The organism is Pseudomonas sp. 05N432, from assembly GCF_056396945.1.
This window is the reverse complement of sequence record NZ_JBFTMM010000002.1, coordinates 171300-286251: the sequence shown is the minus strand read 5'-3', so window position 1 is coordinate 286251 and position 114952 is coordinate 171300. Positions and strand designations below refer to the sequence as shown.

Annotated in this window: 107 protein-coding genes and 2 tRNA genes (2 of these 109 only partly in view); 58 read left to right on the top strand and 51 right to left on the bottom strand. The window is 59.3% G+C overall.

Annotation, left to right across the window (positions count from 1 at the left end; all coding sequences use genetic code 11):
• A protein-coding gene (locus AC1DHT_RS03635; RefSeq protein ID WP_427536807.1) for a TPM domain-containing protein crosses the window boundary here: on the bottom strand, window positions 1-351 show its start. Its footprint begins 402 nt before the window's first position; the window shows 351 of its 753 coding nt (coding positions 1-351); it begins with the start codon at window positions 349-351; the stop codon falls past the left edge of the window.
• Between the two features lie 87 nt (window positions 352-438).
• Window positions 439-1047: a LemA family protein gene (locus AC1DHT_RS03630; RefSeq protein WP_145020183.1), complete on the bottom strand. Its 609-nt coding sequence runs from the start codon at window positions 1045-1047 to the stop codon at window positions 439-441.
• Window positions 1048-1287: 240 nt separating this feature from the next.
• On the opposite strand from AC1DHT_RS03630, the gene bglX reads away from it, so the two are divergent.
• Window positions 1288-3579: a beta-glucosidase BglX gene (gene bglX / locus AC1DHT_RS03625; protein WP_427536809.1), complete on the top strand. Its 2292-nt coding sequence runs from the start codon at window positions 1288-1290 to the stop codon at window positions 3577-3579.
• A gap of 140 nt (window positions 3580-3719) precedes the next feature.
• Here bglX and AC1DHT_RS03620 read toward each other — a convergent pair whose 3' ends face one another.
• From AC1DHT_RS03620 to AC1DHT_RS03600, 5 genes are all read right to left on the bottom strand, one after another.
• A complete protein-coding gene (locus AC1DHT_RS03620; protein WP_427530220.1) occupies window positions 3720-4877 on the bottom strand; it encodes a phospholipase D-like domain-containing protein in 1158 nt (385 codons plus the stop codon).
• Window position 4878: 1 nt separating this feature from the next.
• Window positions 4879-5469: a YceI family protein gene (locus AC1DHT_RS03615; RefSeq protein ID WP_145020191.1), complete on the bottom strand. Its 591-nt coding sequence runs from the start codon at window positions 5467-5469 to the stop codon at window positions 4879-4881.
• An 83-nt stretch (window positions 5470-5552) separates the two neighbouring features.
• Window positions 5553-5879, bottom strand: coding sequence for an amidase (locus AC1DHT_RS03610; protein WP_427536811.1), 327 nt, complete (start codon window positions 5877-5879; stop codon window positions 5553-5555).
• Complete coding sequence (locus AC1DHT_RS03605) at window positions 5876-6970, bottom strand: serine hydrolase domain-containing protein (RefSeq protein ID WP_427536916.1); 1095 nt, start codon at window positions 6968-6970, stop codon at window positions 5876-5878. The genes AC1DHT_RS03610 and AC1DHT_RS03605 overlap by 4 nt, the downstream gene beginning before the upstream one ends.
• A 182-nt stretch (window positions 6971-7152) precedes the next feature.
• Complete coding sequence (locus AC1DHT_RS03600) at window positions 7153-8040, bottom strand: acyl-CoA dehydrogenase middle domain-containing protein (RefSeq protein WP_427536813.1); 888 nt, start codon at window positions 8038-8040, stop codon at window positions 7153-7155.
• Window positions 8041-8181: 141 nt separating this feature from the next.
• On the opposite strand from AC1DHT_RS03600, the gene olsB reads away from it, so the two are divergent.
• Window positions 8182-8937, top strand: coding sequence for an L-ornithine N(alpha)-acyltransferase (olsB, locus tag AC1DHT_RS03595; protein WP_054596060.1), 756 nt, complete (start codon window positions 8182-8184; stop codon window positions 8935-8937).
• Window positions 8937-9728 (top strand): lysophospholipid acyltransferase family protein, encoded by a 792-nt coding sequence (locus tag AC1DHT_RS03590; protein WP_427536815.1) that lies wholly within the window; start codon window positions 8937-8939, stop codon window positions 9726-9728. The genes olsB and AC1DHT_RS03590 overlap by 1 nt, the downstream gene beginning before the upstream one ends.
• 101 nt (window positions 9729-9829) lie before the next feature.
• Here AC1DHT_RS03590 and AC1DHT_RS03585 read toward each other — a convergent pair whose 3' ends face one another.
• The gene (locus AC1DHT_RS03585; RefSeq protein ID WP_427536817.1) at window positions 9830-10414 is read right to left on the bottom strand and encodes an acyl carrier protein phosphodiesterase; all 585 of its coding nucleotides are present in this window, start codon (window positions 10412-10414) and stop codon (window positions 9830-9832) included.
• A gap of 154 nt (window positions 10415-10568) precedes the next feature.
• Between AC1DHT_RS03585 and AC1DHT_RS03580 the strand changes: the two genes are divergently transcribed.
• The 4 genes from AC1DHT_RS03580 (at window position 10569) to AC1DHT_RS03565 (ending at window position 14147) form a co-directional block, all read left to right on the top strand.
• Window positions 10569-10874, top strand: a complete 306-nt coding sequence (locus AC1DHT_RS03580) for an ArsR/SmtB family transcription factor (RefSeq protein WP_054596057.1) — start codon at window positions 10569-10571, stop codon at window positions 10872-10874.
• A gap of 28 nt (window positions 10875-10902) precedes the next feature.
• Window positions 10903-12069: an MFS transporter gene (locus AC1DHT_RS03575; protein ID WP_427536819.1), complete on the top strand. Its 1167-nt coding sequence runs from the start codon at window positions 10903-10905 to the stop codon at window positions 12067-12069.
• 22 nt (window positions 12070-12091) lie between these two features.
• Window positions 12092-13141 (top strand): alkene reductase, encoded by a 1050-nt coding sequence (locus AC1DHT_RS03570; protein ID WP_427536821.1) that lies wholly within the window; start codon window positions 12092-12094, stop codon window positions 13139-13141.
• 358 nt (window positions 13142-13499) lie between these two features.
• Complete coding sequence (locus AC1DHT_RS03565) at window positions 13500-14147, top strand: hypothetical protein (protein WP_427536823.1); 648 nt, start codon at window positions 13500-13502, stop codon at window positions 14145-14147.
• Window positions 14148-14337: 190 nt separating this feature from the next.
• Here AC1DHT_RS03565 and emhR read toward each other — a convergent pair whose 3' ends face one another.
• Window positions 14338-14970, bottom strand: coding sequence for an efflux system transcriptional repressor EmhR (emhR, locus tag AC1DHT_RS03560; RefSeq protein WP_427536825.1), 633 nt, complete (start codon window positions 14968-14970; stop codon window positions 14338-14340).
• Window positions 14971-15236: 266 nt separating this feature from the next.
• Here emhR and emhA point away from each other — a divergent pair, with 266 nt between their 5' ends.
• Genes emhA through adeC form a run of 3 tightly spaced genes read left to right on the top strand, consistent with a single transcriptional unit; the run spans window position 15237 to window position 21022 of the window.
• The gene (gene emhA / locus AC1DHT_RS03555; RefSeq protein ID WP_427536827.1) at window positions 15237-16394 is read left to right on the top strand and encodes an efflux RND transporter periplasmic adaptor subunit EmhA; all 1158 of its coding nucleotides are present in this window, start codon (window positions 15237-15239) and stop codon (window positions 16392-16394) included.
• Between the two features lie 3 nt (window positions 16395-16397).
• Entirely contained in the window at window positions 16398-19565 is a 3168-nt protein-coding gene (emhB, locus tag AC1DHT_RS03550) for an efflux RND transporter permease subunit EmhB (RefSeq protein ID WP_477761236.1), read from the top strand.
• Entirely contained in the window at window positions 19562-21022 is a 1461-nt protein-coding gene (gene adeC, locus AC1DHT_RS03545) for an AdeC/AdeK/OprM family multidrug efflux complex outer membrane factor (RefSeq protein ID WP_427536831.1), read from the top strand. Before emhB ends, adeC begins: the two co-directional genes overlap by 4 nt.
• 337 nt (window positions 21023-21359) lie before the next feature.
• Here adeC and AC1DHT_RS03540 read toward each other — a convergent pair whose 3' ends face one another.
• The 5 genes from AC1DHT_RS03540 to AC1DHT_RS03520 all read right to left on the bottom strand — a co-directional run bounded on the left by AC1DHT_RS03540 (window position 21360) and on the right by AC1DHT_RS03520 (window position 26272).
• Entirely contained in the window at window positions 21360-21725 is a 366-nt protein-coding gene (locus AC1DHT_RS03540) for a DUF6124 family protein (RefSeq protein WP_427536833.1), read from the bottom strand.
• A 534-nt stretch (window positions 21726-22259) separates the two neighbouring features.
• On the bottom strand, window positions 22260-24233 hold the full coding sequence (locus AC1DHT_RS03535) for a multinuclear nonheme iron-dependent oxidase (RefSeq protein WP_427536835.1): 1974 nt from the start codon (window positions 24231-24233) through the stop codon (window positions 22260-22262).
• Between the two features lie 16 nt (window positions 24234-24249).
• Window positions 24250-25410: an aKG-HExxH-type peptide beta-hydroxylase gene (locus tag AC1DHT_RS03530; protein WP_477761235.1), complete on the bottom strand. Its 1161-nt coding sequence runs from the start codon at window positions 25408-25410 to the stop codon at window positions 24250-24252.
• A gap of 14 nt (window positions 25411-25424) precedes the next feature.
• Window positions 25425-25901, bottom strand: coding sequence for a GNAT family N-acetyltransferase (locus tag AC1DHT_RS03525; RefSeq protein ID WP_427536839.1), 477 nt, complete (start codon window positions 25899-25901; stop codon window positions 25425-25427).
• A 113-nt stretch (window positions 25902-26014) separates the two neighbouring features.
• Entirely contained in the window at window positions 26015-26272 is a 258-nt protein-coding gene (locus AC1DHT_RS03520) for an Os1348 family RiPP precursor (RefSeq protein WP_054596042.1), read from the bottom strand.
• 620 nt (window positions 26273-26892) lie between these two features.
• Here AC1DHT_RS03520 and AC1DHT_RS03515 point away from each other — a divergent pair.
• Entirely contained in the window at window positions 26893-28155 is a 1263-nt protein-coding gene (locus AC1DHT_RS03515; RefSeq protein ID WP_427536841.1) for an OprD family porin, read from the top strand.
• A gap of 149 nt (window positions 28156-28304) precedes the next feature.
• On the top strand, window positions 28305-29204 hold the full coding sequence (locus tag AC1DHT_RS03510) for a polysaccharide deacetylase family protein (RefSeq protein WP_427536843.1): 900 nt from the start codon (window positions 28305-28307) through the stop codon (window positions 29202-29204).
• A 72-nt stretch (window positions 29205-29276) separates the two neighbouring features.
• On the opposite strand, the gene pcaC is transcribed toward AC1DHT_RS03510, so the two are convergent.
• The 11 genes from pcaC to pcaR all read right to left on the bottom strand — a co-directional run bounded on the left by pcaC (window position 29277) and on the right by pcaR (window position 40374).
• Entirely contained in the window at window positions 29277-29669 is a 393-nt protein-coding gene (gene pcaC / locus AC1DHT_RS03505) for a 4-carboxymuconolactone decarboxylase (protein WP_145020244.1), read from the bottom strand.
• 10 nt (window positions 29670-29679) lie between these two features.
• Complete coding sequence (gene pcaD / locus AC1DHT_RS03500; RefSeq protein ID WP_477761234.1) at window positions 29680-30480, bottom strand: 3-oxoadipate enol-lactonase; 801 nt, start codon at window positions 30478-30480, stop codon at window positions 29680-29682.
• A 12-nt stretch (window positions 30481-30492) separates the two neighbouring features.
• Window positions 30493-31854 (bottom strand): 3-carboxy-cis,cis-muconate cycloisomerase, encoded by a 1362-nt coding sequence (locus AC1DHT_RS03495; protein WP_427536847.1) that lies wholly within the window; start codon window positions 31852-31854, stop codon window positions 30493-30495.
• Window positions 31855-31903: 49 nt separating this feature from the next.
• Window positions 31904-33199 (bottom strand): MFS family transporter, encoded by a 1296-nt coding sequence (locus tag AC1DHT_RS03490; protein WP_427536849.1) that lies wholly within the window; start codon window positions 33197-33199, stop codon window positions 31904-31906.
• A 364-nt stretch (window positions 33200-33563) separates the two neighbouring features.
• Window positions 33564-34130 (bottom strand): protocatechuate 3,4-dioxygenase subunit alpha, encoded by a 567-nt coding sequence (gene pcaG, locus AC1DHT_RS03485; RefSeq protein ID WP_427536851.1) that lies wholly within the window; start codon window positions 34128-34130, stop codon window positions 33564-33566.
• 1 nt (window position 34131) lies between these two features.
• Window positions 34132-34836, bottom strand: coding sequence for a protocatechuate 3,4-dioxygenase subunit beta (gene pcaH / locus AC1DHT_RS03480; protein ID WP_054596034.1), 705 nt, complete (start codon window positions 34834-34836; stop codon window positions 34132-34134).
• Window positions 34837-34875: 39 nt separating this feature from the next.
• Window positions 34876-36081: a 3-oxoadipyl-CoA thiolase gene (pcaF, locus tag AC1DHT_RS03475; RefSeq protein WP_347929137.1), complete on the bottom strand. Its 1206-nt coding sequence runs from the start codon at window positions 36079-36081 to the stop codon at window positions 34876-34878.
• Window positions 36078-36860: a CoA-transferase subunit beta gene (locus tag AC1DHT_RS03470; protein WP_173859966.1), complete on the bottom strand. Its 783-nt coding sequence runs from the start codon at window positions 36858-36860 to the stop codon at window positions 36078-36080. Before AC1DHT_RS03470 ends, pcaF begins: the two co-directional genes overlap by 4 nt.
• On the bottom strand, window positions 36857-37714 hold the full coding sequence (locus AC1DHT_RS03465) for a CoA transferase subunit A (RefSeq protein WP_054596031.1): 858 nt from the start codon (window positions 37712-37714) through the stop codon (window positions 36857-36859). The genes AC1DHT_RS03470 and AC1DHT_RS03465 overlap by 4 nt, the downstream gene beginning before the upstream one ends.
• Window positions 37715-37998: 284 nt before the next feature.
• Window positions 37999-39345, bottom strand: a complete 1347-nt coding sequence (pcaK, locus tag AC1DHT_RS03460) for a 4-hydroxybenzoate transporter PcaK (protein WP_427530173.1) — start codon at window positions 39343-39345, stop codon at window positions 37999-38001.
• Between the two features lie 186 nt (window positions 39346-39531).
• The gene (pcaR, locus tag AC1DHT_RS03455) at window positions 39532-40374 is read right to left on the bottom strand and encodes a pca regulon transcriptional regulator PcaR (protein WP_054596029.1); all 843 of its coding nucleotides are present in this window, start codon (window positions 40372-40374) and stop codon (window positions 39532-39534) included.
• Between the two features lie 711 nt (window positions 40375-41085).
• Here pcaR and AC1DHT_RS03450 point away from each other — a divergent pair.
• Together AC1DHT_RS03450 and AC1DHT_RS03445 are read left to right on the top strand one after the other, a co-directional pair.
• On the top strand, window positions 41086-41286 hold the full coding sequence (locus AC1DHT_RS03450; RefSeq protein ID WP_019692194.1) for a hypothetical protein: 201 nt from the start codon (window positions 41086-41088) through the stop codon (window positions 41284-41286).
• A 376-nt stretch (window positions 41287-41662) separates the two neighbouring features.
• Window positions 41663-43138: an inorganic phosphate transporter gene (locus AC1DHT_RS03445; protein WP_427536853.1), complete on the top strand. Its 1476-nt coding sequence runs from the start codon at window positions 41663-41665 to the stop codon at window positions 43136-43138.
• 664 nt (window positions 43139-43802) lie between these two features.
• Here the strand turns inward: AC1DHT_RS03445 and ccoM are convergent.
• The 3 genes from ccoM to AC1DHT_RS03430 all read right to left on the bottom strand — a co-directional run bounded on the left by ccoM (window position 43803) and on the right by AC1DHT_RS03430 (window position 44714).
• On the bottom strand, window positions 43803-43919 hold the full coding sequence (gene ccoM / locus AC1DHT_RS03440) for a cytochrome c oxidase subunit CcoM (RefSeq protein ID WP_007926603.1): 117 nt from the start codon (window positions 43917-43919) through the stop codon (window positions 43803-43805).
• Window positions 43920-44064: 145 nt separating this feature from the next.
• Window positions 44065-44226, bottom strand: coding sequence for a hypothetical protein (locus AC1DHT_RS03435; RefSeq protein WP_007906621.1), 162 nt, complete (start codon window positions 44224-44226; stop codon window positions 44065-44067).
• A 146-nt stretch (window positions 44227-44372) separates the two neighbouring features.
• Window positions 44373-44714 carry an aspartate-semialdehyde dehydrogenase gene (locus AC1DHT_RS03430; RefSeq protein ID WP_427536856.1) on the bottom strand — a complete coding sequence of 114 codons (342 nt, stop codon included), beginning with the start codon at window positions 44712-44714 and terminating at the stop codon, window positions 44373-44375.
• A gap of 245 nt (window positions 44715-44959) precedes the next feature.
• Between AC1DHT_RS03430 and rapA the strand changes: the two genes are divergently transcribed.
• A complete protein-coding gene (gene rapA, locus AC1DHT_RS03425) occupies window positions 44960-47806 on the top strand; it encodes an RNA polymerase-associated protein RapA (RefSeq protein WP_019692190.1) in 2847 nt (948 codons plus the stop codon).
• 203 nt (window positions 47807-48009) lie between these two features.
• Here rapA and AC1DHT_RS03420 read toward each other — a convergent pair whose 3' ends face one another.
• A complete protein-coding gene (locus AC1DHT_RS03420) occupies window positions 48010-49359 on the bottom strand; it encodes a spinster family MFS transporter (RefSeq protein WP_427536858.1) in 1350 nt (449 codons plus the stop codon).
• Window positions 49360-49654: 295 nt separating this feature from the next.
• Between AC1DHT_RS03420 and AC1DHT_RS03415 the strand changes: the two genes are divergently transcribed.
• The gene (locus tag AC1DHT_RS03415) at window positions 49655-51940 is read left to right on the top strand and encodes a putative bifunctional diguanylate cyclase/phosphodiesterase (RefSeq protein ID WP_427536860.1); all 2286 of its coding nucleotides are present in this window, start codon (window positions 49655-49657) and stop codon (window positions 51938-51940) included.
• Here the strand turns inward: AC1DHT_RS03415 and AC1DHT_RS03410 are convergent.
• Entirely contained in the window at window positions 51831-52727 is an 897-nt protein-coding gene (locus tag AC1DHT_RS03410; protein ID WP_427536862.1) for an NAD(P)-dependent oxidoreductase, read from the bottom strand. The two genes, AC1DHT_RS03415 and AC1DHT_RS03410, sit on opposite strands and share 110 nt — an antisense overlap.
• A gap of 195 nt (window positions 52728-52922) precedes the next feature.
• On the opposite strand from AC1DHT_RS03410, the gene AC1DHT_RS03405 reads away from it, so the two are divergent.
• Window positions 52923-55100 (top strand): hypothetical protein, encoded by a 2178-nt coding sequence (locus tag AC1DHT_RS03405; RefSeq protein WP_427530159.1) that lies wholly within the window; start codon window positions 52923-52925, stop codon window positions 55098-55100.
• Between the two features lie 293 nt (window positions 55101-55393).
• Here AC1DHT_RS03405 and AC1DHT_RS03400 read toward each other — a convergent pair whose 3' ends face one another.
• Complete coding sequence (locus AC1DHT_RS03400) at window positions 55394-55699, bottom strand: DUF2288 domain-containing protein (RefSeq protein ID WP_477761233.1); 306 nt, start codon at window positions 55697-55699, stop codon at window positions 55394-55396.
• Between the two features lie 347 nt (window positions 55700-56046).
• Here AC1DHT_RS03400 and AC1DHT_RS03395 point away from each other — a divergent pair, with 347 nt between their 5' ends.
• The 9 genes from AC1DHT_RS03395 to AC1DHT_RS03355 all read left to right on the top strand — a co-directional run bounded on the left by AC1DHT_RS03395 (window position 56047) and on the right by AC1DHT_RS03355 (window position 63772).
• Window positions 56047-57174 carry a branched-chain amino acid ABC transporter substrate-binding protein gene (locus AC1DHT_RS03395; RefSeq protein ID WP_427533552.1) on the top strand — a complete coding sequence of 376 codons (1128 nt, stop codon included), beginning with the start codon at window positions 56047-56049 and terminating at the stop codon, window positions 57172-57174.
• A gap of 231 nt (window positions 57175-57405) precedes the next feature.
• Window positions 57406-58329, top strand: coding sequence for a high-affinity branched-chain amino acid ABC transporter permease LivH (livH, locus tag AC1DHT_RS03390; protein WP_477761232.1), 924 nt, complete (start codon window positions 57406-57408; stop codon window positions 58327-58329).
• A complete protein-coding gene (locus AC1DHT_RS03385) occupies window positions 58326-59582 on the top strand; it encodes a high-affinity branched-chain amino acid ABC transporter permease LivM (RefSeq protein ID WP_477761231.1) in 1257 nt (418 codons plus the stop codon). Before livH ends, AC1DHT_RS03385 begins: the two co-directional genes overlap by 4 nt.
• Window positions 59579-60346: a high-affinity branched-chain amino acid ABC transporter ATP-binding protein LivG gene (gene livG / locus AC1DHT_RS03380; RefSeq protein ID WP_054596017.1), complete on the top strand. Its 768-nt coding sequence runs from the start codon at window positions 59579-59581 to the stop codon at window positions 60344-60346. Before AC1DHT_RS03385 ends, livG begins: the two co-directional genes overlap by 4 nt.
• Window positions 60347-61048, top strand: a complete 702-nt coding sequence (locus tag AC1DHT_RS03375) for an ABC transporter ATP-binding protein (RefSeq protein WP_427533548.1) — start codon at window positions 60347-60349, stop codon at window positions 61046-61048.
• Window positions 61049-61283: 235 nt separating this feature from the next.
• Complete coding sequence (locus tag AC1DHT_RS03370) at window positions 61284-61592, top strand: BufA1 family periplasmic bufferin-type metallophore (protein ID WP_427536868.1); 309 nt, start codon at window positions 61284-61286, stop codon at window positions 61590-61592.
• Window positions 61593-61614: 22 nt separating this feature from the next.
• Complete coding sequence (bufB, locus tag AC1DHT_RS03365) at window positions 61615-62508, top strand: MNIO family bufferin maturase (RefSeq protein WP_427536870.1); 894 nt, start codon at window positions 61615-61617, stop codon at window positions 62506-62508.
• Window positions 62505-63278: an HvfC/BufC family peptide modification chaperone gene (locus tag AC1DHT_RS03360; protein ID WP_427536872.1), complete on the top strand. Its 774-nt coding sequence runs from the start codon at window positions 62505-62507 to the stop codon at window positions 63276-63278. Before bufB ends, AC1DHT_RS03360 begins: the two co-directional genes overlap by 4 nt.
• Window positions 63275-63772, top strand: a complete 498-nt coding sequence (locus AC1DHT_RS03355; RefSeq protein ID WP_427536874.1) for a DoxX family protein — start codon at window positions 63275-63277, stop codon at window positions 63770-63772. Before AC1DHT_RS03360 ends, AC1DHT_RS03355 begins: the two co-directional genes overlap by 4 nt.
• A gap of 16 nt (window positions 63773-63788) precedes the next feature.
• Here the strand turns inward: AC1DHT_RS03355 and AC1DHT_RS03350 are convergent, their stop codons facing one another.
• Complete coding sequence (locus tag AC1DHT_RS03350; protein ID WP_427536876.1) at window positions 63789-64697, bottom strand: LysR family transcriptional regulator; 909 nt, start codon at window positions 64695-64697, stop codon at window positions 63789-63791.
• A 104-nt stretch (window positions 64698-64801) separates the two neighbouring features.
• Between AC1DHT_RS03350 and AC1DHT_RS03345 the strand changes: the two genes are divergently transcribed.
• The 3 genes from AC1DHT_RS03345 to AC1DHT_RS03335 all read left to right on the top strand — a co-directional run bounded on the left by AC1DHT_RS03345 (window position 64802) and on the right by AC1DHT_RS03335 (window position 67895).
• Window positions 64802-65401 carry a short chain dehydrogenase gene (locus AC1DHT_RS03345; RefSeq protein ID WP_427536878.1) on the top strand — a complete coding sequence of 200 codons (600 nt, stop codon included), beginning with the start codon at window positions 64802-64804 and terminating at the stop codon, window positions 65399-65401.
• Between the two features lie 94 nt (window positions 65402-65495).
• The gene (locus AC1DHT_RS03340; RefSeq protein ID WP_427533540.1) at window positions 65496-66170 is read left to right on the top strand and encodes a COG3650 family protein; all 675 of its coding nucleotides are present in this window, start codon (window positions 65496-65498) and stop codon (window positions 66168-66170) included.
• Between the two features lie 111 nt (window positions 66171-66281).
• Window positions 66282-67895, top strand: coding sequence for an NAD(P)/FAD-dependent oxidoreductase (locus AC1DHT_RS03335; protein WP_427536880.1), 1614 nt, complete (start codon window positions 66282-66284; stop codon window positions 67893-67895).
• A gap of 131 nt (window positions 67896-68026) precedes the next feature.
• Here the strand turns inward: AC1DHT_RS03335 and AC1DHT_RS03330 are convergent, their stop codons facing one another.
• Complete coding sequence (locus AC1DHT_RS03330) at window positions 68027-69121, bottom strand: PLP-dependent cysteine synthase family protein (protein WP_427536882.1); 1095 nt, start codon at window positions 69119-69121, stop codon at window positions 68027-68029.
• 283 nt (window positions 69122-69404) lie between these two features.
• Here AC1DHT_RS03330 and nhaA point away from each other — a divergent pair, with 283 nt between their 5' ends.
• A complete protein-coding gene (gene nhaA, locus AC1DHT_RS03325; RefSeq protein WP_427536884.1) occupies window positions 69405-70592 on the top strand; it encodes a Na+/H+ antiporter NhaA in 1188 nt (395 codons plus the stop codon).
• A gap of 126 nt (window positions 70593-70718) precedes the next feature.
• On the opposite strand, the gene AC1DHT_RS03320 is transcribed toward nhaA, so the two are convergent.
• Window positions 70719-71183: an outer membrane lipoprotein gene (locus AC1DHT_RS03320; protein WP_427533534.1), complete on the bottom strand. Its 465-nt coding sequence runs from the start codon at window positions 71181-71183 to the stop codon at window positions 70719-70721.
• Window positions 71184-71351: 168 nt separating this feature from the next.
• Here AC1DHT_RS03320 and AC1DHT_RS03315 point away from each other — a divergent pair, with 168 nt between their 5' ends.
• Entirely contained in the window at window positions 71352-71588 is a 237-nt protein-coding gene (locus AC1DHT_RS03315; RefSeq protein ID WP_427536886.1) for a hypothetical protein, read from the top strand.
• Between the two features lie 5 nt (window positions 71589-71593).
• On the opposite strand, the gene pdxH is transcribed toward AC1DHT_RS03315, so the two are convergent.
• The 5 genes from pdxH to dinG all read right to left on the bottom strand — a co-directional run bounded on the left by pdxH (window position 71594) and on the right by dinG (window position 79371).
• Window positions 71594-72241, bottom strand: coding sequence for a pyridoxamine 5'-phosphate oxidase (pdxH, locus tag AC1DHT_RS03310; protein ID WP_427536888.1), 648 nt, complete (start codon window positions 72239-72241; stop codon window positions 71594-71596).
• Between the two features lie 39 nt (window positions 72242-72280).
• Entirely contained in the window at window positions 72281-73315 is a 1035-nt protein-coding gene (locus tag AC1DHT_RS03305; RefSeq protein WP_427536890.1) for an OmpA family protein, read from the bottom strand.
• A gap of 143 nt (window positions 73316-73458) precedes the next feature.
• Window positions 73459-74604, bottom strand: a complete 1146-nt coding sequence (locus AC1DHT_RS03300) for a serine hydrolase domain-containing protein (protein ID WP_429539816.1) — start codon at window positions 74602-74604, stop codon at window positions 73459-73461.
• A 139-nt stretch (window positions 74605-74743) separates the two neighbouring features.
• A complete protein-coding gene (locus tag AC1DHT_RS03295) occupies window positions 74744-77131 on the bottom strand; it encodes a beta-galactosidase (protein WP_477761230.1) in 2388 nt (795 codons plus the stop codon).
• A gap of 95 nt (window positions 77132-77226) precedes the next feature.
• On the bottom strand, window positions 77227-79371 hold the full coding sequence (gene dinG, locus AC1DHT_RS03290; RefSeq protein WP_427536894.1) for an ATP-dependent DNA helicase DinG: 2145 nt from the start codon (window positions 79369-79371) through the stop codon (window positions 77227-77229).
• Window positions 79372-79470: 99 nt separating this feature from the next.
• Between dinG and AC1DHT_RS03285 the strand changes: the two genes are divergently transcribed.
• Complete coding sequence (locus tag AC1DHT_RS03285) at window positions 79471-79935, top strand: CopD family protein (protein WP_427536896.1); 465 nt, start codon at window positions 79471-79473, stop codon at window positions 79933-79935.
• Window positions 79936-80121: 186 nt separating this feature from the next.
• Here the strand turns inward: AC1DHT_RS03285 and AC1DHT_RS03280 are convergent, their stop codons facing one another.
• Both AC1DHT_RS03280 and AC1DHT_RS03275 read right to left on the bottom strand, forming a co-directional pair.
• Entirely contained in the window at window positions 80122-80880 is a 759-nt protein-coding gene (locus tag AC1DHT_RS03280; RefSeq protein WP_427536898.1) for a collagen-like protein, read from the bottom strand.
• Entirely contained in the window at window positions 80873-81151 is a 279-nt protein-coding gene (locus AC1DHT_RS03275) for a DUF1145 domain-containing protein (RefSeq protein ID WP_427533524.1), read from the bottom strand. Before AC1DHT_RS03275 ends, AC1DHT_RS03280 begins: the two co-directional genes overlap by 8 nt.
• A 253-nt stretch (window positions 81152-81404) precedes the next feature.
• Here AC1DHT_RS03275 and AC1DHT_RS03270 point away from each other — a divergent pair, with 253 nt between their 5' ends.
• From AC1DHT_RS03270 to AC1DHT_RS03255, 4 genes are read left to right on the top strand one after another with little or no spacing between them, the layout of a single operon-like run.
• Window positions 81405-81902, top strand: a complete 498-nt coding sequence (locus AC1DHT_RS03270; RefSeq protein WP_427533522.1) for a DUF6231 family protein — start codon at window positions 81405-81407, stop codon at window positions 81900-81902.
• A gap of 4 nt (window positions 81903-81906) precedes the next feature.
• A complete protein-coding gene (locus AC1DHT_RS03265) occupies window positions 81907-82383 on the top strand; it encodes a YchJ family protein (RefSeq protein WP_054595996.1) in 477 nt (158 codons plus the stop codon).
• Window positions 82384-82428: 45 nt separating this feature from the next.
• Entirely contained in the window at window positions 82429-82914 is a 486-nt protein-coding gene (locus tag AC1DHT_RS03260; RefSeq protein ID WP_427536900.1) for an LEA/WHy family protein, read from the top strand.
• Between the two features lie 5 nt (window positions 82915-82919).
• A complete protein-coding gene (locus tag AC1DHT_RS03255) occupies window positions 82920-83138 on the top strand; it encodes an SEC-C metal-binding domain-containing protein (protein ID WP_415765371.1) in 219 nt (72 codons plus the stop codon).
• A gap of 117 nt (window positions 83139-83255) precedes the next feature.
• Here the strand turns inward: AC1DHT_RS03255 and AC1DHT_RS03250 are convergent, their stop codons facing one another.
• Entirely contained in the window at window positions 83256-83813 is a 558-nt protein-coding gene (locus tag AC1DHT_RS03250; RefSeq protein ID WP_427536902.1) for a cysteine hydrolase family protein, read from the bottom strand.
• A 209-nt stretch (window positions 83814-84022) separates the two neighbouring features.
• On the opposite strand from AC1DHT_RS03250, the gene AC1DHT_RS03245 reads away from it, so the two are divergent.
• From AC1DHT_RS03245 to AC1DHT_RS03220, 6 genes are all read left to right on the top strand, one after another.
• Complete coding sequence (locus AC1DHT_RS03245; protein ID WP_427536904.1) at window positions 84023-86473, top strand: penicillin acylase family protein; 2451 nt, start codon at window positions 84023-84025, stop codon at window positions 86471-86473.
• A 242-nt stretch (window positions 86474-86715) separates the two neighbouring features.
• Window positions 86716-87495 carry a transporter substrate-binding domain-containing protein gene (locus tag AC1DHT_RS03240; RefSeq protein WP_054595992.1) on the top strand — a complete coding sequence of 260 codons (780 nt, stop codon included), beginning with the start codon at window positions 86716-86718 and terminating at the stop codon, window positions 87493-87495.
• A gap of 59 nt (window positions 87496-87554) precedes the next feature.
• Window positions 87555-88283, top strand: a complete 729-nt coding sequence (locus AC1DHT_RS03235; protein WP_427533518.1) for an ABC transporter permease — start codon at window positions 87555-87557, stop codon at window positions 88281-88283.
• Entirely contained in the window at window positions 88280-88990 is a 711-nt protein-coding gene (locus AC1DHT_RS03230; RefSeq protein ID WP_427536906.1) for an ABC transporter permease, read from the top strand. The genes AC1DHT_RS03235 and AC1DHT_RS03230 overlap by 4 nt, the downstream gene beginning before the upstream one ends.
• 12 nt (window positions 88991-89002) lie before the next feature.
• Window positions 89003-90121, top strand: a complete 1119-nt coding sequence (locus AC1DHT_RS03225; RefSeq protein WP_477761229.1) for a succinylglutamate desuccinylase/aspartoacylase family protein — start codon at window positions 89003-89005, stop codon at window positions 90119-90121.
• 13 nt (window positions 90122-90134) lie between these two features.
• Complete coding sequence (locus AC1DHT_RS03220) at window positions 90135-90899, top strand: ABC transporter ATP-binding protein (protein ID WP_019692151.1); 765 nt, start codon at window positions 90135-90137, stop codon at window positions 90897-90899.
• A 142-nt stretch (window positions 90900-91041) separates the two neighbouring features.
• On the opposite strand, the gene AC1DHT_RS03215 is transcribed toward AC1DHT_RS03220, so the two are convergent.
• Complete coding sequence (locus AC1DHT_RS03215; protein ID WP_427533514.1) at window positions 91042-91260, bottom strand: hypothetical protein; 219 nt, start codon at window positions 91258-91260, stop codon at window positions 91042-91044.
• A 107-nt stretch (window positions 91261-91367) separates the two neighbouring features.
• Window positions 91368-91934 (bottom strand): dCTP deaminase, encoded by a 567-nt coding sequence (gene dcd, locus AC1DHT_RS03210; RefSeq protein WP_019692149.1) that lies wholly within the window; start codon window positions 91932-91934, stop codon window positions 91368-91370.
• A gap of 355 nt (window positions 91935-92289) precedes the next feature.
• Between dcd and AC1DHT_RS03205 the strand changes: the two genes are divergently transcribed.
• The 5 genes from AC1DHT_RS03205 (at window position 92290) to AC1DHT_RS03185 (ending at window position 97427) form a co-directional block, all read left to right on the top strand.
• Window positions 92290-92499, top strand: a complete 210-nt coding sequence (locus tag AC1DHT_RS03205) for a cold-shock protein (protein WP_002554837.1) — start codon at window positions 92290-92292, stop codon at window positions 92497-92499.
• Between the two features lie 195 nt (window positions 92500-92694).
• The gene (locus AC1DHT_RS03200) at window positions 92695-93009 is read left to right on the top strand and encodes an MGMT family protein (RefSeq protein WP_427544435.1); all 315 of its coding nucleotides are present in this window, start codon (window positions 92695-92697) and stop codon (window positions 93007-93009) included.
• A gap of 43 nt (window positions 93010-93052) precedes the next feature.
• Window positions 93053-94615: an AmpG family muropeptide MFS transporter gene (locus AC1DHT_RS03195; RefSeq protein ID WP_427544349.1), complete on the top strand. Its 1563-nt coding sequence runs from the start codon at window positions 93053-93055 to the stop codon at window positions 94613-94615.
• A 125-nt stretch (window positions 94616-94740) separates the two neighbouring features.
• On the top strand, window positions 94741-96456 hold the full coding sequence (locus AC1DHT_RS03190; RefSeq protein WP_427533583.1) for a proline--tRNA ligase: 1716 nt from the start codon (window positions 94741-94743) through the stop codon (window positions 96454-96456).
• Between the two features lie 17 nt (window positions 96457-96473).
• Window positions 96474-97427, top strand: coding sequence for a hypothetical protein (locus tag AC1DHT_RS03185; protein ID WP_427544352.1), 954 nt, complete (start codon window positions 96474-96476; stop codon window positions 97425-97427).
• A gap of 155 nt (window positions 97428-97582) precedes the next feature.
• Here the strand turns inward: AC1DHT_RS03185 and dinB are convergent, their stop codons facing one another.
• On the bottom strand, window positions 97583-98644 hold the full coding sequence (gene dinB, locus AC1DHT_RS03180) for a DNA polymerase IV (protein ID WP_427544355.1): 1062 nt from the start codon (window positions 98642-98644) through the stop codon (window positions 97583-97585).
• Window positions 98645-98943: 299 nt separating this feature from the next.
• On the opposite strand from dinB, the gene AC1DHT_RS03175 reads away from it, so the two are divergent.
• The 4 genes from AC1DHT_RS03175 to AC1DHT_RS03160 all read left to right on the top strand — a co-directional run bounded on the left by AC1DHT_RS03175 (window position 98944) and on the right by AC1DHT_RS03160 (window position 103535).
• Window positions 98944-99020 (top strand) — tRNA-Met (locus AC1DHT_RS03175).
• A gap of 222 nt (window positions 99021-99242) precedes the next feature.
• A tRNA-Met gene (locus AC1DHT_RS03170) sits at window positions 99243-99319 on the top strand.
• 278 nt (window positions 99320-99597) lie between these two features.
• Window positions 99598-102240 carry a bifunctional lysylphosphatidylglycerol flippase/synthetase MprF gene (gene mprF, locus AC1DHT_RS03165; RefSeq protein ID WP_477761228.1) on the top strand — a complete coding sequence of 881 codons (2643 nt, stop codon included), beginning with the start codon at window positions 99598-99600 and terminating at the stop codon, window positions 102238-102240.
• Window positions 102240-103535 carry a virulence factor family protein gene (locus AC1DHT_RS03160; RefSeq protein ID WP_427544358.1) on the top strand — a complete coding sequence of 432 codons (1296 nt, stop codon included), beginning with the start codon at window positions 102240-102242 and terminating at the stop codon, window positions 103533-103535. The genes mprF and AC1DHT_RS03160 overlap by 1 nt, the downstream gene beginning before the upstream one ends.
• A 481-nt stretch (window positions 103536-104016) precedes the next feature.
• Here the strand turns inward: AC1DHT_RS03160 and AC1DHT_RS03155 are convergent, their stop codons facing one another.
• Window positions 104017-105858, bottom strand: coding sequence for a potassium transporter Kup (locus tag AC1DHT_RS03155; RefSeq protein WP_477761260.1), 1842 nt, complete (start codon window positions 105856-105858; stop codon window positions 104017-104019).
• A gap of 385 nt (window positions 105859-106243) precedes the next feature.
• Here AC1DHT_RS03155 and rimO point away from each other — a divergent pair, with 385 nt between their 5' ends.
• The 5 genes from rimO (at window position 106244) to tsaA (ending at window position 110197) form a co-directional block, all read left to right on the top strand.
• Window positions 106244-107578 carry a 30S ribosomal protein S12 methylthiotransferase RimO gene (gene rimO, locus AC1DHT_RS03150; protein ID WP_145017377.1) on the top strand — a complete coding sequence of 445 codons (1335 nt, stop codon included), beginning with the start codon at window positions 106244-106246 and terminating at the stop codon, window positions 107576-107578.
• A 115-nt stretch (window positions 107579-107693) separates the two neighbouring features.
• Window positions 107694-108167 carry a GNAT family N-acetyltransferase gene (locus AC1DHT_RS03145; RefSeq protein ID WP_427533568.1) on the top strand — a complete coding sequence of 158 codons (474 nt, stop codon included), beginning with the start codon at window positions 107694-107696 and terminating at the stop codon, window positions 108165-108167.
• A gap of 83 nt (window positions 108168-108250) precedes the next feature.
• Window positions 108251-108961 carry an rRNA pseudouridine synthase gene (locus tag AC1DHT_RS03140; RefSeq protein WP_427544361.1) on the top strand — a complete coding sequence of 237 codons (711 nt, stop codon included), beginning with the start codon at window positions 108251-108253 and terminating at the stop codon, window positions 108959-108961.
• 67 nt (window positions 108962-109028) lie between these two features.
• Window positions 109029-109496 carry a YehS family protein gene (locus AC1DHT_RS03135; protein ID WP_019692130.1) on the top strand — a complete coding sequence of 156 codons (468 nt, stop codon included), beginning with the start codon at window positions 109029-109031 and terminating at the stop codon, window positions 109494-109496.
• A 2-nt stretch (window positions 109497-109498) separates the two neighbouring features.
• Entirely contained in the window at window positions 109499-110197 is a 699-nt protein-coding gene (gene tsaA / locus AC1DHT_RS03130) for a tRNA (N6-threonylcarbamoyladenosine(37)-N6)-methyltransferase TrmO (RefSeq protein ID WP_429539275.1), read from the top strand.
• Window positions 110198-110367: 170 nt separating this feature from the next.
• Here the strand turns inward: tsaA and fpr are convergent, their stop codons facing one another.
• Window positions 110368-111147, bottom strand: a complete 780-nt coding sequence (fpr, locus tag AC1DHT_RS03125) for a ferredoxin-NADP reductase (RefSeq protein WP_003189055.1) — start codon at window positions 111145-111147, stop codon at window positions 110368-110370.
• A gap of 136 nt (window positions 111148-111283) precedes the next feature.
• On the opposite strand from fpr, the gene AC1DHT_RS03120 reads away from it, so the two are divergent.
• Complete coding sequence (locus AC1DHT_RS03120; RefSeq protein WP_427533565.1) at window positions 111284-112210, top strand: LysR family transcriptional regulator; 927 nt, start codon at window positions 111284-111286, stop codon at window positions 112208-112210.
• Here the strand turns inward: AC1DHT_RS03120 and AC1DHT_RS03115 are convergent.
• From AC1DHT_RS03115 to AC1DHT_RS03105, 3 genes are all read right to left on the bottom strand, one after another.
• Entirely contained in the window at window positions 112207-112569 is a 363-nt protein-coding gene (locus tag AC1DHT_RS03115) for a diacylglycerol kinase (RefSeq protein ID WP_477761227.1), read from the bottom strand. The genes AC1DHT_RS03120 and AC1DHT_RS03115 overlap by 4 nt on opposite strands.
• A 75-nt stretch (window positions 112570-112644) precedes the next feature.
• Window positions 112645-113295: a response regulator transcription factor ErdR gene (erdR, locus tag AC1DHT_RS03110; protein ID WP_427544566.1), complete on the bottom strand. Its 651-nt coding sequence runs from the start codon at window positions 113293-113295 to the stop codon at window positions 112645-112647.
• Between the two features lie 225 nt (window positions 113296-113520).
• Window positions 113521-114279 (bottom strand): tRNA-uridine aminocarboxypropyltransferase, encoded by a 759-nt coding sequence (locus tag AC1DHT_RS03105; protein WP_427544569.1) that lies wholly within the window; start codon window positions 114277-114279, stop codon window positions 113521-113523.
• A 190-nt stretch (window positions 114280-114469) separates the two neighbouring features.
• On the opposite strand from AC1DHT_RS03105, the gene AC1DHT_RS03100 reads away from it, so the two are divergent.
• On the top strand, window positions 114470-114895 hold the full coding sequence (locus tag AC1DHT_RS03100) for a PA3611 family quorum-sensing-regulated virulence factor (protein WP_427544629.1): 426 nt from the start codon (window positions 114470-114472) through the stop codon (window positions 114893-114895).
• An 8-nt stretch (window positions 114896-114903) separates the two neighbouring features.
• Here AC1DHT_RS03100 and AC1DHT_RS03095 read toward each other — a convergent pair whose 3' ends face one another.
• Window positions 114904-114952: the end of a hypothetical protein gene (locus AC1DHT_RS03095; protein WP_054595969.1), read on the bottom strand. Its footprint extends 146 nt past the window's final position; only the last 49 of its 195 coding nucleotides appear in the window; its start codon lies off the right edge, out of view; the stop codon is at window positions 114904-114906.

Here is a 114952-nt window from a genome sequence, read left to right as displayed (position 1 = left end):
TTCCAGGCCATACCCGACTTCGATCCGCAGCTTGCGCTCGGCGCGAGCGACGATCAGCAAGGCGCCGTTGTTCTTGCCCTTCTGACCGATGCCCCAGTAACGCCCCAGCTGATAACCATAGTCATCGATGCTGGTGCCTTGCAGGTCCGGCAGCGTCACCACCACCAACTGCTCGCCGGTGGCCTGCTCGTGGGCCTGGAGTTGCTGGGTCAGTTGCTCACGCACCGCAGGCTCGATCATCTGGGCGTTATCCACCACCCGACCGGTCAACGCCGGAAACTTCAGCTCGGCCTGAGTGGTGATGGCAAAGATCCAAAGCATCACCACCAGGCTGATTTTCAAAACGCGCATTGGCACCTCATCCCTAATGGCTCTTTCCGCATGATTCATGGGGCGGTATCCCGACAGCACTGAAAGCCCGCCGGGAACCTGCGCAGATCAGAACTTCACTTGCGGCGCCTTGTCGGCACCCGGGCTGGTGGCCTCGAAGGTGTCGCGCAACGGCAGGTCGCTGTACAGCACGCTGTGCCACAAACGGCCAGGGAACGTCCGCAGTTCGGTGTTGTAGTTCTGCACCGCCAGGATGAAATCCCGGCGCGCCACGGCGATACGGTTTTCGGTGCCTTCAAGCTGCGATTGCAGCGCCAGGAAGTTCTGGTTGGCCTTCAGGTCCGGATAACGCTCGGACACCACCATCAAACGACTGAGGGCGCCGCTGAGCTGATCCTGGGCCTGCTGGAACTGTTTGAGTTTTTCCGGGTTGTCGAGGGTGCTGGCATCGACCTGGATAGAGGTCGCCTTGGCCCGCGCCTCGACCACCGCCGTCAGGGTCTCCTCTTCATGCTTGGCGTAACCCCTGACCGTTTCCACCAGGTTGGGGATCAGGTCGGCGCGACGCTGGTACTGGTTCTGCACTTGCGACCAGGCCGCCTTGGCCTGCTCGTCGAGGGTCGGTATGGTGTTGACGCCACAGCCGGCCAGAACCGTGCTGAGCAACATCAATACCGCGATTTGCCAGCCCGAACGATAGCGCTGTTGTACATTCATGCGAGTGATGCTCCCTTGCCCATTACCCTGGAAATATTCCTGTGCGCCTTCAACTCGAACTCTTGGGGCATAATCTGCCGCCGCCACTGGATTGCATCGGGCCAATCGGCTAAAAGATGCCCAGCGCTAAAAGAGTTTAGAAGTTTGCGGCATTTAGTCGAACAACAACAGACGCCCCCTAATTTTTGGCTGACCGGCGCGTAACTACTGCGTCCGTTTAGGCTTTTGAGAAAACTATTCATGAAGAAGCTGTGTTTGCTGGGCCTTGCCATCGGCCTGGCCAGTCACTCGGTATGGGCCGACACAAAGCCTGCACCGATTGAAAACAAGGATGCTTTCGTCAGCAACCTGATGAAGCAGATGACCCTGGAAGAAAAGATCGGCCAATTGCGCCTGATCAGCATCGGCCCGGAAATGCCCCGCGAGCTGATCCGCAAGGAAATCGCCGCCGGTAACATCGGCGGCACCTTCAACTCGATCACGCGCCCGGAAAACCGTCCGATGCAGGACGCGGCCATGCACAGCCGGTTGAAGATCCCGATGTTCTTCGCCTATGACGTGATCCACGGCCACCGGACCATTTTCCCTATCCCTCTGGCCCTGGCCTCGAGCTGGGACATGGACGCGATTGGTCGCAGCGGGCGCATTGCCGCCAAGGAAGCCGCGGCAGACAGCCTCGACATCACTTTCGCGCCAATGGTCGACATCTCCCGCGACCCACGTTGGGGCCGTACCTCCGAAGGTTTCGGCGAAGACACTTATCTGGTCTCGCGCATCGCCAAAGTGATGGTCAAGGCCTACCAGGGCGAGACCCCGAGCGCAGCCGACAGCATCATGGCCAGCGTCAAGCACTTCGCCCTGTACGGCGCAGTCGAAGGCGGTCGCGACTACAACACCGTCGACATGAGCCCGGTGAAGATGTATCAGGACTACCTGCCACCGTACCGTGCCGCGATTGACGCCGGCGCCGGTGGGGTGATGGTTGCGCTGAACTCGATCAACGGCATTCCGGCCACCGCCAACATGTGGCTGATGCAGGACCTGCTGCGCAAGGAGTGGGGCTTCAAGGGCCTGGCGGTCAGCGACCACGGGGCAATCTTCGAGCTGATCAAGCACGGCGTGGCCCGCGACGGTCGCGAAGCGGCGAAGCTGGCGATCAAGGCCGGCATCGACATGAGCATGAACGACACCCTGTACGGCAAGGAATTGCCAGGGCTGCTGAAGTCCGGCGAGATCCAGCAAAGCGACATCGACAACGCCGTGCGTGAAGTGCTGGGCGCCAAGTACGACATGGGCCTGTTCAAGGACCCGTACCTGCGTATCGGCAAGGCCGAGGATGATCCGGCCGACACCTACGCCGAAAACCGTCTGCACCGCGCCGAGGCCCGTGACGTTGCACGTCGCAGCGTGGTGTTGCTGAAGAACCAGAACGAAACCCTGCCGCTGAAGAAGACCGCGAAAATCGTTCTGGTCGGCCCGCTGGCCAAGGCACCGATCGACATGATGGGCAGCTGGGCTGCCGCCGGCAAACCGGAGCAGTCGGTCACCTTGCTCGATGGCATGACCCGTGCTCTCGGCGATCAGGCCAAGCTGACCTACGCCCGTGGCGCCAACATCACCTCGGACAAGAAAGTCGTCGACTACCTGAACTTCCTCAACTTCGATGCCCCGGAAGTGGTGGATGACCCGCGCTCGGCGCAGGTCATGATCGACGAAGCCGTGAAAGCCGCCCAGCAGTCCGATGTCATCGTGGCAGCGGTCGGCGAGTCGCGTGGTATGTCCCACGAGTCATCGAGCCGTACCGACCTGAATATCCCGGCCAATCAGCGCGACCTGATCAAGGCCCTGAAAGCCACCGGCAAACCGTTGGTGCTGGTGCTGATGAACGGCCGTCCGCTGACGATTCTCGAAGAGAAGGACCAGGCTGACGCGATTCTCGAAACCTGGTTTACCGGTACCGAAGGCGGCAACGCGATTGCTGACGTGCTGTTCGGTGACTACAACCCGTCCGGCAAGCTGCCGATCAGCTTCCCGCGTTCGGTAGGACAGATTCCGACCTACTACAACCACCTGAGCATCGGTCGCCCGTTCACCCCTGGCAAACCGGGCAACTACACCTCGCAGTATTTCGATGACACCACAGGTCCTCTGTTTCCATTCGGCTACGGTTTGAGCTACACCAGCTTCAGCCTGTCGAACATGGCCCTGTCGTCGACCACGCTGAACAAGTCCGGCAAGATCGACGCCAGTGTGACCGTTAAAAACACCGGCAAGCGCGACGGCGAAACCGTGGTGCAGTTGTACATTCAGGACGTGGTCGGTTCGATGATTCGCCCGCTCAAGGAACTGAAGAACTTCCAGAAAGTGATGCTCAAGGCCGGCGAACAGAAAGTCATCCACTTCACCATCGACGAGGACGACCTGAAGTTCTACAACGCCCAGCTCAAATATGCGGCAGAACCTGGCAAGTTCAACGTGCAGATCGGCCTCGATTCCGAGGACGTGACGCAGCAGAGCTTTGAGTTGCTGTAACCCTGAAGTTACCTGAAGTACCTGTGGGAGCGAGCCTGCTCGCGATGGCGATATAACAGTCAACAGAGATGTTGAATGTTATGACCTCATCGCGAGCAGGCTCGCTCCCACATTGATTTTTGGTGTTTGGAGGATTGTGTTCAGCCCCGCCGATCCAGCAGATTCACCACCATCCGATCCACCCATCCCCACACACGCTGCTTGATCCGTCGCCACAGCGGTCGGCGTTGCCATTCCTCAAGACTGACCCTATGACTCAGGGCAAAGTCCTTCTCGAAACTCGCCGCCACCGCCAGGCTCAACGTCGGATCGAGGGCCTCCAGGTTGGCCTCGAGGTTGAAGCGCAGATTCCAGTGATCGAAATTGCATGAGCCAATGCTCACCCAGTCATCGATCAGGACCATTTTCAGGTGCAGGAAACACGGCTGGTATTCGAAGATCTTCACCCCGGACTTGAGCAGGCGCGGGTAATAACGATGCCCGGCGTAGCGCACTGACGGATGATCGGTACGCGGCCCGGTCAACAGCAGGCGCACATCGATGCCCCGTGCAGCAGCCTTGCGCAGCGAGCGGCGGACTTTCCAGGTCGGCAGGAAGTAAGGCGTGGCCAGCCAGATTCGCTGCTGACCGCTGTTCAACGCACGAAACAGCGACTGCAGGATGTCCCGATGTTGCCGGGCATCGGCATACGCTACCCGACCCATTCCTTCACCCATCGGCGGCACCCGTGGCAGACGCGGCAAACCGAAATGGGAGGCAGGTTTCCAGGCGCGGCGATGGCGGTTGGCAATCCATTGGCGGTCGAACAGCAACTGCCAGTCGAGCACCAGCGGGCCGCCGATTTCCACCATGACTTCATGCCACTCACTGGTATCACGATCGGGGGTCCAGAACTCGTCGGTGACACCCGTGCCGCCGACCACCGCCAGCGATTGATCGACCAACAGCAACTTGCGGTGGTCACGGTAAAGGTTGCGCACCCAGCGCCGCCAGCTCAGGCGATTGTAGAAACGCAGCTCCACGCCGGCCTCGATCAGGCGTCGCCGCAGGCTCAGGGTGAATGCCAGGCTGCCGTAGTCATCGAACAGGCAACGCACGCGCACACCGCGCTCGGCAGCTTGCACCAGCGCCTGCACCATCGCCTCGGCACAGGCCCCCGCCTCCACCAGGTACAGCTCCAGTTCGACCTGTTCCTGCGCAGCGGCAATCGCCGCCAGCATCCGTGGAAAAAACTGTGGCCCGTCGATCAACAACTCATAACGATTGCCATCACGCCAGGGAAACACTGCACCGCTCATGTCAGCGCGCCGTAAAAATCAGCACCGCACCCACCGGCACCGACGAACTGATGGCCGACAGACCGGCGACTGTGCGCAGGTTTTCCAGCCCTGGCAGCAGATCGAAATCCTCCGCTTTAATGACCAGCGGTTCCAGGGTCACCACTTGAAAGCGCCGATCATCGAGGCGTGTCGCCAACAACTCGGCGTTGTACGCGTGCTCTTTGCCGTGAAGGCTGACCGTCAGTGGCAAACGCAATTCGAGTTGCGCACCGGGGGCCAGATCCTTGATCGGCCGCAGATCGATCTGCGTACTGATCAGCGCTTCAGGGAACGTCTTGATCTCGAACAGCTCTTTGCGCATGCGCTCATCGCGCAGCGGAATGCCGCTGTTGACCGACTCCAGTTCAACCTGCACTTGCGCCTGGCCGTTGGCGTCGACCTTGCCATGCAGCACCAGAAAGCGCTGAACTTCGGAGAGATTGGCGTTCTTGGTGGAGATAAACGACAGACGTGAAGACTCACCGTCCAGGTACCAGTCGGCGTGGGCTGGCGAGGTAACGAAAGCCAATGGCAGCAAGGCCAGGGCTGTGCAGCAAAACCGCTTGAACATAAACACTCATGGGCAAGTAAACCTGAGCCGAACCTTAGCCTGAGTGAACGCGCTTGCAAACCGCGCAAGGCAAAAGACCGCACTTATGGGTTCAACCGACACCCCTGGCGAATCCCCTGCCACGCAGCGATATGACTGCGCCCCATGCCGCTGACCGTCACGCGCTTGTTGGGAGCGTCATCGAGAAAACTGCTGACGGGCACGTACTGCGTCACATAGCCCTGGCAATAATCCGCCGGGTTGTTCTCGACATACCGGCACGAGCAATACTCCTTGGCGGTGTAGGCGCTGATGATGTCGGGAAATGCCCACAAAGCGACCCGTTCCTGCCAGATCCAGCCGAGCAGCACAGCGATCAACAACAGCAACACGCCGAGTCTTGGTCGACGGCGAAAAAATCTGAAATTCATGGCTGCACCTTCTGCGCAAATGCCGCCAGTGCCAGTCTAAGCAATTCGTTGTGCCGGTAACTGCCGTCGCGATCATCGCCATAGCGCACGATCACCAGGTTCTCGCTGGGCACCACGTACAGCGCCTGCCCCCAATGGCCGAGTGCGGCGAAGGTGTCATCAGGTGCGTCCTCCCAGGGTCTTTCGGCGCCATCGACCGCCCGATTGAGCCACCAATGCCCGCCGGGAACGGCTTCATCCTGATTGGCCTTGAAGTGCATGAACGGTTGGCGGTTGAACTCGACCCAGTCCTTTGGCAGCAACTGCCGGTTACCCCAGCGACCGTCGCGTTGCATCAACAGGCCGATCCGCGCCAGATCGCGCGCCGTCATATAGGCATAGGACGAGGCAACAAACGTCCCCGCGGCATCGCTCTCCCAAACTGCACTGCGAATCCCCAAGGGGCCGAACAACGCGGTCCATGGATAGTCGGCGTAGCGCTGCGCACCGACCATGGTCTTTAGCGTTGCGGACAATAGATTGCTGTCACCGCTGGAATAACGAAACGCCTGACCCGGCGGGCTGAACTCGTCATGGCCGGCAGCGAACGCGGCGATGTCCTGGCGTCCATGGGTGTAGAGCATCGCCACTATCGAAGAATTCAGCGGTGCATATTCATAGGTTTCCTGCCAATCCAGCCCCGAGGCCCAATGCAGCAGATCCGCGATGGATACCTTCGGATGGCTCTGCAAGGGTGGATAAAACTTCGCGGCCGGGTCCTGCAATTTGAACAAGCCTTCGCCATAGGCCACGCCCAGCACCGTGGCCATCAGGCTTTTACTGACGGACCAGGTCAGGTGCGGTGTGTCGACGGTCGTCGGGCCGGCGTAGCGTTCGTAGATCAGTTGCCCGTCACGAATCACCAGCAAGGCGTCGGTGCGAACGCCTGTGCGACTGCCGTCGTCGCGCGGTGCAAAGGCGTAGTCCTCCAGAGCCTGAAGCGCCGGACCGCTGACTTTAGGGCCAGGCGACCATTGCTCGGTGGGCCAGTTTTCCGCCAGAACCGGAAGGCTGACCAACAACATGAACAGCAGCGACAGGCGTTTGAACACGGTAGGCACTCAGAGGGATTAACCCTCTGAGCGTAGTCGAGATAAATGACAGTTCGAAAGTTGCGCTTTAGGTGAGACCGTCATCGCGAGCAGGCTCGCTCCCACAGGGGCTTGCGTAGAACACAAAACTGCGACATGGCATCAATCCAATGTGGGAGCGAGCCTGCTCGCGAAGAGGCCCTTCAGTTCAGCGAAGAGCCCGCCAACGCCTTGGCCAACCGCTTGGCCCGGGCCCCCGCCGCCAGATCGAGCACCGCCTGATCGCGTTTCCACAACGCCGCCCATTGTGGAGGTCCGGCGGCAAAGGCTTCATTGAGCGCTGGCTTAAGCCCGTCAAACTGCGCAAACAACCCGCCCAGCAACACATGCCCGGCGCTACTGTTCGGTGGTTGGCGGCTGACTTCCGCACACCCGGCCAACAGTGCCAACAACTTCAATTGAAGGTCTTGCGGCCAGGCGCTGTCCTGACCGACACCGTACAGCCAGGCACTCATGGCGCTGAGTACATAGATGTCTTCCAGGGTGCGGAACGGTTTGACGTACGCATCCCAGCCATCTCCAGCGAGCAGTTCACACAGCGCGTTGTCGAGAAACAGCCGGCCATGGCTGATGTCCGGCATCAAGGCAATGGCCGGCAGCTTTTCAATCTGTACGCCGGGTTCGCCGGGATACACCACCGCCAGACTCAAACGCGGTGACTCGCCCAGCTCTTCGCTGCGTGCCGCGACCAACAGCCAGTCCGCCGCATCACCCGCGGTCACGAAATCCTTGCGCCCGCTCACACGCAAATCCTTGAGCCGGGTGTGCAGGTCCGCCGGGCGCAGGCTGCGCTGTTCGGTCGCACACAATGCCCCCAGGCTCAGCGGTGCGCTGGGCCACAACATGCGYAACGCCGCCTGGTACCCCACCAGAAAAGCCAACCCCGGCGTTGCCATCATCCGCCCGCCGCACACGGCCAATTCGAACGGCGTCACCGCGCCCAATACATGCAGCAACGTCGCATACCCCTCTGCCAGGTCGGGGTTTTCGGGCTGGCGCTGGTTACAGTTCAACAAGGCTTGCCAAGGCATAAACGGGTCCTCTGGGGGCTGTCACACAAGCATCACCAAAGCTTCATGGCGATGACACCGGGGCTACATAGCCTGACTTTGCACAACAAAGTCGATCGACTGCAACCCAAGACGGGTGAGCAGCCCGTACGGAGATTCGCAATGACTCAGATCGCCCGCATCAGCGACACCGGCAATGAACGCCGCCTGCAAGCCGAACGCCTGATCGGCGCCGAGGCGTTGCAGGAAGCCCAGGCCCTGCGCTTCAACGTTTTCAGTGGCGAGTTCAACGCCAAGCTCAAAGGCGCAGAGTTGGGGCTGGACATGGATGACTATGATGTTCACTGCGCCCACATTGGCGTGCGTGATTTGAATAGCGGACGCCTGGTAGCAACCACGCGTTTGCTCGACCATCAGGCTGCCAGCAGCCTGGGGCGTTTTTACAGCGAAGAAGAATTCAGCCTGCACGGCCTGGTGCACCTGCAAGGCCCGATCCTGGAGATCGGTCGCACCTGCGTCGACCCGGCCTACCGCAACGGCGGCACCATCGCCGTGCTCTGGGGCGAGTTGGCCGAAGTGCTGAATCAGGGCGGCTACAGCTACCTGATGGGCTGCGCGAGCATCCCGATGCAAGACGGCGGCATTCAGGCCCAGGCGATCATGCAACGCTTGCGTGAACGCTATCTGTGCACCGAGCACCTGCGCGCCGAACCGAAGAAACCGTTGCCGGCCCTCGACATCCCGTCCAACGTGATCGCCGAAATGCCGCCACTGCTCAAGGCCTACATGCGCCTGGGCGCGAAGATCTGCGGCGAGCCGTGCTGGGACGAAGATTTCCAGGTGGCCGACGTGTTCATCCTGCTCAAGCGTGACGAGCTGTGCCCGCGTTACGCCAAACACTTCAAGGCGGCAGTCTGATGAGCCGGCTGCGGGTGTACGCGCGGATCGCGCGAGTGCTGCTGGTGGTCGCGCTGGGCTTGAGCATGGCCAGCGTGTTCGGGCTGTTCGAGCGCATGGGTGTTGCCAACTCGATGGTCCGGCGCCAACGCTGGTCGCGTTTTTTCATGACCCGGCTGAGCAACGCCCTGCCCTTTCGCGTGACGGTCCACGGCGAATTGCCGCAAAAGCCGATGCTCTGGGTCAGCAACCATGTGTCCTGGACCGACATTCCGCTGCTGGGCATGCTCACGCCCTTGTCCTTCCTGTCCAAGGCCGAAGTGCGTACCTGGCCGGTCGCCGGCTGGCTCGCGGCCAAGGCTGGCAGCCTGTTCATTCGTCGAGGTTCGGGTGACAGCCAACTGATCCGCAAACAGATGAGCCGCCACCTGGAGCAAGCCCATCCGTTGCTGATGTTCCCGGAAGGCACCACCACCGATGGCCGTTCGTTGCGCACCTTTCATGGTCGCTTGCTGTCTGCGGCCATTGACGCGGACGTGGCACTGCAACCGGTGGCTGTTCGTTATCTGCGCGATGGCCAGATCGACCCACTCGCGCCATTCATTGGCGATGACGACTTGCTCTCGCACTTGATGCGCTTGTTCGCCAACGATCGGGGCGACGTCGAGATCCATCTGCTCAAACCGATTGCCTGCCACGGCCAGGAACGCGCGGCACTGGCCTTTGCGGCGCAGCAAGCGGTGCAGAAGGCGCTGTTTGGAGCATTGCCGGAAGCACAGCCAACTCCGTTACGTCCGGCCATAGCTGCTTGACGCTGTACCCCTATGGGAGCGAGCCTGCTCGCGATAGCGGTTTGCCAGTCACCGACAATGTTGACTGTCAGGCCCTCATCGCGAGCAGGCTCGCTCCCACATTAGATTTGTGCAGTCAGATGGTTATGCGCAAACCGTTGCAACTCTGGATAGAACAACCGGAAATCATCGCTCAACGGTTCATACAACCGCTGCAACTCTTCCATCGCTGCAGCCAGTTCTTCAGGCCGCGACAGGCGCCGTGAAATCCCCCGCAGCACCTGGTCCAGCACCGCAAACTCCCGATAAGAGCCAAGCCAGTCATTCGCTTCCATGTGCGGGGCAATCTGCGCGAGTCGCCCTGGCAACTGCGGTTCGGCAGCCAGCACCCGGTACACATCCGAGGTGAACTGTTCCAGCGGCAGGTCCGCGTAAAGCCTCCAGTCCCGCGCCAGGCAATGGTCGAAAAACACATCGAGCACGATCCCGGCATACCGCCGTCGCGTCAGCGTAAAGCGCGACAACGCCAGGTCGACCAACGGATGACGGTCGGTAAACACGTCGATGCTGCGATGCAACTGAATGGCCGCTTCGATCTCCGGATTGAACTGCCCTTGCAGCTGACCCTTGACGAAATCGCCATACAAACTGCCGAGCAATTGACCGGGACGCTGGCCACCGAGATGAAGATGTGCGAGATAGTTCATGCCGCGTAGCTTAGCACCGCGCCACTCATATCGTTATAACTCGATATACCGATTTAGGCTGACCTCAGATCAAAATCATATTGGTATATCGCGAAATACCGATTTAAAGTTCGCCTCATCGCGATATAACGTTTTACCCAACCCGAGCACTGCCATGTCCACCATTGACCTCGACGAAATAATAAAAGCCCTGGCGCACCCGGTACGGCGAGAAATCCTGCACTGGCTCAAAGACCCGACCGTCGAATTCCCCGACCAATCCCACAGCAACGAGCACGGCGTCTGCGCCGGGCAGATCGATCAACGTTGCGGTTTGTCGCAGTCCACGGTTTCCGCCCATCTGGCGACCCTGCAACGCGCCGGCCTGATCAGCAGCCGTAAAGTCGGCCAGTGGCATTTTTTCAAACGCAACGAGGAAACCATTCAGGAATTCCTCCGCACCTTCAGCAAAGAGCTCTGACCCTTTGTACGCCGACAAGGAATCGACAATGCCCCTCTCGCTACTCATTCTGGCCCTCAGCGCCTTCGCCATCGGCACCACCGAGTTCGTCATCATGGGCTTGCTGCCCGATGTGGCGGCCGACCTTGGTGTGTCGATCCCTGGCGCCGGGTGGCTGGTGACCGGCTATGCCCTGGGCGTGGCCATCGGCGCGCCGTTCATGGCACTGGCCACCGCCAGGCTGCCGCGCAAGGCTGCGCTGGTCGCGTTGATGGGTATTTTCATTGTCGGCAACCTGCTCTGCGCCCTGGCCAGTGACTACCAAGTGCTGATGTTCGCCCGAGTCGTCACCGCCCTGTGCCATGGCGCGTTCTTTGGTATTGGCTCAGTGGTGGCCGCAGGTCTGGTGCCTGCCAACAAGCGCGCTTCGGCCGTCGCACTGATGTTCACCGGCCTGACCCTGGCCAACGTGTTGGGCGTACCGCTGGGCACTGCGCTGGGTCAGGAAGCCGGCTGGCGCTCGACCTTCTGGGCAGTGACCGTGATCGGCGTGATTGCGCTGATCGGCCTGATCCGCTTCCTGCCGGCCAAACGCGACGAAGAAAAACTCGACATGCGCGCCGAACTGCGCGTCCTCAAAGGCGCCGGTATCTGGCTGTCGTTGAGCATGACCGCACTGTTCGCCGCATCGGTCTTCACCTTGTTCACCTATGTCGCACCGCTGTTGGGCGAAGTCACCGGCGTCTCGCCACGCGGCGTGACCTGGACCCTGATGCTCATCGGCCTGGGCCTGACGGTCGGCAACATCATCGGCGGCAAGCTGGCTGACAAAGGTATGGCGGCGACGCTGATCGGCGTGTTCATCAGCATGGCGGTGGTCTCCACCGTACTGACCTGGACCAGCGTTGCAGTGATCCCGACCGAAATCACCCTGTTCCTCTGGGCCACCGCGTGCTTTGCCGCCGTCCCCGCCCTGCAAGTGAACGTAGTGACCTTCGGCAAGGCGGCACCGAACCTGGTGTCGACCCTGAACATCGGCGCTTTCAATGTCGGCAACGCACTCGGTGCCTGGGTTGGCGGCAGCGTCATCGCCCACGGTTTCGGCCTGACCAGCGTGCCCCTCGCGGCCGCTGCGCTGGCGATCCTGGCGCTGCTGGTAACCCTGATTACTTTCCGTCAGAGCGGTAATCCCGAACTGGCCCCTGCTACCAACTGATACCTCACGAGGGTTGTATTAAATGACGACTATTTTCGATCCGATCAAGCTTGGCGACCTGCAACTGGCAAACCGCATCATCATGGCGCCACTGACTCGCTGCCGCGCCGACGAAGGCCGCGTACCGAACGCACTGATGGCTGAATACTACGTGCAGCGCGCGTCCGCCGGCCTGATCCTCAGCGAGGCCACGTCGGTCACGCCGATGGGCGTCGGCTACCCGGATACCCCGGGTATCTGGTCCAACGACCAGGTGCGTGGCTGGAGCAATGTGACCAAAGCGGTACACGGCGCCGGCGGCAAGATCTTCCTGCAACTGTGGCATGTGGGCCGGGTTTCCCACCCGTCCTACCTGAACGGCGAAGCACCGGTTGCACCGAGCGCCATCCAGCCAAAAGGTCATGTCAGCCTGGTTCGCCCACTGGCCGACTACCCAACGCCACGCGCACTGGAAACTGCTGAAATCGCCGACATCATCGACGCTTACCGTGTCGGTGCGGAAAACGCCAAGGCGGCCGGTTTCGACGGCGTGGAAATCCACGGCGCCAACGGCTACCTGCTCGACCAGTTCCTGCAAAGCAGCACCAACCAGCGCACCGACAATTACGGTGGCTCCCTGGAAAACCGTGCTCGCCTGTTGCTGGAAGTGACCGACGCCGCCATCGAAGTCTGGGGCGCAGGTCGCGTCGGTGTGCACCTGGCACCGCGCGCCGACTCCCACGACATGGGCGACGACAACCTGTCCGAAACCTTTACCTATGTCGCTCGCGAACTGGGTAAACGCGGCATCGCGTTCATTTGCTCCCGCGAGAAAGAAGCCGGCGACAGCCTCGGCCCACAACTGAAAGAAGCCTTCGGCGGCCCGTACATCGCCAACGAACGTTTCACCAAGGACAGCGCCAACGCCTGGCTCTCCAGCGGCAAGGCCGATGCGGTCGCCTTCGGCGTGCCGTTCATTGCCAACCCGGACCTGCCGGCACGCCTGAAAGCCGATGCGCCGCTCAATGAAGCACGTCCTGAACTGTTCTATGGAAAAGGTCCAGTCGGGTATATCGACTATCCGACGATGTAAACTTCGTTTAAATAAAGAAGCCCCGGCTAGAAATACCCGGGGCTTCTTTATTGGCAAACGCTCAACTAATGAAACAACATCAACATTGCACCGACACTGACAGCGGGGTTAACTTCAACCACCAACACAACTAACACGTTATCTAACATGGACGCCCCCGCACACACACTTATTTTCACACTGACACTCAGCAGCCTCACTGACTCGATAGTCTGGCGCAACGAAATCATGCTGGATGATACCCCGTCAGCTTTCCCTTCCAATGTCATGCCACTCAGCACGCAGCTGGGCGTCTTGGAGCGCTGAGCCGTGGTCCGCACCCCCCCTGAAACCACTTACTTAATCGAAAGGAATCGATATGAACGACATCAAAGACACCAGCAACAACTACGAAGACCTGTTCTCGTTTTTCAACCACACTTCCATTGGAATGCTTTACAACCTGACGCCGCTTCTATTCAGTGAGGAAAACCAGCAAGCACTGGATGAGTTGATTGGGATCGCCAAGGTTGAATTGATCAACCTGTTAGATCAAATTAATTCGGAGCACGCCCTGAACAAAAAAATCGAACAGTGGCGAAATCAAAACAAACGCTCGAACATCACTCGTGTGATAGTCAAACTCATCAATAACTCCCCTCACACGTTTAAAATTGCACAGACCAGCTTGCCACTGCGCGCATCAGAACGTGAGTCATTCCTGCTCTCCGCGTACAGCAATACCGCATTCAAATCCGATTTCGCCTATACCTACGCCTACCCTTGGCCAAAAAACAAAATCATGTTCAATCAGTTCGTGGATTTTATCGATCAGAACGTCGGGGTACGTTTTGATCTCGGCATGATAATGAATACGTCCTTCGGCGTTCTGTCGCCAACACACAGGGCAAGGGTAAAAAACACCGTCAGCTCCATTGGCTCGTCCAAAATCAAATGCTCAACCCAAATCACGAGCATGGGAGAGAACGAGCCTTTCAATTTCGAGGTGGAAATCAGGCTGGGCTGAAGCAGCGCCCCTTCCGGATTGCTCTCACCTTTTCACATCTACGACACAAAATTCCTACAAAATACGTAGCTTGCTACCTGTCATCCCGAAGCGCGTCCGTATATAAAAGCACCCATTACGACAACGCGGGCGAAGAGTTGATCTTTGCCCGCGTCTATTGACAGAAACGGATCCAATTACGCATTTTGTTTCAATTGCGTAGGCTAGGACTCAAGCGCAGCATGTCCAGACCTGTGTCGACGCAGCGCGCGGCTTCAGCGTGCAGCTGAAAGCTGTCGGGAGCGAGCAGCCACCCATACAGGATGCCGTCAACATAGGCATGAATGCTGATCGCTGCGCGGGCCGTGTCGAGATTCTCCGGCAACTGGCCCCGTTTCACTGCATTACGCAATGCCAGTTCGATACGCACATTGCACTCCAGACTGACGGTGCGGCGCTGCTGGCGCAGATCACACATTTCATCAGTGAATTCGCACTTGTGGAACAGAATCTCATTGATGCGTCGGGTCTTCGGGTCCAGGGCAACTTGATGAAACAAATGAATCAGCAGTTTGCGCATGCAGCCCAGCGGATCCTCTTCTTCTTCACTTTCGCTCGCCCTGGCCATCTCATCCAGCGGCTCATGCAAGCTGTCGAGCATCGCCTGAACCAGATCGGCCTTGTTGCTGAAATGCCAGTAGATGGCCCCACGCGTAACACCGGCCAGGGTAGCGATGTCCGCCAGTGTCGTGCGCGCCACACCCCTTTCGTAAAAGGCCTTTTCTGCCGCTTCGAGAATCTGGCTGCGGGTTTCTTGAGCTTCCTCTTTAGTACGACGGACCATGGCAGTAAAACCTCAATCAGGAATGCTTCAGCGATGTCTGTACACCGTCTGAACAAATGTGGGGCGAGCTCTCTGAGGTCTCATCCCCAGCCTACAATTCTCACCTTGCATCGACTTTTGTAACCGGATGGGTACTGAGCCGGGCTATTTACAAACAACCATGAACGTAAGTATATTCCTTAGCAAGCTACTTATCCACCCGGCATAATTTTTTTACCTTTACACTTTTCTTGTGCGCATGTTGCGCGCCTGACCCGAGGATCTTCATGCAATTCAAGCCAGCTGTTACCGCTCTGGTTACCGCCGTCGCCCTGGCATCGCTGCTCAGCGGATGTAAAAAGGAAGAGGCGCCCCCAGCCCCTCCAACCCCTCAGGTCGGCGTCGTAACCCTGCAACCTCAAGCCTTTACCCTGACATCCGAACTGCCGGGCCGCACAACGGCCTACCGCATCGCGGAAGTTCGACCACAGGTCAATGGCATCATTCTCAAGCGCCTGTTCAAGGAAGGCGGCGAAGTGAAGGAAGGCCAGCAGCTTTACCAGATCGATCCTTCGGTCTATCAGGCCACCCTGAACAGCGCACAAGCCAACCTGCAATCGACCAAGTCGATTTCCGATCGCTACAAACAATTGGTCAACGAGCAAGCCGTAAGCCGTCAGGAATACGACACTGCCGTGGCCAACCGCTTGCAATCGGAAGCCGCCCTGAAAAGCGCAGAGATCAATGTGCGCTACACCAAGGTTTACGCACCGATTTCCGGTCGCATCGGCCGCTCTTCGGTCACCGAAGGCGCGCTGGTCAACAATGGCCAGGCCGACGCCATGGCCGTGATCCAGCAACTGGACCCGATCTACGTCGACGTTACCCAGTCTTCGGTCGAACTGCTGGAACTGCGCCGCGAACTGGAAAGCGGTCGTCTGCAAAAGGCCGGCGAGAATGCCGCCATGGTCAAGCTGACCCTCGAAGACGGCAGCCAGTACAAACAACAGGGCAAGCTCGAGTTCTCCGAAGTGTCGGTTGACCAGACCACTGGCTCCGTGACCTTGCGTGCAGTGTTCCCGAACCCTGATCACACCTTGCTGCCAGGCATGTTCGTTCACGCCCAGCTGCAAGCCGGGGTGAACGCTGCCGCGATTCTCGCGCCGCAACAGGGCGTGACTCGTGACCTCAAGGGAACGCCAACCGCTCTGGTGGTCGGTCCGGACAACAAGGTCGAGCTGCGTCAGCTCAAGGCCAGCCGTACGGTCGGCAGCCAATGGCTGATTGAAGATGGCCTCAAGGCCGGCGACCGCCTGATCACTGAAGGACTGCAATTCGTCAAACCTGGCGTCGTAGTCAAGCCCACTGAAGCGACTAACGTTGGCGCAAAGAACCCAGCCCCCGCACAGGCAGCTAACACTGCCACTGGCGGTAAAGGGGAGTAAACCATGTCGAAATTTTTTATCGACCGTCCGATTTTCGCCTGGGTAATTGCCCTGGTGATCATGTTGGTCGGGGCTTTATCGATCCTCAAGTTGCCGATCAACCAATACCCGAGCATCGCCCCGCCGGCGATCGCCATTTCCGTCACCTACCCGGGTGCTTCTGCACAAACCGTGCAGGACACCGTGGTGCAGGTGATCGAGCAGCAGCTCAACGGTATCGATAACCTGCGTTATGTGTCCTCGGAAAGTAACTCCGACGGCAGCATGACCATTACCGCGACCTTCGAGCAGGGCACCAACTCCGATACCGCGCAGGTCCAGGTCCAGAACAAACTGAACCTGGCCACCCCGCTGCTGCCGCAAGAAGTGCAGCAACAGGGTATCCGCGTGACCAAGGCAGTGAAAAACTTCCTGATGGTCATCGGCGTGGTCTCGCGCGACGGCAGCATGACCAAGGACGACCTGTCCAACTACATCGTTTCCAACATGCAGGACCCGATCTCGCGGACTGCGGGTGTCGGTGACTTCCAGGTGTTTGGTGCCCAGTACGCCATGCGTATCTGGCTCGACCCGGCCAAGTTGAACAACTTCAACCTGACCCCGGTCGATGTCAAAACCGCCATCGCTGCGCAGAACGTCCAGGTTTCCTCCGGTCAACTCGGTGGCTTGCCCGCCCTGCCCGGCCAGCAACTGAACGCCACGATCATCGGCAAGACCCGCTTGCAGACGGCCGAGCAGTTCAAGGAAATTCTGCTGCGGGTCAACAAGGACGGCTCGCAGGTTCGCCTGTCTGACGTTGCCGATGTCGGCCTCGGTGGCGAGAACTACAGCATCAGCGCCCAGTTCAACGGCAGCCCGGCTTCCGGTCTGGCAGTGAAACTGGCCAACGGCGCCAACGCCCTCGACACCGCCAAGGCCCTGCGCAAGACCATCGACAACCTCAAGCCATTCTTCCCGGAAGGGATGGAAGTGGTGTTCCCGTACGACACCACTCCGGTGGTGACCGAATCGATCAAGGGTGTGGTTGAAACCCTGGTCGAAGCGATCGTGCTGGTGTTCCTGGTGATGTTCCTGTTCCTGCAAAACTTCCGCGCCACGGTCATCACCACCATGACCGTACCGGTGGTGCTGCTGGGTACCTTCGGGATCCTCGCGGCGTTCGGCTTCAGCATCAACACCCTGACCATGTTCGGTATGGTGCTCGCCATCGGCTTGCTGGTGGACGATGCCATCGTCGTGGTGGAAAACGTCGAACGGGTGATGAGCGAAGAAGGACTCTCACCCAAGGAAGCCACCAAGAAATCCATGGGCCAGATCCAGGGCGCACTGGTCGGTATCGCACTGGTGCTGTCGGCGGTACTGCTGCCGATGGCGTTCTTCAGCGGTTCGACCGGGGTGATCTACAAGCAGTTCTCGATCACCATCGTTTCGGCCATGGCCCTTTCGGTATTGGTTGCCCTGATCTTCACCCCGGCGCTCTGCGCCACCATGCTCAAGGCGATTCCGAAAGGCGATCACGGCACTCCGAAACGCGGCTTCTTCGGCTGGTTCAACCGTAACTTCGACCGTAGCGTAAGAAGCTACGAGCGCGGTGTCGGCAACATGCTCAAGCACAAGGCGCCGTACCTGCTGGCCTACATCATCATCGTGGTCGGCATGATCTGGCTGTTCACCCGCATTCCAACGGCGTTCCTGCCGGAAGAAGACCAGGGCGTACTCTTTGCCCAGGTCCAGACCCCGGCCGGCTCTACCTCCCAGCGCACCCAAGTGGTCGTGGACGAGATGCGTGAATTCCTGCTGCGTCCTGGCAAGGACGGCGGTGAAGGCGATGCAGTGAACTCGGTGTTTACCGTGACCGGCTTCAACTTCGCCGGCCGTGGCCAGAGTTCGGGCATGGCGTTCATCATGCTCAGGCCATGGCACGAGCGGAATGCCGACAACAGCGTGTTCAAGGTTGCGGCCCGTGCCCAACAGCACTTCTTCACCTTCCGTGACGCCATGGTGTTCGCTTTCGCGCCACCGGCGGTACTGGAATTGGGTAACGCCACCGGTTTCGACGTATTCCTGCAGGATCGCGCCGGCATCGGTCACGACAAGTTGATGGCTGCCCGCAACCAGTTCCTCGGTATGGCGGCGCAGAGCAAGGTGCTGTCGCAGGTCCGTCCGAACGGTCTGAACGACGAACCGCAATACCAGCTGGAAATCGACGATGAAAAGGCCAGTGCCTTGGGCATCACGATGACCGACATCAACAACACGCTGTCGATCGCGCTGGGCAGTAGCTACGTCAACGACTTCATCGACCGTGGTCGGGTGAAAAAGGTTTACGTACAAGGCCAGCCGGGTGCTCGCATGAGCCCTGAAGACCTGAAGAAATGGTATGTACGCAACAGCCAGGGCGCCATGGTTCCGTTCTCCGCGTTCGCCAAGGGCGAGTGRATCTACGGCTCGCCGAAGCTGGCGCGTTACAACGGCGTAGAAGCGATAGAAATCCTCGGGGCGCCAGCGCCTGGTTACAGCACTGGTGAAGCCATGGCCGAAGTCGAAGCCCTGGCCCAGAAACTGCCGGCAGGCGTGGGTATTTCCTGGACCGGTCTGTCGTATGAGGAACGTCTGTCCGGCTCGCAAGCTCCGGCGCTGTACGCCTTGTCGTTGCTGATGGTCTTCCTCTGTCTGGCGGCGCTGTACGAAAGCTGGTCGATTCCGATTGCGGTAATGCTGGTTGTACCGCTGGGGATCATCGGTGCCCTGCTCGCCACCAGCCTGCGCGGTCTGTCCAACGACGTGTACTTCCAGGTGGGTCTGTTGACCACGATCGGTCTGGCGGCGAAAAACGCCATTCTGATTGTCGAATTTGCCAAGGAACTGCATGAACAAGGGCGCAGCCTGGTCGATGCCGCGATCGAAGCCTGTCGGATGCGTTTGCGACCGATCATCATGACCTCGCTGGCCTTCGTCCTCGGCGTGGTACCGCTGGCCATCTCCACCGGCGCAGGTTCGGGTAGCCAGCATGCGATCGGTACCGGGGTTATCGGCGGTATGCTGACGGCCACCGTACTGGCGATCTTCTGGGTCCCACTGTTCTTTGTCACCGTGTCGTCGATGGGTCAACGCAAAACTGCGGATCAGGATGACGTCGCTATAGAAACTTCTAAAGAGGCTGGCCAATGAGCAAGTCGCTACTCTCCCTAGCCATCGCCGCGTTCGTGCTCGGTGGCTGCTCGCTGATACCGGATTATCAGCAGCCTGCGGCACCGATTGCGTCGCAATACCCACAAGGTCCGGCGTATTCGCCGGCCCAGGCCGCCAGCCAGGCTGCCGCCGAACAAGGCTGGAAGCAATTTTTCCGTGACCCGGCGCTGCAACAGCTGATCCAGACCGCTCTGGAAAACAACCGCGACCTGCGTGTCGCGGCGCTGAACATCGACGCCTTTGCGGCCCAATACCGCATCTCGCGCGCCGACCTGTTCCCGGCCGTCTCGGCGACCGGTAGCGGCAGCCGTCAGCGGATTCCGGCGCGAGCCTCGCAGACCGGCAAAGAGGGCATCAACGCCAGCTACTCGGCCACCGTGGGCGTCAGCGCCTATGAGCTCGACCTGTTCGGTCGCGTTCGCAGCCTGAACGAACAAGCGCTGCAAAACTACTTCGCCACTGAAGAGGCACGCCGCAGCACCCAGATCAGCCTGGTGGCCAGCGTGGCCAACGCCTACCTGACCTGGCAGGCCGACAAGGAACAGCTGAAACTGTCCCAGGACACCCTCGCCACCTTCGAAGAAAGCTACCGGCTCACCTCCCGTAGCAATGAAGTCGGCGTGGCTTCGGCGCTGGACCTGAGCCAGTCGCGTACGGCCGTGGAGACCGCCCGGGTCCAACAGGCGAAATTCACTCGCCTGGTTGCCCAGGACGAAAACAGCCTGGCGCTGCTGTTGGGCACCGGTGTACCGGCCAATCTGGCAGCGGGCCAGCCGTTGTCCGATGACCTGCTCAGCGAAGTACCGGCCGGTCTGCCGTCCGACCTGCTGCAACGTCGCCCGGACATCCTTGAAGCCGAACACAAGCTCAAGGCTGCCAACGCCAACATCGGCGCGGCACGGGCAGCGTTCTTCCCGAGCATCAGCCTGACCGCCAATGCCGGCACCCTGAGCCCGGATCTGTCCGGTCTGTTCAAGGGTGGTTCGGGGACCTGGCTGTTCCAGCCGCAAATCAACCTGCCGATCTTCAATGCCGGTAGCCTGAGCGCCAGCCTGGATTACTCGAAAATCCAGAAAGACATCACGATCGCGCAGTACGAGAAGTCGATCCAGACCGCCTTCCAGGAAGTCTCCGACGGCCTCGCTGCACGCCTGACCTTCAACGAACAGTTGCAGGCCCAGCGTGATCTGGTGGCCGCCAACCAGAACTACTACCGCCTGGCCGAACGTCGCTACCGCATCGGTGTCGACAGCAACCTGACCTTCCTCGACGCCCAGCGTCAGTTGTTCACTGCGCAGCAATCGTTGATCACCGACCGCCTGTCGCAACTGATCAGCGAAGTAAACCTGTACAAGGCTCTCGGCGGTGGCTGGAACGCACAAACCGCGAAGAACGAGCCGGTGAAAGAAGAAGCGCCGAAGCTGAAGATGTTCTAATAACACCCGTAAGAACGAAGCCCACCATTTGGTGGGCTTTTTTTTGGGCTGTGTCTCGTCCTGAATAAGGTTTACACCTTCTGACTTATCTTCAGGAGGAACTAATGGATACGGGAAAAAGGCGCTGTAGCCTCTGATGGGCACAGCATGGGCAAGCTTAAACACCTGTCGTAGCAGCTGCCGAGCCTGCGAGGCTGCGTTCGGCTGCGAAGCAGTCGTAAAATCTTGCAACACGTTCATTCCGGTAAACCGCGTATGCAGGGTTGGCGAGGACTGCGTCCTCGGACGCAGCCTCGCGGGCTCGACAGCTGCTACGCGGGAGCCGCGTTCTTATCTGTTACTCCGGTGGATCGAGGTGATCCAGTGCGCGATTCACCGCCAACTCGGCCAGGGAAATCATCTGCTGAATAGCCAGTGCGGTATTGCGTTTGGGGCCTTCGAGGTCGAACGCCAGATCGCTGGCCATGACATTGGCCGAGGCGAGGGTTTCGCAGGCGTGGGCCAATAGGGTTTCAGAGTCGACGTCGGGGGCGATGACGAAAATGCAGCCGGGGCGTCGGTCGGCCAATAGCTGCTTGGTCTCGGGTAGCACCAGGTAATGGTCGAGCGCGCGGTGCGCGGCGGCGTGGAGTTCTTTTGAGTCGAGGGTGGCGTAGGGAGAGGTGCTTTCGGTATCAGGGGGATTGGGAGTGGCTTTGAACATTGGCTTAGCTCTCTTTGAGTGAGGCTGCAACCTGCTCGCGACTAAACGAATGGGTGGCGGCTGTACGCAGGTTAGTCGACCGACGAGCTAAGAAATCGGCGCGCCCGAGGGCGCCCTGCGCACAGCCACCATCAAGTGCAGGGATGGGATACCTGACTGATTGGCACTGATGCGACTTAGCTACGACAGGCGACTAAACCCGATCACTGATGGGCAGTGACACGGAAACAATAGAGGCGACGACCAAGGCGCACAAGCCGGCGGATTCTGGCGCAGGTGTAGGCCGCGACGCAAGGCGCTGTAGCCTCTGATGGGCACCGCGTGGGCAAGCTTAAACACCCGTTGTAGCAGCTGCCGAGCCCGCGAGGCGGCGTTCGAGGACGCAGTCCTCGCAAATCCTGCGTACGCGGTTTTCCTGAACGAACGTGTTGCCTGATTTTACGACTGCTTCGCAGCCGAACGCAGCCTCGCGGGCTCGGCAGCTGCTACGGATGCGTTAGCCTTGATCACCGGTTTTAGAAATGACAGAACGTCTCAACTTCCAACCCCATTGACCAGAAACACCGGCTCTTCCAGATAATTGAGTCCCAGCCGGTTTTCGAACACTTCATCGCGTAGCGCTGCCGTAGTGAAACAGCCCAACCCCAACGCAGTGGCCACCAGTGAAAAGGTCTGACTCAGATGCCCGGCATCCATCAGCGCCACCCGCAGCGCCCGGCTGAACTCGTACTTCCAGGCCATTCGCTCGACACGCGCCGTGGACACAAACACTGCCGCTGCGTCCTTGATCCACGGCTGCTCGCCACAGGCGTCGCTGATCCAGACTCGCGGGTCTTCCCGTGACAGCAACTCAAGCCCGTGACGGCGTACCGAATAGTGGTAAAGACCGCGTTCGAAACCTTGCACATTCATCAGCACCGCATACACCTCGGTGCCCTGCAGCGAACCGCCGGCCGGTGAGGTTTTCTTCAGGAAATAATCCCCCATGCGGTTCTGTTCCATGACCGTCGCGCCCCACGTGTAGTAGAGCAACAAAGACAATTGCAGCGCGCTCAGCGGTTGGTCGCTGAAGGTGCGCGACGTGCGGCGCTCGCACAGCGAATCGAGCAATGTCGATTGGGCGATCGCGCCGGAAGGCGCCAGCAGCGGGTTTTCCAGGGCAACAAAAGGATGGGAGAAATAATCCTTGAATGCCGACGGCTGACGTCGCGCCGAGGCCTTTTGCTCAAGCTGCATTTCCAGATCGCTGACACTGATGTAGGGCGTGTGCGACCCGGTCCGAGTGCTCAGATAAAACTCCAGCGCCGCGTCCCAATGGGCCCAAAGGCTGGCCGGCTGGCTACGCTCAACGCAAGCGGCAGTGTCAGATGGTGTCTCGACCGGTTGCAGGACACCCTGGCTGATCAGTTCCCGCAGGAACGCCAGATTGTCGTCCTGCTCGGGGCTCTGCAAAACACCCGGCAGCAACAAGGCACTGCCCAGTGTCTGGGGAGTCAGGAAGTGGCGCAGCAACGGCAGAAACATCACACCGAATTCCAGGCTCAGGTCCCACTGCCGATCCCGGATAAAAAACGATGCCGAGCCGACGCTGAGCCAGGTGCTTTCCCTGAGTTTCAACAGGGTTTGCGCCCCCTGCTCGAGTTGCGTTTGCGGCTCTTGCCGGGCAAAACCCTGCCAGAACAGGGCTTTGGGCTGAAGGGACTTGATGGCCGTGATCAAGGTCAACAATTCTGCATCATCGGTTTTGCGGGAAATATCCCACTCAAGGGTGATCGCTTTCACCGGCGATGAATCAAACAAATGACGCAAGATGTCCCAATCCCGCCGTGGATGGCCGGTATGTATTTCAATCAGCCGGTCCAGCGGCAACGAACGCAAGTAGGTGTTCAGGTCGTAACCCAGGGTTCTGGCGGTCGCGATCGCGCTGTCGAGGTCCAGCAGAAAGCCCGAGTCACTGCGCTCCACCACCCTGGAGATGAACGCGCCTTCAGATTGTTCTTGTGCATCGTGCAACGAAAACAACCGCGGCGCGTTTTCCAGTACCAGCAGCGTTGCCGTGAGGTCACGCAATTCAATGGCGTTGGCCACCACCGTGTCAGCTACCTCTTGGGCCAGGGTCGGCAAAATGAAATGCTGAGTGTCGCCACCGTGGAACCGCGACCAGGAAATATGCTCGGCCAACCAGGGCGAGCGGGTTTTCTCGCACAGCCGCCGAGTCATTTGCAGAAACTCGCGGTCCATCGCGATGCCCACGCTGCCCAGGGACAAACTGGAAGAATGCAGCAAGCTCGGTACTTGCGCACCGAGCTCAAGCAGACGCGGTTCCAGAATGCAGTGCGTCGGCTGAAACTCGACGTAATCGAAGTGCGGCAACCCCTCGGCGAGAATCCGTTCGACAGTCGGGTCGAGCCCCTCCTCCGATAACTCGTCCTGAGGCGTGCGCCGTGGCAAATGGTATTCCAGCCCAACGCCGGCCTCGGGAAATTGCGAAGCATCAAACATCGCCATGTCCACCTCCCTGGCGTCAACCGGTCAGGCCCAGCATGCGTTTAGCCCCCGCCGAAGCGCCCGATATCGCCAACAACGCGGCGTGTTGAGTTTCCAGCGCCCTGACTTCTTTGATCAGGTTTTCCAGCAGTTGGCGGCCTTGAGGGGTGAAATCCGCGCACGCTTCGAAATCGGGCAGCGCCTTGATCAAGCCTTGCAGGATGAACACCAGGCGTTTTTGTGCCCGTTGCAGTTCATGGGACGAGCGCGAACGAACCCGCTCCAGGTATTTGACCAACGCGACATACACGAAAAACGCATGGAAATAGCCATAGAGATCACGCTTCTGCCCCGACCACGGCAAGGTAAACAACGCCTCCCGCGAGGTCTCATCCCTGACCACCGGGCACACTTCGACAATGTTGTAGAGCAATTGATGAGTGGCCTCATGCACCAGCGACTCTTCGAGGTCGAGTATCGAATCATCCCGGTTCGAGATGAGGATGATCCCGGTGAAGCGCGAAGCCGAGCAGCTTCGAAATGAACCATCGGGCAAATAACAAATGGACTTGACCAATTTTCTAAACTGTTCGCGACAGGCGGGCCACGTGTGCTCTATACGCAATAGCGCAATATTCACCACATCGCAAAAGAAACTCACGGAATGACCATGACGCTCCAATTGCTTACGGGTCGCTTCATCTTCCGGAAATTCATAACTGGGCGGTGCCACTCTCGTCACCAACGGATCAACATTAAAACGATACACCGGGGGGCAATAATCATTCATGTGAATACTGTCGTTTCTTTTCACCCGCGCCAGCATCAGTGGAAACTCAATCAACATGTGCTCTAACTCATCGGTATTCGCGGCCTTTTTCGTGATGACCAGGTTGGCATAATGAGCCGTCAACACACTCCACACTTGAAACACCGGATCATTAATAATCACGCGCTGCTCGCGGGTTGGCGGCACGATAAGATTAAACGCCTGCTCGAAAAATTCCGCCAACTGCGGAGCATTGGGAAACAGTTGAAAAAGTTCGGTGTACAGCGCAACAAAACTTGTGTAGCGATTTCGACTGACACGCTCCAGCAATACATCAAATCGTKAAGGCTCCGTGTCCGGCAAAAATGTCGTGCCCTGAAACAACTCGTCATCGGATAGCTCACGCAGACCACTGTTCCCGATTTCCATTTTTCAACCTTCCCTTAGGTAGGCGGCAACGGCTTCGCCATCGTCAGACTGGCGATGCCATACCCTGATTGTTCATAAAGACGACGCGCCGCATCGTTGCGACCAAAGACATGCAGTCGCACTTCTTCGCATCCCGCCTGGCGTGCCCATGATTCGAGGGCCAACAGTGATTGTTTCGCATAACCCTGGCGGCGCTCTCCGGGGTCAATGTAAATGTCCAGGATGAAGGCACTCTTGCCGGCACCGGTGTGTCGCTCGGCGACCCACAACTCGCCAATACGACGCTCTTGATCCTTGATCACCCAGAATTGGTTTTTTTCAGTCAGTCGCCCTTGCGGCAACAACTGCTCGAAGACACTGCGTGCCTTTTGCGCGGCTTCCTCATGGGCCCACTCACCCGAGACGACCATACCGTCACCATATTCAGCAACGGCTCTTTCGGCGAACGTTGCAAAGTCCGCGTTATCCATTGGAGCCAAGGTGACAGACATGAGTCATTCACTCCGCGCTCGACCGCTGTGCCTCATGACATTTCATAAAGCCATTCGGCGTACCTGCGTGAAAGACCCACCTTTCGGGGTACGCCAAATGGCATCACCGGCCGTTAATCCATGCGCGCTTGCTGTTGCTGGGTATCAAATATGGCACGCGTCCCCAGATTACTTCTAATACCGGCAGAGGCCGCTGACAGTTTTGCAGCATCAATGCCTTTAACCGCCGCAATTTCATCAGCACTTAGATGCACACCAATATTTTTAGCTGCCGAGGCAGGATCATTGTGAAGTGCATCGGCAAACCCCGGATCCAGCACCGCACGTCCAACAACCGTGGCCAGGGTTTGCTGATTGACTTTATTGCTCATGGTACTTCTCCTTGTTATTTCGGCACGACGAAAAATGCACCCCCTTGACGACGCATGAAACTTTCCCTCGCCCGCCATGGGGACTTTGAATATAGCAAGACCACTGCTCTTTTCCAGCCATACCCACGACTCCCTTTAAACCGTTTCACGATAATCGATAACACCGTTTCTTAAGGTTAACTGGCGATTACGGGTAACGCTTTAATGACAACAAAACTGTAGGAAACATCTTACAACCAAAGTAATAGGCACTTCTATTTAATAGCCACTGGACAGCAATGCGTCATTAATAGAACACAACGCCAGACAACCATTATTAACCCGAATAACTATGGGATTTAATTAACAATGCTTCATACCGCTGGTGATCCGACAGGCGTCGATTTGTGTTCGATTATCGCCCAAAACTCCATCCACCCAATTGAATCCCGCCCTTGATCCCCCGCACCATTCCCCCACCTACAAGAACCAATAACAACAGGTCCGGCACCATGACTGCACACCCTACCCGCTCCGGCTGATCTCTCCCGTTCGTTGACCCGAATTCGTATTTTTGTCTGCAATCCCTTGGTTGCGGCTGCGTCCTGCTTCATCCCTAACAATTAGAGAGACCCGACTTCATGAAGCCTTCCACCTGTGCAAAACAGCTTTTGCCGACTCTATTGACCACCGCACTGGTCAGCGCAGCCCTCCCGGCGCTAGCCGAAGAGTCGGGTTTTCTAGACGGCGCCCAGGCCAACCTCAACCTGCGCAACTTCTACTTCAACCGCAACTTCACCAACCCGACCCATGCGCAGGGCACGGCGGCAGAATGGACGCAAAGCTTCATCCTCGATGCCAAATCCGGGTTCACCCAGGGCACCGTCGGTTTCGGCATGGACGTATTGGGCCTGTACTCGGTGAAACTCGATGGCGGACGCGGCACTGGCGGGACGCAGTTGCTGCCGCTGGACCACGATGGTCGCCCCGCCGATGACTTCGGACGCCTGGGTGTGGCGTTCAAGGCGAAGCTTTCCAAGACCGAGTTGAAAGTCGGTGAATGGATGCCGGTGTTGCCGATCCTGCGTTCGGACGATGGGCGTTCGTTGCCGCAAACGTTTCGCGGTGGCCAGGTCACCTCGAAGGAAATCGACGGCCTGACGCTCTACGGTGGTCAGATGCGCGCTAACAGCCCGCGTGACGACAGCAGCATGAGCGACATGTCGATGACCGGCAAACCCGCCGTCACGTCCGACCGTTTCAACTTTGAGGGCGCCGAATACAGCTTCAACGACAAGCGCACGCAAATCGGGGTGTGGAATGCCCAGCTCAAGGACATCTACAGCCAGCAATTTATCAACCTGATCCACACCCAGCCATTGGGCGACTGGACGCTGGGCGCCAACCTTGGCTTCTTCTATGGCAAGGAAGATGGCAGCGCACGGGCCGGTGACCTCGATAACAAAACCTGGTCCGGGCTGTTCTCGGCCAAATATGGCGGCAACACCTTCTATGTCGGCTTGCAGAAACTCACCGGCGACAATGCCTGGATGCGGGTCAATGGCACCAGCGGCGGGACGCTGGCCAACGACAGTTACAACTCGAGCTACGACAACGCCCGGGAGAAATCCTGGCAACTGCGCCACGACTACAACTTCGCCGCCCTCGGCATCCCCGGCCTGACCCTGATGAACCGCTACATCAGCGGCGACAACGTGCACACCGGGACCATCACCAACGGCAAGGAATGGGGACGCGAGAGCGAGATTGGCTACACCGTGCAAAGCGGCAGCCTGAAAAACCTCAACGTCAGGTGGCGCAACTCGACCATGCGTCGGGACTACAGCAACAACGAGTTCGACGAAAACCGCCTGATCGTCAGCTATCCGATCAGCCTGCTCTAAAGCGATAAAAATACCGCGAGGACATGAACCGTTCAGCACCGTTATGCTCCTATGGAGACTTCCATAGGAGCGACGGTTGGCGGCGTGGTGAATAACCGCGCACCGACAGTCTGCATTCGTCCTGATCTGTCGTAGGCCAAAGCAAACACATGAAACTGATCGCTGCTGTCTTATCCGTCCTTGCCGTAACGGTCGGCCTCAGCGGCTGTATCGGCCCGCCGATCGAACTGACCCCGAAGACCGAGCAGATTCTGCGCTCGACCCCGCCGATCCGCTTTCTGCTGACCTTCGACGACGGTCCAAGCGCGTCCAGTTTTTTCAATCCGACCAGTGCCGTTCTCGATGTACTCGCCAACAACCCGATTGAACCGGGTATCAAGGCCGTGTTCTTCGTGCAGACACAAGCCCCCCGGGCCGGTGGCAGCGAACTGGGCAAAAAAATCATGCAGCGTGAACATGCCGAGGGTCAGACCCTGGGCTTCCACACCGCCACGCAGTGGCATACCAATCACCGCTCGCTCTCCCCGGAAGAACTCGAGCAGTCGCTCACCCAAGGCTCTGCGGACATTACGGCGATCACCGGCAGCGCGCCGGTACTGTTACGGCCGCCGTTCTGGAATTACGACAAACGCACCTTCGCCGCGTATCAACAACATGGCTTGCATGTACTGCTGACCGACCTGAGCGCCAATGACGGCAAGATATGGGGCTTCAATGGCAGCCCGCGCCGACGCTCCAACATGCTCAGGCAAATGTCCGAGGTGCGCGAACGGATTGCGGCCGGCGAACTGCCGACGGTTGACGGTGTTATTCCGGTGGTGGTGACGTTTCACGACCTCAATCGCTACACGTCCTGGCATATGGGGGAGTATCTACAGATTCTGCTCGACAGCGCCCGCGAGACCGGTGTGACAACCGCCGCCAAACCGTTTTACGACGACCAGGCAGCCGTGCAACGCGCCGCCATGGCCCGCACCGTGCGCGATGACTCGCAACCGGTCCATTTACCTGGCGTGTGGAGCTGGTTCTGGGACAGCAACTCCCATTGAGGCACACCGTGTAAACGGGGAGTCCGCGCTGAAGCGTTGCGGCCCTGACAGACGTGTCAGGGCCTGAGGTAATTACTCGCGCGATTCGACACCCAACTCATCCCACACCGACTCGGCCAGGTGGAAGGTTGCATTGGCCGCCGGGATGCCGCAGTAGATCGCGCTCTGCATCAGCACTTCCTTGATCTCGGCACGGGTGACGCCATTGTTCGCCGCGCAACGCAGGTGCAGTTTCAGCTCTTCGTTGCGGTTCATGCCGATCAGCATGGCGATGGTGATCAGGCTGCGGGTGTGGCGTGGCAAGCCAGGGCGGGTCCAGATGTCACCCCAGGCGTGGCGGGTGATCATGTCCTGAAACTCCGAATTGAACTCGGTCAGGGTTGCCAGGCTGCGATCGACATGGGCATCGCCGAGCACCGCTCGACGCACTTGCATGCCGTCGGCGTAACGTTGTTTCTCGTCCACAAAGCGCTCCTCAAATAGACTGTTCAGCCAACAAAAAACCCAGCACCCGTTCACTGAACGCGCTGCCGGCCTGAACGTTGGACAGATGGGCGGCATAGAACTCGGCGTACTCGGCGCCTCTCACCCGCTCTTGAATAAAGTGCCCGCCAGAAGGTGGCGTGACCGCGTCTTCGGTGCCGGCGACGACCAGGGTCGGCACCGTGATCGAAGCCAATTGCTCGCGGAAATCGGCATCGCGCACCGCCGTGCAATTGGCCGCATAGCCCTGCGGTGAAGTGGCGGCGAGCATGTCGGTGATCTGCTTCGCCACCGCCGGATTGGCTTGCGCAAAGTCCGGGGTAAACCAACGGGCAATCGACGCATCGCGCAGTGCAACCATCGCCGCCGGACCGTCGCGCAGCACGGTTTCGATCCGCGGGTTCCACACGGAAGGATCACCGATCTTCGCTGCGGTGTTGCACACCACCAGTTTGTGCAGACGCTCGCCAGCGTTGATCCCCAGCCACTGACCGATCAGCCCGCCCATGGACAGACCGCAAAAATGAGCGCGCTCGATGTTCAGGGCATCCAGCAATGCCAGCACGTCACGGCCCAACTGCTCGATGCTGTAAGGCCCCGGCGTCACCAACGAACGGCCATGACCGCGAGTATCGAAACGCAGCACCCGAAAGTGTTGGGTGAACGCCGGAATCTGCACGTCCCACATGTGCAGGTCGGTGCCCAGCGAGTTGGACAGCACCAGCACCGGGGCGTGTTCCGGACCGTCGAGTTGGTAGTTCAGTTCGCCGTCGGCGAGTTGTACGAATCCCACAGAAATTCTCCTTCAGGCAGTCAGGGCAACATGTTCGGCCAGCGCACGCTCAACCCAGGTCTGAGCCTGACCAAGGTAGTGCGCAGGGTTCATCAATTGATCGAGTTCAGCGCCCGATAGCTCGGCAGTCACCTGGGGCTCATCACCGAGCACCGCACGTAAATGTCGCTGCTCGGCCACCGCGCGTTTGCAGCACAGTTCCAGCAGATGGTGGGCTTTATCGCGACCGATCCGTTGGGCCAGCACGATGCTCACGGCTTCGGCCAGCACCAGGCCTTGGGTCAAATCGAGGTTCTGCGCCATGCGCTCGGCGTCGACCTCCAGCCCTTCTGTTATCAACAGCGCTTGCTGCAAGGCACCGGACACCAGGCAGCAGATTTCCGGCAGGGTTTCCCACTCGGCATGCCACAACCCGAGGCTGCGTTCGTGCTCTTGCGGCATGGCGCTGAACAGGGTCGACAGCAATCCGGGAACACGCGTCGCAGCACCGATCAGCACCGCCGCGCCCACCGGGTTGCGTTTGTGCGGCATGGTCGAGGAGCCGCCCTTGCCCGGTGCCGAAGGTTCGAAGACTTCCGCCGCCTCGGTCTGCATCAGCAGGCTGATGTCGCGGCCGAGTTTGCCGAGGCTGCCGGCGATCAGGCCAAGCGCTGCACCGAACTCCACCAGCCGGTCGCGCTGGGTGTGCCAAGGTTGTTCCGGCAATGTGAGTTGCAGCTCCTGCGCCAGCGCTTCGGCAATCGGCATGGCCTGCTCGCCAAGGGCTGCGAGGGTTCCGCTGGCACCACCAAATTGCAGCACCAGCAGGCGCGGCTTTAGTGCGTGCAGACGTTGCCGACTGCGCGTCACCGCCCCCAGCCAACCGGCGACTTTCATCCCCAGCGTGACCGGTGTCGCATGTTGCAGCCAGGTACGTCCCGCCAGTGGCGTGAGCACATGGCACCGGGCCTGGATCGCCAACGCTTCGCCGAGTCGCGCCAGATCGCTGTCGATCAACTGCAGTGCCTGGCGCACTTGCAGCACCAGCCCGGTGTCCATCACATCCTGACTGGTTGCACCCAGATGCACGTAACGTTCGGCGTCCTGATCATGCGCAGCGATCTGCTTGCCCAACGCCTTGACCAACGGAATCGCCGAGTTACCGGCAATCGCAATCGCCTCGCCAAGGGCCGCAAAGTCGTAGTGCTCGGCCCGGCAAGCCGCCTCGATCGGGGCAACGGCAGATGCCGGAATCAGCCCGACCCGCGCCTCGGCCCGGGCCAATGCAGCTTCAAAATCGAGCATGGCCTGAACCCGGCCCTGATCGCTGAACACTTCACGCATATTTCGAGCCGTGAAATAGGCATCGAACAATTGATTGCCCGGTCGTTGCATAGGGGATTCCTTACGCGGCGCGCGCCCGATTCAGGCGCGCGCCGACAAGTCAAAGTTCGTTTTCCAGGTACGCTGCCTGCCTCGGCAAACGCAGGCTGAAGAGGAAGGCGATCGCCATCATCGCCGTCACGTACCAGTAGAAGGAGTTTTCGATACCCACCGATTTCAGGCTCAAGGCCACGTACTCGGCCGAACCACCGAAGATCGCATTGGCCACCGCGTAGGCCAGGCCCACCCCCAGCGCACGGACTTGCGGCGGGAACATTTCGGCTTTCACCAGACCGCTGATCGAGGTGTAGAAACTCACGATTGCCAGCGCCACGGTAATCAGCCCAAACGCCAGGTACGGGTTGGTCACCGACTTCAGGGTCAGCAGGATCGGCACGGTGAACAGTGTTCCCAGAGCACCGAACCAAAGCATCGAGTTGCGCCGGCCGATCTTGTCGGCAAGCGTGCCGAACAACGGCTGCATGCACATATAAAGGAACAGTGCGCCGGTCATGATGTAGCTGGCGGTCTTGGCGGGCATCCCGGCGGTGTTCACCAGGTACTTCTGCATATAGGTGGTGAAGGTGTAGAAAATCAGCGAACCACCGGCGGTGAAGCCGAGCACGGTAATAAAGGCGGCGGTGTTGTTCCTGAACAACGCGGCCATGCTGCCGGCATCCTTGTCTTCGCGCATTTCCTTGCTGGTGGTTTCTTTCAGCGAACGACGCAGGAACAACGAAATCAATGCCGCTGCCGCACCGACCACGAACGGAATCCGCCAGCCCCAGGCGCGCAGGTCGTCCTCAGTCAGGAACTGTTGCAGGATCACCACCAACGACACGGCCAGCAGTTGGCCGCCGATCAGGGTCACGTACTGGAACGAGGCGAAGAAACCCCGCTGGCCCTTGAGCGCGACTTCACTCATGTAGGTCGCGGTGGTGCCGTATTCACCGCCCACCGACACGCCCTGGATCAGGCGAGCCACCAGCAGCAGGAGCGGTGCCCAGACACCGATGTCCTTGTAGGTCGGCAGGCAGGCGATCAGCAATGAGCCGGCGCACATCATCAGCACCGAAATCATCATGGAATTCTTGCGCCCGTGCTTGTCGGCCACCCGGCCAAACAGCCAGCCGCCGATGGGACGCATCAAAAACCCTGCGGCGAACACTCCGGCGGTGTTAACCAGTTGCACCGTGGGGTTGTCGGAGGGGAAAAACGCCGGGGCAAAATAGATTGCGCAGAAGGCGTAAACATAGAAGTCGAACCACTCGACCAGGTTGCCGGAAGACGCCCCGACAATTGCAAAGATCCTTTTGCCACGCTCTTCAGCGGTGTAGAGACTGGTTATTGTTGTCATGGTTTTTCACTCAATGGGGACAGAGAGAGTCTAGACATACTTTGCAACAGCCCCTTTCCACAGATGCACATCCCTGTGGCGAGGGGGCAAGCCCTAATGCCGGTAAGTAAAAGGATTTCAGGTTCGGCACTTTCCCTGTAGCAGCTGGCGAAGCCTGCGTTCGGCTCGGTCCGCGTTCGGGCGAAGCGGCCGTAAATCCTGCCTCCACGGTTAACCTGAAAAAACGTGGTGCCTGATTTTACGACTGCTTCGCCCGAACGCGGACCGAGCCGAACGCAGGCTTCGCCAGCTGCTACGAGTCGTGCAACGGCCCAACTTACCAGCATCAGGACTTGCCCCCCCTCACCACAAAAGTGCGGTGAACTCAGTAATCGAAAAACACCGTCTCGGCCTCGGTGCCCTGCAGGATTACGTTCCACTGCAACGTGCCCGTCCCATTGGCTTTCGCCATCAAGGTCGTGCGGCGCTCCTCAGGCACGCAGGCCAGCAGCGGGTCGCTGGTGTTGGCCGGTTCACCGTCAAAATAGATCCGCGTCAGCAAGTGCTTGACCAGTCCCCGGGCAAACACCAGCACCACCAGGTGCGGCGCCTGTGTGCTGCCCTTGAGCCCCTGCACTGTCCCCGGTTTGATGGTGGTGAAACGGAATCGCCCTTCTGCGTCCACCGGTACTCGGCCAAACCCTTCGAAATTCGGGTCCAGCGGTTTGTCCTGCTCGTCTTCTGGATGGTCATACTTGCCAGCGGCATTGGCCTGCCAGACTTCCAGCATCGCGTCGTTGACGAAATCGCCGTTGCCATCGACCACTTGCCCAGTGATCGTCACACGCTCGCCGAGGGTTTGTTCAACGGTCAGGTTTTCACGGTTCAACCAGGTCAGACCGATGTGGTAATACGGCCCGACCGTGTGGGACGTCGTCGCGTTCAGCGTCATCTTATTTCTCCATCGGCGTGGCATCGCGGCCGCGCAAAACGATGTCCCAGCGATAACCGAGGGCGTAGGACGGGATGGTTTTTTCCAGGTCGAAACTGGCGATCAAGCGCTCTTTGGCACTGGTGTCGGGTACGCAGTTGTAGATCGGGTCGTAGGCCAGCAACGGATCACCGGGGAAATACATCTGCGTGACCAGACGGGTCAGAATGCTCGGCCCGAACAGCGAGAAATGGATATGCGCGGGGCGCCAGGCATTGTGGTGGTTGCCCCACGGGTAAGCACCAGGCTTGATGGTCTGGAACTGGTACCAGCCATCGGCGTCGGTCACGGTGCGGCCAGTACCGGTGAAGTTCGGGTCCAGCGGCGCATCATGCAGGTCGCGGTCGTGGTTGTAGCGGCCAGCGGCGTTGGCCTGCCAGATCTCCACCAAAATCCCCGGCACCGGCAAGCCATTCTCATCCAGCACGCGGCCGTGAATGATGATCCGCTCACCCAATGGCGCGCCCTGATGTTGGGCGGTCAGGTCATTGTCCCGCTCTTGCAGAGACTCGGCACCAATGGTCGGGCCGGTGATTTCCGACAATGAGTGAGGCAAAAACACCAACGGTTTGGACGGCGAACGGCGGTTGGTCGATTGATAGGCCGGATGCAAATATTCCGGCTGGGTGCCCGCTTGCGGGCGACGGTAACCAGGCTTGTCAGTCATGAAACCTCCTCTTTTCTTGTTCGATAGCGCGGCGGCGCGTCAGACCCGTTCGATGGCCAGTGCCAGGCCCTGGCCAACGCCAACGCACATGGTCGCCAGCGCTTTCTTGCCGCCGGTTTTTTCCAACTGATGCAGCGCCGTCAGTACCAGCCGCGCACCGCTCATGCCCAGCGGATGGCCCAAAGCGATGGCGCCACCGTTCGGGTTGACCTGCGCTGCGTCGTCGGCCAGACCGAGTTCACGCAACACCGCCAGGCCCTGGCTGGCAAAGGCTTCATTGAGTTCGATCACATCGAAATCGCTGACCGCCACGCCCAGCCGTTCGGTCAACTTGCGCACCGCCGGCACCGGGCCGATGCCCATCACTCGCGGCGCAACACCAGCGCTGGCCATGCCCAATACCCGAGCGCGGGCGGTCAGACCATGCTTTTTCACCGCTTCGGCAGACGCGAGAATCAGCGCCGCGGCACCGTCGTTCACACCCGAGGCGTTGCCAGCGGTGACGGTTTTGTCCGGGCCGTTGACCGGTTTGAGTTTGCTCAGGGTTTCCAGGGTGGTGTCAGCGCGCGGATGCTCGTCCTGCTCGACCACGCTTTCGCCCTTCTTGTGGGCAATGCGCACCGGGACGATTTCTTCGGCGAAATAGCCGGCAGCTTGCGCGGCCGCCGTCCGTTGCTGACTGCGCAGTGCGAAAGCATCCTGATCGGCACGGGAAACCGCGTAATCGTCGGCCACATTGTCGGCCGTCTGCGGCATCGCGTCGACGCCGTATTGAGCCTTCATCAACGGGTTGATGAAGCGCCAGCCGATGGTGGTGTCTTCCAGTTTCATGTTGCGCGAGAACGCCGCATCGGCCTTGCCCATCACGAATGGTGCGCGGGACATCGACTCGACACCGCCGGCAATTGCCAGCTCCATCTCACCGCTGGCAATTGCCCGGAACGCGGTGCCGATGGCGTCCATGCCCGAGGCGCACAGGCGATTGAGGGTCACGCCGGGAATACTGTCCGGCAACCCGGCCAGCAGCAATGCCATGCGCGCCACGTTGCGGTTGTCTTCACCGGCCTGGTTGGCGCAACCGAGGAACACTTCGTCCACGGCGCTCCAATCGACACTCGGGTTGCGCTCCATCAGTGCCTTGATCGGTACGGCAGCCAGATCGTCAGCGCGGACCGTCGACAAACCACCGCCAAAACGGCCGATCGGTGTGCGAATCGCATCGCAGATATAAACCTCGCGCATCAGGCTTCTCCCGGTGCTTGGCCGTGGGCGGCAGCGGTACGCGCTTCAAGATCACGCAGTGCGGCCAACTCGATGGCGGTCGGTTCGGCGGTGTGTTCCAGCTGATCGGCAAAGCGGACAGCCCAACCGGTGGCAGCGATCACTTGCTCGCGGGTCACGCCCGGGTGCAGCGCGGTGACCACGAATTCGTTGGTGCCGGCTTCCGGTTCCATGATGCACAGGTCAGTAATGATCCCCACGGGACCGGCGCCCGGCAGGCCGAGACGCTTGCGCGAGTCGCCGCCTTCGCCATGACCGACCGAGGTAATAAAGTCGAGTTTGTCGACAAACGAGCGAGCCGACTGTTTAAGGATGATCAACACGCTTTTCGCCGAGCCGGCGATCTCCGGCGCACCGCCGGCACCCGGCAGGCGGACTTTCGGCTGATGGTAATCGCCGACCACGGTGGTGTTGATGTTGCCAAAACGGTCGACCTGAGCGGCACCGAGAAAGCCGACGTCAATACGCCCGCCTTGCAACCAGTAGCGAAAAATCTCACCGGTCGGGACGACGGTGTCGGCGGTTTCCGCCAACTCGCCGTCACCGATCGACAGCGGCAATACCGTCGGCTTGGCACCGATCGGACCCGATTCATAGATCAGGACTACATCTGGAGAGGAAGTCAGACGAGCCAGGTTGGCCGCTTTCGACGGCAGGCCGATGCCGACGAAACACACCGAGCCATTCTTCAGGCGGCGAGCGGCGGCGACGGTCATCATTTCATTGGTGGAGTAAGCCATTATTGAGCCTCCGACGCTTTGGCCAGCTTGGCCTGGAATTCACTGAAGTCAGCACTGCCGTGGATGTATTCGTTGATCCACGCGGTGAAGGTTTCACGGTCGCGGGCAATCGGGTCCCAGGCCTGATAGAAGCGGTTGTCGCGCTCGGTATAACCGTGGGCGTAGGACGGATGCGCGCCACCGGGCACATGGCACACCGCGCTCAAGGCCCAGGTCGGCAGGACACAAGCGTTCATCGGCGCCTTCAGGTCGTCGACGATTTCTTCAACCGTGACGATGCAGCGCTTGGCAGCCAATGCGGCTTCCTTCTGCACCCCAAGAATGCCCCAGAGCAAGACGTTGCCCTTGCGATCGGCCTTTTGCGCGTGGATCACCGTGACGTCCGGGCGCACCGACGGCACCGCCGCCAGCACTTCACCGGTGAACGGGCAGGTCACGCTTTTGATCAACGGGTTGACCTTCGGCAGGTCGGAACCGGCGTAGGCGCGCAGCACTGCGAACGGCAGGCCGGAAGCGCCCGCGACGTAGGCATTGGCCAGGTCGGCGTGGCTGTGCTCTTCGATTTCCAGCGCATGCGGCCACTGTTTCTCGACGGCATCACGCAGACGGTGCAGCGAGCCCACGCCCGGGTTACCGCCCCAGGAGAAAATCAGCTTGCGAGCACAACCGGCACCGATCAATTGGTCGTAGACCAGGTCAGGGGTCATGCGCACCAGCGTCAGGTCTTTCTTGCCCTGACGAATGATTTCATGACCCGCTGCGGTCGGAATCAAGTGCGTGAAGCCTTCAAGCGCGACGGTATCGCCGTCGTTGACGAATTGCTTCACCGCGTCGTGCAGCGAAAGGATTTCAGCCATGGGGTTGGACTCCCGATTCTCAGTAAACCGATGTGGAGGACAAGGCGCGATGAGCAGCGCCGGAATGACTGAAGATTAAGCCGCCGAAAAACCTCAAACAATCCGATAATCGACTAAGTGTTCGTTTATCGAACAGATTGTTGTCTTCCTACTGATCTAATCAAAAGCTTCGTCGGAACGCCGCCCGGAGCAGGCACGCTCCCACAGGTGATGGGTGATCCCTGTGGGAGCGGGCTTGCTCGCGAAGAGACCATCAAACCCGCTAAAAAATCTGAATCCTGCCTTCAGGTCGCATCCGCATGGCTGACCATGCCTTTGATCACCACCGCCGTGGTGGCCAGCGCGGCCGGAATCACCAAGGCTGTCAGCACCTGTTCGAAATTCCAGCCCAGGCCCAACAGCGTCGCCCCCATCCAGGCGCCGAGAATCGCACCGAAACGCCCAATCCCGAGCATCCACGACACACCCGTGGCCCGACCTTGAGTCGGATAGAAGCGCGCCGCCAGCGACGGCATCGCCGATTGCGCGCCGTTGACGCACATACCGGCGACCAGCACCAACGTTGCCAGCAGCGTGATGTTGCCCAGGCTTTGCCCTACCGCGTAGGCAAACACCCCGGCCAACAAGTAGAAAGTGCCGATCACCTTGTGCGGATTGAACCGGTCCATCGCCCACCCCACCGCCACTGCACTCAACACGCCGCCAAACTGGAACAACGCACCAATGAAGGCCGCCTGTTCCATGCTCGCGCCGCTGTCACGCATCAGGGTCGGCAGCCAACTGGTCAACAGGTAGACGATGACCAAGCCCATGAAATAGGTCAGCCACAGCAACAACGTACCGGTGCTGTAAGTGCCGGAGAAAATCACCGCGAACACGTTGCGGGCCTTTACGGTTTTCTGTTCGGGTACGCTGAAACTCGACGCCTGGGCAATAGTCGCCGGATCAATCGGCGCCAGTGCCTTGCGTACCTTGTCGGTGCCGCGATTGCGCACCACCAGGTAACGCGCCGACTCCGGCAGCCACAGCAACAGCACCACGCCGAGAATCAACGGCAGGATCCCGCCGATCAGCAACAGGCTGTGCCAGCCAAACGCCGGGATCAGCTTGGCGGAGATGAAACCGCCACCGGCCATGCCCAGGTTGAAGCCGCAGAACATGCTGGTCACCAGCAGGGATTTTTTGCGCTCCGGGGTGTACTCCGACAGCAGCGTGGTGGCGTTCGGCATGCCGGCGCCCAGGCCAAGCCCGGTCAGGAAACGCAGCACCAGCAGTTGCTCGACATTCGTGCTGTAGGCCGAGGCCAGACTGAAGGCGCCGAACAACAGCACCGCGCCGACCAGTACGACTTTTCGTCCAAAACGGTCAGCCAGCGGTCCGGAGCCCAGTGCACCAAAGACCATGCCGATCAGCGCTGCGCTCATAACCGGGCCGAGGCTGGCGCGGTCGATCCCCCAATCCTGAGACAGCGCCGGTGCGATAAAGCCCATGGCCGCTGTGTCCAGGCCATCGAGAAACACAATCAGGAAACACAGGATCACCACCCGCCATTGATAGCGCGACAGCGGTTGGGCATTGATAAAGGACTGCACATCGAGGCAGTTCCCGACAGCGGATTGAGGCTGGTTCATTATTTTTATTCCAGGCAAGAAGTGCAGGCGAATACGCGCGGGCAATCGCCTCTTCATTATTATTCGGTGGTCTTCCGGTGCCAGGAGCAGTGGCCAACAGCAGCGGATGACGCTGCCGCGACATTAATGAGCCAAGGGAAACACCGTCAATTCGCCAAACGCGACTCTGTGCGTTTACCGAACAGCTTACGCAAACAGCTGGGCACTCAACTCACGGCTGGCACTCAACAACCCGGGCAAAAAACGCTGCTCCAGTTCGTTGCGGCTGACCCGTCCGGCATGGGTGCTGACATTCAGTGCAGCCAGCACCTGACCGGATGCGTCGTACACCGGAACGGCAATTGAGCGCAGGCCTTGCTCGAGTTCCTGGTCGACAATGCACCAGCCTTGCTGCCGAACTTCCTGGAGACATTCAAGCAACGACTCGCGCGTATGCAGGGTGCGGCTGGTCTTGGCCTGCAATTCGGCATGTTCGAGGTAATCGTGCAGCGATGCATCGTCCAGCGCGGCCAGAAGAATCCGACCCATGGAGGTGCAATAAGCCGGCAACCGCCCGCCCACCGACAGATCGACCGAGATCAAACGCTGGGTCGTTGCCGAACGGGCGATGTACAAGATGTCATCACCTTCCAGCGTGGCCATGTTGCAAGCCTCGTGCAGTTGTTCGCTCATGCGGTCCAGATAAGGCTGGGCCGATACCGCCAGCGGCGTCGAGGACAGATAGGCATGGCCAAGGGTCAGGACTTTGGGCAGCAGCGAATAGGTTCGGCCATCGGTGGTTGCGTAGCCGAGCTTGATCAGCGTATGCAGGCAACGGCGTACGGCAGCGCGGGGAATTTCCGTACGGTGGCTGATTTGCGCGATGGTCAGATGCCGCTTGCGCTCCTGGAAGGCTTGCACCACCGCCAGGCCGCGAGCCAGGGAGGTCATGAAGTCCGGATCGCCAGTGAATGCCTGAATCCGCTTGGCCGGCGAAGCAACGATCGGCGGCGCCACTGAAGCAAAGGAATTGCGCAATTGATCGTTCATGTCAGGTCATTCCCCAGAGTTCGATCACTATTACAAGCTGCTCCGGAGCTTGTGTACAAGCATCGGCAGCCAAGGTTGGGCGATTATCGAACCATTAATCGATAATCGCAATCAACCGACGCACGACCCAATGGAATGAGGCCTGCAGTACATTTTCCGATAAGACCGGGCCCCGTTCATTACAGATTTTGACACTTTAGCTGACACTGAATAACAACCGCCTTCTAATCCACTCAACTTGTACGACTTAACGGCGTCAGGAAATGGGCTTGTTAAAGACGTTGCCCCAAAGTGCACTGCACACGCGACTTGCGGGTAACAAAACAAATTCACAGAACGAAGCACTTTTAAGTTATTCGAGATAGTGTTCTGCCAATCGGTCGCTATAATGCAACTCAGTGATGACCGTGCTTGTTGGCAACTACGGGATCCAATCACTCAGGTAGCGCGAGGTTTCAACCCCGCTTCCTGCTGGCAAACGCCTGACGCTCATTTCGAATGCCCGACCCATGCGTTTGCAAAAAACAAAGAAACTGATGCTACGTCAGTGGTTCTACTCTGGTGCCGTGGCCGCCTGCACGAAGGAAGCTGTCAAGCACAACGCTGTCGCAATGGGTGTCTTCCCGGACACTCTGCACGGAATGCGTGTGACCGACACAACGAATGCAGTGCGTATCACCAGAATTTATCTCAACTCAATTAGGTAACACTGTGACGAAAGAAGAACTGCGCGCGGAACTTGAGCGCCAGGAACAACGTTACAAGGAAGTTTACGGCGGGGAAGTCACCACCTACGCCGCTCAGCCCGACCCGGAACGCAAACCTTGGCGTAAACGCGCCAGCATCCTCGATCAGGCCTTTACCCAGGAACTGCAGAAGATGGAAAAGGAACTCAAAGCCGAAGAGCCATAATCGCGAAGGTTTGAGTTTTCAGGGCCTGCGTCGCGTTCAGCCACACGCTGAATGAATTGGCGTCCCATATCGCGCCTGCTAAAAGCCGGCGATTGCCACCTCACTCCTACCGGATGAGGTTATTGGCGCTTGGCTGGCCCTCCTTATAGATATTTCACACACCCCGTTCAGCCTCCCATCGAAGTCGCTGAAATGCCGGCGCGCGCCACAACACCCAATGAAATCAAAGGTTTGAAAAACCTACGGCAACGCTGGGATTTAGGGCCTTGTTACACACTAAATCGTTGAAGAATGTAACCGATGAGCAGCAAGTGCATTGATTAGCAGGGTTTTCTGGCATAATCGCGCCCCCTTACGACCGGGTCAGAAAACCTTCATGATCGATTTATTCAGCGGACTGGATGCTTGGGTGCTTGTGAGCCTCTTGCTCGCCCTGGCCTTTGTCCTCGCCTTCGAGTTCATCAACGGCTTTCATGACACCGCTAACGCGGTTGCCACTGTTATCTACACCAAAGCCATGCCGCCTCATCTGGCAGTGTTCTTTTCCGGTGTGTTCAATTTCCTCGGCGTGTTGCTGGGCGGCGTTGGCGTGGCGTATGCCATTGTCCACCTGCTGCCGGTAGAGCTGCTGATCAATGTGAATACCGGCCACGGGCTGGCGATGGTGTTCTCGTTGCTCGCTGCGGCCATCGCCTGGAACCTGGGAACCTGGTACTTCGGTATCCCGGCCTCCAGCTCCCATACCCTGATCGGTTCGATCCTCGGTGTGGGTCTGGCGAACGCCCTGATCAACGACATTCCATTGGCTGACGGTGTCAACTGGCAGAAAGCGATCGATATCGGCGCCTCGCTGGTGTTCTCGCCATTAGCCGGCTTCCTGGTAGCCGCGCTGGTGCTGATTGGCCTGAAATGGTGGCGCCCCCTGTCCAAGATGCACAAGACACCGGACCAACGCCGCAAGCTTGATGACAAGAAACACCCGCCGTTCTGGAACCGTCTGGTTCTGGTGATCTCGGCAATGGCTGTCAGCTTTGTTCACGGCTCCAACGATGGCCAGAAAGGCATCGGCCTGATCATGCTGGTATTGATCGGTATCGTGCCGGCACAGTTCGTACTCGACCTGAGCAGCACCACCTATCAGATCGAACGGACTCGCGATGCGACCCTGCACCTGAGCCAGTTCTATAAGCGCAATGCCGATACTTTGGGTGAGTTCCTGGCCTTGGGCAAAAGCCTGGATGGCGATTTGCCGGAGAAATTCCGTTGCAACCCGCAACAGACCGAGCCGACCATCACCGCCCTGCTCGGCACCCTCAAGGGTGTAGCGGACTATCACTCGCTGTCGCAAGAAAGCCGTATTGAAGTGCGTCGCTACCTGCTCTGCCTGGACGATACGGCGAAAAAGGTCGGCAAATTGCCTGGCCTCGATGCCCGCGAAAAGGCTGACCTGGACAAACTGCGCAAAGACCTGACCACCACCACCGAATATGCCCCGTTCTGGGTAATTCTGGCGGTCGCCCTGGCACTCGGCCTGGGTACGATGGTTGGCTGGAAACGCGTGGTACTGACCATTGGCGAGAAAATCGGCAAGCAAGGCATGACTTATGCTCAAGGCATGTCGGCACAAATCACCACGGCGGGCATGATCGGTCTGGCGAACATCTTCAGCCTCCCGGTATCGACCACCCACGTGCTGTCTTCGGGCGTGGCCGGGACCATGATCGCCAACAAAAGCGGCCTGCAAGGCGGCACCGTGAAAAACATCCTGCTGGCCTGGGTCCTGACCCTGCCGGCGACGATGGCCCTGTCGGCCGGCCTGTTCTGGCTGGCCTCGAAGGCACTCGGCAGCTGATTCACACGCTGTACAAAAAAAGCGCGTCCTCCCGGAGGTCGCGCTTTTTTTATGCCTGCAGGATTTGCAAGGATTTGATGATCGTTTCCATGTCCGTGAAGGGACGCGGAGCATCCCGGGCGGCATTCCTTTGCTGCGCGTGGGAACGAGATCTAAGCCGTACGCGCTCTTACCACTCAGGCCGGCCGGCAGATCGCCGTGCTGTTGCTGTTGATCTTGATCCACCCGCCCCTATCGGGAGGCCGAGTGGAGGTGTTCATCAGGGGGTGGGCGCGCAGCGCCGTACGGCGCAGCCGGACACATCGAGAGGAGGTCGTCGCGAAGCAGACCGTAGGCGATGCCCCCTGATGGACACCGGAGCGAGCAACTGTGTTTATCGTCAAGCCGATTTCAGCTCAAATGGCTTTTGATCCCTGAGCATCGCGTTCAGAATTGTCAGCAGCTTTCTCATGCAGGCCGCCATCGCGAGCAGGCTCGCTCCCACATTGGATTGGTGTACATCTGCGGGAGATGGGTCGGCTGTCCGGCCGCCTTCGCGATCAAGCCCGCGCCCACAGTGGATCGAGTACACCTGCAAACGCTGACCCGACAAGAAACCGCAGGCAAAAAAAAGGGCGACCGAAGTCGCCCAAAATGCCTTGCGTGCTCATGCTTCCAGAAAGACCTAAGGCTTTTTACGCTTATGTGCGTCTTTCCAGATAAAAAATCCAAACCCGGCAAAAAACAGAACCATGAGGCCGACAGTCAGCACTCCGGCAATCACTACATTATCGAAAAACATGACTGGCCTCCTGCACTTGCCCTGTTGCGATGGGGCTAAGTTACCCAATCGGGCGCAGAAGAAAATTGACCGGGATCAATGCCGCCCAAGACCGGGCGTAAAAGGAAGGGAAATAACTGACCTGCATCAATGGAAACAGGGAGGATCAACGCTTTTTCGGTTTGTTTTTCGGCTTTTTCTTCGCTTTACCCAACGGCATGGCCTGCTCGAAAGCCTGGCGTACTTCGTTCAGGCGCTTTTCATTGAGGTCATGCACGCGCTTGGCACGCTCGGTGTTGAGGTCGATCAGCTTGTCGTCTTGGCTCATGGCGGGATTACATCTTCAAGGTCAATACAGGCGTAGCAAAGTGACTACTGTCACCCTGCCCGCTCAAGGTTTGCCAATAATGCGGCCAATGGCCGGCGCTGACCAGTCGCCAGCAGCATCACAGCGCAACAAAAAGTGTGCGAGCGTCAAACCTCGATATCGACCCACAACCCCTGGCGCGGCTGATCGTCAATCAGCGGAACCACGGGCACCGTGTTGTCGGCGTTCAACTCGTCACCCGGCACGGCCAGGTGCTCTTCAGGATCATTTTCGGCTTCGCGGCGTCGCTTGTCGCGTTCTTGCCGACGCCGCTGCTCTTCGCGCAACAACTGCGCCGACTCTTCGGCATGGCGCTTGTGCAGGTCGATCGTACTTTCACTGGAGCTCGCCTCCACCGGCACCACCGGCGGAATATCCGGCCGCTGGCGGACCGGATCCTGCTGGGAAGTAATCGGCACGGCACTCAAGGGGAGCATCGGTGGCAGCATGGTTATTAGTCTCCTGACGGCAGGCTGTCGGCTGCTGGGGCGGCGACTTGAGCCACTGGTCGCAAACTTGCGAGCCAACGCACACATAGGCGCTACCCAAGGCTGCGATCTTTTCAGGCCTCGAAGATCAAAAGATCGTCCGAACGCGGCCCGGACCTTCGCCAGCTCCTGCGTGAGTAATCCTTTGGCCCCGAAGGTTCATTCCGTTAAGATAGCCCGCTTTTTCAAGGTGGGAGTCAGGCAGCATGGCGCAGCAGTATCAACCGGGGCAACGCTGGATTAGTGACAGCGAAGCCGAGCTAGGTTTAGGCACCGTTCTGGCACAGGACGGTCGCTTGCTGACCGTGCTCTATCCGGCCACTGGCGACACTCGCCAGTACGCGCTACGGAATGCGCCCCTCACTCGCGTGAGATTTTCGCCGGGTGACATGATCACTCACTTCGAAGGCTGGAAAATGACCGTGCGCGAAGTCGACGACGTCGACGGCCTGCTGGTCTACCACGGGCTCAACGCGCAGAACGAAGTGGTAACCCTGCCTGAGACCCAGCTGTCGAACTTCATCCAGTTCCGTCTGGCCAGCGACCGTTTGTTCGCCGGGCAGATCGACCCACTGGCCTGGTTCTCCCTGCGTTACCACACCCTGGAACACACCAGCCGCCAGTTGCAATCCTCGCTCTGGGGCCTGGGTGGCGTGCGTGCGCAGCCAATTGCCCACCAATTGCACATCGCCCGTGAAGTCGCTGACCGTATCGCGCCGCGGGTTTTGTTGGCGGACGAAGTAGGTCTGGGTAAAACCATTGAGGCCGGTCTGGTGATCCATCGCCAGCTGCTCTCGGGCCGCGCCAACCGCGTGCTGATCCTGGTGCCGGAAAACCTCCAGCACCAATGGCTGGTGGAAATGCGCCGTCGTTTCAACCTGCAAGTCGCACTGTTCGACGAAGAACGCTTCATCGAAAGCGATGCCGGCAACCCGTTCGAAGACACCCAGCTCGCACTGGTCGCTCTGGAATGGCTGGTGGACGACGAAAAGGCCCAGGACGCATTGTTCGCTGCCGGCTGGGACCTGCTGGTGGTCGACGAAGCGCACCATCTGGTGTGGCACGAAGATCAGGTCAGCCCTGAGTACTCGCTGGTCGAGCAACTCGCGGAAACCATTCCCGGTGTGCTGCTGCTGACCGCGACCCCGGAGCAACTGGGTCAGGACAGCCACTTCGCACGCCTGCGCCTACTGGATCCAAACCGTTTCCACGACCTGAAAGCCTTCCGCGCCGAGAGTGAAAACTATCGCCCGGTGGCCGAAGCCGTTCAGGAGTTGATGGACCAGGGGCGCTTGTCCCCGGCCGCACACAAAACCATCCAGGGTTTCCTCGGTGATGAAGGCGAAGCGCTGCTGACTGCCGTCAACGCTGGCGACGCCGAGGCCAGCGCCCGTCTGGTCCGCGAATTGCTGGACCGCCACGGCACCGGCCGCGTGCTGTTCCGTAACACCCGCGCTGCGGTGCAAGGCTTCCCGGAACGCAAACTGCACCCGTACCCGCTGCCGTGCCCGGACGAATACCTCGAACTGCCGCTGGGCGAACACGCCGAGCTGTACCCGGAAGTCAGCTTCCAGGCGCAACCGGATATCGATGAAGAACAACGCTGGTGGCGTTTCGACCCAAGGGTCGAGTGGCTGATCGACCAGTTGAAAATGCTCAAGCGCACCAAAGTGCTGGTGATCTGTGCCCACGCCGAAACCGCGATGGACCTGGAAGACGCCCTGCGCGTACGTTCCGGCATTCCGGCCACGGTGTTCCACGAAGGCATGAACATCCTCGAGCGTGACCGCGCGGCGGCTTACTTCGCCGACGAAGAATTCGGTGCCCAGGTGCTGATCTGTTCGGAAATCGGCAGTGAAGGTCGCAACTTCCAGTTCTCCCACCACCTGGTGCTGTTCGACCTGCCATCGCACCCTGACCTGCTGGAACAGCGGATCGGGCGTCTCGACCGGATCGGTCAGAAGCACGTTATCGAACTGCACGTGCCGTACCTGGAAACCAGCCCGCAAGAGCGCCTGTTCCAGTGGTATCACGAAGCGTTGAACGCGTTCCTCAACACCTGCCCGACCGGTAACGCCTTACAGCATCAGTTCGGCCCACGCCTGCTGCCGCTGCTGGAAAACGCCGATGACGGCGAGTGGCAAGCGCTGATCGACGAAGCCCGTACCACCCGTGAAAACCTCGAAGCCGAGTTGCACAGCGGCCGTGACCGTCTGCTGGAGCTCAACTCCGGCGGCGCTGGCGAAGGTGACGCGCTGGTTGAAGCGATCCTTGAGCAAGACGATCAGTTCGCCCTGCCGATCTACATGGAAACCCTGTTTGACGCGTTCGGTATCGACAGCGAAGACCATTCGGAAAACGCGCTGATCCTCAAACCGAGCGAAAAAATGCTCGACGCCAGCTTCCCGCTGGGCGACGACGAAGGCGTGACCATCACCTACGACCGCAACCAGGCGCTGTCTCGCGAAGACATGCAATTCATCACCTGGGAGCACCCGATGGTTCAGGGCGGCATGGACCTGGTGCTGTCCGGTTCGATGGGCAACACCGCCGTGGCACTGATCAAGAACAAGGCACTCAAGCCTGGCACCGTGTTGCTGGAACTGCTCTATGTCAGCGAAGTGGTTGCCCCGCGCTCGCTGCAACTGGGCCGTTACCTGCCGCCGGCCGCGCTGCGCTGCCTGCTCGATGCCAACGGCAACGACCTGTCGAGCCGCGTCTCGTTCGAAACCCTCAACGACCAGCTCGAAAGCGTGCCACGCGCCAGCGCCAACAAGTTCGTCCAGGCCCAGCGTGATCAGCTGACACCGCGCATCAATGCCGGTGAAGAGAAGATCACCCCGCGCCACGCCGAACGTGTAGCCGAAGCACAACGCCGCCTGGCCGCCGACACCGAAGAAGAACTGGCGCGCCTGACCGCCCTGCAAGCGGTCAACCCGACGGTACGCGACAGCGAACTGGTTGCCCTGCGCCAGCAGCGCGAGCAAGGCCTGGCCATGCTCGACAAAGCGGCATTGCGACTGGAAGCGATCCGGGTGCTGGTGGCGGGTTAAGCCCTCCTCTACCCCGCTAAAATAAAGAAGGCCCGCAGCGATGCGGGCCTTTTTTTGTCTGTTTGATTGCTGCGGTGTTGCTGATGACCTCATCGCGAGCAGGCTCGCTCCCACATTTGATTGGTAGTGTTCACAAATGTCGTGTTCACAGGTGATCCCGGGTGGGAGCGAGCCGGCTCCGGGCGGCGATCCGACGATGGCGATCATGCAGTCGCCGCAGAAACACCAGGCTCAACCACCGCTACCAAGCCCTCCTTCATCCGCTTCGCATCCCGTACGAAACACCGCGAAGCCAGGAACAGAAACACCATGGTCGAAAACAACGCCACCGGAATCAGGTACATCGCGTCATGCAACCCTGCCGCCTTGAAGGCCTCGCTCATTTGCTCGGCCCCGGCCGCCAGCATTGCACTATGGGCAAAGTGATCAGACAAAGCGCCAACCACCACCGGCCCCAAGCCACCGCCCAACAGGTAGAGTCCGGCGAAAAACAACGCCATCGCTGTGGCGCGCAAACGCGGTTCGACCACATCCTGAATCGCCGTGTAAACGCAGGTATAGAAGTTATAGGCAAACAACCAGCCGGCGCTGAACACGGCGACGAACACGCCGATTTCAATCCGTCCGGCGTGCAGTGCCCACGCGGTGCACAGGGTCGAGACGATCAGGCTGAACGCGGCAAACAGCAGCCGACCGTTGGCCACCCGCTGGTGAATCTTGTCGGCCACCCAGCCGCCCAGCGTCAGGCCGAACAAGCCGGTCACACCAACGATCACCCCGGTCGCCACCGCCGCTTGCTGCAATGGCATCTGAAAGTAGCGCTGCAGCATCGGCACCAGAAACGAATTACACGCATAGGTGGCAAAGTTGAAACACAGCCCCGCCATCACCAGCCAGAGGAACGTTGGAATCGCCAGCACCCGGCGAATCGGCCGATCCACCCGCTCCTGGGACACGCGCACGGTTTCCGCCGCGCCGCGCTGGGGTTCCTTGATGAAGAACATGAAGATCGCCAGGATCAAACCCGGGATCGCCGCGATAAAAAACGGTGCACGCCAGCTGTCGAACGCCTTGACCATCGCACCGATGGTGAAGAACGCCAGCAACAGGCCCAGCGGCAAACCGAGCATGAAGATCCCCATGGCCCGTGCCCGACGGTGTGCCGGGAACAAATCACCGATCAGCGAATTGGCGGCCGGCGCATAACTGGCTTCACCGATGCCAATGCCCATGCGCACGATCAGGAAACTCCAGAAACTCCCCACCAGGCCGTTGACTGCGGTCAACCCGCTCCAGACCGCCAAGCCCCAGCCCATCAGCCTGCTGCGCGAACCGGTGTCAGCCAGCCGCCCTAACGGCAGACCGGCAATGGCATAAACGATCGTGAATGCAGTACCGATGATCCCCAGTTGAAAGTCGCTGAGGTGCCATTCCATGCGGATTGGCTCGATGATGATCGCCGGGATCGTACGATCGAAGAAGTTGAACAGATTGGCCAGAAACAGCAGGAACAGAATGCGCCAGGCATTCGCCGCTTGGGTCGAGTTCTGCATGGGTCCGTCTCTTTTATTGTTATGAGGGCTTCACTGCCGACAACACTCCAGCCCGGTACCCGCAATCTAGTCAGCGCCATGGATGCTGTCTGTCATTATTCGTCAGGCTGATACCCGCTCATGACAACCAAAGCCGCGCGCGTGACAATTTATGTCTAAGCGCTCCCCGGCTTATTGCAAAATCATTAGTGCCAATGTGCCACTATTTCTTGCGCTCTGTGCACGGTCTCTATACTCCAGGCATTCGCCAGCGTTCATGGCGCCGGCAGAGAATGACTCAAAGACGGGGCATGCTATGGAGTGGCCTGGTTTGCATTTTATTACCGAGCTGCCAGAGAGCAGCGGGCAAGTCGTCCTCAATTGCACTCATAACCCCTTTCTGGTGCTACTGGCCTATCTGGTTGCCTGTGCAGCCAGCTTCGCCACGCTGGACATGGCCGAACGCGTCGGTCACGCAGAGAATCCTGCGTCTCAACGGCTCTGGCGCTGGGTCGGTGCCTGCTGCCTGTCGGGCGGCATCTGGGCCATGCACTTCATCAGCATGCTGGCGTTCCAGGCCCCCATCGACATCCATTACGACTTGCCGGCCACCCTGCTTTCCCTGCTGATCGCCTTTATCGCAGCCTTTGTGGCGATGAATACCCTGAGCAATGCTCATCTGAACGTGCGGCAATATGTGCAAACCTCGATCTGCATCGGACTGGGCATCGCCACCATGCATTACGTGGGCATGACAGCCATGCGTTCGAACGCTGTGGCCCACTACCAGCCAATCGTGTTCGGCCTGTCGATCCTGATCGCCATCGGTGCCAGCGCCATTGCCTTGCTGCTGTCGCATGGCCTGCGCAACGGCGGCGGCATCGCTCATCAGGTACTTAAATACACGGCCAGCCTGGTACTCGGCGCCGGCATCGTGAGCATGCACTTCACCGGCATGCAGTCCATGAGCCTGGTGTTGCCGACCGGCGTCCCCATGCAACTGTCGGTCGACAACGACCACCTGCAACTGGCGCTGACGATTGCGCTGATCGCGCTGCTGGTCATCGGCAGCAGCATCAGCGCCGCCCTGGCCGACAAAAAACTGCAGCACAAGGACCATGACCTGCGCCGGGTCAACGCGCTGCTCAGTCAACTGGATCAGGCGCGCATGTCACTGCAACAAGTGGCGCACTACGACCCCCTGACCAACTTGATCAACCGCCGCGGCTTCAATCAGATCTTCGCCGAAAAGCTCATCGAGAAAAGCACCCATGGCGGCATGCTGGCGGTGATGTTTCTGGACATCGATCACTTCAAGCGGATCAACGACAGCCTCGGTCATGACGCCGGTGACGAGCTGTTGAAAGTGCTCGCCAGCCACATCAAAAGCTCGACCCGCAGTCACGACGATGTGGTCGCGCGGTTTGGCGGCGATGAATTCTGCATTCTGATCAACCTGCGTGAGCGCGACGAAGCACGGCACATGGCCCAGCGCATCATGCAAAAGATGAAAGAGCCGATCGAGTTGGCCGGCAGGCGCATGGTCATGACCACCAGCATCGGTATCAGTGTGTTCCCTGACGACGGCGAAACCTGCGAGGAACTGCTGAAACACGCCGACCTGGCGCTGTACCAATCCAAGGGCAACGGCCGAAACGGCCTGCACTTCTTCAGCTCCAACCTGAAAACCAAAGCGACAATGGCGCTGCAGCTCGAAGAAGAACTGCGTAATGCCTTACGCGACGAAGACGGGTTGATGCTCTATTACCAGCCGATCTATGACCTCAAAAGCGGCCAGGTCACCAAACTGGAAGCGCTGATTCGCTGGCAGCACCCGGTGCACGGCTTGCTCGCACCTGACCGTTTCATCGCGATTGCCGAAGCCAATGGCTTGATCGCGCAACTCGACAACTGGGTGCTGCGCAGAGCCTGCGAAGACCTGAGTGAGCTGTCCAGGCATGGCTGTGAGTCGTTGAAAATTACCGTGAACTGCTCACCGCTCAACCTGATGCGTGAAGAGCTTGCCGAAGAAATCGAATGTGCGCTGCGCTCGGCCGGCATAGCGCCACAAAGACTGGAGCTGGAGGTCACGGAAAACGCACTGATGGGCAACCTTGCCAATACGCTGGTGCTACTGCGCAAGATTCGGGCGCTCGGTGTTTCGCTGTCGATCGACGACTTCGGCACCGGCTATTCGTCGCTGGCCTACCTCAAGCGTCTGCCGCTGAACACCCTGAAAATCGACCGGTCGTTTATCCAGGACATCCCCAAGGCCACTCAGGACATGGAGATCGTCCAGGCCATTATCGTCATGGCCCACACCCTGCATTTGCAGGTGGTCACCGAAGGGGTCGAAACTTTGGAGCAGTACCAGTTTCTCGAATGTTTCGGTTGCGACTTTGTTCAAGGTTATCTGTTGAGCCGCCCGGTGCCGCTGGCTGAATTACGTCCGGTACTGAACGAAATCAACCAGCGCAAGCACGCACACGCCATCAATCCTTTGAGTCTGGCTCGCGGTACAGATGGATTAGTGTCGCGGGATCTTTTTCCAGATAGCCCTGACCACCATGCAGGCGCATCAATTGTGCGGCCAGTCCACTGATCGGTGTCGCCGAGCCCTGCTCGCGGGAAAATTTCACGGCGCCATCCAGGTCCTTGAGCAGCGTTCGAACATGCCACTTTATGGGTTCGAAACGGCTCTCGGCCATTTGCGGGGCAAGTATCTGCAAGGGTTTAGAGTCGGCAAACCCGCCGCTCAACGCTTCGGCCAGCAGACTCGCATCCACGCCCGAACGTTCGGCCAACGCCACCACTTCAGCGATCACCAACGCATTGCAGGCAACAATCATCTGATTGCAGGCCTTGGTCACTTGCCCTGCGCCAACCGCGCCCATGTGCGTGACCCGTTGGCCAAGACTCGACAACACCGGGCGCACGCGTTCGACATCGGCTGGCTCGCCACCGACCATGATCGCCAGGCTAGCGGCCTCGGCCCCCGCCACACCACCGGACACCGGCGCATCCAGCCAGCCCATGCCCGTACGGCTGGCCAGTTCGACAGCCATTTCCCGCGTCGCCGTGGGCTCCAGACTGGAAAAATCCACCAGCAACTGGCCGGTTTTCGCACCGGATGCCACACCCGCAGCACCGAACACGACCTCGCGTACCACCTCGGTATTGGCCAGGCACAACAGCACCAGATCGGCGTGCTGACACAGCTCGGCAGGCGTGGCCACTTGTCGCGCTCCGGCCTCGACCAAAGGCGCGCACTTGCCGGGATTGCGGTTCCAGACGGTCAGTGGATAGCCCGCAGCCAACAAGCGTCGGCACATCGGTAAACCCATCAAGCCAATACCGGCAAACGCCAAAGAAGGTAACGCTGCCATCAAATTGCCTCCGCTCGATTAAAGATCGCCAAATATTGGCCGATTCATCATGACTCAGGAAGGGATTCCCCCTGGCGATACTCAGGTAAAGCCCTATCGCTGGGGACAATATCGCGCTGTAAAGTCGCGAGCTCCTTATTCGTGATGGCTTGATGACATCTCGCCGCCGAACCAACCAGTCCAGGCACATGGCGCACAATGACTTCTAAAAATAATCCTGCCCCTGCGGTATCCGAACTGACGCTCACCGCCGCCACGGATAAACCCTCAGTCCCGAAGCCATTGACCAACTCGCGCCCGCTTGCGACCCAGCAGTACCTGTACTTTACCGAGACCAACACCGATCGCATTCTCGACAACCTCGACGGCCTGCGCGATCTGGTGTTCCCCAAGCCGCCGCACCTGGAAGACACCCACGAACTGCATCAGCAGGAGTTTCCCTCGGTATGCCTGATCGGTCTGGGTCGCTGCGGTTCGAACATTGCGCTGGACGTCGCAGAGCTGGTGTACAACGCTCGCAAGTTCTACCTCAACGAGTTCAACAACGAAGACAAGCCCTATGCTGAAAAGGGCTACAGCCCTGCGCAATGGATTCGTAACAACCTGAAACTGGGTGTCGGCAAGGCCACCAAACCGGTGTTTCTGGTCGAGCCTCTGGTGATGCTCGGCGACCTCGACAAAGACATCGCCGGACGTATCCGCTTCTCGCGCAAGGGCGAAAAAAGCGGCTTCCTGCGCGATTACAGCAAAATGAAGATCATGGACCTCTCGGAAGTCCACGCCGGTGGCGCCGGTAACGCGCCGATCCTCGGCCAGTACCTGGCGAAGATCATCCTGAACAAAGACACCCAGCGTTTCTCYAGCCCTGACTGGAAGATGATCCACTCGTACCTGATCGACAGCTGCGGCATCAAGGCCAACCAGTCGCGCCTGTATTTCTCGATCTTCAGCGCCGGTGGCGGTACCGGTTCGGGCATGGCCTCGGAGTTCGGGCTGGCCCAGCAACACTCGTACATGAACAAGACATTCGACACCAAACCGGTGGACGAACACGACAGCAAGAGCGGCCACTCCTTCGTCTTCGAGCCGATCTTCACCAGCGGCATTTGCGTACTGCCGAACATTTCCGATCACCGCAGTGAAATGTCTGAAGCGCTGCACATCAACGCCGGCCGCCTGTTGTGCAAGTACCTGTCGGAAGAATGGGATTTCTCGTACAACTTCGCCAACGAAGACAGCAGTGAAGCCAGCGTCATGGGCCGTATCCGTCCATGGAACGCGATGATGCTGATCTCCAACGACATCATGCGTTACGCCGAAGAGAACGATGACGGCAATATCCAGAACATTGATGTCAATGCCATGGAAAAGCACGCCAACCAGTACATCTCGCAGCAGATCTTCAACATTCTGACGGCCCAGGCGGTCACCACTGACTACGACCAGAACTACTTCCGTCGGGCCGGTATCGATATCGGCGAAACCATTCGCCTGGACGCCAACGACCTGTTCATGAGTCTGGCCGGGCCAGTGGCGATTGCCTACGCCGAGTCTGTGGTGCCAGAACAACCGGCGCCGAGCAGCGACAAGTTCAAGGTGTTCGACAAAGAGCCACAGCGCCTGAACATCGACGACCTGTTCTTCCGCTCCATCGACTTGCCGCACTTCAACAAAGTGACCCAGGCCATCGAAGGCATCAGTCTGTTGCCGATCGAGTCCAAGCGCTATCGTGCGTCGCTGGAGCAATACAAGAACTCGGGTTACGACGCTGCCGCGCTGCATGACCTGCACTTCTTCAAGAATTGCTCGTCGGTGGTGTCGATCGTGTCGCTGCCMAAGGATTACAAGTTGTCCTACATGGACCTGAACCGGTTGAAGACCCACCTCAACAGCCTGTTCCCCAACACCACGCTCAAGCGTTATGCGCTGGTGATCGGCGCCTCGGCCAACCTTTCGCTGACCACCCTGATCGCCAAGAGCCCGTGCCTGTCAGACGATTTCCTGACCTTGATCGTGGCGTTCATCAAGCGCTGCTTTGCGCGCAATCCGTACCGTTTCGATGAAACCCTGGACAACTCGATCCTTGACTTCATCATTCATGAAGACTTCGACGAGGCCAAAATCGACGAGCTGCTCAACGAATTCGAAAACCCGGCGAAGATCCTCGACACCAACTGGTACGCGATCAAGCCGATGTACGAGAAGAAGTACCGCGAGCTGATCAACGACAAAGACAAGTTTGTCTCGATTAACGACATCCGCCTGTCGCGCGATTGCGTGAAAAAGGCCATCAAGTACCTGCGCGAGATCTACCGTCACCGCATCGGCAAGACCAAGGTGATCTCGCTGAATAACCATACGGGCAAGACGGCCTGACCGCGTCACGGCCAATCGCGAGCAGGCTCGCTCCCACATTTGACCGCATTCTTTTGAAGAACTCTGTCACCTGTGGGAGCGAGCCTGCTCGCGATGGCGTCCTCACATCCAGCAAACCTCCAACATCCAGAAACAATTAAGCAGCCATTCGGCTGCTTATTAAACTGTTCCCGTTACGTTTACGTAACCTTCCCCCCGCCTGCCTGTGGCGTTTCTCTACGGCAACCTGCCATCACGCTACTCGGCTACACACTTTTACCCGAACGCCACCAGCACCAAATCAGTGCGCAATTTCAAGACTGCGCCCTTTCCTGGATCAGAATCCACGGTGAAACGACCACTGCCCACAACTCCGGATCACGCTCGAAAAGATCCAGCGCCCGCGTTTCAGAGAGCTTGGCGAGTTTGTCGGCGGCCAGCCAGGCAGCCACTTTCTCGCCTTCGTCCTGGGCAACTGYCTCGGCGGCAGCGATCAAATCCAGGTCGGGATCGACCCACAATAGGGCACCCTTGGCGAAGAACGGTTCGAGTTCCTTCCAGGTAATAGATGCGGTTTCACCAAGCAGCTTGGCATAGAGGGTGCTAGGTTCTTGAGTCATGGGCCCTGTCCGGAATTGAAATCGGCGCAATCATAACGTCGGCGCTCTGGCAGAAAAACCCGGATGCAATAGAGTCATTGATCGAGAACTGCAGGAAAGCAAGGATAGCCGCTGAATCGGGTTACTACGCAGCCAAAATCCCGCCGCAATTCTGTCTTTTTCTTTCAAAAATGCGACACCCTCAGGAATTGCCCCTGAGCGCCAGCTTTCCAAGCGAACAACCGGCGCTCTACACTGTACCGGTACAGTTGCCGGGGGCATTTCCGGGGGATATCCAAGATATCGATCCGGTTCTGTGGCTCAGGCTGCCAGGACTATAAAAAATACAACAGTAAGAGTGGAGCACTATGAATAAGGCTACTAAGCAGATTTCCAAACTGTTTGCCGCTATGGTTCTGGCCGGGGTTGCCAGCCATTCGTTCGCAGCTGACACCATCAAGATCGGCATCGCCGGCCCTAAAACCGGTCCAGTGACCCAGTACGGTGACATGCAGTTCATCGGCGCTAAAATGGCCATCGAGCAGATCAACGCCAAGGGCGGTGTCGACGGCAAGATGCTCGAAGCCAAGGAATACGATGATGCCTGCGACCCTAAACAGGCCGTTGCCGTTGCCAACAAAGTGGTCAACGACGGCGTCAAGTTCGTGGTCGGTCACCTCTGCTCCAGCTCCACTCAGCCAGCGTCCGACATCTATGAAGACGAAGGCGTGATCATGATCACCCCGGCCGCCACCAGCCCGGACATCACTAACCGTGGCTACAAAATGGTGTTCCGCACCATCGGCCTGGACAGCGCCCAGGGCCCTGCCGCCGGTAACTACATCGCCGATCACGTAAAGCCGAAAATCGTTGCCGTTCTGCACGACAAACAGCAATACGGTGAAGGCATCGCCACCGCCGTGAAGAAAACCCTCGAAGGCAAAGGCGTCAAGGTTGCCGTGTTCGAAGGCCTGAACGCCGGCGACAAGGATTTCTCCTCGATCATCCAGAAACTCAAGCAAGCCAACGTCGACTTCGTCTACTACGGCGGCTACCACCCGGAACTGGGCCTGATCCTGCGTCAAGCCAAGGAAAAAGGCCTGAACGCCAAGTTCATGGGGCCAGAAGGCGTCGGCAACGAATCCATCTCGCAGATCGCCCAGGACGCTTCCGAAGGCCTGCTGGTAACCCTGCCGAAGTCTTTCGACCAGGACCCGGCCAACAAGGCACTGGTTGACGCGTTCGCTGCCAAGAAGCAGGACCCGACCGGTCCGTTCGTGTTCCCGGCCTACTCGGCTGTTGAAGTGATCGCTGGCGGCATCAAGGCAGCGAAGAGCGAAGACACTGCAAAAGTGGCTGCAGCCATCCACGCAGGTACTTTCAAAACTCCTACTGGCGATCTGAGCTACGACGCCAAGGGCGACCTGAAAGACTTCAAGTTCGTGGTTTACCAGTGGCACTTTGGCAAACCTAAAACCGAAGTTTCGCCTCAGTAAGGCGTTGCCTGACTGACTGCCAATAAAGCCCACGGCGTGCCGTGGGCTTTGTTTTACGAGGTAATGGGCCGTGCCTCCGTGATCCGGAAGCCTCCCCACCTGAAAATCTCAAAACCGTCATCAGCGGTTCGCTGGCAAACCTCATGTTCGAAGTGGATGCAGATCCACGGGACCTGAGCGGGAAAATGACTCCACCAGTGAAATGCGTATCAGGTTTTTAGGAGCGCAGTAATGCCTGAGATCTATCACTTTTTCCAACAGCTGGTTAATGGTCTGACCATTGGCAGCACGTATGCCCTGATCGCCATCGGCTATACGATGGTTTACGGCATCATTGGAATGATCAACTTCGCCCACGGCGAGGTCTACATGATCGGTTCCTACGTGGCCTTCATCGTCCTTGCCGGACTGGCCATGCTGGGTATCCACTCTCTACCGTTGTTGATGACCGCCGCATTCCTGGCGACCATCGTTGTCACCAGTGCCTACGGCTACAGTATCGAACGGATCGCCTACCGCCCTCTGCGGGGCAGTAACCGCCTGATCCCGCTGATCTCGGCCATCGGCATGTCGATCTTCCTGCAAAACACCGTACTGCTCTCGCAGGACTCCAAGGACAAATCAATTCCCAACCTGATTCCGGGCAGCTTCAGCTTCGGTCCAGGCGGGGCACAGGAAGTGCTGATCTCCTACATGCAGATCCTGGTATTCGTAGTGACCCTGGTGGTGATGCTCTGCCTGACCACGTTCATTTCGCGTTCACGTCTGGGACGTGCCTGCCGGGCCTGTGCCGAAGACATCAGGATGGCCAACCTGCTGGGCATCAACACCAACAACATCATCGCCCTGACCTTCGTCATCGGTGCTGCCCTGGCAGYCGTGGCGGCTGTACTGCTGAGCATGCAGTACGGCGTGATCAACCCGAACGCCGGATTCCTGGTGGGCCTCAAGGCCTTTACCGCGGCAGTTCTGGGCGGCATCGGCAGCATCCCGGGCGCCATGCTCGGTGGCCTGGTGCTGGGGGTGGCCGAAGCATTCGGCGCCGATGTATTCGGTGACCAGTACAAGGACGTGGTGGCTTTCGGCCTTCTGGTTCTGGTGTTGTTATTCCGGCCAACCGGCCTGTTGGGCCGTCCGGAGGTTGAGAAAGTATGATCAGGAATCTTAAACAGGCGCTTTTCAGCGCGCTATTGGTTTGGGCCGTGGCGTACCCGGTACTCGGCCTGAAACTGTCCATCGCCGGCATCAACCTCGAAGTACAGGGTGCCACGACCTCCACGCTGCTTATCATCGCTACCTGCTCGGTGCTGATGTTCCTGCGCGTGCTGTTCGACCGCGAATACACGGCGGCCATGCGCTCCGTGCCCAAAGGTAAATTGATCCCGGCCAGTGCAAGCAATTTCCTGACCCTGCCCAGCACCCAGCGCTGGGTCATCATGGGGTTGATCGTCATCGCGCTGGTCTGGCCGTTCTTCGGCTCGCGCGGTGCGGTGGATATCGCCACGCTGATTCTGATCTATGTGCTACTAGGCCTGGGCCTGAACATCGTGGTTGGTCTGGCGGGTCTGCTCGACCTGGGCTACGTCGGTTTCTACGCCGTGGGCGCCTACAGCTATGCGCTGCTGTCGCACTACTACGGCCTGAGCTTCTGGATCTGCCTGCCCATCGCCGGTTTGATGGCGGCAACCTTCGGCTTCTTGCTGGGTTTCCCGGTACTGCGTCTGCGCGGTGACTATCTGGCGATCGTGACCCTGGGCTTCGGTGAGATCATCCGTCTGTTCCTGCGTAACCTGACGGGCCTCACGGGTGGACCGAACGGTATCAGCAACATTCCCAAACCGTCGCTGTTCGGCCTGAGCTTCGAGAGAACGGCCGCCGAAGGCATGCAGACCTTCCACGAGTTCTTCGGCCTGACGTACAACCCGGTCAGCAAGGTGGTTTTCCTCTACCTGGTCGCGCTGCTGCTGGCGCTGTTCGCGCTGTTCGTGATCAACCGTCTGCTGCGCATGCCGATCGGCCGTGCCTGGGAAGCGTTGCGTGAAGACGAAATCGCCTGCCGTGYCCTGGGCCTGAACCCGACCGTGATCAAGCTGTCGGCCTTCACCCTGGGTGCCTGCTTCGCCGGTTTTGCCGGTAGCTTCTTTGCCGCGCGCCAGGGTCTGGTCACGCCGGAGTCGTTCACCTTCATCGAGTCGGCCACCATCCTCGCCATCGTGGTGCTGGGCGGCATGGGCTCGCAACTGGGCGTGGTCCTCGCGGCTGTCGTGATGATCCTGTTGCCCGAGCTGATGCGTGACTTCAGCGAATACCGCATGTTGATGTTCGGCGCCTTGATGGTGCTGATGATGATCTGGCGTCCTCAAGGTCTGCTGCCCATGCAACGTCCTCACATGGAGCTGCGTAAATGAGCAGAGAGATCCTGAAAGTAGAAGGCCTGAGCATGCGCTTTGGCGGCTTGCTCGCGGTCAATAGCGTTGCCCTGAGCGTGAAAGAGAAACAGGTGGTGTCGATGATCGGCCCTAACGGCGCCGGCAAGACCACCGTGTTCAACTGCCTGACCGGTTTCTACAAGCCCACCGCTGGCACTATCCAGCTCAACGGTGAAGCGATCGAAGGCCTGCCCGGCCACAAGATCGCCGGTAAAGGCGTGGTGCGGACGTTCCAGAACGTGCGGTTGTTCAAGGAAATGACCGCCGTGGAAAACCTGCTGATTGCTCAGCACCGGCACCTGAATACCAACTTCCTGGCGGGTCTGTTCAAGACGCCGGCGTTTCGCCGCAGCGAACGCGAGGCCATGGAATACGCCGAGTTCTGGCTCGACAAGGTCAACCTCAAGGAGTTTGCCAACCGTCCGGCCGGCACCCTGGCCTATGGTCAACAGCGCCGCCTGGAAATCGCCCGTTGCATGATGACCCGTCCAAGCATCCTGATGCTCGACGAACCGGCTGCCGGCCTCAACCCGCGGGAAACCGACGACCTCAAGGCGCTGATTGGCACCCTGCGTGAAGAGCATAACGTCACCGTGCTGCTGATCGAACACGACATGAAACTGGTCATGAGCATCTCCGACCATATCTTCGTGATCAACCAGGGCACGCCTCTGGCCAACGGTACGCCGGAACAGATCCGCGACAATCCTGAAGTGATCAAAGCCTACCTGGGGGAAGCGTAAATGCTGCAGTTCGAAAACGTTTCCACCTTCTACGGCAAGATCCAGGCCCTGCACAGCGTCAACGTCGAAGTCCGTCAGGGCGAGATCGTCACGCTGATCGGGGCCAACGGCGCCGGCAAATCCACCCTGCTGATGACCCTGTGCGGTTCGCCGCAAGCCCATAGCGGCAGCATTCGCTACATGGGCGAAGAACTGGTCGGCCAGGACTCCTCGCAAATCATGCGTAAAAGCATCGCCGTGGTCCCGGAAGGTCGTCGGGTGTTTGCCCGTCTGACCGTGGAAGAAAACCTCGCCATGGGTGGCTTCTTCACCGAGAAGGGCGATTACCAGGAGCAAATGGACAAGGTCCTGGGGTTGTTCCCGCGACTCAAGGAACGCTTCAACCAGCGCGGCGGCACCATGTCGGGTGGCGAGCAGCAGATGCTTGCCATCGGCCGGGCGCTGATGAGCAAACCCAAGCTGCTGCTGCTCGACGAGCCGTCGCTGGGGTTGGCGCCGATCATCATCCAGCAGATCTTCGACATCATCGAACAGCTGCGCAAGGATGGTGTGACGGTGTTCCTGGTTGAACAGAATGCTAACCAGGCGTTGAAGGTTGCCGACCGTGCCTATGTGCTGGAAAACGGCCGGGTGGTGATGCAAGGCACCGGTGCAGCCCTGCTGAGCGACCCTAAAGTGCGCGACGCCTACCTGGGCGGCTAAGCACTGCTGCAACAAAAAACGGCCCGTGTGGGAGCGAGCTTGCTCGCGATGTGGGGCTGACAGTCAACGTTGATGTTGCCTGACAGTCCGCTATCGCGAGCAGGCTCGCTCCCACATTTTTTTGTGTGAACCGATTTTTTTTTGTCGCGCTGTAACGAACTCGAATGACCTTTCTCTAGAGGGGTAAGCAAGCACCAACGCTTACTTGAACCCACCCCTTGTTTGGAGAAACACCATGACTGCTACCACTCGCACCCTGTCCGCTGCCGCCCTCGCCCTGGCCTTGGGTTCCGCCCTGAGCATCGCGGCTCTGCCAACCACTGCCCACGCCGCCGCCACTGACATGGAAAAATGCTTTGGCGTCGCCATGAAAGGCAAGAACGATTGCGCCGCAGGTGCAGGTACTACCTGCGCGGGCACCTCGAAAGTCGACTACGAGAGCAACCACTTCAAACTGGTGCCAAAAGGCACTTGCGAGAAGACTGCCAGCCCGACCTCACCGACCGGCTTCGGTCAAATGGCCGCCTACAAAACCAAGTCGTAATCCCTCCTCCGCCTGAGTGTTGATGATGACCACTTCAGCGCTGCACACCGTACATCCTCACACTCAGGCGTTGGCGTCCGAGCTCCCGCCCCGCGCGGGGCTGGGGCTCAAGACCGAGCACTTTGGCGCAGTACTCGATACTCGCCCGGACATCGGCTTCTTCGAAGTCCACGCCGAAAACTACATGGTGGCCGGCGGCCCGTTTCAGCATTTCCTGGGTTTGATTCGCGAGCAGTATCCGCTGTCGCTGCATGGCGTCGGTCTGTCGATCGGCGGCGAAGGACCGCTGAACACCGAGCACCTTGCCCGACTCGCCGATCTGATCGAACGCTATCAACCCCAGTCCTTTTCCGAACACCTGGCCTGGTCGAGCCACGGCCCGGTGTTTCTCAATGACCTGCTTCCATTGGTCTATAACAAGTCAACACTGCTGCGTGTCTGCGAGCATATCGACCAGGTCCAGCAGCATCTGAAACGCCCCATGCTGCTGGAAAACCCGGCGACTTATGTGCAGTTCCAGCACTCCAGCATGGAAGAAGCCTGCTTCATCACTGACGTCATTCGCCGCACCGGCTGTGGTTTGCTGCTGGATGTGAATAACGTCTATGTGTCTTGCATCAATCATCAGCGCGATCCGCTGGAGTACCTCGACGCATTGCCGTTGCATGCCGTGGGCGAGATCCATCTGGCCGGATTTGCCGAAGACACTGACAGCCTCGGCGATCGCCTGCTGATCGACGATCACGGCGCCCCCATCGATAACGCCGTGTGGGCGCTGTACACACGTGTTCTTGAGCGCGTCGGGCCGGTGGCCACGCTGATTGAGCGCGACAATCAGGTGCCGGCATTTTCCGTGCTGCAGGCCGAAGCCCGTCAAGCCGATGAATTGCTGGGTTACACCGGGGTTCGCCGATGAGCACTCAAGCCGATTTCGCCGCCGCCCTGCTTGATCCTCGACGGCCCTGCCCTGACGGTTTGTTCAGCGCTAACGGCGCGGACCCGGTTAGCCGCTTCACGGTGTACCGCAACAACGTGCAGAGCTCGTTGATCAACGCCTTGGCCGACAGTTATCCGGTGGTTTCGCAGTTGGTCGGAGAAGAGTTTTTTCGGGCCATGGCCCAATTCTATGTACGGGATTTCCCACCGAGCAGTGCGCTGATCAATGACTACGGCTGTGACTTCGCCAGTTTCATCGAGCACTTTGCACCGGCCACTTCAGTGCCGTATCTCGCGGACGTCGCACGCCTGGAACGCTTGCGGGTGATGGCCTATCACGCGGCAGATGCCAACGCCGTCGAGCCTGCGCAGATTGCTGCGGCATTGGCGGCTCCCGAAGCGCTCGCCCAGCTACACATTCATCTGCATCCCTCAACGTTCACGCTGAGTTCGCCGTACGCCACCGTTGCGCTATGGGCCGCCCACCAAGCTGACACACCGCCCCGGGACCTTGAGCCGTATCGCCCGCAAAGCGCGCTGGTGCTGCGCAATGGCCTGGAGGTTGAGGTCTTTGCGATTGACGTCGGCACTGCAACCTTCATCCACAGCCTGCAAAACAACCGCCCTTTGGGGCAAGCGGTAGCCGACGCCCTGGACGCCACCCCGGCGTTTGACCTGAGCCAGTGCCTGGCGCTGCTGATCGGCCATAACGCCATCATCCACCTGCAACACGACAAGGTATCGCCATGACCACCCGCACCGAACACCCGAACGCCATCACCCACCTGATCGAACGGATCATCGAACTGTTCGAGAGGATCCCCCACAGCCTGATCGCCTTCGTTGCACGCTTCTCCATTGCCGCGGTGTTCTGGAAGTCTGGTCAGACCAAGGTCGAGGGACTGGCCATCGATCTGTTCGACGGCACCTTCCAGCTCGGTATTCCGCGCCTCGCGGACTCGACCATTCCGTTGTTCCAAAGCGAATACCACGTGCCGCTGCTGTCCCCGGAACTGGCGGCGCACATGGCGGCCTTCGCCGAGCATTTCTTCCCGATCCTGATTCTCGTCGGCTTCGCTACACGCTTCTCGGCCCTGGCGTTACTGGGCATGACGCTGACCATTCAGACTTTTGTCTACCCGGACGCCTACCCGACTCACGGCACCTGGGCGGCGATTCTGCTGTACCTGATGGCCAGAGGTCCGGGCGTGCTGTCGATCGATCACCTGATCGCCAAACGCTAAGCCCTTGTAGCAGCTGCTACAGCCGATCCAGTGCTTCGCCGCTGCGCTTGAACCACCTCATCAGGTAATCGGCCAATACCTGCGTGCGCTTGGGCAAGCCGCCCTGATACGGGTGCACCAGATACATCGGCATGCTGCGGGTCTGATAGTCGCGCAGCAGCCAGCGCAAACGGCCATCGGCCAGTTCAGCCTGCAACAAGTAAGAAGGCAGGCGCGCAATCCCCGCATGGGCAAGCGCAGCCTTCTTCAACAGGTTGTAGTGGTTGCTGGCGAACGGCCCCGAGACCCGCACCCGCAACAGTTCATGTTGCTGGTGATACAGCCACTCTTCCCGGCCGCTGTAATGGCTATTGAGCAAGCAACGATGATCGACCAGCTCCGCCGGCGTCTGCGGCTCACCAAACTGCTCAAGATAAGCCGGGCTGGCGCAGGTCATCTCGTGCCAGGCCAGCAGCGGTTTGGCGACCATTCGCTCGTCGTTGGCCACCTCTGAACGAATCGCCAGATCGAACCCGTCTCGTGACAAGTCGCGGTAACTGTTGTTCAGTTCAAGTTCGATCTGTACGTCGGGGTACTCTCGGGAAAACTCCAGCAGCAACCCATCGAAAAAGGTCTCCCCCAGCGACACCGGGACCGTCATCCGAATCGGCCCTGCCATATCGTCCTTCAACCGTGCCAGGGCCTGTCGCGCCCGCTCTACCTGAATCACCAGTGCCTGCGCTTGCGGCAACAACGCCGCACCGGCCGCCGTCAGGCTCAAACGCCGTGTGGTTCGCTGCAACAGCACTACGCTGAAACGTGCCTCCAACTGACTGATGCGCTTGGACAACTGCCCCTTGCTACACCCCAGTTGCTGCGCTGCCAGCGTGAAACTGCCGGCCTCGATCAACACGGCAAACGCCGCCAGATCATCCATTTCGCTCATGGATTGTTTCCATTTGAAAACCAAAGGTTGCCCATTAGCACGCTTATCAATAAAAAAAACCACACTAAACTGAAACCACATTCACCCACTTGAGGATTCGCACGATGAAAATTCTTCTGATTGGAGCCTCCGGCACTGTCGGCTCGGCCATTGACCGGGAACTGTCCCAGCGCCACAAAATCATTCGTATCGGTCGCAAGAGTGGTGACTTCCAGGTCGATATCAGTGACAGCGCCTCGATCCACAAGCTGTTCGAACAGACCGGCAAATTCGATGCGCTGATCTGCGCCGCCGGCAGCGTCAACTTCGTGCCGCTGGCAAACATGACCGAAAAAGACTTCGAACTGGGCTTGCGAGACAAGCTGATGGGCCAGGTCAATCTGCTGTTGATCGGCCGGGATTTTGCCAATGACGGTGCGTCGTTCACCTTCACCACCGGCATTCTCAGCCACGATCCGATTCGTACCGGCAGCTCGGCATCCATGGTCAACGGCGCCCTGGACAGTTTCGTTAAAGCGGCGGCTATCGAATTGCCACGCGGTCTGCGGATAAACGCGGTCAGCCCTAACGTATTGGTTGAAGCCATGGGCAGCTACGCACCGTACTTCCGCGGATTCAAACCGGTCCCAGCCGCCGATGTGGCGCTGGCCTACGCGAAAAGTGTGGAAGGCCTGCAGACTGGCCAGATCTACAACGTCGGCTGAGAGCAAGGCGTTTTACAGGAGGGCAGGTGCACTGCAGGGTTGTGATGAGCGGTCAGCCTGAGTAACGTGGCGGCACTTGTCTGGAGACCCAACGATGCGTGCTGCCCGTTCCCTGATGTTTGTCGCCCTGCTTCCTGTATTCGCCGGTTGCCAGTTGCTGCAGAGCCAGCCTGAGAAACCGTCCATGGCGGGCCTGACCCGCATGCAGGGCGAACTCAGCATGAACAATGGCAAGCTGATGTTTCAGCCGTGCCAGGAAAACAAGCTGTATGTCGTCAATGACGCCGGCAGCACCAGCATCCTGCAGGAAGCCGCAACACTGGCAGGCCCGCAGCACAAGGTTTTCGCTGACGTGCGCGGCCGGGTTGCCACCGGCAAATCAGCGGATGCGGGCGCCCAGTTCGACGTGCAGCAGCTATACCGCGTCGAGCGCTCGAGCGCGGCCTGTGAAGACCCCAACTTCCAGCGACTGATCCTGCGTGCCAGCGGCAACACGCCCGACTGGAACGTCAAGGTCAACACCAAGGGCATGGTGGTCGAGCGCGCCGGCCAGCCAGCGTTGGCCTTGCCGTTTCTGGAAGAACAACTCGGTGACGGGCGTTTCAGCCTCAGTAGCGAAGCCAATGACCAACACGTTGAACTCTGGATCGCACCACAACGCTGCGTCGACAGCACCCGTGGCAGCGTTCAATTCATGAGCGCCGAGTTGCGGGTCAACGGCCAGGTACAACGTGGCTGCGCGTATTTCGGCGGCTCGCGTAACGACTGATTCGACAGGATGCTGTTTTAGCCTCACCGGAACGGGCCGTTGAGGCTTATAATCGCCGGTTTGTGAAACGCCTTTGGCGCAGTTGTGCGCCCCCGCGAACCGGACCCCGTCATGTTACGAATCACCGAACTCAAGTTGCCGATCGACCATCCCGAAGAAGACCTGCGGCCTGCCATCGTGCAACGCCTGGGCATCGCCAGTGATGACCTGCTCGATTTCACCTTGTTCAAGCGCAGCTACGACGCGCGCAAAAAATCTTCCGAATTGTGCTTCATCTACACCATCGACCTTAGCGTGCGCGATGAGGCGAAGTTGCTGCACAAGTTCGCCGATGACCGTAACGTCAATGCGGCGCCGGATGTCAGCTACAAGGTCGTTGGCCAGGCTCCGCAGGATCTGAGCCAACGGCCGGTCGTGGTCGGTTTCGGCCCGTGCGGGATTTTCGCCGGGCTGCTGCTGGCGCAGATGGGCTTCAAGCCGATCATTCTCGAGCGCGGCACGGAAGTGCGTCAGCGCACCAAGGACACTTGGGGTCTGTGGCGCAAAAGCGTGCTGAATCCTGAGTCCAACGTGCAATTCGGTGAAGGCGGCGCGGGGACATTCTCTGACGGCAAGCTGTACAGCCAGATCAAGGATCCCAAGCATCACGGCCGCAAAGTCCTGCACGAATTCGTCAAGGCCGGCGCGCCGGAAGAGATCCTCTACGTCAGCAAACCGCACATCGGTACGTTCCGTCTGACGGGCGTCGTCGAAAACATGCGTGAGCAGATTCGCGCGCTGGGCGGTGAAGTACGCTTCCAGCAAAAAGTCACTGACGTGCTGATCGAAGACGGCCAGTTGACCGGTATCGAGCTTGCCAGCGGCGAACAGATCCACTCGAAACACGTGATTCTTGCCCTCGGCCACAGCGCCCGCGACACCTTCCGCATGCTCCACGGCCGTGGCGTGTTCATGGAAGCCAAGCCGTTTTCGGTAGGTTTCCGTATCGAACACCCGCAATCGCTGATCGACAGCGCGCGCCTGGGCAAATACGCCGGTCACCCGAAACTCGGTGCCGCCGACTACAAACTGGTGCACCACGCCAAGAACGGACGCTCGGTCTACAGCTTCTGCATGTGCCCGGGCGGTACTGTGGTGGCGGCGACTTCCGAACCGAACCGTGTGGTAACCAACGGCATGAGCCAGTATTCGCGTAACGAACGTAACGCGAACTCCGGGATTGTTGTGGGCATCACCCCGGAAGTCGACTATCCGGGCGGCCCATTGGCCGGGATCGAGTTGCAGGAGCGTCTGGAGTCCCACGCCTTTGTGCTGGGTGGCAGCAACTACGAAGCACCGGCGCAACTGGTCGGCGATTTCATCGCAGGCAAGCCGTCGACGGCGCTGGGCAGCGTCGAACCCTCCTACAAACCCGGGGTTGCACTGGGCGATCTGGCGCTGGCCTTGCCGGCGTTTGCCATCGACGCCATTCGTGAAGCCTTACCGGCCTTCGAGAAGCAGATTCGCGGCTACTCGCTGCACGACGCGGTGCTGACCGGGATCGAAACCCGCACCTCTTCGCCGCTGCGGATTACCCGTAACGAGTCGATGCAGAGCCTGAACGTCAAAGGCCTGTTCCCGGCCGGTGAAGGCGCCGGTTATGCCGGTGGGATCCTGTCGGCGGGTGTCGACGGGATTCGCATTGCCGAAGCGGTAGCGCGGGATATTCTCGGTATCGAAGCCTGACACACAACACAAAACCCTGTGGGAGCGAGCCTGCTCGCGATAGCGGCGGATCAGTCAACATCTCTGTTGAATGTTAATCCGTCATCGCGAGCAGGCTCGCTCCCACAGGAATGTTCAGCGTCTGAGCGATCTCAGATGTTTGCGCGCAACACACTGCTCGGCAGCGGCTCACCGCGCTCGGCACTGGCCGCAACGGCCGCGATCAGGCTACTCAACTCATAACCCTGGGCCTTCAGCCAGTCCTGATTGTAATAGGTGGTCGCGTAACGTTCGCCGCTATCACACAGAATCGCCACGATCGAGCCACTCTCCCCCGCTGCCACCATCTGCTGCGCCGCCATCAAGGCGCCGATCAGGTTGGTCCCGCTCGAGCCCCCCACATGCCGGCCCAGACGCTGCGCCAAATAATGCATGGCCGCCAGCGACAACGCATCCGGCACCTTGACCATCGCATCGATGACCTTCGGCAAGAACGACGCCTCGACCCGCGGCCGGCCAATGCCTTCGATCCGCGAACCACAATCCAGGCGCAAGCTCGCGTCGCCGGTCTGGTAGTACTCGAAGAACACCGAACGCTCGGCATCGGCGCACAACACGCGGGTGCAATGCTGGCGATAACGCACGTAGCGCCCCAAGGTCGCGGTGGTGCCGCCCGTTCCAGGGCTGGAAATCAGCCAGCTCGGTTCAGGATGACGTTCGAAACGCATTTGCTGAAAAATCGACTCGGCAATGTTGTTGTTGGCTCGCCAGTCGGTGGCGCGTTCGGCATAGGTGAACTGGTCGATGAAATGGCCATCGTGCTCCCGGGCCAGACGCTCGGACTCGGCGTAGATCTGTGTCGGGTCCTGCACCAGATGGCTTTTGCCGCCATAAAAGGCGATCTGCGCGATCTTTTCCTGAGACGTGGTGGCCGGCATCACGGCAATGAACGGCAAACCGAGCAAGCGCGCGAAATACGCCTCGGAGATCGCCGTCGAACCGCTGGACGCCTCGATCACCGGTGCTCCCGGCTTGAGCCAGCCATTACACAGCGCATAAAGGAACAGTGAGCGCGCCAACCGATGTTTGAGGCTACCGGTGGGGTGACTGGATTCATCCTTGAAGTACAACTCGATACCCGGCAATCCCGGCAGTGGCAAAGGGATCAGGTGCGTATCGGCGCTGCGCTGGAAGTCGGCTTCGATGATCCGGATGGCTTCGCGAGCCCACTGACGGTTGTCGCTCATGGTCTTTTTCTCATTGAATCGAATAGGCGTAGGAAAACCTGGCGGTGACAACAGGCAATGGATTGACCTTGTCGAAAGGCTCAATCAACAAGCTTAGGAAAAAACCTGCATAACGCACAGGTACAGCTGAGGCCCAATACGCCAGCCAACTGCTAGGCTCAGGCCGGGTCCGGGAGTCCTCGTTGTAACGGTATATAACAAAAAAGAATATAACTTTTGTTTTAACAACTAACCGTACGGGTTAGGGTGGTCCACCTTTTGAATCGATAGATGGAGAGCGACCTTGCCTCTGCGTAGCACTTTCACGCGTTTCTTTCAGTTGGAAGCTGCCAGCGGTCTGTTATTGATTGCCGCCGCCGCCCTTGCCCTGATCATCAACAACTCACCGCTGTCCTGGCTCTACAACGGCCTGCTGGACACTCCCGTGGTCGCCCAGATCGGCGCCCTGAAAATCGCCAAACCGCTGTTGTTATGGATCAACGACGGCCTGATGGCGATGTTCTTCCTGTTGATCGGCCTTGAGGTCAAACGCGAAATCCTTGAAGGCCACCTGTCCAAACCGTCGCAGATCGTCCTGCCGGGTGCAGCGGCCATCGGCGGCATGGTCGTGCCAGCGCTGATCTACTGGTTCCTCAACAAGGACAACCCGGCAGCACTCGGCGGCTGGGCAATCCCGATGGCCACCGACATCGCCTTCGCCCTCGGCGTGCTCGCCTTGCTGGGCAAGCGTGTGCCGGTCTCGCTGAAGCTGTTTTTGATGACCCTGGCGATCATCGATGACTTGGGCGCAATCATCGTCATCGCGATTTTCTACTCCGGCGCATTGTCGACGTTGTCGTTGATGCTGGCCGCAGCCTGTCTGGTGGCGTTGGTGGCGATGAATCGGCTAGGCGTGGTCAAGCTCGGTCCCTACATGATCATTGGCCTGATTCTATGGGTGTGCGTACTCAAGAGCGGCGTCCACGCCACGCTGGCCGGTGTGACCCTGGCGTTCTGCATTCCGCTACGCACGAAAAACGCCGAGCCTTCTCCATTGCTAAGCCTGGAGCACGCGCTGCACCCTTGGGTGGCCTTTGGCATCCTGCCGTTGTTCGCTTTCGCCAATGCCGGCGTTTCACTGGCTGGCGTTAACCTTGAGAGCTTCACCCACCACGTACCGATGGGCATTGCTGCCGGTTTGCTGCTGGGCAAAACCGTTGGCGTCTTCGGCCTGACCTGGCTCGCCGTGAAGATAGGCATTGCAGCCCTCCCCGCTGGCGCCAATTGGGGCCAGGTACTCGGCGTGGCAATCCTTTGCGGTATCGGTTTCACCATGAGTCTGTTTGTCGGCTCCCTGGCCTTTGTGCCGGGCAGCAGCGAATACGCCGGCATGGACCGCATGGGCATTCTCACTGGCTCGATCCTCGCCGCATTGATCGGTTACGTAGTAACCGCAGCGGCCAGTCGCAAGAGCATCAATAGTGCGCCCTGAATAGCCGGATTTATTACTGAGTTCACACAGCCAAGGTGTGCTGTAGTGGTCTAACAAAACAATCAGCCAAAAACACAAAACCCCGACCAGTTACCTGATCGGGGTTTTGTTTTAACCGCGTAAAACTTAGTGCGAAACGCGGCTGGTGCCACCGACGGTGGAAATGCGCACACGCTCGCCAACACGGAATACTTCGTTTGGCTGAACTTCCTGAACGTAGGCGCGCATGCTGCCGTCGTCTTCGCGAACGGTGATTTCCACGCCTTGGGTACGGGTCACGCCTTCTTCGATGGCAGAACCTGCCAGGCCGCCGGCCACTGCACCGATCACTGCTGCGACGATACTGCCTTTGCCGCCACCCACGGAGCTGCCGGCAACGCCGCCAACGGCCGCACCAGCTACACCGCCGATCGGGGTTTTGGTGCCTTCGATTTTCACCGGACGCAGGGATTCGATGGTACCCATACGGATCGTCTGCACCCGACGTGCTTCGTCACGGGAGTAGGAGTCACCGGTCAGGTTCGATTGGCAACCGGTGAGCAACATCGCCATCGTAGAAAAAGAAGCAACCAGCAAAACAGACTTACGCATAGCATCAACTCCAAAGGACAGGTATTCATTAAACTCCGCAGCTTGACGCCTGTCACGGCACCGCCCGGATAAAATTGGTTTCATTCAGGTGCAGTACAGTCGCACTTGAGAACTCATCACACAGTAGCGCCAAATTCCAGAATCTGCGCCATTGCATCAAGGATTTCCATGGATTACTTCATCATTGTCGCCACCACCGTTGCCGGGCTGTACTTCCATTGGTGGCTGTACGTGAGGATCAAACGCTGGATGGACCGTGATCTGGCGCTGGCACTTGCCGGCAATGACGAGCGGAAAAAGGCGTTCATGCTGCAACAATTGGCCATTGCCCGGCAGCAGAATATCAAACGTCAGGACCTGCCACAGTGGCTGGAGGCGGCGGCTGCCACCTACCCCACTGTGTAGCCGGTTTACGGTGCCAGGCGCTCGCGAGTCCAGTCCGCGCCTTGCAGACGATAGTTCAGACGGTCATGCAAACGACTCGCCCGACCTTGCCAGAACTCGATGCGTTCTGGCAACAAACGATAGCCGCCCCAATGTTCCGGGCAATGCGGCTGGCTATCGCTGAAGCGCGCTTCAGTGACTTTGAGCAGCCCTTCCAACTCGGCACGATCGGCAATCACCTGACTCTGCGGAGACGCCCAGGCCCCCAGGCGACTGCCCAGCGGCCGTACCTGGAAATAGGCATCGGATTCCTGCGGCGTGACCTTCACCACCCGACCCTCGATTCGCACCTGGCGCTCAAGGGTCGGCCAGAAGAAGGTCATGGCAGCAAACGGATTGCCCGCCAGCTGCTGACCCTTGGCACTGTCGTAGTTGGTGAAGAAGGTAAAACCCTGATCATCAAGCCCCTTGAGCAACAGGATCCGGCAATGCGGGCGACCGTCCTGATCAACCGTGGCCAGGGTCATGGCATTCGCCTCGACCGGAGGTTGTTCGGTATTCACCGCCTCGGCAAACCACTGATGAAACAGCGCGAATGGCTCGGCCGGGGCCTGAGCCTCGGTCAAACCATCGCGAGTGTAGTCACGACGCATATCAGCCAGAGTCCGGGGCATAGCGTTTTCCTTGTGCTTGATCAGTCAGTTGCTGGCCGATTACTGGCCGCTGGTGCTTTTTTCTGCAGTGTCCGCTTTGGCTGCAGCTGGCTTCTTGGCTGGCTGTTTTTTGGCCGGAGCTTTCTTCGCCGGAGCCTTTTTCGAGACAGCGCCTTTCTTCTTCGACGTTGCTTTTTTCGCGGCCACAGCTGGTGCTGCGGGCTTGGCGGGCTGCGCTGCAACCATTTCCACCGGTGGTGGGGTCGGCTGGCTGTACTTGTTCAGCAATGCCAGCATGGTGGTGCGCTGGGTCAGCATGATTTCCACGCGACGGTTCAAGGCACGGCCCTGGGCGCTGTCATTGGCGGCGCGCGGCATCAAGCTGCCCATGCCACGCAACATCAGACGATCACGCTTCAAACCACTGAGGCTGAAGATCGACGCAACGGAAGTCGCACGGTCCTTGCTCAGTTGTTGAGCGTCGGAAGTTGTGCCCACAGCGTCGCCGTGGCCAAGTACCAGGACGGCAGCCTGGTTGTCGGGCTCGACCAGCTTGGCGATCTTGGTGAACTGCCCAAGGGACGATGGCAGCAGCATGGCTGGACGTTTCGGGTTAAAAGAGTCATCCACTGGCACTACGACCACCAGCACGTTCTCACGACGTTCAACCTGCATGTGGCCGTCCTGGACCGCAGACCGCAAGCGTGGCTCGTAGCTGTCCAGCCAGGCCTGGGTGATTTTCGGATCAGGCATTGGCACATCTTTGATGTCGGCCTTGGTGATAGCCTTTGGCTGGTCGCCGAACGGCCACCACCATTTGCTTTCGCTATCGGCTTTGGCTGCTGCGGCAGCTGAAGAACCTGGAACTGTAGCCGGGGTGGTTGGCGCAGCAGCACTTGCGGTCGATTTGGCCTTCGCGGCTGCAGCGTCTTCAGCGGCCTTCGCGTCCGGTTTGGCAGCGGCTTTGTCCGTAACCTTGTCCGAACCGGAACCGAATGACCACCAGTGGCCCCCGTCTGCATCATTTTGTGGGGTTTGCGCGCAACCGGTAATGCTGAGACACAGTGCCAAGGCTAGAGATTTGTTCAGTGACATGGGGATATCCACAAAATGAGATAAGAAGCTGTGGGCCGCTACGACCCGTATAAAACAGACGCTTTGAAACTATAGAAGCCACAGGGTTCCGTCCTGCGACCATTGGGCAAGTTTTTTTCAAAAAAATGCCTTGAAGCTACCCTTTACAGACAGGCGGCCAAAACCCGCACAAGCTTCTGCGCGCGTGGATCCATCAACACGTAGGGTCCAAGGGTGTTGGTCACAAAACCGAAGGCCACATCACGTTCCGGGTCAGCGAAACCGACGGAGCCACCAGCACCCGGATGACCAAACGCTCGAGGGCCGAGGCCAAAGGTCGCGTTGGGTACATCCGGTTGATCGAGCATACAACCCAGACCGAAACGGGTCCGGGTCAGTAAAGTTTTGTCTTCGCCCAGGCTGTGCTCGCGAGTCAGTTCCTGGAGCATCTCGCTTTCCAGCAGGCTGCCATCGAGCAGACCGCTATAGAACCCGGCCAGGCTGCGGGCATTGCCGTGGCCATTCGCTGCCGGTTGTTGCATACGACGCCATTCCGGCTTGTTGGTACTGGTCATGATCGATGGCGGGTTGGTAAACGCCAGAGTGGTCATGGCCTTCGGCTCACGCATCGTCACTTGCAGCAAGCGCTGGGCCGCCGCATCGCCGACATTGCCCTTGCCACGTGCGATGTGCGCCACGCGATGGAACTCTTCATCTGCGAGGCCGACATGGAAATCCAGCCCCAATGGTCGTGCAACACGTGCCACGATCGACTCGCCCGGACTACGGCCATCGGCGCGGCGCAGCAATTCCCCGACCAGCCAGCCATAAGTGATCGCCGCATAACCATGGCCTTCACCAGGCGTCCACCAAGGGGCTTCGGCGGCCAGCGCGTCGACCATGGTTTGCCAGTTGTAGAGTGCCTCTGGTGGAAGCAATTCGCGCAAGGCCGGCAGGCCGGCCTGATGGCAGAGCAACTGACGCAAGGTGATCGCTTCCTTGCCGGCAGCGGCGAACTCCGGCCAATACCTGGCGACCGGGGCATCGAGCTGCAACTTGCCTTCGGCGACCAGTTGCAGGGCGGTCACCGCGGTAAAGGTCTTGGTGCAGGAGAACAGGTTGGCAATGGTGTCGCTGTGCCAAGCCTCGTGACCGTCCTTGTCGGCAGTACCGGCCCAGAGGTCGACGACGGTTTCACCGCCAATTTGAATGCACAGTGCCGCGCCACGTTCCTGGGGATCGTCGAAGAGTGCTGCGAAAGCTTCACGCACCGCTTCAAATTTAAGCTCGTAATGACCTTGAATCAGCACCCGTAACTCTCCGAAAAAACGTTTCGACACAATGACCTGCATTGTTCCAGCCCTTGAGCGATTTGGGAACAGGGGCGGGCTGGGTGGTTGCTGTTATCGTTGATCGGTCAACGATCAAAAGCTCAAAAGATCGCTGGCTTTAATGACCATTGGCCGAATGCCCACCTGCATGGCCTGCCCCCTGCCCTGCGCCCTTGCTGTCGCGACCTTTTTTCCCACCTGCGTCGTCATGACTGGCACTGTCGGCTTTATCCGCCGCAGCCTTGGCCTTCTCGGCTTCTTTGCCGAGCTGATCGACAGCCTGCAAGTTGGCCTTGCGTACACTCTCGACAAAGCCCTGGAACGGCAGGTCAGTGATTCCGACCAGACMGAAATGGCCGTTTTCACCGTCCAGCAGACGACCGCTCACCGGCTGATCGAGGTACTGGAACCAATGCACACCGACAATCGACGGTTCACTCACCGCGTGCTTGACGAAATTGGCGTAGGCCGGCCCACGGTCTTCTTCCTTCGCCAGCTCCGTCACACCGCCCCAGAACGGACCGCGATCACGCGAGCCGAAGTTGAATTCGGTGATCAGCACCGGTTTGTCCAGCGCCTGTAGCTTGGCGAAGTCATAACCGTCCTGAGGTTTGAGCGTGTACATGTTGAAGCTCAGGACGTCGCAGTACTGCGCGCAAGACTCGACAGCCTCAGGTGTGCTGATGGCAAACCGACCACCGAGCAGCAGGTGGTTGGGTGCGTGCCATTTCAGCGAATCGGCGATGGTCTTGAAGTAAGTGTCGGCGAAGACTTTCTGGAAATATTTGAAGTCGGCTTCGATTTCCGGGTGCTCTGCACTTGGCAGCGGCGGCACGAAACCCGGGTCTTCCATCAATTCCCAAGCTGGCAGATCAATGCCCCAGGCTTTCGACAGGCCCGCCTGGTTACGGTATTTGTCCCGCAGTTGCTTGAGGAACGCCCGTTTGGCCGGCACGTCGGTAGTCATTTTCAATGTCCCGTACGCCAAGGCATAACGGGCCTTCGGGTCATCGCCGGGACCGGCCCAGGCCAGTTCGTTATCGGCGAAGTAACCGATCAGCCATGGGTCGTCGCGGTGATCGCGTGCAGCAATKGCCACAGCGCGCTCGGTGGCCATGGCGAAACGCGGGTCGAACGGATCGGGCATGCCGCCCCACCAGTCGGTGCCGGTGCTGATACTGGCGTAATCGCCGACGATGGACAGCGGCAAGGTGTACGGCACACGGTCATTCAAGCCCAGCGCCGGAGCGCTCCAGTCGCCGATGGTGTTGAAACCCCAGGCTTGCAGGCGGTCAAGCGTATGGTGGGCCCAGCGCTTTTCGTCGAACGAGTGGGGAGCGCACGGGGTTGTGGCGGCGTCGGCCTTGGCTTCTTCGGCCTTGGTTTCACCCGCAACCGCACACGGCTGGCCATAAGTGCGCTGCAGGTTGGCACCGTAGAAGTCATACCAGCGACCGGCATTGAACCCACGCCCCTGATCGGAACCATTGCCAGTGCGATTGTCGCCTTCACCGTAATGGCCGGCCAATGGCTCGTCGTTAGCGGGCAACGACTCGAACATGGCTTCGCGCCCGGCGACGTAGGTCTGGCTGGTATCGGCGGCGACCGTATTGACCCCCAGGGAATAGAACGGGTGACCTTCCGGGGTCACCAGATACCAGCGACCATCACGCTTTTCCGTACGAAAGAAGCCGCTGGCCTTGAACGCCGGGCCTTTGCTCCAGCCGCCGAACGTGTCCAGGGACGAACGCTCACGCTCGGCCAGCCAGGTTTTCAGTTGCTGCTGTTCTTTGTTTGCCGCCGCTTTGAGCTGCTCGTCGCTGGTGACTTTTTCCGGCCATTTCGCTCGCGTGGACTGACCATAAGCATCCACTAACGAACCGTAGGCCGCTTTGACCACCGCCTCGCCGTCCTGCACGCCAAAGCGCTCAAGCATGATGCTCTGGGCGACTTTTGGCTGATCCATCGACAGCGTCACCGACACCACCTGGCTGCGATCCAGTTCACCCGTGCTGCTGGCCAGCAACACCCGCTGGCCTTCGACAGTGATCGGCATTGGCGGCCCGGCTTTCAGGCCCCGGCTCAACGGCKAACTCGGTGTCAGCGGCACCAGCAGGGTTTGCGCAGGTCCGGCCGGCAAATCGATGCGGCTGACCAGGGTCTTGCCGTCGTTACTCTGGATTTTCACGTAGAGCGTTACAGGCCAGTTCATTGCACTCTGGATACGCAAGCTCATGACGCCAGACTGTGACCAGTCCCAAGCGCCGCTTTGCGGAGTCAGGCGCAGGTTCGGTTGAGCCGCCGGATTGAAAGTCACCCTGCGCAGCACTTCACCTTCGGCCGTTTGCTCCGCATTGGACTGCGGCAGGCTGGCGTCCTGGGTCGCCACCTGGACCACATCGGCGGGCCGGACAAAATTGAACAGCGTCTGTTGTCCGGCTGGAGCCGCCAGCAGTGGCGCAGCGAACATCAGGGCAAAAACAGCGGGTAACGAACGGCGAATCATATGAACCAGGTTCTCCCTAACGACCAGTGAACGGCCTGTGTGGAATCGGTAGTGGGGGGATAGACAACGAAGTGGGCGATTTCGCCCACCGTGTCTCAAGATATTTCGCGGCGAAACGGCGGCAGCGCGTTGAGGATAGCTTTGCCGTAGCGTTGCGTGACCAGACGCCGGTCAAGCAAAGTGATGGTGCCACGGTCTTCTTCGGTGCGCAGCAGGCGCCCGCAAGCCTGAACCAGCTTGAGCGAGGCGTCGGGCACCGAGATTTCCATGAACGGATTACCACCTCGGGCTTCAATCCATTCGGCCAGCGCGGCTTCGACCGGATCGTCCGGGACCGAGAACGGGATCTTGGCGATCACCACGTGCTCACAGTAAGCACCCGGCAAGTCGACACCCTCGGCGAAACTCGCCAGGCCGAACAGCACACTGGAGTCACCGCCATCGACCCGCGCCTTGTGCTTGTTCAGGGTTTCCTGCTTCGACAGGTTGCCTTGAATGAACACTTGCTTGCGCCAGTCGCGGTCCAGGCCGTCGAACACGTCCTGCATCTGTTTGCGCGAAGAGAACAGCACCAGCGTGCCGCGCGAGCCTTCGACCAGTTCCGGCAGGTCACGAATGATCGCCGCAGTGTGGGCCGCCGCGTCCCGTGGGTCGGCGCGCAGGTCCGGCACCCGCAGCACGCCTGCATCAGCATGATGGAACGGGCTCGGCACCACCGCCGTCACGGCTTTTTTCGGCAGACCGGCACGCATGCGGAAACGGTCGAAGGTGCCCAGTGCGGTCAAGGTGGCCGAGGTCACCAGCGCACCATAAGCCACATTCCACAGGTTGCGTCGGAGCATTTCCGCCGCCAGGATCGGGCTGGCGTTGACCTCGATATCGAACAGCGAACCGCTTTCGGCCAGGGTTAGCCAGCGCGCCATCGGAGGATTGTCTTCCGGGTCTTCGGCGGTGAATGCGGTCCACAGCTCCCAGTTGCCCTGGGAACGGGACAGCAGGCTGCCAAACAGCGGATACCACTCTTCCGCCTGATTGCTGGCGATACCGATGTTGACCTCGCCATCCATACCTTCCTTGAGCAGCTCGGTAAGCCGGGTAAAGACATCGGTCAGGCGTGCGAAGCCTTTCTTCAGCTCGATGCCCATCTCGCGCATATGCTCGGGAATCACCCCGCCGACGAAACGATGACGCGGCCGTTCACGGCCCTCGACGTCTTCGCCGGGCTTGAATTCGGCAACCTGTTCGCAGGCGGTGAACATGAACTGCTGTTGGGTCTTGATCTCTCGCGCCAGCTCCGGCACTTGTTCGATCAGTTTGCCCAGATCGCCCGGCAGTGGATGCTGGGCCAGCAACTTGGTGAGGTTCTTGGCGGTCGTTTCCAGCCAGTCGGCGGTGGATCGCAAACGCGTGTAATGGGCGAAGTGGCCGATCGCCTTGTCTGGCAGGTGATGGCCTTCGTCGAACACATAGATGGTGTCGCGCGGGTCGGGCAGGACGGCACCGCCGCCCAAGGCCAGGTCGGCGAGGACCATGTCGTGGTTGGTGACGATCACGTCCACCTTGCCCATGCCTTCGCGCGCCTTGTAGAAGGCGCACTGACCGAAGTTGGGGCAATGACGGTTGGTGCACTGGCTGTGATCGGTGGTCAGGCGCGCCCAATCCGCATCTTCAAGGGCGGTGGACCAACTGTCGCGATCGCCGTCCCATTTATTGCCGGCAAGCTTTTCGATCATGCTGGTGAACAGCTTCTGACTGGCTTCATCGACCTCGATCTTGAAGCCTTCTTCTTCGAACAGCTGCGCGGTAGCGGTTTGCGCGTGGCCTTCCTGCAACAACATGTCGAGCTTGGACAGGCACATGTAGCGGCCACGGCCCTTGGCCAGCGCAAAGCTGAAGTTCAGCCCGCTGTTGCGCATCAGGTCCGGCAGGTCCTTGTAGACGATCTGTTCTTGCAGGGCGACGGTCGCCGTAGCGATCACCAGGCGTTTGCCAGCGGCCTTGGCAGTCGGAATCGCCGCCAGGCTGTAGGCCACGGTTTTCCCGGTACCGGTGCCGGCTTCCACCGCGACAATCGCGGGGTCGCCACTGCGCCGGCCTTCGTCGTCGGTGTCGATGTCACCGAGGACCTTGGCTATTTCGGCGATCATCAGGCGCTGGCCGTAACGCGGCTTGAGGCTCTTGGCTTCGAGAAAACGCGAGTAGGCGCCCTGGATCGTGGTTTTGAGTTCTGTGCTGATCATGGATTGTCGGGCGCAAAAAACGCTGGATAAATTTTCAGTGGTTCGGATCGGCGGCTATCATACCCCGCTAATTAATCCCGCGCAGAACGGAGTACCCCAATGACACCTTTCGCCCTCATTTATACCCTGCATGTACTGGCGGCCCTGGTCTGGGTCGGCGGCATGTTTTTCGCCTGGATGGTCCTGCGCCCCGCCGCCATGAAGGCACTTGACGGGCCTGCGCGACTGAAGCTGTGGGTAGAAGTGTTTCAACGTTTTTTTGTCTGGGTCTGGGTCGCGGTGGTGATCTTGCCGATCAGTGGTGTCGGGCTGATTCATCTGCGCTTCAGTGGCTTTGAAACCGCGCCGCGTTACGTGCAGATCATGATGGGGCTGTACCTGGTGATGACCGCGCTGTTTATCCGCATTCAGGCGCTGAATCTGCCGGAGTTGCGCAAAGCCGTGCTGGCTGAGGATTGGCCGGCGGGTGCGGCGATGCTGGGCAAGATTCGGCGTCTGGTGGGGATCAATCTGTCGCTGGGGTTGCTGCTGGTAGCGGTGGCTTCGGCTCGGCCGATGTTCTAGGAATTCCCCCCCGTAGCAGCTGGCGAAGCCTGCGTTCGGCTACGCAGTGGCCGTAAATCCTGTCTCCACGGTTAACCTGAAAAAACGTGGCGGCTGATTTTACGACTGCTTCGCCCGAACGCGGACCGAGCCGAACGCAGGCTTCGCCAGCTGTTACGGATCGTGTCGCGCCCCCCTTGCCAATCGTTACAACCGCTGTACCGTCACGGCACCTGCCGCGCCGGCAGGACCTGGCTGACCTGGCGCACCTGCGCGACCGCTTTTGCCGCCGTCGGCACGGTAGACGAAACACCCCTTGGCCTTTCCGCCTGCGCCTGGCTTGCCACCGGCACCGGCCACGCCGCCGGCGCCACCGTCGACCAGCACCTTGATCTGCTGGGCCGGGTAATCACGCGGCAATTCCACCCGGACCTGCGCGCCCGGCGCCCCGGCATGACCATCGCCACCATTATCGCCATCCGCCCCATGCCCGGCCTGGCCCCACGTGCAGCCCGGCTCCTGGCCGTTGCCGCCATCGAGCCCCACGTAACCCGGCGCACCGGCGCCGCCACGGGCATCCACCGACAACTCGGGCGCGTTCAGCGAGACAATCCGCAGATTCAGGTTGCGCCCGGCGCGGGCGGCTTTGAGGTAGGTGCCCGGTGCGCCTCGCGAGGTGATCTGGCTGCCACTGGCAAGCTGCGCACGACTGATATTGAGTTGCAGAGGCTGTTCGCTGGGGACAATCGCAATCCGTGCCTCACGACCCAGACGCAACTCGCCAACGCTCAATTCGGTTACGTTGGAGGGGATCAGCAGCGTGCCATTATCGGCGACTTCCAGGCGTTCCAGCTGCAAAGTGCTGGTGGTATTGGGCAAACGCAGCAGCGAGTTGGTCTCGACCGTGACCACTTGAGCCATCGCCATCGGGCTGATCAAGGCGGCGAGCAGGCAGAGCTTACGCATGACGAACCTCCCCGGCGGCAGGGGCTGCAAGTGTTTGCACATGGAAAATACCGACAATGAGGATCTGCAAGCGATCACGCCACGGATGAGCCCGCTCTTTAAGGTTGCGGTTAAAGAGCACCAGCTCCACAACATGAGTCATCAGCAACAGACAGCCGATCAGATTGATCATCAGATGAAACGGACCGATCAACGGGCTGATCAGATTGACCAGCGCTACCAGCCAGAACAACAGGGTCAAACCCTTCCCCAAGCCCCAAAGCACCTTCATGTACGCCCCCCGCAGATCATTATTCTTTGCACGCACAGTACCGACTTCCGCAACGGATAAGCCAGAGGCCAACGAAAATTCTTCTGAACGGGCGGTTTAGAGCGTCGCAACTGTCGATCAGCGGTCCATGACCCGTTCGACTCTACGGCTTTTCGCCGCGTATTTACGGCAGGCCTCGCCATTGTCTGCAAACCGCCTCTAGGCCCGCACGTTCGGGCAGGCTAGTCTTCGCACATCTGATTGAGGATCTTCGATGACCGCAGGTATTTCTTCGCGCACGCCCCAGCAGGCACTCGCCGCCTTGCTCGACCGCTATGCGCCACAACGTCTGTTGCTGATTGGCGCCAGCGACTTCCCCGCGCTTGAAGCTTTCAAGCTCGCACACCCGGATGCCTGCGTCGCACAAGTCGCGCCCGGCCCTTTGCCACCTGAGCTTGCCGCACAACGCTTCGACCTGGCGCTGGCACTCGACTGCCTTGAGCATCTACCCAAACGCGATGGCCTGAACCTGCTCGGCGGGATTCGCAATCTCAACGCCAGCCGCATCGCGGTGCTGGCGGACCTGAAAGCCTGCGGTTGGCAAGAAACCGACTTTTTTTCCCTGGCACTGCAGGCCAGCGAACGCTTCCAGCGTGACGAACAGGTCCTGACACTCTTTACCTACGATTTGCTTGACTACAAACAAGTGCCTGACTGGCTCAATTCACGGTTCTGGGCCAATCCGGAAAACTTCGGAAAATATTGGTGGTAACACGATGAGTACGTCCATTTGCCCGTGCGGCAGTGGCACCCTGCTGGATGCCTGCTGCGGCCACTACCACGCCGGCCACCCCGCGCCGTGCGCCGAAGCCTTGATGCGTTCGCGCTACAGCGCCTATGTGCTGGGCCTGATCGACTATCTGGTGGCCACCACCCTGCCCGCCCAACAGGCAGGCCTGGATCGTCAGTCGATCAGCGAATGGAGCGCGCAAAGCACCTGGCTTGGCCTTGAGGTGGAAAGCTCCGAGGTCTTCGGCGGCCAGCCTGAACATGCATTCGTCACCTTCACCGCACGCTGGCACGACAGCACCGGCGAGCACAGCCACCGCGAACGCTCATCCTTTGTGCAAAATGCCGGGCGCTGGTACTTCATCGACCCGACTGTACAGCTCAAGGCCGGGCGCAATGATGCATGCCCCTGCGCCAGCGGGCAGAAATTCAAGAAGTGTTGTGCGAGTTATTTCACCGTTTGAGGCGATCTTTTGGGGCTAGACTGGGGTTCAAGGAGAAATACCGCCATGACCCATCAGCAACGCGCCTTACGAATTGTCACCCTGTTCATGTTCCTGAGCCTCGGTGGCTGCGCGTCCTGGTTCGCTGATGACAGCCTCGACCCACAAGTCCATCTGCTCAAAGTCGAAGTGGTGCGCGCCAAACTCCTTGAGCAGAAATTCATGCTCTACTTTCGCGTCGACAACCCCAACGACTCCAGTCTTACGGTTCGCGGCCTGGTGTACCGGATTCATTTAAGCGAGTTCCTGCTGGCCGAAGGCGAGGCCAGCGAATGGTTCACCGTCGACCCGAAAAGCAGCAGCTATTTCCAGGTGCCGATCCGCACCAACCTCTGGCAACACCTGCGCGAGGTGGTAAAAATGCTGAAGAAACCCGACCAGCCGATCCCCTATCGCCTGGAAGGAACGCTTCAAACCGGAATATTCATCGGCAATGACGTGCACCTGGCCAATAATGGCGAGATAATTCCCGGCGATTTTATTCCGGAGTAACCTCGATGACCCAGCAACCTCATGTCCATGGCCCTGACTGCAACCACGATCATGACGATCATGACCATCACGACCATCATGATCACGACCATGGCCATGTTCACGGCCCGAACTGCGGCCACGCTCACCAGGAGCCGGTGCGCAACGCGTTGAAAGACGTTGGCCGCAACGACCCTTGCCCATGCGGCAACGGCAAGAAGTTCAAGAAGTGCCACGGCGCTTGATTCTCTAGCCGCACGCATCCCATTGCAGGAGCGTGGCTTGCCCGCGACAGTCGATAACGCGGTCGGCCTGATGTACCGAGGTGCCCCGTTCGCGGGCAAGCCACGCTCCTACAGGTTCTAATCAGCCATCAGAATCTCGGCTGTGCGAATCACCGTCGCATATTCCCCGTGCAGATTGCCCAGCGACATGGCGTGCACCTCCTGCGCCGAATGCTTGTTGCCGAAGAAGTCGAGCTTGTCGAAGGTGTAGCAGGCGTCTTCCACGACCCAGGTATCAAACCCCAGATTACCCGCCGTACGCGCCGTGGACTCGACCGAGTTGTGGGTCGCCACGCCGACAATGATCAGTTGCTCGATCCCCGCCTCACGCAAACCCGCTGCAAGCGTCGTCCCACTGAACGCATCGGGGACCTGTTTCTGGATCACGCGCTCGCCCGAAAACGGTTCGAACCGTTCCTGAAACTCGACACCCGACTGCTGCGGCCAGAACACCGATTCCGGCGAGCGGGACAAGTGCTGCACATGAATCACCGGCCGCGCCATGCGCCGCCATTCGCTCAACAACTCGGCCATCCGCTCCTCGGCGCCTGGATTGTTGCGCGGTCCCAGTTTGGGGTGGTGAATGCCTTTTTGCTGATCGATCAGAATAAGCACTGCGTTGGCGTGAAGTTCCATGGCGATTTTTCTCCTGGCAAACCATCGAAATCCCGACACTTGAGCACCACCTTTTCCAATAGGCAAGTCATGGAACGGTAACCCTGCGCGTCAAATTCTTTGTTTTATCGGACAAACCTTGAAATAAGATCGGCACCCGCTTGCGCGGCCTTCTCCTGCTCACTAACGTAGCGCCTTTATTGCGCCTCTACTCCCGCAGGAGCTTTGCCATGGCCTCGCCAGCCTTTACATCATTTCTTCCCCGGTTCGGCGTTGCCGCAGCAGTGGCCAGTGTGCTCAGCCTCACCGGTTGCCAGACCTGGAATGCCCAGGACAGCCTGCCACCCACCGCAGGCGTGCAGCCGCTCAAAGGGTTGGCGCAGAACGTTTCAGTGCGGCGCAATGCCATGGGCGTGCCGCTGATCGAAAGCAACACCTTCCACGACGCGCTGTTCACCCTCGGCTACGTACACGCCAGTGATCGCATCACCCAGATGGTCACCATGCGTCTGCTGGCCCAGGGTCGCTTGTCGGAGATGTCCGGCGCAGAGATGCTCGACGCTGACCGCTACATGCGCGCAGTCAACCTGAAGAAAAGTGCCGACGAACTCTACAAGGCCTCCTCTCCGCGCCTGCAACGCTTCTTTGAAGTTTATGCCCGCGGGGTCAACGCCTATCTGTTCCGCTATCGCGACAAGCTGCCGTCGGACCTGGCCGCCACCGGCTACAAACCTGAATACTGGAAGCCGGAAGATTCGGCGCTGATTTTCTGTTTGCTGAACTTCAGCCAGTCAGCCAACCTGCCGCAAGAAATCGCTTCGCTGGTGATGGCGCAAACCGTCACGACAGACAAACTCCCGTGGCTGTTGCCGTCGTATCCGGACGAAAAGCTGCCACTCGCCGAAGCTGAAAAGCTTAAAGGCGTGAAGCTCAACGGTACGATCCCGGGCCTGAGCGAACTCAGCAAAGCCGGCGACCAGTTGTCCGCATTGAATCTGCTCGGCGCCACGGCGTCGAGCAACTGGGCAATTGCCCCGCAGCGCAGTCGCAGCGGCAAGAGCCTGCTGGCCAGCGACAGCCAGTTCCCGATTGGCGTGCCGTCGCTGTGGAACTACGTGCAGATCCGTTCACCGAAGTACCAGGCGGCCGGGGTTTCCATTGCCGGCCTGCCGATGGTCCTCGCCGGTTTCAACGGCAAAGTGGCGTGGAGCATGACCGCGGTCATGGGCGATAACCGGGACCTGTTCCTTGAAAAGCTCAAGCGTCAAGGCAATGGCCTGAGCTACGAAGCCGCCGGCAAATGGCAGCCGGTGACGGTTCGTAACGAGACCTACTTCGTCAAAGGCCAGCGGCCGATTCGCGAAGCCGTGTACGAAACCCGCCACGGCCCGCTGCTCAACAGCGCCCAAGGCACCGCACTGGGCGATGGTTTCGGTCTGGCGTTGCAGATGCCGAATTTTACCGACGACAAGAGCCTCGACGCCTTCTTCGACCTGTCCCGTGCACAGAGCGCAGAGAAAGCCTCGGACGCCAGCCGTGAAATCCGCGCTATCGCGCTGAACATGGTGTTCGCCGATGCCGGCCACATCGGCTGGCAAGTCACCGGGCGCTTCCCGAACCGCCGCGAAGGTGAAGGTGGGTTGCCATCACCGGGCTGGGAAGGTCGTTACGACTGGGACGGTTACGCAGACCCGATGCTCCACCCTTATGACCAGGACCCGACCCAAGGCTGGATCGGCACCGCCAACCAGCGGGTCATCCCTCACGGTTACGGCATGCAGCTGTCCAACTCCTGGGCCGCGCCCGAGCGTGGCGAGCGCATCGCCGAACTGGCGGCTGCCGGCAAGCACGACAGCCGCAGCATGATCGCGATGCAATACGACCAGACCACCCTGTTCGCCGCCAAACTGAAAAAGATGTTTGAAGCCCCGGGCATGTCCCAGCCACTCAAACAGGCGATCGACGCACTGCCTGCTGCCGAAGCCGGCAAAGCGCGCGAAGCTTACAGCCGCTTGATGGCGTTCGACGGCAAGCTCAGCCCGACCTCCACCGACGCAGCGATCTATGAACTGTTCCTGCAAGAAAGCATGAAGCAGATCTTCCTCGACGAGCTCGGCCCAGAGTCCAGCCCAACGTGGAAAGCCTTCGTTGCCAACGGCAAATTGTCCTACTCGGCCCAGGCCGACCATTTGCTGGGCCGCGAAGACAGCCCGTTCTGGGATGACCTTCGCACCCAGCAGAAAGAAGACAAACCGACCATTCTCGCCCGTAGCCTGGCTGCGGCCATTACCGCCGGCGAGAGCCAGATGGGCGCCGACCACAAAGCCTGGCAGTGGGGCAAACTGCACCACTACGAATGGAAAAACAGCCGAGGCCAGACCGTACGCGGCGCCATGTCTGCCGGAGGTGACCACACTACGTTGAATGCTGCCGCGTACACCTGGGGTCAGGATTTCAACGTGACGCTGGTGCCGGCCATGCGTTTCATTGTCGACTTCGGCCAGGCCGAACCGCTGATGGGCCAGAACGGCACAGGCCAATCCGGCAACCCGGCCAGCCCGAACTATATCGACAGCATCGACCCGTGGCTCAAAGGTCAATACATGAGCTTGCCGATGCAACCGCAGAACTTCGACAAGGTGTATGGCAAAACACGGTTGACCTTGGTGCCGGGCAAGTAACACGTAGAGCGATCGGTAAAGAGGGAGCTTGCGTCCTCGCTATCGATCGCTCTACTTTGGTGCGGCAAATTGTTCACGCCCGTTTTTGGGCACGATTCCTCTTCAGACGTGTCTTGAATCATCTTTTAAAACGCTTGTTCGGGACTCTGGTTCGGAAATTGCTACTTTCATAAGGTCTTACGCTTTCCAGTAACAATAATTTCGCGCCACAAGCGCTCAAATTGGTTCTTAGGGATTTAATAATGAAAAAAGCATTGCTGACCCTTTCTGCACTGGCGTTGTGCATGGCCGCTGGTTCCGCACTGGCCAAGGAATACAAAGAACTGCGTTTTGGTGTTGACCCTTCCTACGCTCCGTTCGAGTCCAAGGCGGCCGACGGCAGCCTGGTGGGCTTCGACATCGATCTGGGCAACGCGATCTGCGCCGAGCTGAAGGTCAAGTGCAAATGGGTCGAGAGCGATTTCGACGGCATGATTCCAGGCCTCAAGGCCAATAAATTCGATGGCGTGATCTCTTCGATGACCGTCACCGAAGCCCGCGAAAAAGTTATCGACTTCTCCAGCGAGCTATTCTCCGGCCCTACCGCACTGGTCTACAAGAAAGGCTCCGGCATTTCTGACGTGGCTTCGCTCAAGGGTAAAAAGGTCGGCTACGAACAAGGCACCATCCAGGAAGCCTACGCCAAGGCCGTACTGGACAAGGCTGGCGTGACCACTCAGGCCTACGCCAACCAGGATCAGGTCTACGCCGACCTGACTTCCGGTCGCCTGGACGCCTCGATCCAGGACATGCTGCAAGCCGAACTGGGCTTCTTGAAGTCGCCACAAGGCGCAGCTTATGAAGTCAGCAAGCCGGTCAACGATCCTTTGCTGCCAGCCAAAACAGCTGTCGGTATCTCGAAAGGTAACAAAGAGCTCAAAGCCCTTCTCGATAAAGGTATCAAAGCGTTACACGATGATGGCACCTACGCGACCATTCAAAAGAAACACTTTGGTGATCTGAATCTGTACAGCGGCAAGTAAGGCCCCGGCGCCCATCCTCGTGATGGGCGCTTTTTTCACGTTATCAGGTCGCAGATTTTATGTTCGAACAGCTGTTACAAAACCTCGGGCTTTCCGCCTTCAGCCTGCAGGGCTTTGGTCCGCTGCTGATGCAAGGCACCTGGATGACCATCAAATTATCGGTGTTGTCGCTGCTGGTGGCCGTGTTGCTCGGCCTGCTCGGCGCCACTGCCAAACTCTCCAGCGTCAAGTTGCTACGAGTTCCCGCCCAGGTCTACACCACCCTGATTCGCGGCGTGCCGGACCTGGTGCTGATGCTGCTGATTTTCTACAGCCTGCAAACCTGGCTGACCTCCCTTACCGACCTGATGGAATGGGAGTACATCGAAATCAACCCGTTCAGCGCCGGGGTCATCACCCTGGGCTTCATCTATGGCGCGTATTTCACCGAGACCTTTCGCGGCGCGATCCTCGCCGTCCCACGGGGTCAGGTCGAAGCCGCCACAGCTTATGGCCTCAAGCGCGGCCAGCGGTTTCGCTTCGTGGTGTTCCCGCAAATGATGCGCTTCGCCCTGCCGGGCATCGGCAATAACTGGATGGTGATGCTCAAGGCCACCGCGCTGGTGTCGATCATCGGCCTGGCGGACCTGGTCAAAGCGGCACAGGACGCCGGTAAAAGCTCCTATCAACTGTTTTACTTCCTGGTGCTGGCCGCCTTGATTTACCTGCTGATCACCAGCGCTTCGAACTTTGTCCTGCGCAGGCTTGAACGCCGTTATGCCGCCGGTGCCCGGGAGGCCGTACGATGATCGAACTTCTACAGGACTACTGGAAACCGTTCCTTTATACCGACGGTTACCACATTACCGGCCTGGCGATGACCATGTGGCTGCTCAGCGCCTCGATCTTCATCGGTTTCCTGGTGTCGATTCCGCTGTCGATTGCCCGGGTTTCCAACAAGCTCTATGTGCGCTGGCCGGTGCAGTTCTATACCTACCTGTTCCGTGGCACACCGCTGTATATCCAGCTGCTGATCTGCTACACCGGGATCTACAGCCTGGCGGCCGTCCGCGCACAACCGCTGCTCGATGCGTTCTTTCGCGATGCGATGAACTGCACCATCTTAGCCTTTGCCCTGAACACCTGCGCCTACACCACGGAGATTTTCGCCGGGGCGATTCGCAGCATGGCTCACGGCGAAGTCGAAGCGGCGAAAGCCTACGGTCTGACGGGCTGGAAGCTCTATGCCTACGTGATCATGCCGTCGGCGTTGCGTCGTTCGTTGCCGTACTACAGCAACGAAGTGATCCTGATGCTGCACTCGACCACAGTAGCCTTCACCGCCACCGTCCCGGACGTTCTGAAAGTCGCTCGCGATGCCAACTCCGCGACCTTCCTGACCTTTCAGTCGTTCGGCATTGCTGCGCTGATTTACCTGACCGTCACCTTTGCGCTGGTCGGCCTGTTCCGACTGGCCGAACGCCGATGGCTGGCGTTCCTCGGGCCGACTCACTAGGATTTTTTGCAAATGCGCCACCAGATCCATGACCTGCTTGCCCCACTGCCGGGCACCGCACGACAGATCCACAGCTTCCACTTCGGCCCGACCCAGGCCAAAGGCAAGATCTACATCCAGTCCTCGCTGCACGCCGACGAAATGCCCGGCATGCTGGTGGCCTGGCACCTCAAGCTGCGTTTGGCGGAGCTCGAAGCCGCCGGCCGTCTGCGCAGCGAGATCGTACTGGTGCCCGTGGCCAACCCGATTGGCCTCGAACAAGTGCTGATGGACGTGCCACTGGGTCGCTACGAACTGGAAAGCGGACAGAACTTCAACCGCTGGTTCGTTGACCTCGGTGAAGAAGTCGGCAACGAGATCGAAGGGCAACTCAACGACGATCCACAACACAACCTTGAGTTGATCCGCAGCAGCCTGCGCAATGCGCTGGCTCGGCAAACCGCCCGCACCCAACTGCAATCCCAGCGCCTGACCCTGCAAACACTGGCCTGCGACGCGGACATGGTGCTGGACCTGCACTGTGATTTCGAAGCGGTTGCACACCTGTACACCACGCCCGAGGCCTGGCCGCAAGTCGAGCCACTGGCGCGCTACATCGGCGCCGAAGCCAGCCTGCTGGCCACCGACTCCGGCGGTCATTCGTTCGATGAGTGCTTCACGCTGGTCTGGTGGCAAATGCAGGAGCGCTTCGGTGAGCACTTCGACATTCCGCTGGGCAGCTTCTCGGTGACCGTCGAATTGCGCGGTCAAGGCGACGTCAATCATCCGCTGGCCAGCCTCGATTGCCAGGCACTGATCGACTACCTGGTTCATTTMGGCGCAATCGAAGGTGAAGCCGCGCCCTTGCCCGAACTGCCCTACCCCGCCACTCCACTGGCCGCAGTAGAACCGGTTGCAACCCCGGTCGGCGGCTTGCTGGTGTACAGCGTGCTGCCGGGCGAGTACCTGGAGGCGGGACAACTGATCGCCGAAATCATCGACCCGATCGACGACCGCGTGACCCCGGTTCATTGCGCCAACGCCGGCCTGCTCTACGCCCGTTCGACCCGCCGGATGGCCACCGCAGGCATGGTGATCGCCCATGTTGCAGGCCTCGAAGCCTATCGCACCGGCTACCTACTTTCGCCTTGAGGATGCATGCCCCATGTACAAACTGACCATCGAAGGCCTGCATAAATGCTACGGCACTCATGAAGTGCTCAAAGGTGTTTCGCTCAAGGCCAAGACCGGTGACGTGATCAGCCTGATCGGCGCCAGCGGCTCGGGTAAAAGCACCTTTTTGCGCTGCATCAACTTTCTCGAACAACCCAACGACGGCGCCATGAGCCTGGACGGTCAAGCGATCCGCATGATCAAAGACCCCCATGGCATGCGGGTGGCCGATGAAGCCGAACTGCAACGAATCCGTACCCGACTGGCAATGGTGTTCCAGCACTTCAACCTGTGGAGCCACATGACGGTGCTGGAAAACATCACCATGGCCCCGCGCCGGGTACTGGGTGTCAGCAAGAAAGACGCCGAAGATCGCGCCCGGCGTTATCTGGATAAGGTCGGCCTGGCGGCGCGCGTGGCGGACCAATACCCGGCGTTCCTGTCGGGCGGTCAGCAACAACGAGTGGCCATTGCCCGCGCATTGGCGATGGAGCCGGAAGTCATGCTGTTCGACGAACCGACCTCGGCGCTGGACCCGGAACTGGTGGGTGAAGTGCTCAAGGTGATCCAGGGCCTGGCCGAAGAAGGCCGGACCATGATCATGGTGACCCACGAAATGAGCTTCGCCCGCAAAGTCTCGAATCAGGTGCTGTTCCTGCATCAGGGGCTGGTAGAGGAGGAAGGCGCGCCTGAAGACGTGCTGGGTAACCCGAAGAGCGAACGCCTCAAGCAATTCCTCAGCGGCAACCTCAAGTAACCCCAGATTCCGTAGGAGCGTGGCTTGCCCTCGATGGGGCAACGCGATTTATCTGATAACCCGCGTTATCGTCCATCGCGGGTAAGCCACGCTCCCACAGGGATCAAACCAACCTCGGGCCGTTGAATTTCGATGCGGGAAATCAGGCAACCGGCGCCGGAGGCGGCTTATCCGGCAAGGTGGGTTCGCCAGGCTCGCCAGGTTCGGTCGGTTGTTCGTTCGGGGTATCGGGGTCGGGCTGACCAGGGATTCCGCCGGCCTGCGTGACAGGTGGATGCGCCAGCAATGACCAGGCCAGCAGGCCCACTTGATTGGGCTCAAGCCTTGCCAGTTGGGCACTTATTCGCGGATCGATCTTCATGAAGCACTCCTGAGCGATGGCCCGATGCACCTTGCGCGCATCGGAGCAGTACACCCCATAGAGTGTACGCCCGCCCAGGAATTCCAACGACTTGTCAGACGGCTGACTCAGGTACGCGGCAGCGTCACGCCACGCTGCCCCTGGTACTTGCCGCCACGGTCCTTATAAGACACTTCACATTCTTCGTCGGACTCGAAAAACAGCATCTGTGCCACGCCTTCGTTGGCGTAGATCTTCGCCGGCAACGTGGTGGTGTTCGAGAACTCCAGGGTCACGTGACCTTCCCACTCCGGTTCCAGCGGCGTGACGTTGACGATGATGCCGCAACGAGCATAGGTGCTCTTGCCCAGGCAGATCGTCAGTACATTGCGCGGAATACGGAAGAACTCGACGGTACGCGCCAGCGCGAAAGAGTTCGGCGGAATGATGCAGACATCGCTTTTGACGTCGACGAAGCTCTTCTCATCGAAGTTTTTCGGATCGACAGTCGCCGAATTGATGTTGGTGAACACCTTGAATTCATCGGCGCAACGCACGTCATAGCCGTAGCTCGATACGCCGAAGGAAATCAGCCGGTCGGCGCCTTCGCCACGCATCTGGCGCTCTACGAACGGCTCGATCATGCCGTGCTCTTGCGCCATGCGGCGAATCCACTTGTCCGATTTGATGCTCATGGCGGGGGTGTCCTGAATAGCGAGGTGGAAAAATTCTGTCCGGCATCTTACCGGGGCGCGCCGCCGGTTCAAAGTCCGGGGCACAATTCTCGCCGATCCCCCACGATTTCCGGGCCTTCGCGGCAATACGGCGCACCGTCAGTCATGAAAACAGAGAAACCTTCGCAAAGACCATTGGCACGTTCAGGAAAAAGGGTTAAGGTGGCGCCACTGTGCTGCTTGTGTCACTGAGAATCTCTACACGATATGTTGAATTTCGATCCAACCATCTACAAGAATTTTTCCTGCTCTTTGCACTCAGTCTCGGCCAGGGTTCTTCCTGAGTCGCAGTTATCTTTGTTCAAGGAGTTACACCATGTCTAATCGCCAAACCGGTACCGTTAAGTGGTTCAACGATGAAAAAGGCTTCGGCTTCATCACCCCACAATCCGGTGACGACCTGTTCGTTCACTTCAAAGCTATCCAATCCGACGGCTTCAAAAGCCTGAAAGAAGGCCAACAGGTTTCTTTCATCGCTACCCGCGGTCAGAAAGGCATGCAAGCTGAAGAAGTTCAAGTTATCTAACTTGTCCTGATTTAGTAAAAGGCCCCGCCCTCAAAAGCGGGGCTTTTTTGTGCCTGTCTGTTTTTACCGGCCACACCCGATTTGGCGAGATTTTCATTCACTCACGGAAGACTTACTCTGGAAGCAGCCTCAACACCCTCATCAGGAAGCGGCAACGTGACTAACCCCAACCATGAAACCGAGACCCCGGCGCAAATGCGCCGAGCCACGCTCTACCTGACCCTGGCCCAGGTTCCGGAAGGCAAAGTGGTGAGTTACGGCCAGCTCGCCGAACTGGCAGGCTTGGGGCGAGCCGCGCGCTGGGTAGGACGCACATTGAGTCAGTTACCCGGTGACACCAAGCTGCCCTGGCATCGTGTATTGGCTGCCGGCGGTCGCCTCAGCTTGCCAGCGGGAAGCCCCTCCGGCGACGAACAGCGGGCACGCTTGCGCATGGAAGGTGTCAGTATCCTGAACAATCGTGTTGATATTCAGCGTCATGGCTGGCGTCCGGTAGAGCACAGCGGTTAGAGTGCGCGCTTTGTTTTCGCAATTTTGAGGCAGACTCCAGCCCATGCCCCGTAAAACCTGGCGCGCCGCGCTCGCTGCTTATGCCAGCCCCTCGACGCTCGTACTGCTGCTACTGGGTTTCGCCGCCGGCCTACCCTACATGCTGGTGTTCTCAACGCTATCCGTCTGGCTGCGTGAGGCCGGCGTGGCCCGTGAAACGATTGGTTATGCCAGCCTGATCGGGCTGGCGTATGCGTTTAAATGGGTATGGTCGCCACTTCTCGACCAGTGGCGCCTGCCATTGCTCGGCAAACTCGGTCGACGACGCTCCTGGCTGGTCCTGGCGCAAATACTGCTGGTCCTCGGCCTGATCGGCATGGGCTTCTGCGACCCGCAAAAACACCTGTCCTGGCTGATTGCGATTGCCGTTCTGGTCGCTTTCGCCTCGGCCACCCAGGACATTGCCGTCGATGCCTATCGCCTGGAAATTGTCGACGACACGCGCCAGGCTGCACTGGCTGCCAGCTATATGTCCGGCTATCGGGTCGCGGCCCTCCTGGCGACAGCCGGCGCACTGTTCATTGCCGAAGGCTTCGGTTCCACCGGGTTCAATTACAAACACTCGGCCTGGACCGGCACCTACGCGCTGTTCGGCCTGCTGATGATCCCGGCGCTAGTCACCAGCCTGCTCATGCGCGAGCCTCCCGTGCCGCTGCGTACCCAACTGTCCGCCGGCCGCTACAGCTTTGTGCACCAACTGGCATCGGTATTCGTACTCATCGTTTTGCTGGTGTCCGTGCCCGCGATGTTTACCCAGCTCTACAACACTGACTTTGCCAGCGTCATCACCGGCGCCATGAGCCCACTGGACCTGCTGCTGGAAGATCGGGCATTTCTACGAGCGCTGCTCTACATCATCCTGACCAGCCTGTGCCTCTCCACCATGGGCCGCCGCGGCCTGGCCCCGGTGCTGACGCCCGTCAACGACTTCGTTGTCCGCTACCGCTGGCAGGCCTTTCTGCTGCTGGGCCTGATCGCCACCTATCGAATGTCCGACACCGTGATGGGCGTAATGGCCAACGTGTTCTACATCGACCTGGGCTTCACCAAGGATCAGATCGCCGGCGTCAGCAAGATCTTCGGTCTGATCATGACCCTGATAGGCGCCGGCATGGGTGGCCTGCTGATCGTGCGTTTCGGCATCCTGCCGATTCTGTTCATCGGCGGATTCGCATCAGCCGCTACCAACCTGTTGTTTGTGATGCTCGCCGACATGGGTGCCAACCTGGAGATGCTGATCGTCACCATCTCCCTCGATAACTTCAGCTCGGGCATGGCCACCTCGGCCTTCGTCGCCTACCTGTCGAGCCTGACCAACCTGAAGTTTTCCGCGACCCAGTACGCCCTGCTCAGCTCGATCATGCTCCTGCTGCCGCGCCTGATCGGCGGCTACTCCGGAGTCATGGTGGAGAAATACGGCTATCACAACTTCTTCATCATCACGACCCTGCTTGGCGTACCGACCCTGCTGCTGATCGCCCTGCACTGGTTCCAGGAAAACCGCCGCGAAGGTCCGACACCAACGCCCGAGCCTGCCCAGACCACCACCGCCGTCGAAGAATCATAGCCCCTTGAGTGCGGAGTTTTCTCCGCACTCAAGCCACACCGCCGGCCGCAATCCTGTACGCCAGCAAATCTCGCCCGTACAATGCTTCGTCACTTCCAGTCTTCAGCAACCGACAACGGCCTACCATGCGCACCAGTCAATATTTGCTCGCCACACAGAAAGAAACGCCTTCCGATGCGGTCGTCGTCAGCCATCAGTTGATGCTGCGCGCCGGCATGATCCGCAAACTCGCCTCCGGCCTCTACACCTGGCTGCCGATGGGCTTGCGAGTGATGCGCAAGGTCGAAGCCGTCGTTCGTGAAGAAATGAACGCCGCCGGTTCTCTCGAAGTGTTGATGCCGAGCACTCAACCGGCTGAGCTGTGGCAGGAATCCGGTCGCTGGGAAGAGTACGGCCCTGAACTGCTGCGCTTCAAGGATCGTCACGGTCGCGATTTCTGCGCCGGCCCGACTCACGAAGAAGTGATCACCGACCTGATGCGCAACGAGTTGAGCAGCTACAAGCAGCTGCCGATCAACCTGTACCAGATCCAGACCAAATTCCGTGACGAAATCCGCCCACGCTTCGGCTTGATGCGCGGTCGCGAATTCATCATGAAGGACGCCTACTCCTTCCACGCTGACCAGGCATCGCTGCAAGTCACTTACGACCGCATGCACCAGGCGTACTGCAACGTGTTCACCCGTCTGGGCCTGAAATTCCGCCCTGTAGAAGCCGACAACGGCTCCATTGGCGGCGCCGGCTCCCACGAGTTCCACGTTCTGGCCGAATCCGGCGAAGACGACATCGTCTTCAGCAACGGTTCCGACTACGCAGCGAACATCGAGAAAGCCGAAGCCGTGCCACGGGAAACCTCGCGCGCCGCACCGACTGAAGAACTGCGACTGGTCGACACCCCGAACGCCAAGACCATTGCGCAACTGGTCGAAGGCTTCAACCTGCCAATCGAAAAAACCATCAAGACCCTGGTGGTTCACGCTGAAGAGAAAGGCAAGCTGATTGCCCTGATCATCCGTGGCGACCACGAACTGAACGAAATCAAGGCCGCCAACCAGCCTGGCGTCGCCAGCCCGCTGGTCATGGCCTCCGAAGCCGAACTGCGTGACGCCATTGGCGCCGGCGCCGGCTCCCTTGGCCCGCTGAACCTGCCACTGCCAATCATCATCGACCGTTCCGTCGAGCTGATGAGCGACTTCGGCATCGGTGCCAACATCGACGACAAACACTACTTCGGCGTGAACTGGGAGCGCGATCTGCCAGTACCGACCGTTGCCGACCTGCGTAACGTCGTGTCCGGCGACCCTAGCCCAGACGGCAAAGGCACTCTGGAAATCAAGCGCGGCATTGAAGTCGGGCACATCTTCCAGCTGGGCAACAAGTACAGCAAAGCAATGAAGTGCGAAGTGCTCGGCGAGAACGGCAAGCCGGTCACCCTGGAAATGGGTTGCTATGGCATCGGCGTGTCCCGCGTGGTGGCTGCGGCCATCGAGCAGAACAATGACGAGAAAGGCATCATCTGGAGCGACGCCCTTGCGCCCTTCCAGATCGCCCTGGTGCCTCTGCGCTACGAAACCGAGCAGGTTCGCGAAGCGACCGACAAGCTGTACGCGGAACTGACCGCTGCCGGCTTCGAAGTACTGCTGGACGATCGCGACAAGAAAACCAGCCCGGGCATCAAGTTTGCGGACATGGAGCTGATCGGCATTCCTCACCGGATCGTGGTCAGTGACCGCGGCCTTGCCGAAGGCAACCTGGAATACAAGAGCCGTACCGAGGCCGAGCCGCAAGCGCTGCCGGTCGCTGACGTGCTGTCGTTCCTTCAGGCTCGTATCCGCCGCTGACACCAGATAGAGAAGTCATGTTCAAGCGAAACACCTTAAACCTCGGTGGTGCCGCCCTGTGCGGCACCCTGTTGCTCAGCGGCTGCGCCAATCAGATGTCACAACGCAGCGAGCACGAGGAACGCATCGAGCGCAAACTGCTCGATCACAGCCTGCAGATCGATGTCGGCGAGCCTAAGGTGCTTGAGCTGCCGCAACGCCGGGTACGGATTCACGAGCAGAAGACCTTCGAAGTCACCGAGTACGATGTCACCCGGCGCTACGATCGCTACACGCCTTACCAACCCTGGCGCAAGGTCTACGAGATTCCGCTGGGCGCGGTCGCTTTGGTGGGCGGTGTCGGCGCGAACATCGCCAACGTGTTCGCCCTCGGCAACCTGCCGGACAGCATGACCAAGGACTGGATCAGCACAGGCATTGCCGGGCTCAACCCGTTCATGAACATACAGTCCCATGGACGCGCACAACAGAACCTGGCCGGTATCGATGAAGTCCAGCGTGATAAGCGTATGGAGTATTCGAGCCTGCCATGGAGCGAGCGCCCGGTAGAGGTCAAGGCCGGCACGCAGACCTTCGAGCTCACCACTGACCGCAACGGCGTGTTGCGCTTGAACCTGCTCGACAGCCCGTTCGCGGAGCAGGACCTCAATCGTATCGGCAAGCTGCAGATTACTGTTGAAGATGCTCAGGACGATGTGCACACCGACTCGTCCCTGACGATCAGCAGCACCTTGCGCAGCAAGTTGCTGGAAGCTCATACGCTGATTTACGACGACCTCGAAGACGACGAAGTGAGCCAGTGGGTGCACCGGGTCAAACGCCTGTCGGAGCTGGGTCTGGAAGAAGAAGCCAGCGAGCTGGAACAAAGCCTGATCGAACTGACCCGCAACGATCCCGAGTTGCAAAGCGAGTTTCTCAAGTCGCTGACCAAGGATGCGGGGCGTTTGGTGGCGGATCCGGGACCGAATTAATAGCGAAAAGCTTCGTCGGAACGCCGCCCGGAACAAGCCCGCTCCCACATTAGACCTGTTGTGAACACACACTATGTGGACACCTCAGACTCATGTGGGAGCGGGCTTGCTCGCGAAAGCGGCCTGACATTCATCGCCGCATCAAAAGCCTGACACTAGCGCTCAAACAGATCCAACTGCTCAAAGCCGCCACGCAGATCCTGCAAGCGCACGCCAATCCCCAACAAACGCACGGGTTTGCCACCCCGATTGAACGCCTGAGTCAGCAATAACTGATAGCTGCCAAGGTCACGCCCTGCCCCGGCCTGCTCCAGTGTCGTTTGGGTAAAATCATGGAACTTCACTTTGACGAACGGCTTGCCCGGCCGGTAGCTGCTATCGATCCGCGTCATACGCCCGTTCAGGGTTTCCAGCAGGTCCGGTAGTTTCTCCAGGCAACTGAGCAGATCCGGCAGATCCACATCGTAGGTATTTTCGACACTCACCGACTGCCGGCGACTGTCGTTCTGCACCTGCCGATCATCGATCCCACGCGCCAGACTCCACAGACGCTCGCCAAAACTGCCAAATTCGCGCACCAGCGCCAGCTTGTTCCACTCACGCAACTGCAGGCAATCGGCAATACCGAGCTTTGCCAGCTTGTCGGCAGTGACTTTGCCGACACCATGCAGTTTGCTCACCGGCAACTGCGAGACGAAGTCCTCGACCTGATCCGGCGTGATCACAAACAATCCGTTGGGCTTCTTCCAGTCACTGGCGATCTTCGCGAGAAACTTGTTCGGCGCTACACCCGCCGAGACGGTGATATGCAGCTGATTGGAGACCCGGCGCCGAATATCCTGGGCAATTCGCGTGGCACTGCCAGCGAAATGCGTGCTTTCCGACACGTCGAGGTACGCCTCATCCAGCGACAGTGGCTCGATCAGGTCGGTGTAATCGCGAAAAATCGTCTGGATCTCTTTCGACGCTTCTCTATAGGCATCCATGCGCGGCTTGACGATGACAAGGTCCGGGCACAGCTTCAAGGCGTGCCGTGAGGACATGGCCGAGCGCACCCCGTAAGCCCGCGCTTCATAGTTGCACGTCGCGATCACCCCGCGATGATCCGCCGAGCCACCCACTGCCAGCGGCTTGCTCGCCAGAGTCGGGTCGTCACGCATCTCGATGGCGGCATAGAAGCAGTCACAATCGACGTGGATGATTTTGCGCTGCGTCATATAAGGCAGTGTTCAATGAAGGAAAAAGGACTACGGCGAACCGGATCGCCAGTATCTCACTGACAACTGTATATAGCACCAGTGCTTTGATTCTTCTCTACTAGTGGTATGAAACGCCTTCACTGGATTTATTTTCTCAATCGACCCTAACCCACCAATAGAGCTGAAAGCCTTATGCCACAAGCCCTCAAGCCTTGTCAGACCTCCTGTTTGATACGCTAAGCGATTGAACAGGAACAGATTTTTCTCAATTAGCAATTGACAGCCCAGCGATCCTCTGTAGAATGCCGACACACAGACGCGGGATGGAGCAGTCTGGTAGCTCGTCGGGCTCATAACCCGAAGGTCGTCGGTTCAAATCCGGCTCCCGCAACCAAACATCAAAAAAGGCTACTCGAAAGAGTGGCCTTTTTTGTGCGTGTGTGTTTTTCGTCACCCCTCCTTCCCTCTTGTCGCCAGAGCCAGGAAAAAACCCTTTGCGCTTCTTATACTTAACCTGAGCGCAGCAACCGCTTGAAGCTAATTAACGTTAATTTGACCCAGCGGACTATTAACGGTTGACACTCAAGCGATCGCCTGTAGAATGCCGCCACACAGACGCGGGATGGAGCAGTCTGGTAGCTCGTCGGGCTCATAACCCGAAGGTCGTCGGTTCAAATCCGGCTCCCGCAACCAAACATCAAAAAAGGCTGCTCGAAAGAGCGGCCTTTTTTGTATCTGTAGAAAAGTCCTTTCGCAACAATGATCTGGCAATGTTCTACGAACCTTTGGCACCCTTCAGGGTCCACCAGATCAGGCTATGCTGAGTCGCAGGCAAGCCTCTCTACGATTGAATGTGCGTAATCCCCAATGCTCGGTGATACGCGTTAATATTTGTGATTATTTTTTTCTACAGGGATTGGTAACTTGGCTGGATACCCCCATCCTGTCGCGCACAATCCAAGAGGTGATTGATGCGCGCCAACTCGTCTGATTTACAAGACACCGTCACAGCGACACAACCGATCACGGCCACCCGTTTGCACTGGCTGGATCTGGTCAGCAAGTACCGTCAGCCCATTGGCCTGGCGGTCACGCTGCTATTGTTCGCTATCGCGCTGATTGCCTGTCGCCATCTATTAAGCGAGCTGGATCTCTACGCCCTGCACGACTCGATTCTGGAAGTGCCGAAGCCGGCCCTGCTCGGCGCATTGGCTGCAACCATTGCCGGCTTCATCATCTTGCTCGGCTATGAATGGTCAGCCACGCGTTACGCTGGCGTGAACTTGCCGCCGCGCACCATGATTCTGGGTGGCTTCACCGCATTCGCCATCGGTAACGCCATTGGCCTGTCGCTGCTGTCCGGCGGTTCGGTGCGTTACCGCCTGTATGCACGTCACGGGCTCGGGGCGGCGGAAGTCGCCCACATGACGTTGTTTGCCAGTCTGTCATTGGGCTGTGCTTTGCCGCCGCTCGCGGCCCTGGCGACACTCAGCAACCTGCTTGCTGCCTCCATCGCGCTGCATGTGTCGCAGCCCATGCTGGGCGCCATTGCAATTGCCGTGTTGCTGCTCTGTTCGGTATTGGCCATCGGCCTCTACCGCCGCCGCCTGCCAGAACAACCGTATACCGACAACCTGCTGGTTCGCATCGGACGACGCACGCTACGCTTGCCGGGTCGTCGCCTGACCTTCCTGCAATTGGTGATTACCGCACTGGACGTGGCAGCCGCCGCGACCGTGCTGTATCTGCTGCTGCCGGAAGCGCCACCGTTCGGCGCCTTCCTGTTGGTCTATCTGCTGGCCCTGGCCGCTGGCGTGCTCAGCCACGTACCGGGCGGCGTCGGGGTATTCGAAGCGATTCTGCTGGCGGCCTTCGCCGACAAACTCGGCGCTGCGCCACTGGCCGCCGCCCTACTGCTGTATCGCCTGATCTATGTGGTTCTGCCGCTATTGGCGGCTTGCGTCCTGCTGCTGATCAATGAAGCACAGCGCCTGTTCAACACCCGTCAATCGCTGCGCGCCGCCTCGGGCATGGCCGCGCCGGTACTGGCGATCCTGGTGTTCCTGTCTGGCGTGGTGTTGCTGTTCTCCGGTGCGACACCGGAAATCGACACCCGTCTGGAACACATCGGATTCCTGATCCCCCATCGCCTGGTCGACGCCTCGCACTTCGGTGCCAGCCTGATCGGCGTGCTCTGCCTGTTGCTGGCTCAAGGTCTGCGCCGCCGTCTCTCGGCCGCCTGGATGCTGACCACCATCTTGCTGATGATCGGTGCCGTGCTCTCGCTGCTCAAAGGGTTCGACTGGGAAGAAGCCTGCCTGATGATCCTGACCGCCAGCCTGCTGGCGATCTTCCGTCGCTCTTTCTACCGCCCAAGCCGCTTGACCGAAGTGCCGTTCTCGCCGCTGTACCTGGTGGCCAGCCTGTGCGTGTTGGGCGCCTCGATCTGGCTCCTGCTGTTCGCCTATCAGGATGTGCCGTACAGCCATCAATTGTGGTGGCAGTTCACCCTGGATTCCGATGCCCCGCGCGGCCTGCGCTCGTTGCTCGGCGCGGCCGTTCTGCTGGTAGTGGTGTCTCTGACCTGGCTGCTGCGCACCGCGCGCCCGGTGATTCATCAGCCCGACGCCGCAGAACTGGATAAGGCGCTGAAGATCCTGATGGCCTCATCGCAACCGGACGGCGGCCTCGCCCTGACCGGTGACAAGGCGCTACTGTTTCACCCTAACGACGAAGCGTTCTTGATGTATGCGCGTCGTGGCCGCAGTCTGGTGGCCCTGTACGACCCGATCGGCCCGACCCAGCAACGCGCGGAAATGATCTGGCAGTTCCGTGACCTCTGCGACCTTCATCACGCCCGTCCGGTGTTCTATCAGGTACGCGCCGAAAACCTGCCGTACTACATGGACATCGGCCTGACCGCGATCAAGCTGGGCGAAGAAGCGCGGGTTGACCTGCATCGCTTTGATCTCGAGGCCAAGGGCAAAGAGATGAAAGACCTGCGTTACACCTGGAACCGTGGCACCCGCGATGGCCTGTCGCTGGAAATCTACGAACCGGGCCAAGCCCCCATGGAGGAGCTGAAGGTCATTTCCGATGCCTGGCTGACCGGCAAGAACGTTCGCGAAAAAGGCTTCTCTCTCGGCCGTTTCAGCGACGATTACCTCAAGCACTTCCGTATCGCGATCATTCACTTTGAAGGTCGCCCGGTGGCATTCGCCAACCTGCTCGAGACGTATAGCCACGACCTGGCTAGTCTCGACCTGATGCGTGCACACCCGGACGCGCCCAAGCTGACCATGGAGTTCATGATGGTCGGCCTGATTCAACATTATAAAAATCACGGATATGCACGTTTCAGTCTGGGCATGGTGCCGCTGTCGGGTCTGCAACCCCGTCGTGGCGCGCCACTGACCCAACGCCTCGGCTCGATGGTGTTTCGCCGTGGCGAGCAGCTCTATAACTTCCAGGGGCTGCGCCGCTTCAAGGACAAATTCCAGCCTGACTGGGAACCTCGTTACATGGCCGTGCCCGCCGGACTCGATCCGCTGGTGGCACTGGCCGATACCGCCGCCCTGATTGCGGGCGGCTTGACTGGATTGGTGAAACGCTGATGATTCAACGCTCCTGGCGGTATGTATTGGCCACTCTGGTGGTGCTGGCTGTGATCCTCGGTGGCGGTTACTGGTACTGGAATCGCCCGGCACCCGAGCCCACCCTCGAACTGCTGACGCCCGTTGATGGCCCGGCAATGACCCGTGTCATTCCCGGCACCACGCCGCGCGCCCAGGTGGTCGTCGCGGTGAACGAAGATCAGAAGCTCAGCGACAAGCAACTGATGACCCTGAGCCGTGGCGGTGCCGCGCAAATCGTTCAGGTGGTCCTGCCCACGGACTGCACGCAGCAAGGTAATGCCCTGCAGGCCGCCTTCCAGCAGCTCAAGGGCCCAGCGACCCTGGTCAGCGGTATCGGCCCTGGCGCCATCCTGGCCTGGCGCTGGCTGGCCGAGCAGAAGGACGACAAGTCCCAGGCCGTTTCAGTAGACCTGGCGCTGGAAAAACCCGGCTGTACACAACAGCTGCCAAAAAGCGCAGCCCACGGTCACTGGCTGGTCGCATGGAACGATAACCCGGACGACACCAGCGCCGGCTTCGTGCGCGATCAACCCAATGCCGAAACCAGCATCAGCGACTACGACATCAACCTGCCGCAAGTCCTCAACAACGAACTGCGCAAGCTCCTCGTCGGTGCTGACAAGGGCAACGGCGGCCTGAACATTCCAGTGGTCGAAGTGCCTGCCGGCCAAGCCAAGGACACCGTCACCCTGTTCCTTTCCGGTGACGGCGGCTGGCGTGACCTGGACCGTGACGTAGCCGGTGAAATGGCGAAGATCGGTTACCCGGTGGTCGGCATCGACACCTTGCGCTACTACTGGCAGCACAAGAGCCCTGAGCAAAGCGCCATTGACCTTACCGAACTGATGCAGCACTACCGTCAGAAGTGGGGCACCAAACGCTTCATCCTGACGGGCTACTCGTTCGGTGCCGACGTCTTGCCGGCGATCTACAACCGCATGCCGGAAAGCGAACAGCAACGGGTCGACGCAATCATCCTGCTGGCCTTTGCCCGTACTGGCAGCTTCGAAATCCAGGTCGAAGGCTGGCTCGGCAATGCCGGCAAAGAGGCCGACACCGGCCCGGAAATGGCCAAGCTGCCAGCCGACAAGGTGCTGTGCATCTACGGCGCAGAAGAAATCGCCGAGAGTGGCTGCACCGACAAGACCGCTGTGGGTGAAGCCTTGAAGCTGCCGGGCGGCCACCACTTCGACGAGAACTACCCGGCCCTGGCCAAACGTCTGGTCAATGCGATCGAGAAACGTCAGAACAAGGACAAGGTCGCAGAACAGTGACCTGAGCCGAGCTCAACAAAAAGCCCCCGCTGCCGCAAGGTAACGGGGGCTTTTTCATGCCACGCTCGGCTCGACCGGACGGCACAGTTCACCTGTGGGAGCGAGCCTGCTCGCGATAGCATCACCTCGGATTGCCTGACACATCKAGGCGCCTGCATCGCGAGCAGGCTCGCTCCCACATTAGATATCCATTGCCTTGGGGTTATGCATTCACCCAAAGAAAAGCCCCCACTGCCGCAAGGCAACGGGGGCTTTTTCATGCCACGCTCGGCTCGACCGGACGGCACAGTTCACCTGTGGGAGCGAGCCTGCTCGCGATAGCATCACCTCGGATTGCCTGACACATCKAGGCGCCTGCATCGCGAGCAAGCGGAACGCCGCCCGGCTGCTCTCACACTGGATATCCATTGCCTTGGGGTTATGCATTCACCCAAAGAAAAGCCCCCGTTACCAAACTGGCAACGGGGGCTTTTTGTGAGGCTTACATTTCTACCTGTGTACCCAGCTCAATCACCCGGTTCACCGGCAACTTGAAGAACCGCAAGTTGCCGTTGGCGTTTTTCAGCATGAAGGCGAACAACGCCTCACGCCAGCGAGCCATGCCGACGAGCTTGGAGGTGATGACCGTTTCCCGGCTGAGGAAGTACGTCGTGCGCATCGGGCTGAAGTCCAGTTCATCGAGATGGCACAGTTTCAGCGCTTGCGGCACATCCGGTTCGTCCGTAAAGCCGAAGTGCAGGATCACCCGGTAGAAGCCCTCACCGTAGGAGTCGACCTCAAACCGCCGCTGCGTCGGTACCCGCGGAATGTCCTCGTAAACCACTGTCAGCAACACCACCTGCTCATGCAGCACCTGGTTGTGCAGCAAGTTGTGCAACAACGCATGGGGCACCGCATCCGGCCGCGCGGTCAGGAACACCGCCGTACCCTGGACCCGGTGAGGTGGTTGCACGCGAATACTGCTGATGAAAATCGRCAATGGCAGACCGCCCTCATCCAGTCGATCCACCAGCAGCTCTTTACCGCGCTTCCAGGTGGTCATGAGGATAAACAGCACAATCCCCGCCAATACCGGGAAAGCACCGCCCTGCACGATTTTAGGCACGTTGGCAGCGAAGTACAGCCCGTCCACCAGCAGGAAGCCGACCAGGATCGGCACTGTCAGGACAGGTGACCATTTCCACAACAGCAGCATGACCGCCGCCACCAGAATACTGGTGATCAACATGGTCCCGGTGACCGCCACACCGTAAGCCGAGGCCAGAGCGTTGGACGACCCGAAACCCAGCACCAGCAAAATAACGCCGACCATCAGCGTCCAGTTCACCGCGCCGATGTAGATCTGGCCTTGCTCGGCACTCGAGGTGTGCTGAATGTACATGCGTGGGATGTAGCCGAGCTGAATCGCCTGACGGGTCAGGGAGAACGCACCGGAAATCACCGCCTGGGAAGCGATCACTGTTGCCAGTGTCGACAGCACGACCAATGGAATCAATGCCCAGCCCGGTGCCAGCAGATAGAACGGGTTACGCGCGGCGTCCGGGTTCTCCAGCAGCAAGGCGCCCTGACCAAAGTAGTTGAGCACCAGCGCCGGCAGCACCAACGCGAACCAGGCACGGGCAATCGGTTTGCGACCGAAGTGACCCATATCAGCGTAGAGCGCTTCAGCACCGGTCAGCGCCAGCACCACAGCACCGAGAATCGCGATGCCTATGCCAGGGTGAACCTCGAAGAAACGTACGCCCCAGATCGGGTTCAGCGCTTGCAGCACTTCCGGATGCCGGGAGATACCCAGTACACCCAGTACACCCAGCACCAGGAACCACGACACCATCACCGGACCGAACAACTTGCCGATGCGGTCAGTGCCGTGTTTCTGGATCAGGAACAACCCCACCAGCACGATCAGCGACAACGGCACGACCCAGCGTTCGAGGCCCTCGAATGCCAGCTCCAGACCTTCCACCGCCGACAATACGGAGATCGCCGGGGTGATCATGCTGTCGCCGTAGAACAACGCAGCGCCGATCAGACCGAGGATTACCAGCACCGATTGCAGCCGCGGATACGATGCCGAGGCTCGCCGCGCCAACGCGGTCAGGGCCATGATCCCGCCTTCGCCCTGGTTGTCGGCACGCAGAATGAACAACACGTACTTGATCGAGACGACCCAGATCAGCGACCAGAAAATCAGCGCCAGAATCCCGAATACTCCGTCATGGTTGGCTTGCACCCCATAGCCGCCGGTAAACACCTCTTTGAGGGTATAGAGCGGGCTGGTACCGATATCGCCATAAACCACCCCGACCGCCGCCACCAACATTCCCAAGGGCTTTGCTGCCCCGGAATGCGCTGAGCCTACTGCCTGACTACTTGCCTGACCCATCAACCACTCCTGCCACCAAGACCGGGGCTTCATGTAAAAAGCACGACACGAACACGCGCCTGAGCTTTGCCAATCTGCGCAGACTGCCGTGCAGCATGCGCTGTTTTACTTATTGATACAGGCGATTTATTGACTTAAAAAATACGCCTGGGTGTAACGGCGCGAAGCATAGCGCAGCACTCGTCGTATTTCCCTCCATAAAGCTGGTCAACTGCGCTGACCACCGCTAGAATTGCGCACTTTTTGATCAGAGGCGCGTCAAGCGCCCGTCTGTCGCCTTGCCGTTGTCGGCTGGAGGCGTCACAAAACACCGAGGTTAGACATGTCCACCACAACGCCGGCCAACCCTAAAGTTGGTTTCGTATCCCTGGGTTGCCCGAAAGCACTGGTCGACTCCGAGCGCATCCTTACCCAACTGCGCATGGAAGGCTATGACGTCGTGTCGACCTATCAGGACGCCGATGTCGTGGTGGTCAACACCTGCGGCTTCATCGACTCGGCCAAGGCCGAATCCCTTGAAGTGATCGGCGAAGCCATCAAGGAAAACGGCAAGGTCATCGTCACCGGCTGCATGGGTGTCGAAGAAGGCAACATCCGCAACGTACACCCGAGCGTGCTGGCCGTCACCGGTCCGCAGCAGTACGAGCAAGTGGTCAACGCCGTGCACGACGTCGTGCCACCGCGCCAGGATCACAACCCGCTGATCGACCTGGTGCCGCCGCAAGGCATCAAGCTGACGCCGCGTCACTACGCCTACCTGAAGATTTCCGAAGGCTGCAACCACAGCTGCAGCTTCTGCATCATCCCGTCGATGCGCGGCAAACTGGTCAGCCGCCCGGTGGGCGATGTGCTCGATGAAGCCCAGCGCCTGGTCAAATCCGGTGTCAAAGAGCTGCTGGTGATTTCCCAGGACACCAGCGCCTACGGCGTTGACGTCAAGTACCGCACCGGTTTCTGGAATGGCGCGCCGGTGAAAACCCGCATGACCGAACTCTGCGAAGCGCTCAGCACCCTCGGTGTCTGGGTTCGCCTGCACTACGTTTACCCGTACCCGCACGTCGATGAGCTGATCCCGCTGATGGCCGCCGGGAAAATCCTGCCGTACCTGGACATCCCCTTCCAGCACGCCAGCCCGAAAGTGCTCAAGGCGATGAAACGCCCGGCGTTCGAAGACAAGACCCTGGCGCGCATCAAGAACTGGCGCGAGATCTGTCCGGACCTGATCATCCGTTCGACCTTCATCGTCGGCTTCCCCGGCGAAACCGAAGAAGACTTCCAGTACCTGCTGAACTGGCTGACCGAAGCCCAGCTCGACCGCGTCGGCTGCTTCCAGTACTCGCCGGTTGAAGGCGCACCGGCCAACGATCTGGATCTGGAGATCGTTCCGGACGAGGTCAAGCAAGACCGCTGGGATCGCTTCATGGCGCACCAGCAGGCCATCAGCTCGGCGCGCCTGCAAATGCGCATCGGCCGTGAAATCGAAGTGCTGGTCGATGAAGTCGACGAGCAAGGCGCCGTCGGCCGTTGCTTCTTCGACGCCCCGGAAATCGACGGCAACGTATTCATCGACAACGGCAGCAACCTCAAGCCGGGCGACAAGGTCTGGTGCAAAGTGACCGACGCCGACGAATACGACTTGTGGGCTGAACAGATCTAAACGCAAAAAATATGAAAAGCCCCGCTCTCTTCACGAGATGCGGGGCTTTTTTACGTCTATCGTATTGTTCAGCAAGAGGATTCAACCTCACTCACGGCACAAGAGGCAGGCGGGCATGCGCCATCATTCGGTCATCCACACACCAAAACACAGCGACTATGAAGAACTGACCCGGGTCTGGGAGGCGTCGGTCCGCGCCACGCATGACTTTTTACCGGACAGTTACATCGAGCTGCTGAAAAACCTGGTGCTTACCCGCTATCTGGATGCCGTCATGCTGATCTGCACCCGCGACCGACACCAGCACATCACCGGGTTCGCCGGCGTTGCGGCAGGCAAGATCGAAATGCTCTTCATCGCCCCCGAACACCGTGGCGAGGGTCTGGGCAAACAGCTGCTGCACTACGCCATGGAACACCTGAACGCCGATGAACTGGACGTCAACGAACAAAACCCGCAAGCCTTGGGGTTTTATTTCAAACAGGGTTTCGAAGTCATCGGACGCTCGGAGGTCGATGGTATGGGCCAGCCTTATCCTCTGTTGCACATGCGTTTGAAGCAGGCCAATCAACAGGCCCGGCGCGGCTAAAAGCCACACAAGGCAAATGGACCCGCGATTAACCGGCGCGAGGCAGGTACAATGCCTCCCCCCTTTTGTTACGGCTCCCTGTCATGACTGACCCGATTCGTCTCTCCAAACGCCTCATCGAGCTCGTCGGCTGCTCCCGTCGGGAGGCTGAGCTGTTCATTGAGGGCGGCTGGGTCACCGTGGACGGCGAAGTCATCGATGAGCCGCAGTTCAAGGTCGACACCCAGAAAGTCGAACTCGACCCCGAAGCCAAGGCCACCGCACCGGAACCCGTGACCATCCTGCTGCACGCGCCAGCGGGCATGGACGCCGAGACCGCCCTGCAACTGATCGGCCCCGAGACCCTGAGCGAAGAACACCGCTTCAGCAAACGTCCGCTCAAGGGCCACTTCCAGCGCCTGACCGCCAGCGCCGACCTGCAGGCCAACGCCAGCGGGCTGTTGGTGTTCACCCAGGACTGGAAGATCCTGCGCAAACTCACCGCCGATGCCAGCAAGATCGAGCAAGAGTATGTGGTCGAGGTCGAAGGTGACATGGTCGCTCACGGGCTCAACCGCCTGACCCACGGCCTGTCGTACAAAGGCAAGGAACTGCCGGCGGTCAAAGCCAGCTGGCAGAACGAAAATCGCCTGCGCTTCGCGATGAAAAACCCGCAACCGGGGATCATCGCCCTGCTCTGCCAGGCTGTCGGCCTCAAGGTCGTCGCCATCCGCCGCATCCGTATCGGCGGTGTTTCCATCGGCAAAGTGCCGGTGGGCCAATGGCGCTATCTGTCTGCCAAAGAGAAGTTCTAAGGCGGCCACACATTTCGGCGTCACCGTTAACGGCAACGCCCACAGCTGAATGATCAGGACTGCACACATGATTCATAACGACGTACTGCGCAGCGTGCGCTACATGCTCGACATCAGTGACAAAAAAGTCATCGAGATCATCAAGCTCGGCGGCATGGATGTCACCCTGCCCGACCTCGTGACGTACCTCGACAAGAAAGAAGAAGACGAAGAAGGCTTCGTACGTTGCCCGGACGAGGTCATGGCGCATTTCCTCGATGGCCTGGTGTTCTTCAAGCGTGGCAAGGACGAAAGCCGTCCACCGCAGCCGATCGAGCTGCCAGTCACCAACAACATCATCCTGAAGAAGCTGCGCGTAGCCTTCGAACTGAAAGAAGACGACATGCACGCCATCCTCAAGGCCGCCGAATTCCCGGTCTCCAAGCCTGAGCTGAGCGCACTGTTTCGCAAGTTCGGCCACACCAACTACCGCCCATGCGGCGACCAGTTGCTGCGCAATTTCCTCAAGGGCCTGACCCTGCGCGTTCGCGGCTGACCATGAGCTACAGCGTTTCCCCGATCGGCTTCGTGCGCTCCTGCTTCAAGGAGAAGTTCGCCATTCCGCGTCAGCCGCAACTGGCGCCGGCCGCTCGCGGCATTCTGGAATTGGTGGCACCGTTCGATCAGGGTGATGCGGTGCAAGGCCTGGAGCAGGTCAGCCATGTCTGGCTACTGTTCCTGTTCCATCAGGCGCTGGAAGACAAGCCGCGACTCAAAGTCCGCCCACCGCGCCTGGGCGGTAACAAGTCCATGGGCGTGTTTGCCACGCGCGCGACCCATCGACCCAATGGCATCGGTCAGTCGGTGGTCAAGCTGGACAAGGTTGAAGCCAATCGCCTGTGGATCTCCGGCATTGACCTGCTGGACGGTACGCCGATTCTCGACATCAAACCCTACGTGCCTTACGCCGATATCATCCCGGGCGCGTCCAACAAGATCGCCAGCGCTGCGCCGCAGTTGATTCCGGTGCAGTGGGCAGATTCAGCCTTGCAACAGGCGCATACGCACGCTCAGCGCCTTGAAGAGCCGTTGGTCGAGCTGATCGAGCAATGCCTGGCGCAAGACCCGCGCCCGGCCTACCAGACACCCGCCCCCGAACGCGAATACGGCGCACAGTTCTGGGACCTGGACGTACGCTGGCATTACCCGCAAGCCGGGCTGATCCGCGTCCTCGAAGTCATCCCAGCGAAAACCTGAACCCCGGAAACGCAAAAGCCCGCGCTGCCTTCTCAGGCAACGCGGGCTTTTGGGTACACAAATCCAATGTGGGAGCGAGCCTGCTCGCGATAGCGGTTTGACATTCTGCATCTGTGTTGGCTGTCAGTCCGTCATCGCGAGCAGGCTCGCTCCCACATTTTCAGTGCTGCTTACTTCTCGACGAACGCACGCTCGATCAGGTAGTCACCCGGCTCACGCATACGCGGCGAAACTTTCAGGCCGAAGCTGTTCAGTACTTCGCTGGTTTCGTCGAGCATGCTCGGGCTGCCGCAGAGCATGGCGCGGTCGTCTTCAGGATTGATCGGCGGCAGGCCGATGTCGCTGAACAGCTTGCCGCTGCGCATCAGGTCGGTCAGACGACCTTCGTTTTCGAATGGCTCGCGGGTCACGGTCGGGTAGTAGATCAACTTGTCACGCAGGGCCTCGCCGAAGAACTCGTTCTGCGGCAGGTGCTCGGTGATGAACTCGCGGTAAGCGACTTCGTTGACGTAACGTACGCCGTGGCACAGGATCACTTTTTCGAAACGCTCGTAGGTTTCCGGATCCTGGATGACGCTCATGAATGGCGCCAGACCGGTGCCGGTGCTGAGCAGGTACAGATGTTTACCAGGCTTCAAATCGTCCAGCACCAGGGTGCCGGTCGGTTTTTTGCTGATGATGATCTCGTCGCCTTCCTTCAGATGTTGCAACTGGGAAGTCAGCGGACCATCGGGAACCTTGATGCTGAAGAACTCGAGATGCTCTTCCCAGTTCGGGCTGGCAATCGAGTAAGCGCGCATAAGCGGGCGGCCGTTGGGTTGTTGCAGGCCGATCATCACGAACTGGCCGTTCTCGAAGCGCAGGCCCGGATCGCGGGTGCACTTGAAGCTGAACAGAGTGTCGTTCCAGTGGTGAACACTGAGGACACGCTCGTGGTTCATGTTGCTCATGTACGGGGGACTCCTGGAGATTTTGTCTGCGCATGCTCTGCGCCAAGAGAGCAGTGCGCAATTGCATCGCATTCTAATGGCAGCGACAATATCTGTTAACTGGATTATTAAGATAAGGGTTATCGGTTATATAGATATGCGATTTACTCTCCGTCAACTTCAAGTCTTCGTCGCCGTCGCTCAGCAAGAGAGTGTGTCTCGTGCTGCGGGTCTGCTCAACCTTTCACAGTCAGCGGCCAGCACCTCGATCACCGAACTCGAGCGCCAATCCAGCTGCCAATTGTTCGACCGCGCCGGCAAGCGGCTGAGCCTCAACGCCATGGGCAAACAACTGTTACCGCAGGCAGTGGCCTTGCTCGACCAGGCCAAGGAAATCGAAGACCTGCTCAACGGCAAGTCCGGTTTCGGCTCGCTGGCGGTCGGCGCCACCCTCACCATCGGCAACTACCTGGCGACGTTGCTGATTGGCAGCTTCATGCAGCGTCATCCGGAAAGCCAAGTGAAGCTGCATGTGCAGAATACTGCCAACATCGTGCAACAAGTCGCTCACTATGAAATTGATCTGGGTCTAATCGAAGGCGACTGCAGCCACCCGGACATCGAGGTACAAAGCTGGGTCGAGGATGAGCTGGTGGTGTTTTGCGCCCCGCAACATCCGCTGGCAACCCGTGGCCAGGCCAGCATGGAGGAGCTGACGCACGAGGCGTGGATCCTTCGCGAGCAGGGCTCCGGCACGCGCCTGACCTTTGACCAGGCCATGCGTCATCACCAAAGTGCCTTGAATATCCGGCTTGAACTGGAACACACCGAAGCGATCAAGCGCGCAGTGGAATCCGGCTTGGGGATTGGCTGTATTTCGCGACTGGCGCTACGCGATGCGTTCCGCCGTGGCAGTCTGGTGGCGGTTGAAACACCGGACCTGGATCTCGCGCGGCAGTTTTATTTCATCTGGCACAAACAGAAATATCAGACGTCGGCCATGCGCGAGTTTCTTGAACTGTGCCGCGCTTTCACCGCCGGGGTTCAGCGCAGCGACGAGATCGTTTTACCGACGATTGCTTAAAGCAGAATCACTGCCCACACCATGACGATCATGCTCAGGGCCACCAACTGAGCAGCGCTGCCCATGTCCTTGGCATTTTTCGACAACGGGTGCCGATCGARGGAAATCCGGTCAATGGCTGCTTCCACGGCCGAATTGAGCAACTCGACAATCAGCGCCAGCATGCACACAGCGATCAGCAAGGCACGCTCGACGTGGCTGACGTTCAGCACAAACGCCAACGGAATCAGGATGACATTGAGCAGCACCAGTTGACGAAAAGCGGCTTCGCCGGTGAAGGCTGCACGCAGGCCGTCGAGGGAATAACCACCTGCATTGAGAATGCGCTTGAGACCGGTTTGACCTTTGAAAGGCGACATAAAGTAGGCAACTGAACCAGAAGAAGTAGAAAAGCCAGATCAACAAAGGTTGAAAAAGCGTGAATGAAAGCGCCGTTAGTGGCTCGAAGTCGACTCGAGTTGTTGCAACAACAACGCCGCCTGAGTCCGGGTACGCACACCCAGCTTGCGGAAGATCGCCGTCACGTGCGCCTTGATCGTCGCCTCCGACACACTCAACTCGTAGGCAATCTGCTTGTTCAGCAGACCTTCGCAGACCATGGTCAATACACGGAACTGCTGTGGCGTCAGACTGGCCAAGCCTTCGCTGGCGGCCTTGGCCTCATCCGAAACGCTGACCGCTTCAAATGCCTGCGGCGGCCAGAAGACATCGCCATCCAGCACAGAGCGCACCGCTTGCTGAATCACTTCCAGTGAACTGGATTTTGGAATGAAACCGCTGGCCCCGAACTCACGGGAACGCACCATGATCGAAGCTTCTTCCTGAGCCGAAACCATCACCACCGGGATCTGCGGGTATTGACCGCGCAACAGCACCAGCCCGGAGAATCCGTACGCACCTGGCATGTTCAGGTCCAGCAGCACCAGATCCCAGTCAGCCTTTTCGGTCAGGCGGGCTTCCAGCTCGGCAATGCTTGCCACTTCCACCAGACGAACCTCGGGACCAAGGCCCAGGGTCACGGCCTGGCGCAGCGCGCTACGAAAGAGAGGGTGGTCATCGGCAATCAGGATTTCGTATGTGGCCATTTTTCAGATGATCCTGTTTTTATGGCAGACCTGATGCATTCAGGCCTCGCCAAGGCAACTCGAGGTACCGCCAGACAGCGGTACCAACAGGGCACGTTCAACGCCAAGAACCCATAAAACCGGCGTTTCAATCTTCGGCCGCACCCTAATCGGCGCCAAGGATGCCCAGCGAAGCCTGGGTGGTCAAGCCGCAAACCCGTGGTTACCTGTCAGTATGGGCGACTCTCAGGACATGATCGGCGCTGTGTGTTCAACGAAAGGCAGCAATTCTGTATGGGCCGGGGTCGAGACATTCATTTCCAGCTGATGCTTGGCATCGAGGTAATGCTGGCTGAACACATCGAAATAGGCATCCAGTGCCGAGGCAGCGTCTACATCCCCCGCCAGATCCAGGCACAACGCGGCCACTTCCGCGGTGCACAGGTGTTCGCTTCGGGTAGACCTTCGCAGGCGGTATCGCGAGAGCTTTTCGGGGAGCAGGCTCAGAATCGGAAACCGGTCGAAATACGGGCTTTTCCGAAAGATCTTTCTCGCCTCGGTCCAGGTTGCATCCAGCAGGATGAACAGCGGGCGCTTCTCGCTGGTAGCGTCGACCGTATGAGTCACACGTTCCGGGGCAACGTATTCGCCGGGGAAAACCAGATAAGGCTGCCATTGCGGGTCGGACAAAAGCTTGATCAGCTGTGGGTCGACGTCGGTACGCGACCAGATGAAGGCAAAGTTATCCCTGACCACGTCAGCGATCAGCCAGCCGGTGTTGCTCGGTTTGAACACTTCCTTCCTGGTCATGATCAGGCAAACACCGGCCCGTGATTCGACCTGGGGGCGCCAGTTACACAGGCAATGGCTCTCGATCACCCGGCACGTATGGCAACGGGGCGCCCGTGAACCGCGGGCCAGAAAAGGCTTGGTACTCTCCTCTTCTCGCTCATCGCGCAGACGGGCTACGGCGTTCGTGGCAAAACGTGGGGCTGCATTGCTCATCGCAGGCAGCACCGGCAGGGAAGGGATATCGACACAAATAACACTCGGCAAGGCAGGAAGTCGCAGCAGTTTACCAGAGCAACTCGCCCAAGCCTGTACCGCCTACCCCCCGCTCGCCTATAATCCGCCGCCACTGAACGCACCGCCATGTGGCTGGTCGAAGCACCAGTCACTGAACCAGGAGAGTTTCATGCTGCGCCTTATCGTCCCCACCGCTGCCCTTCTGCTGGCCCTGCCCTTCAGCGCTCAAGCAGCCTCCCTGAATGACTTGAATCTGGGCAAGATGCTGGAAAAGGTTGCTGCGGAAAGTAACGTCGGCCTGCCTCGAGAAATCAATGAAAACCTTCTCGACCAAGGTTATACGGTTGATGGCAAACAGCTGATCGACCACATCAGCGTGCAATCCGCTTATGCCGACGAAATGCGTGCCAACCCGAAAGTGGTTTATCTGCAACTGGGCGCCAGCGTTTGCCGCAATGCAAACTACCGCAAGCTGATGGCCAAGGGCGCGATCATGCGTTACGACTTTTCGGAAAACAAAACCAATCGCCCTGTAGGCTCGGCCAGCTACCAGGAATCGGATTGCCCTGCGCAAACGGCACAAAAGAAAAAGTAATCACTTAATCAGTGTGAACCTGCGCGTCGCTGCTCATCATCGGCGCGCAGCTCTGCC

Excerpts from the sequence above, each read along its gene's own strand:
- AC1DHT_RS03630 (WP_145020183.1), bottom strand. The coding sequence starts at position 1,047 with ATGAATGTACAACAGCGCTATCGTTCGGGCTGGCAAATCGCGGTATTG.
- bglX (WP_427536809.1), top strand. The coding sequence starts at position 1,288 with ATGAAGAAGCTGTGTTTGCTGGGCCTTGCCATCGGCCTGGCCAGTCAC.
- AC1DHT_RS03620 (WP_427530220.1), bottom strand. The coding sequence starts at position 4,877 with ATGAGCGGTGCAGTGTTTCCCTGGCGTGATGGCAATCGTTATGAGTTG.
- AC1DHT_RS03615 (WP_145020191.1), bottom strand. The coding sequence starts at position 5,469 with ATGTTCAAGCGGTTTTGCTGCACAGCCCTGGCCTTGCTGCCATTGGCT.
- AC1DHT_RS03610 (WP_427536811.1), bottom strand. The coding sequence starts at position 5,879 with ATGAATTTCAGATTTTTTCGCCGTCGACCAAGACTCGGCGTGTTGCTG.
- olsB (WP_054596060.1), top strand. The coding sequence starts at position 8,182 with ATGACTCAGATCGCCCGCATCAGCGACACCGGCAATGAACGCCGCCTG.
- AC1DHT_RS03590 (WP_427536815.1), top strand. The coding sequence starts at position 8,937 with ATGAGCCGGCTGCGGGTGTACGCGCGGATCGCGCGAGTGCTGCTGGTG.
- AC1DHT_RS03585 (WP_427536817.1), bottom strand. The coding sequence starts at position 10,414 with ATGAACTATCTCGCACATCTTCATCTCGGTGGCCAGCGTCCCGGTCAA.
- AC1DHT_RS03580 (WP_054596057.1), top strand. The coding sequence starts at position 10,569 with ATGTCCACCATTGACCTCGACGAAATAATAAAAGCCCTGGCGCACCCG.
- AC1DHT_RS03575 (WP_427536819.1), top strand. The coding sequence starts at position 10,903 with ATGCCCCTCTCGCTACTCATTCTGGCCCTCAGCGCCTTCGCCATCGGC.
- AC1DHT_RS03570 (WP_427536821.1), top strand. The coding sequence starts at position 12,092 with ATGACGACTATTTTCGATCCGATCAAGCTTGGCGACCTGCAACTGGCA.
- AC1DHT_RS03565 (WP_427536823.1), top strand. The coding sequence starts at position 13,500 with ATGAACGACATCAAAGACACCAGCAACAACTACGAAGACCTGTTCTCG.
- emhR (WP_427536825.1), bottom strand. The coding sequence starts at position 14,970 with ATGGTCCGTCGTACTAAAGAGGAAGCTCAAGAAACCCGCAGCCAGATT.
- emhA (WP_427536827.1), top strand. The coding sequence starts at position 15,237 with ATGCAATTCAAGCCAGCTGTTACCGCTCTGGTTACCGCCGTCGCCCTG.
- adeC (WP_427536831.1), top strand. The coding sequence starts at position 19,562 with ATGAGCAAGTCGCTACTCTCCCTAGCCATCGCCGCGTTCGTGCTCGGT.
- AC1DHT_RS03540 (WP_427536833.1), bottom strand. The coding sequence starts at position 21,725 with ATGTTCAAAGCCACTCCCAATCCCCCTGATACCGAAAGCACCTCTCCC.
- AC1DHT_RS03535 (WP_427536835.1), bottom strand. The coding sequence starts at position 24,233 with ATGGCGATGTTTGATGCTTCGCAATTTCCCGAGGCCGGCGTTGGGCTG.
- AC1DHT_RS03525 (WP_427536839.1), bottom strand. The coding sequence starts at position 25,901 with ATGTCTGTCACCTTGGCTCCAATGGATAACGCGGACTTTGCAACGTTC.
- AC1DHT_RS03520 (WP_054596042.1), bottom strand. The coding sequence starts at position 26,272 with ATGAGCAATAAAGTCAATCAGCAAACCCTGGCCACGGTTGTTGGACGT.
- AC1DHT_RS03515 (WP_427536841.1), top strand. The coding sequence starts at position 26,893 with ATGAAGCCTTCCACCTGTGCAAAACAGCTTTTGCCGACTCTATTGACC.
- AC1DHT_RS03510 (WP_427536843.1), top strand. The coding sequence starts at position 28,305 with ATGAAACTGATCGCTGCTGTCTTATCCGTCCTTGCCGTAACGGTCGGC.
- AC1DHT_RS03495 (WP_427536847.1), bottom strand. The coding sequence starts at position 31,854 with ATGCAACGACCGGGCAATCAATTGTTCGATGCCTATTTCACGGCTCGA.
- AC1DHT_RS03490 (WP_427536849.1), bottom strand. The coding sequence starts at position 33,199 with ATGACAACAATAACCAGTCTCTACACCGCTGAAGAGCGTGGCAAAAGG.
- pcaG (WP_427536851.1), bottom strand. The coding sequence starts at position 34,130 with ATGACGCTGAACGCGACGACGTCCCACACGGTCGGGCCGTATTACCAC.
- pcaH (WP_054596034.1), bottom strand. The coding sequence starts at position 34,836 with ATGACTGACAAGCCTGGTTACCGTCGCCCGCAAGCGGGCACCCAGCCG.
- AC1DHT_RS03465 (WP_054596031.1), bottom strand. The coding sequence starts at position 37,714 with ATGGCTGAAATCCTTTCGCTGCACGACGCGGTGAAGCAATTCGTCAAC.
- pcaK (WP_427530173.1), bottom strand. The coding sequence starts at position 39,345 with ATGAACCAGCCTCAATCCGCTGTCGGGAACTGCCTCGATGTGCAGTCC.
- pcaR (WP_054596029.1), bottom strand. The coding sequence starts at position 40,374 with ATGAACGATCAATTGCGCAATTCCTTTGCTTCAGTGGCGCCGCCGATC.
- AC1DHT_RS03445 (WP_427536853.1), top strand. The coding sequence starts at position 41,663 with ATGATCGATTTATTCAGCGGACTGGATGCTTGGGTGCTTGTGAGCCTC.
- ccoM (WP_007926603.1), bottom strand. The coding sequence starts at position 43,919 with ATGTTTTTCGATAATGTAGTGATTGCCGGAGTGCTGACTGTCGGCCTC.
- AC1DHT_RS03435 (WP_007906621.1), bottom strand. The coding sequence starts at position 44,226 with ATGAGCCAAGACGACAAGCTGATCGACCTCAACACCGAGCGTGCCAAG.
- AC1DHT_RS03430 (WP_427536856.1), bottom strand. The coding sequence starts at position 44,714 with ATGCTGCCACCGATGCTCCCCTTGAGTGCCGTGCCGATTACTTCCCAG.
- rapA (WP_019692190.1), top strand. The coding sequence starts at position 44,960 with ATGGCGCAGCAGTATCAACCGGGGCAACGCTGGATTAGTGACAGCGAA.
- AC1DHT_RS03420 (WP_427536858.1), bottom strand. The coding sequence starts at position 49,359 with ATGCAGAACTCGACCCAAGCGGCGAATGCCTGGCGCATTCTGTTCCTG.
- AC1DHT_RS03415 (WP_427536860.1), top strand. The coding sequence starts at position 49,655 with ATGGAGTGGCCTGGTTTGCATTTTATTACCGAGCTGCCAGAGAGCAGC.
- AC1DHT_RS03395 (WP_427533552.1), top strand. The coding sequence starts at position 56,047 with ATGAATAAGGCTACTAAGCAGATTTCCAAACTGTTTGCCGCTATGGTT.
- livG (WP_054596017.1), top strand. The coding sequence starts at position 59,579 with ATGAGCAGAGAGATCCTGAAAGTAGAAGGCCTGAGCATGCGCTTTGGC.
- AC1DHT_RS03375 (WP_427533548.1), top strand. The coding sequence starts at position 60,347 with ATGCTGCAGTTCGAAAACGTTTCCACCTTCTACGGCAAGATCCAGGCC.
- AC1DHT_RS03370 (WP_427536868.1), top strand. The coding sequence starts at position 61,284 with ATGACTGCTACCACTCGCACCCTGTCCGCTGCCGCCCTCGCCCTGGCC.
- bufB (WP_427536870.1), top strand. The coding sequence starts at position 61,615 with ATGATGACCACTTCAGCGCTGCACACCGTACATCCTCACACTCAGGCG.
- AC1DHT_RS03360 (WP_427536872.1), top strand. The coding sequence starts at position 62,505 with ATGAGCACTCAAGCCGATTTCGCCGCCGCCCTGCTTGATCCTCGACGG.
- AC1DHT_RS03355 (WP_427536874.1), top strand. The coding sequence starts at position 63,275 with ATGACCACCCGCACCGAACACCCGAACGCCATCACCCACCTGATCGAA.
- AC1DHT_RS03350 (WP_427536876.1), bottom strand. The coding sequence starts at position 64,697 with ATGAGCGAAATGGATGATCTGGCGGCGTTTGCCGTGTTGATCGAGGCC.
- AC1DHT_RS03345 (WP_427536878.1), top strand. The coding sequence starts at position 64,802 with ATGAAAATTCTTCTGATTGGAGCCTCCGGCACTGTCGGCTCGGCCATT.
- AC1DHT_RS03340 (WP_427533540.1), top strand. The coding sequence starts at position 65,496 with ATGCGTGCTGCCCGTTCCCTGATGTTTGTCGCCCTGCTTCCTGTATTC.
- AC1DHT_RS03335 (WP_427536880.1), top strand. The coding sequence starts at position 66,282 with ATGTTACGAATCACCGAACTCAAGTTGCCGATCGACCATCCCGAAGAA.
- AC1DHT_RS03330 (WP_427536882.1), bottom strand. The coding sequence starts at position 69,121 with ATGAGCGACAACCGTCAGTGGGCTCGCGAAGCCATCCGGATCATCGAA.
- AC1DHT_RS03320 (WP_427533534.1), bottom strand. The coding sequence starts at position 71,183 with ATGCGTAAGTCTGTTTTGCTGGTTGCTTCTTTTTCTACGATGGCGATG.
- AC1DHT_RS03315 (WP_427536886.1), top strand. The coding sequence starts at position 71,352 with ATGGATTACTTCATCATTGTCGCCACCACCGTTGCCGGGCTGTACTTC.
- pdxH (WP_427536888.1), bottom strand. The coding sequence starts at position 72,241 with ATGCCCCGGACTCTGGCTGATATGCGTCGTGACTACACTCGCGATGGT.
- AC1DHT_RS03305 (WP_427536890.1), bottom strand. The coding sequence starts at position 73,315 with ATGTCACTGAACAAATCTCTAGCCTTGGCACTGTGTCTCAGCATTACC.
- dinG (WP_427536894.1), bottom strand. The coding sequence starts at position 79,371 with ATGATCAGCACAGAACTCAAAACCACGATCCAGGGCGCCTACTCGCGT.
- AC1DHT_RS03285 (WP_427536896.1), top strand. The coding sequence starts at position 79,471 with ATGACACCTTTCGCCCTCATTTATACCCTGCATGTACTGGCGGCCCTG.
- AC1DHT_RS03280 (WP_427536898.1), bottom strand. The coding sequence starts at position 80,880 with ATGCGTAAGCTCTGCCTGCTCGCCGCCTTGATCAGCCCGATGGCGATG.
- AC1DHT_RS03275 (WP_427533524.1), bottom strand. The coding sequence starts at position 81,151 with ATGAAGGTGCTTTGGGGCTTGGGGAAGGGTTTGACCCTGTTGTTCTGG.
- AC1DHT_RS03270 (WP_427533522.1), top strand. The coding sequence starts at position 81,405 with ATGACCGCAGGTATTTCTTCGCGCACGCCCCAGCAGGCACTCGCCGCC.
- AC1DHT_RS03265 (WP_054595996.1), top strand. The coding sequence starts at position 81,907 with ATGAGTACGTCCATTTGCCCGTGCGGCAGTGGCACCCTGCTGGATGCC.
- AC1DHT_RS03260 (WP_427536900.1), top strand. The coding sequence starts at position 82,429 with ATGACCCATCAGCAACGCGCCTTACGAATTGTCACCCTGTTCATGTTC.
- AC1DHT_RS03255 (WP_415765371.1), top strand. The coding sequence starts at position 82,920 with ATGACCCAGCAACCTCATGTCCATGGCCCTGACTGCAACCACGATCAT.
- AC1DHT_RS03250 (WP_427536902.1), bottom strand. The coding sequence starts at position 83,813 with ATGGAACTTCACGCCAACGCAGTGCTTATTCTGATCGATCAGCAAAAA.
- AC1DHT_RS03245 (WP_427536904.1), top strand. The coding sequence starts at position 84,023 with ATGGCCTCGCCAGCCTTTACATCATTTCTTCCCCGGTTCGGCGTTGCC.
- AC1DHT_RS03240 (WP_054595992.1), top strand. The coding sequence starts at position 86,716 with ATGAAAAAAGCATTGCTGACCCTTTCTGCACTGGCGTTGTGCATGGCC.
- AC1DHT_RS03235 (WP_427533518.1), top strand. The coding sequence starts at position 87,555 with ATGTTCGAACAGCTGTTACAAAACCTCGGGCTTTCCGCCTTCAGCCTG.
- AC1DHT_RS03230 (WP_427536906.1), top strand. The coding sequence starts at position 88,280 with ATGATCGAACTTCTACAGGACTACTGGAAACCGTTCCTTTATACCGAC.
- AC1DHT_RS03220 (WP_019692151.1), top strand. The coding sequence starts at position 90,135 with ATGTACAAACTGACCATCGAAGGCCTGCATAAATGCTACGGCACTCAT.
- AC1DHT_RS03215 (WP_427533514.1), bottom strand. The coding sequence starts at position 91,260 with ATGAAGATCGATCCGCGAATAAGTGCCCAACTGGCAAGGCTTGAGCCC.
- dcd (WP_019692149.1), bottom strand. The coding sequence starts at position 91,934 with ATGAGCATCAAATCGGACAAGTGGATTCGCCGCATGGCGCAAGAGCAC.
- AC1DHT_RS03205 (WP_002554837.1), top strand. The coding sequence starts at position 92,290 with ATGTCTAATCGCCAAACCGGTACCGTTAAGTGGTTCAACGATGAAAAA.
- AC1DHT_RS03200 (WP_427544435.1), top strand. The coding sequence starts at position 92,695 with ATGCGCCGAGCCACGCTCTACCTGACCCTGGCCCAGGTTCCGGAAGGC.
- AC1DHT_RS03195 (WP_427544349.1), top strand. The coding sequence starts at position 93,053 with ATGCCCCGTAAAACCTGGCGCGCCGCGCTCGCTGCTTATGCCAGCCCC.
- AC1DHT_RS03190 (WP_427533583.1), top strand. The coding sequence starts at position 94,741 with ATGCGCACCAGTCAATATTTGCTCGCCACACAGAAAGAAACGCCTTCC.
- AC1DHT_RS03185 (WP_427544352.1), top strand. The coding sequence starts at position 96,474 with ATGTTCAAGCGAAACACCTTAAACCTCGGTGGTGCCGCCCTGTGCGGC.
- dinB (WP_427544355.1), bottom strand. The coding sequence starts at position 98,644 with ATGACGCAGCGCAAAATCATCCACGTCGATTGTGACTGCTTCTATGCC.
- mprF (WP_477761228.1), top strand. The coding sequence starts at position 99,598 with ATGCGCGCCAACTCGTCTGATTTACAAGACACCGTCACAGCGACACAA.
- AC1DHT_RS03160 (WP_427544358.1), top strand. The coding sequence starts at position 102,240 with ATGATTCAACGCTCCTGGCGGTATGTATTGGCCACTCTGGTGGTGCTG.
- rimO (WP_145017377.1), top strand. The coding sequence starts at position 106,244 with ATGTCCACCACAACGCCGGCCAACCCTAAAGTTGGTTTCGTATCCCTG.
- AC1DHT_RS03145 (WP_427533568.1), top strand. The coding sequence starts at position 107,694 with ATGCGCCATCATTCGGTCATCCACACACCAAAACACAGCGACTATGAA.
- AC1DHT_RS03140 (WP_427544361.1), top strand. The coding sequence starts at position 108,251 with ATGACTGACCCGATTCGTCTCTCCAAACGCCTCATCGAGCTCGTCGGC.
- AC1DHT_RS03135 (WP_019692130.1), top strand. The coding sequence starts at position 109,029 with ATGATTCATAACGACGTACTGCGCAGCGTGCGCTACATGCTCGACATC.
- tsaA (WP_429539275.1), top strand. The coding sequence starts at position 109,499 with ATGAGCTACAGCGTTTCCCCGATCGGCTTCGTGCGCTCCTGCTTCAAG.
- fpr (WP_003189055.1), bottom strand. The coding sequence starts at position 111,147 with ATGAGCAACATGAACCACGAGCGTGTCCTCAGTGTTCACCACTGGAAC.
- AC1DHT_RS03120 (WP_427533565.1), top strand. The coding sequence starts at position 111,284 with ATGCGATTTACTCTCCGTCAACTTCAAGTCTTCGTCGCCGTCGCTCAG.
- erdR (WP_427544566.1), bottom strand. The coding sequence starts at position 113,295 with ATGGCCACATACGAAATCCTGATTGCCGATGACCACCCTCTCTTTCGT.
- AC1DHT_RS03105 (WP_427544569.1), bottom strand. The coding sequence starts at position 114,279 with ATGAGCAATGCAGCCCCACGTTTTGCCACGAACGCCGTAGCCCGTCTG.
- AC1DHT_RS03100 (WP_427544629.1), top strand. The coding sequence starts at position 114,470 with ATGCTGCGCCTTATCGTCCCCACCGCTGCCCTTCTGCTGGCCCTGCCC.